The following is a 115343-nucleotide window of genomic DNA, read 5'->3' as shown; positions in this document are numbered from 1 at the left end:
ATTATTTGATATGAATATTCATTATCCATATGCATTTTCAGGAGTTGTTTTAATAGTTGGTCTCGGCATTACATTTATGTGGAGAGAGAAACAGCTGGCTGAGAGTTTTGCGAAGTAATAAAACCCCTTACGACGGTAAGGGGTTTTTGTTTTATAAACTTAATCCAAACCGTTTTAATTCAATAAAAATCCCCTCTAATTGCTTTCCTTTATCCGTTAATGTGTACTCTACACGAGGCGGAACTTCTGGATATACTTTTCTCGTTATAATGCCTTGAGATTCTAATTCCTTTAGTCGAAGCGATAATGTTTTTGGACTAATCCCATCCATTGATTTTTGTAAATCACTAAAGCGTAATGTTCCTTCGATAAGAAGATCACGAATGATTAAAAATGTCCATTTTGTACTAATTACATCAAGCGTTTTAGCGATAGGACAAGGTATGCCAGGTAAACCTTTCGTTAATTCAACTGGATCTATATTGTTCATGGAACAAGCCTCCATAAAATTTTTTTGGATGAATTTGCTTTATAGTATCACAAAACTATACTTTTGGTAACTATATGAAAAAAATATCACTACTTCCATAAAGGAAGTTAGTGCATATACAATAGTAATACGAAACATAAAGGATTTATATGAGGAGGTGGTGATTTCCATGGGGATAAAAAAGTTATTTGGATTCCTTAGTTTGTTTGTTATTTGTATTGTGCTTGTAGCATGCGGCGCGGAACAAAAAGGTGAAGTTCAGTTATTAAAAGAAATGCCAAGGCCAAAAGCAATGACAATTGATCCCTCACTAAGTAAAAAAGAAGCGACAGAAATGGTTCATGCGGCGCAGCGTTTTTATGCATTTTGGGATACAGGTAAGGAGGAACTTATTCCGCAGACTGTTACTAAAGATTTCTTCGATAATACATTGCCGAAAGGGCGACCACAAGGCATTGAAGGATTAAAGTTTGCAGCGCAAAATTTTCGTAAAGTTGTGCCTGATATACATTGCGAGATTGAAGACTTATTGGTTGTTGGTGATAAAGTAACAGCCCGTCTTTCTTTTACAGGAACGCATAATGGTAAGAAAATTAATTTTTTTGCAATTGATATTTTACATGTGAAAGACAGAAAGATAACGGAGGATTGGCATTTAGAAGATAATCTTACACTACAGCAGCAACTCGGCTTAATAGCCGAAGAGTAGATCATATAGGGGAGAGAAAAGTAATGAAAAATATATTTATTATAAATGGACATGAAAAATACGGTACAAAGGAAGGACGATTAAATAGAACGTTAGTAGATTATATGGTTACTGTATTAGGCGAGAATCATCATGTGAAAACAACAACGATTCAAGATGGTTACAATATTAAAGAAGAACAAGATAAGTTTTTATGGGCCGATGTTGTTATTTATCAAACACCGATTTATTGGTTTAGTGTACCGGGCTTATTTAAAACGTATATGGATGAAGTATATGAATACGGTTTGTTCTTTAAAGGTGCAGATGAATATGGAACAGGTGGTTTATTAAAAGAGAAAGAGTATATGTTCTCTACAACTTGGAATGCACCTGAAAAAGCATTTGGAGATAAGACGAAGTTCTTTGAAGGAGAAAGTTTAGAATCAGCGCTTAGTCATTTACACCGCGTGCAAAAGTTTCTCGGTATGAGTCCGTTAAAGAGTTTTGCTTGTTATGATGTGGTGAAGAATCCGGATATTGAACAATATTTATTGAACTTGAAAGATCACTTAGATAGAGTAATTAAATAATAGTTTATATTTGTATGTGAAGAAGGTACTACTAAGGATGTAGTACCTTCTCCTTTTATAAAAACTCACACTTTAATGCGTGGATGGCTGTATCCATAACTTCGCAAAATTTGCCCAACCAAATGAATCAATTGTTACGTTTTTTAAAGAAGAAGGGTATGTTTTTCTTTTTAAAACGTGATAGTTAAATAAAATGATGTGTTCTGCTTGTAAAAACTCTTCAATCTCATACATGAGTTCATAACGCTTTTCTTTATTTTCTTCTAGTAAAAATGTATCTAGTAAACAGTTAATTTGTTTTTCGTAGTGCGGGTCCATGAACCGATTTACGAAGCAACTTTTATTTTTAAATACATTTAAGAATGCAATTTCATGATTGGCAGCAAAGACTTCTCCCATGAAAATAATATCAGCATGTTTATCAATAGAGCGATCCATATAATTTGAAACGGGAAATGGGTGAAGCGCTACTTGTATACCTAAACTTTCACATCGTTCTTTTAAGAAATATGCATCATTTGCACTATCTTTAAATGCGAAGAAGTAAATATGTATCGTTTCTCCATTATATGTACTCTTTTTCAAATACTCTTTTGCCTTTTCTAAAGAGTAGGATCTTCTTGTTGCAAGGCGGCTTCTATCAGGGAAGAAGCTTGATGCAGCAATTGTCCGTCTACCCTCTATGTTACGAAGTATCATTTCAACATCATATAGTTCTCTCCAAGCTTTTCGAAAGTAAATGTCGTGATGAGAACCAGGTTTTTTAAAGTTGAAGCTAGCATAAATACAACCTATTTCTTCTATTTGTATATCATGCCTTTCATTTTCCTCTTCGTTTGGTAGTTCATAATCAGCATCTATTTGCACATGGTCAGGAATACCCCAAAATTCAATACGGTCTAATAACGCGCGCTCTTTAAAATAATGGGTGAACGCTTCGAGTACGATATTATCTTCAGAGTAATGAGCAAGTTTGAAAGGTCCAGTACCTATATAATGATGATTTTGAATACTCGTATCACGCGGTAAAATTGCGAGCTGCATGGAACTTACATAGTGTAAGAAAAATAAATTTGGTTTTGCTAAATGGAATCGAATTTGCAGTGGTGATGGCGTTTCAATTTGAATAATTTCTTCTGTTAACCATTCGAAAGGGGATTGAACTTGTTTTAGTCTTTCAAATGAAAATTGTACATCTTTAGAAGTTAAAATTGTTTCGTTATGAAAATATATATCTTTTCGTAAATAAAAGGTCCACGTAAGTCCATCTTCACTTAATTCCCACGTATGCGCAATGTGAGGCTCCATTTTTTCAGTAACATCGTTATAGACGACTAACGTATCAAAAATTTGACTCGTAAGATGGCTCTCTGTAGTTACAGCCACAAAAGCCGGATCTAAAGGGAATATCTTTCTCGATATAGGAATCTTTAATACGTCGTACATATCATTTAAAGGTTCGTATCCAAAATGATGATGTAGTTTATTTTCTATCTTTTTTTGAAGTGCAAGGGGAAGGGGTTCTTTTAAAAGAAGAAAAACATCCTTTAATTTTTCTTGCGCTAACAGTTCATCTGTATAGGATTCAATCGCTTCTACGAAATTATGTATAAATAGAATTTCCGTTTTATTTCCGCGGCCTCGTCCTGGAGTCCAGCTAATTAATTGTTCCTCGCTCATTTTCTTTAATAAAATCTTTACGTTTTTCGTACTGCAATATAAGACATCAGCTAATTCTTGTAAGCTATTTTGTATATGTTTTTGATCTTGTGCATGTAGTCTTAGTCTAATGTAATAGTCCATAATTTTCATATATACACTTCCTTCTATCTATAAAAGGGGAAACTCTTTAGAATATTCTAACCTTTTTCTTCCTTTTTTTCAAAGTAAAATAAGTAAGCATAAGGAGGGGGAAACAATGGGATTTTGGAGTATGCATCGAAATATAAAAATTAGAATTATAACTTCGTTTTTAACACGTACTGTGTCCACGATGATTTTTCCATTTATGGCGATTTATTTTTCAATAAAGTTAGGTAGTGCGATTGCTGGTGCTTTACTACTCATTAATGTCATAGCTTCATTAGTAATTGGTTTATACGGTGGATATGTTGGGGATCGGCTTGGGCGTAAAAAGGTTATGATTATCGGTCAAAGTATACAAGTCATTTCTATTGCTTGTATGGGAGTTGCGAATTCGGATTATGTAGATTCACCGTGGTTAACATTTATCTTTATGCTAGTGAATAGTTTAGGATCTGGACTTATGAATCCTGCGACAGAGGCGATGTTAATTGATGTGAGTACACCTGAAAATCGAAAAGTAATGTACAGCATTAATTATTGGGCTATTAATTTATCCATTGCGATTGGAGCAATATTTGGTGGATTACTATTTGAAAACTATAGATTGCAATTGTTTATCGTATTAACTCTTGTTGCGATTATTACTCTATATGTGATGGCTGTGTATATGGAAGAAGTGTATGTAGTGAGAAAAACAGTAGAGAAGAAAAATGTATTAAAAGATATGGCAGATAGTTATAAAGTCGTGATGAAAGATAAAGCATTTTTAATTTTTTGTGCAGCGAGTATATGTACATTGTCTTTAGAGTTTCAAATTAATAATTATTTAGGTGTTCGCTTGCAGAAGGAATTTGAAACGGTGCACTTTTTATTCGGGAATGGTATTACGTTTGATTTAACAGGGATTCGCATGCTGAGCTGGATTTCTGCAGAGAATACAATTTTAGTTGTGTTATGTTCAGCACTTCTTATTAAAATGCTGAAAAGCTTCAGCGATTTGAAAATCTTATATGTAGGTTTATTCATTTATACAATTGGATTTACAATACTCGGAACGAGCAATAGCTTATGGATTTTATTAATTGCAGGGCTTTTCCAAACGGTAGGTGAGATGATGTATGTGCCAGTGCGTCAATCTATTATGGCAGATATGGTGCCAAATGAGGCAAGAGGTTCTTATATGGCGATTAACGGAATGGTCTTTCAAGTGGCAAAAATGAACGGGGCATTAGGTGTTATGCTAGGTTCATTTATTGCATCTTGGGGCATGAGTGCTCTGTACTTTATCGTTGGTATGAGCAGTATTTTACTATTTATGAAAGCGATAGGGAAAGAGAAGTATGAGGATGAGAGAAATGTTTCTCAAATTGGATGAAACTATATAAAAAGCGAACCAGTTATACTGGGATTCGCTTTTTATATAATTTTTAGAACGGATCAACTTCAGCTAAATTTGGAGTAGTACTAGGCTGTAGCAAAAGATTTTTTAATGTGCCTACTTCAGAAAGCGTTACTAATATGTAGCCACTAATCAGTACAATTAGCCCAATAACGCGTAACGTTTGTAAGCTCACTTCATTATTATTCGTTTCCGTTGGATTTGGGGGCGTTGAAGGTGGATTGTTATTCATAAATAAGGCTCCCATCTTTTGTATTTATATATGTGCGAAATCATTATTTAACTTATGGATAGGAATTATATAGTCATTTTCACTATATGAGAACTGCCTATGAAAAGTGATAAGGAATTTTTGGGCGAGAAAAGAGGGGAATCCAAAAGATTATTAAAACTGAACTTTGGGATTCCCCTCTTTTTATTTATCTTGCTATTTGTGGTGGTCGGATTGCCTGTAAACGACCAGTTGGTGGGGGCTAATTAATCAGTGGGGATGAATAAAACCTCACTGATTAACTATTTTCATGTAAATAAAAGGAGGTTAGTTATCCTAATATACGCAACGATTCTTCAATAAACGCTGGGATGTCCTCTGGCTGTCTACTTGTTACTAGCTGATTTTGACATACGATAACCTCTTTGTCATGAAAGTTCCCGCCGGCATTTTTTAAATCGACTTCAATAGATTTATATCCAGTTACATCACGTCCTTCAAGTGTTTGTGCAGTGATGAGTAGCTGAGGTCCGTGACAAATAGCGAAAACAGGCTTTTCCGCATCCATAAATGCTTTACTAAGGCGAACAAAACGTTCATCTGCACGAAGTATATCTGGGGAGAACCCGCCTGGTATGAAGAGGGCATCAAAGTTTTCTGGAGAAACATCGTCAATACTTTTATCAATTACGACTTCACTTTTTCCTTGTTTACCGTGTACCGTTTTCCCTTTTTCCATTTCAATAGTTGTTAATTCATAGCCCTTTTGTTTAAAAGCTCCTACTGGCTCTGTGTATTCTGTGTCCTCGAAATAATCCGTTATTAAAATAGCAATTTTTTTACTCATTCTAATCCGCTCCTTACATTATATTGTCGGTTCCAGAATCATCCTTGAGCAATGCCTTTTATAAAGTGAAACTTTAATTCATATTTTTTCATTCCCTCCACTTTCTTTGCCCTGTTAATTTAATAAATACCCTTTTTATTAGAACATAAACATGTATTATCGTCTTTGTATGTAAAAATCATAAAATACCGGTTGTTTAAATGGTTCTTGTTTGAGGAAGAAAAATAAAAAGGCCAAGGAGAAAGTTTATTTTCTCCTTGGCTTTTAAGATAATTCTTTTCGTTAAAATGCGGAAATTCTTTGCTTCGTTTTTGGTACAATAATAAATTTGATCCAGAGTAACCCGACAATCATAATGATAAGGCTATGTAAAAATTGACCTGTAGCAATGAGTATAACACTTGAAAATACAATGAGTTGAATACTTAGCAATATAAAGATTAAGCTAAGAAATTGCTTCATCCTTTCTTCAGTATGGATTGGATATAATGCTACAATAATATTTCCTGAAAAATATTTCCACAGTGAACGGAGCTGCATAGAGATCATATATAGAACGATATAAGAGATAGCACCTTTTACGTATATATTTGGTATAAAATATAAGGCAAAAGCACCGATCAATCCTAAGCGAATATATATACCGAAATAATCATTCCCACGTAAAAATGCTAATGTATGTAAATAGAAGAAAGTTGCTCGTTTTTTATGTAATAAAGGTTCAATCCAATTTGTAAGCCATTTTCTTTTATTTACTTGTTTATTCAGTTGCGGAACATCTGTGAAAATGCTAGCAAATTGATAAAAACGAACGTTCATTTTTTCTTCTTGCTCGATTATGTAATCCCACGGTATTCGTTTTGTAGGCTGTTTTTTCGTATATAGAAGTAGGAAAGCAAGTAGTAAGAGTAGTCCGCCCAATATGAGAACATTTGCGGAATAAAACAGCATGTAAATGATTAGGGCGTTACAAGTAATACGAATGATTAGCCATATATTTTTTTCGTGACTATCACGCCACATCCAATGTATGTACATGTTCCAGGCTTTCGTAATCATTAACACGATAAAGATTGTACATAAAAAAGGTACAGTTAATTGCAATGATTGCATAGCAAGTGGAACGAGAATAAGGAACGTAAATAACAATGGGAAAAGCTGAATGATGTAATTGTATAGAAGAGATTTTTTGAAATAAGATGTTAATTTCTCTTCTAGTGCTAGTAAATAGACAGCATCAGGTTTTTGAATAAATGTACGGATAGGGCATCTCGTTATAATGAATGTAAGTACAATCGTTATAATTATTAAAGATATTCCTTTAGAAGGAGATGCTTTTAGAAACTGAGCATAATAATATGCACCAACGCATGAAATAAAGATAAAGCTATATAGTAAACCGTTAATCATACGTGCAAAGTATGTAATGATATTTTGAATATGTTGTTGGAAGCGACTGCTCCATAGCGATTCGATTGACATGTTTTTCACCTCTTTGTTCTATTATATATGTTTTACAAAAGAAAAAACGAGCAAATTGCGTTATGCAACTTGCCCGTTTTTCTTTTCGTTATTTTTTTTCTGATCACGATTCATTAATGGATAGAAAGCAAATCCGATTACGAATAAACCAATTCCGAGAAGGAACGTTTTTATATCGGATGCGCCCGTTTTAATAACCCATAGTGCGTAGCAAAGTGCGATAACTGCGACTATGCCATCTGTAATTCTTGCCCGCATTTCATTTTTATATGTTTCACCAGTTGCGACTAGTTTTAACTGGAAGATTGGTGAAACGAGATATGGAATGAGGTAGGCCAGTGTTGATACGGTAATAACGAATGTATAAGCTTCCGCAATGGTTCCTGATAATGTTGAGAATAGGAATACTTGCGACATAATGTTTGTTAATCGTAATGAGTAAATTGGACTTCCTTTTTTATTTGTTTTCGTGAAGAAGGAAGGGAAGAAACCTTCTTTTGCTGCTTGATAAGGTACTTCTGAGCTTAATAAAATCCAGCCTAAGATAGAACCGAACAGGGAAGTAAGAGCCAGTAATGCCATCAGTTTCCCGCCGCCGTGACCCATTGCAGCGTTTAGTGCATCTGCTAATGGACGTTCAGAAGCTTGTAATTTATCAACGTGAAGTACACCCATTGTTAAAATTGTAATTCCTAAGTAGATGGCAACTGTAATAAGTAATCCCGCAACTGTTGCACGTTTTACCGTTTTTGGAGAAACAGCACGGTTTGATAAAAGAACGGCTGATTCAATTCCGATAAACGCCCAAAGCGTTGTAAGAGCAGCTAAATTTACTTGTGAAAGAAGACCGTGTGATGCACCTGATTTATCAATCATCGGTGTGTACCATTGTCCAAATTTAGAAGCTTCGAATGCAAATAACGTAACGACGATGAATAAAAGGAATCCAGTTACTTTCGTTGTTGTTGCTAAGAAGTTTAGTTTTCCAGCTCCGCTTACACCGTTTGTTAATATAATATGAGTTCCCCAAAGTAAGATGGAACAAATCGTAAATGTAATTAGTTTTCCGACTTCTACGTTAAACGAACCGATTGAAAATAGTAGTCGCGTATCTTTCATAATTGGGAAGAAGAGTGATAAATATCCCGCAAATGATGTAATGATGGCAACGTTACTTGCCCAGTTTGCAACCCAATATCCCCATACCATACTGAAACCAGCCATTTTTTTCTTTTTTGGTGTTGAGAATAAAGCATATGCATGACTTTGTGGCCCTGTCGTTAAATCAGGACGACGAATTGCTAAATTACCGAAAACAAGAGCTAGCATTAAAACACCAAACCCTGTAGTTAACCAAGCTAAAGTGACACCGAGTGGGCTTGCTGTTTGTGCCAACGTACTTGGCACCATGAAAATACCAGCGCCAACCATGTTACCGACAACGAAAGCTGTTAATACCCAAAAGCCCCATTTTTTTTGTTGCATAGAAAATACCTCCAAAGTTAGTATAACCAAGTCAAGCGAGGAGATATGTATGTCTTCCTGAGTTAGGAAGAGAAGTCCCAAACAAAACAAAAAAAGCATGTAATTTGCCGCTACATGCTTTCTATCTTATAAGAAACCCACGACATACCTCTCGATAGCTCTCCACAAACGAAACGTTTGTGACAGTTCTGCACTTATTAAATGCAGACCCAGCAAGCGTGCATGGTGGACACGACTTACTTCGGCAACCATTCCTTTCTCATTCCTTCATCAATGCCACTACATCTCCTGAAATGATACTCTTAATGATTGCAACCTCTACCTCACCGAGATACGAATGAGGATTTAAATATTAAATTAACGTCTTTAAGAGTAACAAATGAATTTTTATACGTCAATGGATATAGTAATAATCAGATTATAGAGAAGAGTTTGTGATTAAAAGTAAGAGGGGTTGTTATGTGATATTTGAATTTTCGTAATATAATACATATTATTAGCGCTAGATGATTGAAAAGGGGATGAAGTAAATGTCTGTATGTCATAAACATTCAGTAATAGGTGTGCTAGATTCGGGAGTTGGGGGATTAACAGTTGCGAGCGAAATTATAAGACAATTGCCTAAAGAAAGCATTTATTATATTGGTGATAATAAGCGTTGCCCGTATGGACCAAGAAGTGTAGAGGAGGTGCAATCTTTCGTATTTGAAATGGTTGAGTTCCTCAAACAGTTTCCATTAAAAGCGCTAGTCGTAGCATGTAATACTGCTGCAGCTGCTGCATTGACTGAGCTGCAAGAAGCACTTTCCATTCCAGTTATTGGCGTTATACATCCAGGAGCAAGAGCGGCAATTAAAGTAACAAAGAAAGGGGAAATCGGGGTAATTGGAACTGTAGGTACGATAAAATCTAATATGTATGAAAAAGCATTACACGAGCTGGATACATATTTGGAAGTGCATAGCTATGCTTGCCCGACTTTAGCCACAGTTGTAGAAAATCAATTAGAAGATACAGCATATGTCACGCAGCAAGTGAAACAAGCTTTACTTCCATTAACGAAAGAAGATATAGATACGTTAATTCTTGGATGTACGCATTATCCACTTTTAGAGTCCTATATAAAAAAGGAACTAGGAGAAGATATAACGATTATTAGTTCTGCAGAAGAAACGGCGATAGAGTTAAGCACCATTTTACAGCACAAAGGAATTTTGTCTGACAATCTGAATCCGAAGCATCGTTTTTTTACAACGGGATCTGTTTTATCATTTGAACATATTGCTGAGCGATGGCTAGGGTATCAAATTTCTGTAGAATGTGTACATTTGCCTATGAAAAATGCGTGTATGCATAATTAAGATTTAGTAAATTACGTTTTTAAATAAATCAGGTTCGTTTCATAAGAAGGAAAGAATAAGCTTTTAATTGAAATGATTAAGGTCATTTTAATTAAAGGAGAGGTTTGATTATGGAATTATCAAGATCTCAATTATTTGCTTTAGAGTATATTTCAAAATATGCAGAGAACGAAAAACGTGAGGCTAAAGCAACGATTAATCATATACTTAAAATGTCAAATATTACAGATGAAATATTTGAAGAGGCTGTCGCTAATTTAAAAACTCACGCAAGGATTGCTTTACACTTTCATCCAGACAGACTAGATTCGAGTAAGAAAAGTGTTGCTGAAGCACTATTTGAGCAAGGAGTATATAAAAGTCAGTTTGAAACATTGCTATCTAATGGAAGCGTATCTGCTTATCCTGGTGGTGAACGTGACCTTTGGGAAAAGAGAATATTTGGAGGGGCATATCAATTAGAAGGCGTAACGAATGATCAACGTCCAAAATACGGAGCGCTAAATTTAATGTTACATCCAGATGGGCCAGCTCCGCGTTTTGGTTCCTGTTATTTTCTCTTATCTCCAAAAGTTTCTTCGCGTTCTACATATACATATTTAGATTCGCATCAAGATCCGAAAGAAAAGGGGACTTATGAGGAGTTTGATATGATTTTAGCTGCTCTTTTGGAAGAGACATTCGTAAGAGATTTTGCAATTGGTGAAGGAAATTTGACTCCAACAATATTAATTAATCATTTACTGGCTAATCTGAAAAGGCCGTTTATAGATGTAGTAAGCAAAGAGCCAGCCCGTAATCTTAATCATTATATTGAAGCGCAGATTCATGGAGAGATTTCTCTAAAAGAAGACGTGGAAGCGCTTGTTGCAGATCCTTCATTTAAGGGTACGGATGTAGGAAAAGTTTTAGAAGAAATTTGCCTGAAGTATGCTATTGATTTGTATTGGCACATCGGTTTTGTACTTGCGGTAGACGAAGTTCCGATGGATTTTAGAGGTTCAAAAATGCCATCTTTAGCAAGACGCATTGCACGGAATCATTGTATCGATGCAAATATAATTGGCTCTGCTGTAGTGGATTTGAAGTGCAATCCATTATCTTGGAGTGATCGTGGAACTTATGAAGAAGTGCTTCAGGAATTAAAATTATTATGGCATGTTTTAGTTCGATTTGGAAAACCAAATCGGAAGTAGAATGAAATACTTCGTTTTTGGAAGTATTTATATAGAAAAGAAGCTGATCTATTTATAGATCAGCTTCTTTTTATAAGATTAAACTAAGTTTAATACAGTTACTTTTTCACGTGTCATAGACTCAAGGCTCTTACGAATACCTTGTGCGCCCATACCTGAACCTTTTACACCGATGAATGGGAAGTGGTCAGGGCCGCGCTCTGTGCGTCCGTTAATTTGAACAGAACCAGTTTCGATTTTGTTAGCAATTGCAAATGCTTTGTTAATGTCTTTAGTGAAGACACTTGCTTGCAGACCGAACTCTGATTTGTTAGCAATTTCAATTGCTTGTTCATCTGAAGAAACACGGATGATTGGAAGGATTGGGCCGAATGGCTCTTCCCAAGCAACTTTCATCTCTTCTGTTACGTGATCGATTAATGTTGGGTAAATTAAGTTACGCTCACGTTTGTTACCGATAACGATTGTAGCACCTTTTTCTACAGCGTCGTCAACTAAACCTTGAACGAAGTCAGCAGACTTGTCGTCGATTAATGGAACGATTGTGCTATCTTGTTCTGGAGATCCAACTGATAGTTCAGCTACTTGCGCTTTTAATAAGCTAACAAGCTCGTCCGCTACGTTTTCGTGTACAAGTACACGTTTAATAGCTGTACAACGTTGACCAGAGTAAGAGAATGCACCGCTTACGATATGGTTTGCAGCATCTTGTAAGTCAGCATCTTCACGAACGATACCAGGATCTTTACCACCAAGTTCTAATACAAGTGGAATCATTGAAGCTTTTTTCGCTAAATGTTTACCTGTGTTTGTACCACCTGTGAACGATACCATATTGATGCCTTCGTGTTCTACTAAGTAGTCACCAATTACAGAACCGCGTCCTGTAGCTACGTTTACAAGACCTTTTGGAAGGCCAGCTTTATGAAGTGCTTCAACCATTTTAATACCACTAATTGCACCTTGAGTTGCTGGTTTGAAAATAACAGCGTTACCCATAATTAATGCTGGTGCAAGTTTTGCAGCAGATAAGTTTACTGGGTAGTTAAATGGTGCGATTGCTAATACAACACCAAGTGGTGCGCGTTGGATAATCGCAAGCTTAGATTTTGTACCGCCCGGGAAGCTATCGCCCATCATGCTTTCTCCGTGCATATGTAAAGCTTCTTCGATCGTGTAACGAATGAAGTCAGCTGTACGAACAACTTCTTTCTTCGCATCTTTATATCCTTTACCGACTTCTTTCATAATGATATCGGCAATTTCATCCTGCATATTTACGAGCTCATCAGCCCATTTATATAAGTATTTTGCGCGATCTTGTAGGGAAGCTTCAGCCCATGATTTTTGAGCTTCTTTTGCAGATGCAATTGCTTCATCTACTTCTCCGCGAGTAATTGCTTGTACTTGTCCAATTACTTCGTGTAAGTATGGAGATGGAATTTCGATTGTTTCTCCTGAAGAGCTTTCTCTCCATTCTCCGTTTAAATAAAATTTGTACGTATTGCTAGTTGTCATGATTAGTCCTCCTAAAATAGCAACTTGTAAGAGTGAGTATAAGGTGATTGTAGGGGGTTTGATAACATTTTTCAAATGAAATGTTTGTGAAAACGATTTCTTATTCTTTTTTTATTTTGTATGCCCTTTCTTACAGAACATTCCCTTATTTCAAAATGGTGTATCATATATTTTTATTTAAAGTGTGAAAAAATAATTGACAGAATACTCAATAAAGTTGTAAGATTATAAATGGAAAATAAATGAAAGGGGTGTGCGTAATGATTGTAATCGTAAATGTAATGGGCTTAGCTCTGTTAAATGGCAGAAAACATTCATATCATTACGCAACCCGTACGGATATATAGGGCATCTTTGTCTTATAAGAAGCGTACGTTGCGTATATCGTAACGTACGCTTTTTATGCATTCCTGTGCATATCGTCAAGCGGCGGTATGCTTTTTTTTGTTTATTTTCCCTTGTTTAGTTCCGATAAAAAACTTTGGAAGGTGGAAAAATGTGATGAGATTGTATGGGTTACGAAATGTAAATGTGATAGGTCTGGATAGTGGATAAAGAAATGAGAGGTAAACGAGAACGAGAAGGGAGAGGTTACATTGTTATCAGTATTACTAAAGCTAAAATGGTTTTTTAGGGAGCACTGGAAGAGATATAGTATTGCCATTGGAGCTCTTTTAATTGTGAATATAGTTGAAGTGATTCCCCCGAAAGTGTTAGGGGTTACGATAGATAACATAAAAACAGGAACGTTATCGAACGAAGCTATTATACAGTCTATTCTTATTTTAATAGGGGTTACGATCGTTGGATATGGCCTCACTTTCGTATGGCAACATCAATTGTTTGGCGGTGCATTCGTACTTGAGAAAACGATGCGCTCTAAATTTATGGGGCATTTACTTAAGATGACGCCGACTTTTTATCAAAAAAATCGTACTGGTGATTTAATGGCGAGAGCGACAAATGATTTGAAAGCAATCGCTATGACAGCTGGTTTTGGTATATTAACGCTTGTGGATTCTAGTTTATATATGCTTACGATTGTCTTTATGATGGGGTTTACAATTAGTTGGGAGCTTACATTTGCAGCGCTTATTCCGCTTCCAATTATGGCGTATGCGATGAATATATATGGAAAGAAATTGCATGAAAGATTTACAGTTGCGCAAGATGCGTTTGGTGATATGAACGATAAAGTGCTTGAATCAATCGCTGGTGTGCGCGTTATTCGTGCATACGTACAAGAGAATGCAGACGAGGAAAGATTTCATCATTTAGGAGATGACGTCTACGAAAAAAATATGAAGGTAGCAAAGATTGATGCATTATTCCAACCAACTGTGAAAATGCTTGTCGGTCTTAGTTATTTAATCGGCTTAGTGTACGGTGCATACCTTGTGTTCCAGTCAAAGGTGACCCTTGGTGAACTCGTTTCTTTTAACGTGTATTTAGGGATGATGATTTGGCCGATGTTTGCAATTGGTGAATTAATTAATGTTATGCAAAGAGGAAATGCTTCGCTTGACCGTGTGAATGAAACGTTAGCGTATGAGCCAGATGTAAAGAATCCGAAACATCCAAAGCTTGTGCAAGAGCCGGATTATATTCAGTTTGATGATGTGTCTTTCTCATATCCTTCATCAACTGAAGAAAATTTAAAAAAGGTTTCTTTCACATTAAAGCAAGGGGAAACGCTAGGGGTTGTCGGAAAAACAGGAAGCGGGAAAACGACGCTTGTACGTCAGCTTCTTCGCCAATATCCGCTTGGAGATGGAGATATTGCAGTTTCTGATGTGACATTAGATAAAATGACGAATGAAAATGTACTCGGCTGGATTGGTTATGTACCGCAGGAGCATATTTTGTTCTCAAAAACAGCGCGAGAAAATATTTTATTCGGAAATAGGGAAGCGACTGAAGAAGAATTAGAGAAAGCAATTGAAATTGCTGCGTTTAAAAAGGATTTAGAGTTTTTACCAGAAGGGTTAGAAACGCTCGTTGGAGAGAAAGGTGTTTCTTTATCAGGAGGGCAAAAACAAAGGATCTCGATTGCACGAGCTGTTATTCAAAATCCAGAAATTTTAATTTTGGATGATTCTTTATCAGCTGTAGATGCTCGTACGGAAGCAGCGATCATTGAAAATATAAGAACGGAAAGAAGCGGAAAGACGACGATTATTACGACGCATCGTTTATCTGCAGTGCAACATGCGGATTGGATTCTCGTTATGGATGAAGGTGCAGTTATAGAAGAAGGTACGCATGATCAGCTTATCCAAAAGGGAGGCTGGTATGCTGAGCAGTTTGAAAGACAACAAGGTGAAAGTGAAAGTGCGGATAGTGGGGTGAAAATATGAGCGTTTCAAAACGGTTGTTTCAATACGCGATGAAAGTGAAGGGGACGATTTTTGCTGCGATGTTAATGTTATTTATTTTCGTCATCGCAGAGCTTGCTGGTCCTTTCGTCGCTAAAACGATGATTGACGATCATATCGTCGGGATAGAGAAACCTTGGTATGAAACAGAACAGAGTGAAGATGCTGTTTCGTATAATGGGGCTTTTTATAAGCGAAGTGATCGCTTTGAACAAGGCGAGAAAAAAGGAAAAGAAGTACGCGTAATGCAAGTCGGTTTTCAATATTATTTTGTACCGAATAAAGTAAATGCGGAAGGGTCACGGACTGTAAAAGGGGATATGATTACCGTTCAAAATGGTAAGGCGGTGCAAGTGTATAAAGCGAAAGCATTAACGAAAGAAGAAGTGTTTGCGTTTTATAAACCAGAAATAAACCGTCTATTATTACTTGGTGGTGGCTATTTCGCTTTATTAGTAGTCGTGTCATTATTTGCATACGGAAAGCAGTTCTTCTTGCAGAAGGCAGCGAACAAAATTATTCAAATTATGAGGGAAGATGTTTTTTCTCATATTCAAACGTTGCCAATTCGGTACTTTGATCATTTACCGGCGGGGAAAATTGTTTCGCGTGTGACGAATGATACAGAGGCCATTCGTGATTTATATGTAACGGTGCTGGCAACATTCGTTTCTAGTATCATCTATATTATTGGGATATTCGCTGCGTTATTTTTATTAGATGTGAAGCTCGCTTCATTATGTTTATTAATTATCCCAATTTTAATTGTTTGGGCGATTCTTTATAGAAAATACGCGTCTGTATACAATCATAAAATGCGCTCTCGCTTATCTGATATTAACGGAACAGTGAATGAATCCATTCAAGGGATGCCAATTATTCAAGCGTTCCGTCAAGAGCGTGAAACGAAAAAAGAATTTGAAGAATTAAATGGCGATTATTTTAAGTATCAAAATAAAATTTTAAATTTAAATGCAGCAACTTCGCATAACTTAGTAGCCGTATTAAGAAATATCGCTTTCACAGGAGTAATTTGGTATTTCGGCGGTGCGTCATTAAGTGCTACAGGTATTATTTCACTTGGGGTACTGTATGCGTTCGTCGATTATTTAACACGATTATTCTCGCCAATTACGAATATGGTGAACCAGCTTGCAAACTTAGAGCAAGCGCGCGTTGCATCAGAACGTGTCTTTGAATTGTTAGAGGAAAAAGGAGAACCGGTAGAAGAAGAACGTATGCCTCGTTTAAAAGGAAATGTAAAATTTGAAAATGTATCATTTTCTTATAATGGAAAAGATGAAGTGTTAAAAAATATTTCTTTTGAAGCGAAACAAGGCGAGACAGTGGCACTTGTCGGTCATACTGGATCAGGAAAAAGTTCTATCATGAATGTACTCTTTCAATTTTATGAGTTTGAAAAAGGAAAGCTTACGATTGATGGTCACGATGTAAAAGAGATGCCGAAACAAGCAACCCGTGAACATATGGGAATCGTACTGCAAGACCCGTTTCTTTTTAGCGGGACGGTCGCTTCCAATGTAAGCTTAGAAAATGAAAAAATTTCAAAAGAGCGCATTGTAAAGGCGTTACGTGATGTTGGTGCTGAAAGATTTGCGAACAATATAAATGAAGAAATTACAGAAAAGGGAAGTACGCTTTCCACTGGAGAACGTCAACTTATTTCATTTGCTAGGGCGCTTGCTTTTGATCCAGCTATCTTAATTTTAGATGAAGCAACGTCTAGTATTGATACAGAAACAGAGGCGATGATTCAACAAGCACTAGAAGTTGTAAAAAAAGGAAGAACGACATTTATTATCGCTCACCGCCTTTCAACGATTAAAAGCGCAGATCAAATTATTGTGCTCGATAGAGGAACCATTTTAGAAAAAGGCTCTCATGATGAACTCATGAAAAAGCGGGGGCGTTATTACGATATGTATAAAACGCAAATGGAAGGCAATCAGAGTGCTTAATATGCATGGAGGAGAACTTGTGATTTTCACAAGTTCTTTTTTATTGATGAACATGTCGACTCTTTAGCGAATTACGACAGTTAAATAAGAAGTATTGTTTTACCTTTTTCTCCATAAATGCTATATTAAAAAATGTTACTTATTTTTTGTATGTAGCGTTATTTTTCCCTTTTGTTTGATTATGAAGAAAAAGGATAAACTAAATAAGAACATTTTCATTGAAAAATTGTTCAAGATTGCATACAATCAATATAGTTTTTAAATTCCTATCAGAATACTTGGAGGATTACTATCATGAAGAAATTATTTTCAGTGCTTGCAGTAACTACATTAGCGATCGGGATTGTAGCCGGCTGCGGTAAAGAAGAGAAAAAAGATACAGCTAGTCAAGACGCGTTACAAAAGATTAAACAAAGCGGTGAACTTGTAATTGGTACAGAAGGTACATATCCACCATTTACGTTCCACGATTCAAGCAATAAATTAACTGGATTCGATGTTGAATTAGCAGAAGAAGTTGCAAAACGTTTAGGTGTAAAACCTGTATTTAAAGAAACACAATGGGATAGCTTACTTGCTGGCCTAGATGCAAAACGTTTCGATATGGTTGCAAACGAAGTTGGTATTCGTGAAGATCGTCAAAAGAAATACGATTTCTCTAAACCATACATTTCATCTTCAGCGGCATTAGTTATCGCAAAAGATAAAGATAAGCCTGCTACATTTGCTGATGTAAAAGGGTTAAAAGGAGCACAATCTTTAACGAGTAACTATGCAGATATTGCTAAGAAAAACGGTGCAGAAATCGAAGGTGTAGAAGGATTTAGCCAAGCGGCAGAATTATTAGCTTCAGGACGCGTTGATTTTACAATTAATGATAAGTTATCAGTATTAAATTATTTAGAAACGAAAAAAGATGCAAAAATTAAAATTGTAGACACAGAAAAAGAAGCTTCACAAAGTGGATTCTTATTCCGTAAAGGTAGCGATAAGCTTGTACAAGAAGTAGATAAAGCGTTAGAAGATATGAAAAAAGACGGTACGTATGACAAAATAACGAAAAAATGGTTCGGTGAAAATGTATCTAAGTAGTGCATTAGTTTCAGATCGATTGTCTACTTGGATAGATATTATGCAGACTTCCTTCATGCCTATGCTGAAGGAAGCTGTTTTTACAACAATTCCATTAACGCTTATTACATTTATTATCGGTCTTATACTTGCGACGTTAACAGCGCTCGCACGTATTTCAGGTAGTCGTATTTTACAATGGATTGCTCGTATCTATGTATCTATCATTCGCGGAACGCCACTTCTTGTACAGTTATTTATTATTTTCTATGGTCTTCCAACTCTTAATATTGAAGTTGAGCCATATACAGCAGCAGTTGTTGGATTTTCATTAAATGTCGGTGCATATGCATCTGAAATTATTCGTGCTTCTATCCTTTCCATTCCGAAAGGGCAGTGGGAAGCAGCTTATACAATTGGGATGACATATCCACAAGCATTAAAACGTGTTATTTTACCACAAGCAACGCGCGTATCAATCCCGCCGCTTTCAAATACATTTATTAGCTTAGTGAAGGATACTTCATTAGCATCGTTAATTTTAGTAACAGAAATGTTCCGAAAAGCGCAGGAAATTGCGGCGATGAACTACGAGTTTTTAATTGTTTATTTTGAAGCAGGTCTTATTTACTGGGTTATTTGTTTCTTATTATCAATCGTACAACAGATGTTAGAAAAGCGTTCAGAACGCTATACATTAAAATAATCCTTTTACAAAAGGAGTTTTTGTTTTTATGATTTCAATTCAGCACTTACAAAAAAGTTTCGGAGATAATACCGTACTAAAGCATATAGATTTAACAGTTGAGAAGGGCGAGGTTGTTGTTATTATTGGGCCGTCTGGATCTGGTAAAACGACATTCTTACGTTGTCTCAATGTATTAGAAACGCCAAACGCTGGTAATATTCGTATCGGTAATAAAGAGCTTAACTTCTCTCAAAAAGTAACGAAGAAAGATATTGTTAATCTTCGTACGCAAACAGGTATGGTATTCCAGCACCATAATTTATTCCCGCATTTAACAGCACTTCAAAATGTAATGGAAGGGCTCGTTACAGTGAAAAAGATGGGGAAAGAAGAAGCGAAGAAAAAAGCAAACTATTTCCTTGAAAAAGTTGGTTTAGCAGATAAAGTGGATTTATATCCGTTCCAATTATCAGGCGGACAACAACAGCGCGTTGGAATTGCGCGCGCGCTTGCGATGGAGCCGGAAGTGTTACTATTTGATGAGCCGACGTCAGCGCTTGATCCTGAACTCGTTCAAGAAGTTCTGAAAGTAATGAAAGAACTTGCTAAAGAAGGCATGACGATGGTTATTGTAACGCACGAAATGCGTTTTGCACATCAAATTGCGAACCGTGTTATTTTCATGGATGGTGGTGTCGTTGTCGAACAAGGTACACCAGAAGAAGTATTTACAAATCCAAAAGAAGAACGCACGAAGAAGTTTTTACAAATGTTGCAATAAATTAAGGAAGGTCTCAAGGCATATGCCTTGAGACCTTTTTGCCATATATATTTATTTGTGGAATCCGCCAAGGCTTTGCTCAGCCATTGCAACTAGACGTTTTGTGATTTCTCCACCAACTGAACCGTTAGCGCGAGCCGTAGAATCTGCTCCTAATTGTACACCAAATTCTTGAGCGATTTCGTACTTCATTTGATCGATTGCAGCTGTTGCACCTGGTACTACTAATTGATTTGAAGAATTTTGGTTTGCCATAGGAATATATCCTCCTTAGAGTTATAAAAGTTTTTTTGGTTGGACTAGCTGGAGTTGAACCAGATTATCGCCCCGGTTGGCGCTAATCCATCGGTAATTAAGTTTGTACTCATAGTATGGATGTTACCTAGAAAGATATACAAAATAATAATTTGTAAATTTTGTCAAAAAAACGTATTGATTTCGTAAATTATGAAATAAGAGTAATCGTTGTATTTTTAAGAAAACAGGCCAAACTAAGGGTGATATTAAATATAATTTTTTCATTGTAGCCTGCTACTTGTAGGCTAATTATTAGCTTCTTATTTATGATTTATTGAAATAAAAATGAAATCGGTAGCAACTTCATAGTTCTATTTTTAAGTAGGGATGGAGTGGGCGCTCCTATGTCTGGATAGGTTGCTCTCTTCACTCTAAAAAAGAGAGGCTTATAAACGATAACGTATGGAGGAATCATGATGGGAATTTGCCCGCTTTGCAACGCATTAGAATCACAAACATATTCTTGTCAAAATTGCCAAAGTATACTCCAAGATTATGGGAAGTCTGTAGATTACATAGACGATTATAGTGCCTATATGGATCAAGAATTATTAAGTGCAGTAGATGGTTTAACGCATAATAATTCAAATGAATATTGCAATCATATTTTTTATTGCAGAGTATGTAACGTGGAAACTGAGGTTGTAGTAAAACTTGTGTAAATAGAAAACTTCCACCTTATTATCTAGGTGGAAGTTTTTGTTTTTGTATTTGTGAGTGAATCATAGGAGAAGGGATATGTTCGGTGTTTGATGAAACCCCTGATTTTATTTGAGACATTTTTTCTTTTGTATCACGTAAAGAATGTTCAGTTAAGTAGACGGCATATTCGTAAAATAACTGGCGCGTCAGTTCACTTTGCTCTTTTAATTTTTTATCTTGGAATACAGTTCGCCCAGGTTTAGAGTTGGCTTCAAAGAGCCACGGATTTTCCTTTGTGTCTAAACCGATATCAAAACCGATTTCTCCAATATTTCCAGTTACTTGTTCATCGAGCGCGTAACTTATTTGTAAGGCAGTATGTTTTAATTTATTTTCAATTTGAACTTGTTTCGTTGAATCTGGAAAAAGCTCTTGTAATAATTTTGTATCACCGCCACTATTTACGTGCGTTGTTAAACTGCCTTTGCCGGCGATTTTGGCGACGATTGCACTAACTATCCAATTACCGAAATGGTTTTTATTTGTATGAATGCGGAAATCAACAGGTTGCCCATCGAAGCGAAGTAACGAAATACCTTGCTGTACGATAAACTTTTTTAAATCATGTCCTTTTAATACGTGGTTTAGAAGCGTTTCTAATGATTGATACTTTCTCAGTTTATTTTCTTCATTTTCGCGATAACGACAGTAGTAGCAATTCTCTGTTTGAGAATAAAATATTTGATGAATATTTCTACCAAAGCTCCCGTGTATTGGTTTCATGTACACTGATTTATACGTGCCAAGAAACCATTCTACTTGTTCAAAATGCTGAAATGCTTCTGTATTTGGTAATAAGGGTTTAATTGATTCGTCTTTCGTAAGAAGTTGATGAACTTCCCATTTATTGAAAAAACCTGGGTTAAACCATGGAATGGAGTAGTCATGTTCTAACTTTCTTTTTGCTCTGACGATTGGTTTATAATTTTCCGCTTGTCGATTCGGTAATCGATCGTAAATGACATTTGGTAAAGGGACTTTTTTCTTTACCCATTGTTTCTCTTGAAAGAAATATCCTTCAATCGTTTCTTCTTCCCAGTTTATATGTTGAACGCCAAAGACGAATACGAACGGTCGTAATGAGAATGGTGGTGTTAACAACTCACTGAGAGCAATTGAACGATTTCCTAAAGGGGTAGAAGAATCATCGTTAAAGCCAGTTGTAAAAATGCCAATCAATGGTCCGAAAATAATTGTTTGGTTTTGTGTGAATGCATGAATAGTAGTTGATTGAGGCAGTAAAAGTTTTTCGGCAATATGCTTTCCGATAATAATTTCGCGAGTAAAGGAATAATGAATTTTCACCTCTTCACTTGCAATATGACGTATGCCGAAGGAGAGAGATGTAATAGGCGGTGTAATAGAAAAAACGTAAGGTAAAGTAATGCTATTTGGATGGTCATCTGAAATATTTAATGTATATATATGCTCTTTCAAAATAGGTTTACCTCCTTTCATTATGGTGTAAAGCGACTGAATTTAAGTGGTCCGTGAAATATCTTTTCAGCTAATGAATCACTATGACGAATGTATTGTTCGTAAGGAGGGATCGTGTTGACATACATAAGCCAAATTGCGCCTTTTTGATCCATAATTGTGGAAAGTTCTAGTTCGAATAATGAAGAATAAGACTGATCTAGTGTTTGGAATACTTCATTTATAATGTCGTGTAAAGCGTCTTGCAATAGTTGCACACCTGTACTAGATAGTACGTATTTAATTTTTGAAAATGAATGCAATGAATCATCGTCTGTTGCTGAAGGTAAAAGCTGATTAGGAAATGAACTTTTTTGTATAAATTGACCTATAACATTCCAAGTTTGTTCTTTGTTTTTTTGCAAAATAGTTCGAATGTGGAGTGGGTATGTTAATTGATTTGGTGGTTGTAGCATGGTATGCACTATGTAGCGTGATGAACGTATGTTAGATTTACACCAAGATATAAATTCATCTGTCCGCTTGATTGGAAGAGAAGTATGGTATTTTTCATTTACTGTATCGATATGAAACGTTTTATTTTTGTAAGCGACTCGATATAAGTTATCTTTAGAATGTATATTAGTGGGGCGTATAATAATATCTTTAGATTTTAACAACAGTTTGAAAATGTTTTGTATCGTTGCCATTTCAAATTTAGGTATATAAGGAGACAGTTTTTTATTAGTAAGAAATAAATCATGTAGTTCACTTAAGTTAATAAGTGTGTTATTTAAAAAGGTAGTGGAAGGACGGTTGTGCAAAGAGTGAATAATTGATTTTGCTTTTTCAAAGTCTGTTTCCTCGTGAAAAGAATAACGATCATATATATAAGAAGGAATAGGGAATGTTTGCTCTTTCCATTTTCCTGTATCTGTATCGTAAATAAGACCAGAAACAAGGTCTGTTTTAGAATCAATACAAAATGGCGTAAACTGGGCAACGACATTATGATAAAGCCGAGCGCGTTTAGCGATTTCGGTGTAATACGTTTGCTCATAATGAAGTTTAGAAGTTAAAAGGCCGAGAACCAACGAAATCACTCCTTTACTACTATTTGCATAATAGGCGAAGCTATATATTGCAAATACGTTTTTATACCATTATACTTTTGTCCGTATGATGATATGCTATAGTTTTGGAGAAGTGAAAGGTTGATTGTAATGAATATATGGTTAAATATGTTAACGACGACAGGACTCGGAGCAATTATTGGGGGATACACGAATCATTTAGCGATAAAAATGTTATTTCGTCCTCATCGTCCTATTTATATCGGAAAGTTTCAAGTTCCATTTACACCAGGGTTAATTCCTAAGCGTCGTGATGAACTTGCTGTTCAATTAGGAAAAATGGTTGTAGAACATTTGTTAACACCAGAAGGAATCGGAAAAAAGCTAACAAATGAAGAGTTTCAAAAAGGTTTAATCCACTGGGCGCAAGTGGAAGTGGATAAAGTAATTACGAATGAACAATCACTGCGATATATGTTAGAAAAATGGAATGTAGCGCATGTAGAAGAAGAAGCGACTCGAAAAATCGAATATGTGATTACAGAAAAAATTCATGCATTTTTAGCAGAGTATTATACATATACATGGGAACAGGCTTTACCTCATTCTGTACATGAAAAGATAGAGAATGCGATTCCGAATGTCTCGGCGTTTATTTTAGAGCGAGGAATTAGCTTTTTTGAAAGTGAAGAAGGGAAAGCGCGTCTTTCAAAAATGATTGATGATTTCTTTGCTTCTCGCGGAACGCTACTTAACTTAGTCGGAATGTTTTTAGGAAATGTAAGTGTTGTGGATCGTGTGCAGCCAGAAGTTATTAAGTTTTTAGGGCAAGATGCTACAAAGCAGCTTTTAACTGACGTACTGCAAAAAGAGTGGGAAAAGTTAAAAGGAAGAGATGTAAAAGAATTAGAAGCATTTGTAGAGAAAGAAATGATTGTAAGCTCCGTGCTATCAGCAGTTAAAGTAGAGGAAACAGTGAGTAAGTTTTTAAATCAATCTGTTCAGCAAGTATGTGAACCAGTTCGAGAAACAATTATTGAAAAAGTGGTTCCAAGTGCAGTAGCGAAAGGCTTAAAGTGGGGAACAGAAAATGTAGAGAGTATACTAAATAATCTACACCTTGCGGAAATTGTCCAGCAAGAAGTGTCTACATTCTCAACAGAAAGATTAGAAGACTTAGTTCTGTCTATTACGAAAAAAGAATTGAAAATGATTACGTATTTAGGAGCGTTATTAGGCGGAATGATCGGGCTCGTACAAGGATTGTTACTATTGTTTCTTAGATAATAAGGTGAGTACATAGAAATAAAAGTGAAATTTCTTCACATCTCTTGCATAGTTTGATATGGTAAGAAGAGGTGCGTATGTAAATGCACGTAAAAGGCAGTGCGAGTGAAAAGCGCTAGCCTTCTAAAGGAGGAAAAATAAAATGACAAAGAACATTCATGATGTTGCATATGAATTACAAAAAGCAATCGCTGAAAACGATGACTTCAAAACTTTAAAAGAGAGCTACGCAGCAGTTCAAGCTGACACAGCTTCAAAGAACTTATTCGATGAGTTCCGTACAATGCAACTTAGCCTACAACAGAAAATGATGCAAGGCCAAGAAATCACTGAAGAAGATAACCAACAAGCACAAGAAGTTGTAGCTCGCATTCAACAAGATGCTAAAATTACAAAATTAATGGAAACTGAGCAACGTCTAAACGTTGTAATCGGTGACGTTAACAAAATTATCATGAAGCCACTTGAAGAATTATATAGCGCGCAACAACAAGCGTAATAGTGGAAGACGCTCCTAGTTTAGGAGTGTCTTTTTTGTTTAGGGAATTTAATAGTTATACCACAAAAACTCCCTTTCAAAATAGCCATTTCTTATTGGTTATTTTGAAAGGGATATGTAACACATCTGTTAATTTTTTTTATTGCTGTTAATTGAAGTTTTAATATTTTTTTCGTTCAAAAACGTTTCAATCTCTTTTTGTTTCCTCCCATTTATTTTCTCAAGGCGTTTTGTAAAAGAAAAATTGGCTTTGAATAAGTTACCATCTTGGGTGAGTTTGTCTAATTCTTGATCTAGCTCTACGAAAATATCCGTAGATGATGACATAAATGCATAGATTTCTTTTGAAGGTTTTTTATAATCAGTAGGTAAATTATTATTACTAATAAACTCATGGAAATTCATATCGTTTTGTTTCGCTAAATCAATTAGTTTTTGTAATTTTTCTCGGTCAGATTCCGTGAAATTCTTATCAGAATTTGTTGAAGCGAGAGGGATAATATTTTCAGATAACTCCCAACTATAATCTATATAATTTTTTATATTTTGTTTCATTTCGTCTTCATTAATAGTTTCGTTTTTCTTTGAGGAACTAAATATATTTTCTGGAACTTTAATAGCAACATCTTTAATAGATTGTACATCGTTTTCTTCCTTAGGTTGTGCACTGTTTGAACAAGCTGATAGAAATAAAATTGTAAGTAACGTGAGTAGGTATAAAATATACTTTTTCATATTAATCTCCTTTTACATTGATTAGTATCTTTGTAAAATAGCTAAATTCCATTTTAAATACTTAACTAAAAGTGAGTATATATGTTTTATCATTTGATAAGATATGACGGATATTAGTAAGCCGATGCAAAAAGCTATAAATACATTATAAACATCGGAATAACTGATTTGATGAAACCCTTTAAAGAATCCTAATCCTATTAATAAGATAGGTGAAATAATTAATAATGGTGTAGCAATTATAAGTGCTAGAAGAAGTGGTAATAGAAAGAGTAATACGAAAAAGGCGATAATGATACATATAAAGTTTAAAACACTTAAGCTCATAACAGAAAACAGTGCTGTCATAATATTTTTTAGGCTGCGCCTATTGTCAGCGTTACTTATTACATATGAAATATTAAGTTCTTTAGCGATAGTTTTAGGGTTTCCTAGCTTTTTAGAAATTTCCTCTTCAGATATTCCATCTTGTTTACCACTAATAAAATGAGTTTCGTACTCCGAGATAATATCCTCCTTTTCTAAATTAGGCATATTCCGTAGGGAAGAACTAAGTTGCTCTAAAAATTCACTTTTGTTCATAACAATCACTTTCCTTTATAAAATGATGAATTATGGCTGAAAATCCTATCTTTTTTCTAAACAGCACACACAATCTATATCTACTTTTTGAAAGGAGATATACTAATCGTGAATAACATTCCAAATAATGGTTATTCCATTATTTACAAATATATCACTTGCTATTATTCTTTGCAAGGTACTATAAATTTGTTAATAATGTGAATAGGTGGAAGTATTTTTGTACATTTTTAGAAGAGATATAAAAATGTTATTTTAAGATAAACAAAAGGTTGTAAGCGCATTCTTTAAATCTTGTCAAAATAATGTCGAATTCATATTGTTGGAAAAATAATGCATTTGTAATATAATGATAAATGATACTTCACCACATTAATTAACTAGGTAAAATTAAAATCTTTATTACACACATTATGAAATAAAGGGATGATTAGTTTTGAGTACAGGTGTAAAAGCAAACGACGTGAAGACAAAAACAAAAGGAGCAGATCTTGTTGTTGATTGTTTAATTAAACAAGGTGTTACACATGTTTTCGGTATTCCAGGAGCAAAGATTGACTCTGTATTTGATGTATTGCAAGAAAGAGGACCAGAGTTAATTGTTTGTCGTCATGAACAAAATGCAGCATTTATGGCAGCTGCTATTGGTAGATTAACAGGGAAACCGGGCGTATGTCTTGTAACTTCAGGACCAGGGACATCAAATTTAGCGACAGGTCTTGTTACTGCGAATGCGGAGAGTGATCCCGTTGTTGCTTTAGCTGGTGCAGTACCGCGTACGGATCGATTAAAACGTACGCATCAATCTATGGATAATGCTGCACTATTCGAACCAATCACAAAATATAGCGTAGAGGTAGAGCATCCTGATAATGTGCCAGAAGCACTTAGTAATGCATTTCGAAGTGCGACTTCCACAAATCCGGGAGCTACTTTAGTAAGTCTTCCGCAAGACGTTATGACTGCGGAAACAACTGTAGAGTCTATCGGTGCGCTTTCTAAGCCACAGCTTGGAATCGCTCCCACAAATGATATTACATACGTAGTAGAAAAAATAAAAGCAGCGAAATTACCAGTTATTTTACTCGGTATGAGAGCGAGCACAAATGAAGTGACGAAAGCTGTTCGTAAATTAATTGCGGATACAGAACTTCCTGTCGTTGAAACATATCAAGCAGCTGGTGCGATTTCACGTGAGTTAGAAGATCATTTCTTCGGCCGCGTTGGATTATTCCGTAACCAACCAGGTGATATTTTACTAGAAGAAGCAGACCTTGTTATTTCTATCGGTTATGATCCAATCGAGTATGATCCAAAGTTCTGGAATAAACTTGGCGACAGAACGATTATTCATCTTGACGACCATCAAGCAGATATCGACCATGATTACCAGCCAGAGCGTGAATTAATTGGTGATATTGCTTTAACGGTAAATAGCATCGCGGAGAAATTACCGAAACTTGTATTAAGTACGAAATCAGAAGTGGTATTAGAACGATTACGCGCAAAATTATCAGAACAAGCAGAAGTTCCGAACCGTGCTTCGGAGGGTGTTACGCATCCACTTCAAGTAATTCGTACACTTCGTTCTTTAATTAGTGACGATACAACCGTTACATGTGACATCGGTTCCCATTCTATTTGGATGGCGAGATGTTTCCGTTCTTATGAACCACGTAGATTATTATTTAGTAACGGTATGCAAACGTTAGGTGTTGCACTTCCTTGGGCAATCGCAGCTACTTTAGTAGAACCAGGTAAAAAAGTAGTTTCCGTATCAGGTGACGGTGGTTTCTTATTCTCAGCGATGGAGTTAGAAACGGCGGTACGTTTAAATTCTCCAATCGTCCATCTTGTTTGGAGAGACGGCACATATGATATGGTTGCATTCCAACAAATGATGAAATACGGCAGAACATCCGCTACAGAGTTTGGCGATGTTGATCTTGTGAAATATGCGGAAAGTTTCGGGGCGTTAGGTCTTCGTGTTAACACGCCTGATGAATTAGAAGGTGTGTTAAAATCCGCGCTAGCAGCAGATGGTCCTGTCATTATTGATATTCCAATTGACTATCGTGACAACATTAAATTAAGCGAAAAATTATTACCAAACCAATTAAACTAATGGAGGCAGATTTGAGATGACTGTTGCGCAATTAATTGATATTGATGCGAAAAAAACGAAAACGAGTAATGAAGTATATCAAACATCTACAATGCTTGCGCTATTAGATGGTATATATGATGGTGTAATTAGCTTTGAAGATTTGAAAAAACATGGTGATTTCGGCATCGGCACATTTGATCAATTAGATGGTGAAATGATTGCATTTGATAATGAATTTTATCATTTACGTTCAGACGGTTCAGCAGAAAAAGTAGAGCCAGAAGAAACAACGCCATTTGCGACTGTAACGTTTTTTGAAAAAGAAATGAGTTATACGGTAGAGCGTCCGATGAATCGTGAAGAAGTTGAAGCATTATTACATGAATTAATGCCAAGTAAAAACTTGTTTTACGGTATTCGAATGGACGGTACGTTCCGTGAAGTAAGGACGAGAACTGTTCCAAGACAAGAAAAACCGTATACACCGCTCGTTGAAGTGACGAAATCACAACCAATCTTTTCATTTGAAGATACAGAAGGTACGCTTGCTGGATTTTGGACACCAGATTACGCACAAGGTATTGGGGTAGCTGGATTCCACTTACATTACATTGATGATGAAAGAAGCGGGGGCGGACATGTTTTCGACTATGTTATAGAAAACTGTACGATCCAAATTTGTCAAAAAGCTCATATGCATTTAGCACTTCCAGAAACAGCTGATTTTATGGCGGCTGAATTATCAAGAGAAAATTTAGAGGATAATATTGCAACTGCGGAAGGTGCAGAGTAAGAGGGAAAGACTGTTCCATTTTGGAACAGTCTTCTTTTATTCGTAATGTTATTATTTGTCGATAAATCGATATTTCTTGTCGAACCGTTGATATATTGTAAGTTACGATAGATATATTTGAAAAATTGTTGATATCGCTTATTTTTTTGAAACAAACGGATGTCCCTCATAATAAAAACGCCACGGATAGTGTACAGCTTCTTCTGCATAGTCGATATTAATACGAGGTCCTGCTGTTATTTTATATTGTGATGATATGTGTTCTTCTTTTGGAACTAATTCAATATGTAACGTATCACTTTGTAACGATACACCGCGTTCTTTTAAAGTGATGCCAAGTGCACGGCATAGTTTGCCAGGACCGTTCGTTAAATTTTTGTACTGCGCTTTTGTAATTTCGGTCTTATTGTAGCGCGCTAGTTTTATTTCTTCTATTCCATCTACCGGCTCAAGAGCTCGAATGAGAACACCTTGTGGGGTGCCCACTGGCGCTGTAATAACGTTAAAGCAATGATACATACCGTAAATTAAATATACGTAAGCATGCCCTGGTGTACCAAACATAACTTCTGTGCGATCTGTCCGTCTGCCTCCGTAACTATGTGCGGCCTTATCATCCGGGCCTTTATATGCTTCTACTTCTACAATGATTCCACTTCGCTTTATTCCGTCTACAATATGAACAAGTTTTTGCCCGAGTAATTTTTTTGCGACTTCTAACGTATCGCCTTCATAAAAAGAAGGAGGTGCCTGCATTGTACTATCTCCTTTGCTAAGTGTATATGTATATAGTAAACCAAATTTTCAGTAGTAATTCTAACTCGTTCTATTTGCTACATTTATTTCATAAATTATGGATAGAGTACAACAGCGAAGAGGGGGAGTGCGACATGATTTATCGCTTACTAGCTCTTAATATAGATGGGACACTACTATACAACAATGGAAAAATTGCAAAAGGATTAAGAGAAACAATTGAATTTGTGAAAAGAAAAGATGTATACGTTACGTTATTTACGAGTCGTAATTTTCAATCCGCTCATAAAGTAGCAAAGGCGTTAAAATTAGATTCTATATTAGTGACACATGGTGGTGCTTTCGTTTCAGCAACGTTAGATAAGCCGTACGTTCAAAGAAGATTGTCTGAAGAGAAGACTTTTAACATTGTGCAAGTGTTAGAGCACTTTGATTGTAACGTACGTATTTCTCATGAACGGTTTTCGATAGGAAATCGTGAGAGAAATACACCAAACTTAATTGCGCGCACTGTATTATCAAGCGCAGATCCGTTATTTTATCCAGTTCAATTTGTAGATTCGTTAGGTGACGCGCTTCGTGACCATCCGGTAGCGGCGCCAAAAATTGATGTTCTTTTCCAAACTAAAGGTGAAAAAGAACGCGGGCTAAATACATTAAGAAAAGCGTTCCAAGATGTAGAGTATGTTGAATGTGATTCAAAACGAATAGAAATTTTACCGCAAAATGTATCAAAGTTACGCGGGTTACAATTGCTTGGAGAGCATTTAAATATTTCGCTAAATGAAATGGTTGCGATTGGAGATAGTATGGAAGATTTAGAGGTTATTGAAAACGTGGGACTTGGGGTAGCGATGGGGAACTCGCCTGTAGAATTAAAGCAAGCAGCCGATTGGATTACACGTTCAAATAGTGAAAACGGTGTAGAGTACATGATTAAAGAGCATTTCCGTAAGCAGTTCCCGCTTCCGTTTTTGAAGAATCATAAAAATACACCGAAACGATGAAAGAAAAACGTAGCTTTTTGGCTACGTTTTTTGTTGAGCTTATTAAAATGAATGAAAACGTTTTAAAATGTGAATTGTGTATGAAATCTATACAATTCACTTGAATCCTTTAGAAAACTAATGTAAAGTGAAGGATGTTGTCAAAATAGTTACACCACATGAAATATTCTTCAGATTAATTTTATTGGGCTCCCATACGTAAAAGTATTTCCGCATGACAGTTTAGTTCACGTATTATTTCAAAAATGAATTGTAGTAATTTTATTAAGTAGTTGTAGCGTTCCTTTGTTGTATTTAAATGGATTATTTTAAGTTAATGTGAGTAAGACCTGGTACATATGAAATGTACTTCTTTTTGTGATTTTAGGAAGTTTAAAAGGGGGAATGAATTTCTTGAGGAAATCATTTAATCAAAAAATTAAAAAGTTAAGTAGTAGTTTAATAGTTGTATTACTAATATGTATGAATTTTTTAATCCATTTACCATTTAAAGCAGAGGCAGCTACAACAGAGTTAAAAGGTTTAGGTGATGTATCTTATTACAACGCCATCATTTTTGGAGATCATAGTGCAACGAGTGCTGATATTGAAGGTGCGATGGCTGTTCAGAAAAATATGAAAGCATCAAGTTATACAGTCGTAGCGGCTGCAACTGGAGCAAATAACTTAGCTGGAGCAACTTGGGTAGATGAAGGATATCCATCATTATTACTAGGCGGTCAATTTACGAAAGCGGGAGCAGGACAAGTAATTATTCAAGATGGAACAGTGGCGATGACAAAAGACGGTGATCCAGATGGCGCAATGAAAACGTCATATGACCGTATCTCTTATAAAGAGCAAGCGGAGATTGATACTAAGTTTAAAGAATTTAGAAAAGACGTTGATGGTGTAATTGGGGATGCAAGTAAACTACACACTGATAAGCCAAAACCTAATATGAGCTTTGGAATCGGTGAAGATGTAAACAACCCTAATATTTATGTCTCTTCAGGCCAGACGGGAAAGAAAGCATTCGATGTAAAAGACGTTTTTCTTCCGAATGTAGAGAATAAAGACTTTATTGTTATTTATTCAGATGCAGAAGAAGTGAGTTTTGGTGGCGGTGCAATTTTATATGATACAAGAAATACTGGGATGGCGACGGATTTAATTAATACATCTCAAGCATACGACCCTAATTCATCTTTTACTGAGTTAGCTAGTAAGGTAATTTGGGTATTTCCTAATGCTACAAAGATAACAACTAAAGGTTATGGTGTAGTAGGTAGTGTGTTTGCACCTAATGCAGTTGTAGAAACAAAAGGTGGTTCTATTAATGGACAAGCCTATGTTGGAGGATTACACCAAAGAGATGGTTTTGAGGTTCATAACTTTAAATTTAACTGGCCAAAATGGAATAAACCAGCAGCTGAAAAAGGACATTTACAAATTAAAAAAGTTGATGAAAACGATGGAAATATTGTTTTAAAAGACGCAAAATTTGATGTTATAGACAAAGATAATAACGTTGTGGCTACTGTTACAACAAACGAAAAGGGTATTGCGGAAGTTAAAGATTTACCACTTGGTGACTATTTTGTAAAAGAAATAAATGCACCAGAAGGATATATAAAAGTTGATACACCAGTCAAAGTAACAATTGATAATACAAACGTAATTGAACTTGTTATGAAGAATACGAAAAAAGTAGAGAATGGCCAATTTAAATTATTGAAAAAAGATAGTGAATCCGGTCAACTTCTGCCAGGTGCAAAATTTGATGTTATCGATAAAGATGGGAAAGTTGTGGAAACAATTGTTACAGATGATAAAGGTGAAGCCTTATCGAAACGACTTCCAGTTGGAAGCTATACATTAAAAGAAGTAGAAGCACCGAAAGGGTATGAATTATCATCTAGTTCAGTTTCTGTTGATGTAGAGGCTAATAAAGTATTGACTGTAGATGTGGTGAATAAAAAGATTCCCGAAAAAGTAACAGGTCAATTTGAAATTGTGAAAGTAGATGCGGAAGATAAAACGAAGGTATTATCAGATGCAGAATTCGAAGTGTATAAAGAGGGTAAAAAAGTAGATACGTTACGAACAGATAAAACTGGTAAAGTAGTTTCTCAGAAATTAGAACCAGGAAAGTACACATTAAAAGAAACGAAAGCACCACAAGGATATAAATTGCTAAAAGAAGAAATTGAAGTCGTTGTGGAAGCGGACAAAGTAGTAGAAGTACAAGTAGAAAATGCAAAAGAACTAGGAAGCTTACAAGTAACCAAAAAGGATGCAGAGAGTGGAAAAGTTCTAGCAGGTGCAGAATTTAAATTGAAAAATGAAGCTGGTCAAGTAGTTGGAGAAGCGAAAACAACGAATAAAGACGGTGTTGTGAAATTCGAAAACTTAGTGCCAGGAAAGTACACGTTAGAGGAAACGAAAGCGCCGGAAGGTTATAAGGCGTTAGAAGTAACAGTAGAAGTAAACGTTGTAGCGAACGAAGTAGTAAAACAAGAAGTTACGAATGAAAAAGTAACAGGTCAATTCGAAATCGTGAAAGTAGATGCGGAAGATAAAACGAGATTGTTATCAGGTGCAGAATTCGAAGTGTATAAAGATGGTAAAAAGGTAGCGGAACTGAAAACAGATGAGAGTGGAAAAGTGATGTCACCAAAATTACCGCTAGGTGAATACACAGTGAAAGAAACGAAAGCACCAGCGGGCTACAAGCTTTCAAATAAAGAATGGAAAGTAACAATTCAAAACGAGAAAGAAGTAGTAAAAGTAGAGGCAGAAAACGAAAAAATCTTAGGTTCTCTACAAATTATTAAAATGGATGATAAAGATCAAACGAAACGCTTAGCAGGCGCAGAATTTACATTGAAAGATGCGAAAGGAAATGTTGTAAAAGAAGGAATTACAACAGATAAGTCTGGAACGGTTAAGGTAGACGGACTTGTGCCAGGTGAATATACGTTAGAAGAAACAAAAGCACCAGAAGGTTATGAGTTAACAAAACAAATAATTCATGTAACAGTTGACGGTGAAAAAGTTATTGATGTAAAAGTAACGAACGGTAAGAGCCTTGGGCAATTCGAAATCGTAAAAGTAGATGCTCAAGATAAAACGAAAGTATTATCAGATGCAGAATTCGAAGTGTATAAGGATGGTAAAAAAGTAGATACGTTACGAACAGATAAAACTGGTAAAGTAATTTCTCAGAAATTAGAGCCAGGAACATACAAATTAAAAGAAACGAAAGCACCACAAGGATATAAGTTGTTAAAAGAAGAAATTGAAGTCGTTGTGGAAGCAGACAAAGTAGTAGAAGTACAAATAGAAAACGCAAAAGAACTAGGAAGCTTACAAGTAATCAAAAAGGATGCAGAGAGTGGAAAAGTTCTAGCAGGTGCGGAATTTAAATTAAAGAACGAAGCTGGTCAAGTAGTTGGAGAAGCGAAAACAACGAATAAAGACGGCGTTGTGAAATTCGAAAGCTTAGTGCCAGGAAGGTATACGTTAGAAGAAACGAAAGCGCCGGAAGGTTATAAGGCGTTAGAAGTAACAGTAGAAGTAAATGTTGTAGCGAACGAAGTAGTAAAACAAGAAGTTATGAATGAAAAAGTAAAAGAAGAAATTACAGGTCAATTAGAAATTACAAAGGTAGATGCTAATAATACAAATAAAACATTAGCAGGCGCAGTGTTTGAAATTTGGAAAGACGGAATAAAAATCGACACATTAACAACAAATAAGAGCGGTAAAGCGACTTCTAAGAAGTTAGAACCAGGAGATTACACTTTAAAAGAAATCCAAGCGCCAGAAGGATATACTTTATCCGATAAGGAAATGAAATTTACGATTTCTAATGAAAAAATTGAAGTTGTAAAGCTTCAAATTACAAATAAAAAAGATACAGATAAAGATCCGGAAAAACCAGGTGAAGGAACAGGAAAACCAGGTGAAGGAACAGGAAAACCAGGTGAAGGAACAGGAAAACCAGGTGAAGGAACAGGAAAGCCGGGTGAAGGAACAGAGAAGCCAGGTGAAGGAACAGAAAAGCCAGGTGAGGGAGTAGAAAAACCTAATTTACCAGAACAAGGACAAGGTTCTTCTAATAATCAACAACTCCCAGCTACAGGACACAATACGAATTACGTTCCATTCATCGGTTTTATGCTTCTGTTACTAGGAATACGTTTAAGATTCATGGCTAAAAATAGCTAACAGATGTATAAAAGGCATCAGAGATTATACAATCTCTGATGCCTTTTTAAGTGAATACAGATGAAATGAAATATCTATAGGAATGATAAGTATTTTAAGCTTCAATTACGCTAAGCATTCTGTTTATAAATGCAGCTGCGTGAGCACGTTGTGATGGTCCTTTTGGTACGAATTGATTCAATTCATTACCTTTTACAATTCCGTATCCATACACTCTTTGTACTTCTTCTTTAGCGTAAATTAAGTTTTGGTCTACGAATGGTAGTTCAACTTGTTTTGCAAAAATACCAGCGTGTTTTAGAGAACGATCGATCATAATAACAGCTTCTTCGCGTGTAATTGTAGTATTTGGGTCAAATGTATTATCACCACGTCCGCGGATTATGCCTGCGCTTGCTGCACGATTAATACCGTCTCGTAACGATGGGTGTACTTGTTCTAAGTCTGTGAAATTAGCATTTCCACTTGGTAATTGTAAAGCACGAGTAATTAATGTAGCAAATTCAGCACGCGTTACAAGACGTTCTGGGAAGTACTTGCCGTTTCCTTCTCCTTGCATAATGCCTCTAGCTGCTAATTGACGAATGTCTTGTTCATACCAGCCACCTGTAATGTCATCAGTTACTGGATTTTTTTGATTTTCTTTATAGTATGTTTCAGTTCCTTTTAAGAAAGCATCCCATTGTCCGCGTTGAATCATAAACGCAGGGCAGTTTTTTCCTGACCAAAATTGGTGTTTTTGGACCTTATCTAGAGAAATATTTAAGTCGTTCATTAAATAAGCTGCCAATTTACGGGCATTTTCTACCGCTTTTTCATAGTTTCCATCTTGATTAACGGCAATTTCAATTCCGATAGATTCATAGTTTCCAGTTTTATTTCCAGCATGCCATCCAACTTCATTTACCGGAAGATGTTGATAAATTTCTTTATCATCTACTGTGAAATGCCAAGATGCGGCGCGATCAGCTGTTCCGCGTGCTTGATTATCTAAGAATTTTGCATGATTTAGAGCATTGGCACCTTTCGCTGTATTAGCCGTTTCGTGAATCGTAATATATTTAGGCACCATCGGGTAGCCAGGTCGAATATCGTCATTTCCTTTTGGGACAATCATTTCTTTAAATGTAACGCCATAAATATTGTTTGTTTGTAGAGCTTCTGGCGATCTCAATAAACTGTTTTTAGCAGTACGACTGTTTTTTAATAATGAAGCTTTTGTACCTTCAAATGTAGCAGAAGGTGCATAAATCCATTTTGCTGTTTCGTTTATTTGGACTTTAAACCAATTTCCAGCTTGTTCAGTAGGAGTAATGACTTGTGGCTCTAGTTTCCCTTCTTCTTTAAACGATTGGAACGGAAGTGCATGTATGGAAGCTTCTTCTTTTACGATTAATTTTTGGTTAGATAGTTTATGAATCTCTTGAACTTCTAAGCTATTATCATTGTTATCTATCCATCCAGCGCCAGTTGACGTCGTTATGTAATAAGCATTTCCTTTTTTCTTTGTCGCCGTTACGACTTGTTCTGTAATCTCGATATTCGATTTGTTTTTTAAATCATTCGCGGTATATAATGAATGTTTTTTTGAAGTGTATAGTAGGAATTGGCCAGTAACCTCGATATCTTCTTCATGAGTACTATGCTCATTAACATGTTCTTTAATACTTTTAAAAACTTGATCCTCCGTATATACTTCGGCGGATTTTTCAGCACTCTCTGCAAATGAATAAGTAGGTGCAAGAACAGTTTGTAATGCAAGAGAGAGAGTTAAAACACTATAAAATTTCTTTTTCATATTTGTTTTTAACACATTAGATTGTGGAATCTAGTGTTAACAGTCCTCCTTTTTATATTGTATTTTCACTATGTATCGATTTTAACACTAATAAATTTTAACAAGAGAAAATCATGATGTCTATATACATGAGCAATATTCATAAAAAGAATTATTTGAAAAAATGTAAGAGAAACAGGTAAAACCTTCTGTATTGACCTGTAAACGCCCTTCAAGTAAACTAAAGAGAGTTTGCAAATGAAAAGGTGATAATGTTGTTAATTTCAATTAAAACGTTACAAGATGATCGTTTTTTACGTCCGCTACAAAATATTGGCGGCTTATTTTTTGAAGATAGTACGATTGGATTTGAACAAGAGGAAGCAAATCTGATCGTTGATATACACATTGAGGATAATGTGAAAGCATCCGCTCAATTAACGGATGTTAGCACAGGAAATGTGTATGAAGAAACATTCTCGAAAGATTTATCTGCTTTCACAGATGAAAAAGAGCGTATGAAGCAAGTGAAACACGTTGTTTCTTATGTATATCTTTCTGTTCTTCAGCAGTTAACTGGTATTGAACAAAGCTGGGGGATTTTAACGGGAGTACGTCCGACGAAACTTCTTCACAAAATGCTTCAAAATGGTATGTCAAAAGAAGAAGCGCATCAAGAACTTCGTGAAAGTTATTTAATTCATGAAGAGAAAATTGAACTTCTTCAGCGCATTGTTGATTGCCAATTAGCAGTTGTTCCGGATTTATACCGTTTGAAAGAAGAAGTAAGTATTTATATCGGTATTCCGTTCTGCCCAACGAAATGTGCATACTGTACATTCCCGGCTTATGCAATTAATGGACGCCAAGGATCTGTTGATTCGTTCTTAGGTGGTTTACATTATGAAGTTCGTGAAATTGGTAAGTTTTTAAAAGAAAAAGGTGTAAAAGTTACGACGATTTATTACGGCGGCGGTACACCTACAAGTATTACAGCAGAAGAGATGGATATGCTGTATGAAGAAATGTATGAAGCGTTCCCAAATGTGAAAAATGTGCGTGAAGTAACAGTTGAGGCAGGTCGCCCAGATACAATTACGCCAGCAAAGCTAGAAGTGTTAAATAAATGGAATATTGACCGTATTAGTATTAATCCGCAGTCATACCATCAAGAGACACTAAAAGCAATTGGACGTCATCATACTGTAGAAGAAACAATTGAGAAATACCATTTAGCTCGTGAAATGGGAATGAACAATATTAATATGGACTTAATTATTGGTCTTCCTGGTGAAGGGTTAGATATCTTCAAGCATACGTTAGATGAAACAGAAAAGTTAATGCCAGAATCATTAACAGTTCATACGTTATCATTTAAACGTGCTTCTGAAATGACGCAAAACAAACGTAAATATAAAGTAGCAGGTCGCGAAGAAATTACAGCGATGATGCATGAAGCAGAAGAGTGGACGCAAAAGCATAATTACGTACCATATTACCTATATCGTCAAAAGAATATTTTAGGTAACTTAGAGAACGTTGGTTATGCAATGCCGACGCAAGAAAGTATTTACAACATTGTCATTATGGAAGAAGTACAATCAATTATCGGACTTGGTTGTGGTGCATCAAGTAAATTTGTTCACCCGAAGACGGGAGCAATTACGCACTTTGCGAATCCGAAAGATCCAAAATCATATAATGATGGCTTTGTGAAATATACAGAAGATAAACTGAAAATTTTAGAAGAGCTATTTGCATAAGAAGAAAGAGGTTGTTCCGAGTCGGAACAACCTCTTTTTTATCCTGCAGTAACGTTCGGTCCGATTATATCTTGTCAGTTTTTGTCGGTAAGTCGATATATTCGAAAAATCGCTGATATAAATTGAGTTGTGGTTGATATATTTCAAGTTACGGTCGATATATCTGGAAAATCGCCGATATAATTTCATTTACCGTCTAGCGGTACCGTATGTAAAACTATGTCGATAATAATCAGAAAAATTAGTCAAATCATTAGAGGACAATGTCTACTTATGGACGAAATGATAGATTTATGAAAGAGAAAAGGGGGAAATCGTTGGCATGTATATGACGATAGGGAGAATTTTTGATTTATCAGTTGGTAAGTATCCAAATAAAGAGGCGCTAGTGGAACCTGAAAAAAATATTCGCTGGACGTATAAACAGTGGGATGAACAAATAAATAAAACGGCACACGCTCTATTAGAAGAAGGGGTAAGAAAGGGAGATACGGTATCTGTTTACTTATATAATTGCCGTGAATTTGTAAACGTTTACTTAGCCTGTGCGAAAATTGGTGCGATTTTTAACCCGATTAACTTCCGCTTAAAGGCGAAAGAAGTATCTTATATTCTTCAGGACGCATCCTCGAAAGTCGTTGTCTTTGAAAAAGCAGTTGAGTCAACTGTTGCTATAATTGAAAGAGATTTTCCAAATACATCTTTTTGGTCTATAGAAAACGATAAACCTTCCTATGCAAGTTCCTACCATGAAAAAGTGAATGAAGCATCTTCTGAGAAAGTAAATATCGAAATTGATGAAATGGATTATTGTTCAATGCTTTATACGAGCGGTACGACTGGGCATCCGAAAGGCGTGTTACATCGCCATCGTGAAATGGCTGAGCATAGTATGATTTGTACGTATTTCCTTAAATATAATAGAGATAGTGTAGGGCTTGTTGTGGCGCCTTTATATCACTGTGGTGAATTAAATGCCGGAATCATACCACGCATTCAAGTTGGCGGAAAGAATGTTATTTTGCATCATTTTGATACAGAAACAGTATTACATACGATTCAAGAAGAAAAGATTACGACGTTCTTTGCAGCGCCGACGATGTGGAATATGTTGTTGCAAAAAGATTTAGCTCAGTATGATTTAACGTCAATGAAAATCGGTATATATGGCGGAGCAGCAATGGCACCGGCGTTAGTGAAGGAATGTAAAGAACGTCTTTACATTGATCTTGTTCAAATATACGGAATGACAGAAATGGGGCCAGTTGTTGCATTTCTCGTAGAGGAGGATCAAATTACGAAAGCTGGTTCAGCAGGCACGCCATGTTTTAGCCATGAAGTTCGTATTGTGAAACCGAACGAGGATGCACCGGCAGAACCAGATGATGTATTACCTCCTTATGAAGTGGGAGAAATTATTTTACGCGGCCCAACTATGATGGCTGGCTATCATAATCGTGAAGAAGCGAATAAAAAATCGATGTATAAAGGATGGTATCATTCTGGTGATCTAGGCTATTTTGATAAAGACGGTTATTTATTCGTTGCTGATCGCGTTGATGATATGGTAATTAGCGGTGGCGTAAATATTTATCCTCGTGAAATTGAAGATTTCCTTCATAGTCATCCAGGTATATTAGATGTGGCGGTACTTGGTGAGCCAGATGAATTATGGGGAGAGCGTGTTGTGGCAGTTATTGTGAAGAAAGATGAAACAATAACAGAAGCTGATTTAGAAACGTATTGCAAAGAAAGTGATGAACTAGCAGATTATAAACGTCCGCGTCATTATTTATTTGTAGATGAACTCCCTCGTAATGCGAGCGGGAAGTTGCAGAAGTTTGTACTGAGGGAGTCGTTGAAAGGTGCGAAAAAATAGAAAATGCAGGATGCCCCATATCTATGGGGTATCCTGCATTTTTCTGTATTAAACAGAAGAAACAATATCTTTTTTAATTCTCATTTTTTCTTGGTGAAGGTTAATTAGCGCATTTGAAATAAGGTGGAAACACAAAATGGATGTAATGTCCAAAAAGAAAAGACACCTTAAGGTGCCTCTCTCCGACTTGAACCATTTCATTTCATACGAATCGGAATCTATCCGTATTACCATTACCCCTTTGTTATAAGTGTAAACACACACTATAAAGCAGAATCGTCTATATACACTAGATTGTTAGTTCACAAAAGACAAGAGATTTGAGATCAATATCGAAGTGACGCCACATCCCCTATAATAATTGATATGTTACGCCTTTTAAAAGAATCTGCTTTATAGAACGTGCCCACAAGTTATATTTTACTACATGTAATATTCATTTAGTGTATTTTTTAATGAATATGTATAATTACATAAACTGTATGAAAAAAAGAGAGTATACTCTAATATTGTGTAATAAAGATGAAGCCCGCCTACGGAATAGGGGGCTTTTCTTACTTTTTATAAATATTTATTCCAATTATATTATCAGATGAGTCTAAACGAATATAAACGTCAGCTGATAAAAGGTGTGCATTATATATTCGTTGTTTATATGTTGATATCTCGAAGCGTTTTCCATTTAATTCACATTCTAGAATAATCATATCGCCATGTTCTTTCCAATTTATTAATTTAGCAGTTGTATTCATATAAACCTCCTCTGAATCATTTTATGAAAATTAGTAGAGATAGTGTGAGAAAGGAGTTTATATAACAAAAAAAGACACCTTAAGTGTCTTCTTTGATTACTATAAAAGTCGTTGAATGAAATAGGTTTCTATTTTTATTTGCGTGAAAAGCCTTCTTCATCAAGGTATTCCGCAGCTTCTGGATAAGAGTTGAATGTACCGTCTAAGTTTACACCAGCGTACACGTTCCACATGTCATCCTCTGAAATAAGAGTAAGAATATGACCATCTTCGTTCTGCCATTCTTCTTCTTTCGCAGGTTCTACAGGTGCTACTACTTCTTCTTGTGATAGAAGGTCAATTGATTTCGCAATTACTGAACGTAACTCCTCTGCTGAAAACTCACGGATGTTAACCATGCCTTTATCATCTGTTTTATAACCTTTAATACCGCTTGCATATACAAATCCATTTCCATTTGGGTGTAAATGAAATACAACGTTCTTTTTATCTAAACGACTTTCTTCAAAGTGGAAGTTTACACGTTTTAATGATACGTTCTTTCTTTCTAGTTCTGGGAAAGATTCAATAATCGATAATTTTTCTTCAAAAGTTAGCATAGTGCCTCCAAGTATATAGTAAAAGATTTAATTTGTTCATTATAGCATAGTTGCAATTGTTTCCAAAGATAAGGGGAAAACTTTTCGTTGAATACGTTTACGTCACGAGAATGTAAAAAGTGAGCTAACGAATGTATCTTTTTAGGTGTACAATGGAACATGGACTTTATACAAAGGTGGTTTTTTTATGTTTCAAAAAATAGCAAAGGAATGTTTAGCAGGATTTACTGTTGCGATTGTTGCGTTACCACTTGCGATTGCATTTGGTATTGCCGCGACAGGAACGTCTGAGGGAGCGCTTGTTGGATTGTATGGTGCGATTTTTGCAGGTTTATTCGCAGCGTTATTTGGCGGGACACCTGGGCAAGTAACAGGGCCAACAGGACCAATTACCGTTATTGCAACAGGAGTTATTGCGACGCACGGGTTAGAGGCAAGTTTTATTGCCTTTATGATGGCAGGGTTATTTCAAATTTTATTCGGTGTATGTAAGCTCGGTTCTTACGTTCGATATATTCCGTATCCTGTCGTTTCGGGATTTATGAATGGTATTGCATTAATCATTATTTTAGGCGAAATAAAGCACGTACAAAATAGTTTTTTACTTGTTGTGTTAACGATTATTGTAATGATTGTTTCTGGTAAATGGATTAAGGCGATTCCGTCTAGTTTAGTAGCACTAGTCGGTGTGACAGCTTTGCTTCCTTTATTTTCTTCCTTACTCGAAGGACTTACAGTAAAGTTACCGATTATCGGAAATCTTTCACTAAATAAAGTAATTGAAAAGATTGGAACCATTCCAGAAGCGATGCCTACGCTTCATATTCCATCTTTAAGTGGAACAGGAATAGCAGCACTTATTTTGCCAGCGCTTAGTATTGCTTTATTAGGATCGATTGACTCGTTGTTAACATCGGTCGTAATGGATAATGTGACAGGTACACGTCATAAAAGTAATAAAGAACTGGTCGGACAAGGTATCGGTAATATGATGAGCGGATTGTTTGGCGGATTAGCAGGTGCAGGTGCGACTGTAAGGTCTATCGTGAATATAAGAAGTGGCGGTAAAACGGCACTTTCGGCATGTATGCATAGTGTTATCTTATTTATTTTTATTATGGGTCTTGGTTCGGTCGTACAATATATTCCACTTGCTGTATTATCAGGTATTTTAATTTTAACTGGTATTGGAATGTTCGATTGGGGAAGCATGAAAAAGATGCATGTCGCTCCTAAAGGTGATGTCGTTGTTATGCTCGTAACGATGATTGTAACGGTGAAGTTCGATTTAATGATTGCTGTTGCATTCGGTATTATTCTTTCGTTCATCATATATATGGTGAAATGTAAAGAACGCAAAACTTCTATCGTAAAAGAAAAAGAAGAAACGTACACAATTCAAGGACCGCTCTCTTTCCTATCAGTAGATCGTATTTTCTCTACTTTACAAGATGTGAAGTCACCGGTTGTTTTACGTATGAAAGATGTGCGTTATATGGATGTATCAGGAGCTATGGCATTATTAAATTTTGTTGAGCAATCAAATAAAGTAGGAGCAAGTGTAAAGCTTGAGCAAGTACATCCGAGTATTGAAAAAACAATCGCAGTAATGGCAAGCAATGAACAGAAAGAGCAATTGAAAATTTTAAGTGTTTAGATGGTAATTAGAATATCTCACAATCTTACATAAATTATAATGTAGAGTTGTGGGATATTTTTATAATGTTTTTAGTAATATGTATCGCAGTGATAGAGAGGAAGGGCTCTTTTGAGTAACAGAAACGGTTATAGTGTGTACATATATAATGGAAGGAATTAGAAAAAATATTGTGAAGAGACAGGCTTAAATGGGTTCTCTTTTCTATTTTGAAAAAAAAACCAAGTATTCAACCTATAATAAATTTGTTATGATAACCAATGGGATAAAGTGAATTCCTATCGTTTAAAACAATATGTTTGAGAGTATATGTATAAAAGAAAAGAGAAAAAATATGAATAAAACATTTGTAAAAGGAGCAGCAATTTTAACCATTACAACTTTTTTGTCGAAATTGCTGGGTAGTTTTTTTCAAATTCCATTACAAAATATTGCAGGAGATGAAGTGCTCGGTATTTTCCGCCTTGTTTTTCCTGTATATATGATTGCTCTTACATTATCGGTAGCCGGAGTTCCACTTGCAATTTCGAAACTAATTGCAGAGTTGAACGAAAAAAATAAGCAAAAGGAAATTGCGAAATTATTTAAATCAGCGTCAATTATTGGGATAGCATTTGGCGTTTTCGGCTGTTTAGTCATTGTATTATTTTCTATTGAAATTGCAAATATGCTTGGTGGACAAGAAACTAGAATGCCGTTGCTTATTACTTCATTAGCATTACTCATTGCGCCATACATGGCGGTGTATAGAGGGTATTTTCAAGGTTTCGGTGATATGAAACCAACAGGGGTATCACAGGTCATTGAGCAATTTGTACGTGTGTTTTTTATGTTAATAATTGCTTACATACTAGTATCATGGGATAAGAGTAATACTGTTATTACTAGTGGTGCGATGGTTGGCTCTTTTCTTGGAGTCATTAGTTCGCTTATATATTTGCGTATAAAATATAATAGAAGTCCATACTACAATAAAAGCAATTCCTATTCGCTCCGAGATTTAAGAGAAAACGGCAAAAAGATATTGCGGGTATCGATCCCAATCGCTATTGGAGCTTTATCAATGCCACTTTTAAATTTAGTAGACTCGCTTACAATACCGCATGTATTACAAGGATCATCAACAGAAATTCAAGAACAATTTGGAATATACAGTCGCGGTTTTGCATTCACGCAAATAATTGTTATTTTTGCAAGTGCAATTGTATTTCCGTTAATACCACTCTTAACTTCCGCATTGGCCAAAAGAGATATAAATTTGGCGAAAATAACAATTCAAAATACAAATCGACTAGCGCATGTTTTGACAGCACCGTTAACAATATGGTTGATGGCATTAACAGTACCGTTAAATGTCGGATTGTTCACAGATGTAAAAGGCAGTAGTATGTTAACAGTTATGATTGGCAGTTCGTATTTTACTGCGGTTATGGTATTATCAATAGGTGTTTTACAGGGCATTAACCGTTCTGCACAAGCTGCATGGATTGTTATTGGTGCGAGTTGTGTGAAAGTCGTGTTAAACATAATGTTCGTGCAGAAGTTTGGCATAGATGGAGCGGCGTATAGTACATTCATTACTTACGTATTGGTTTGTATTGTAAATCATTTGTATATTCGAAGCTATATTGCCTATTCTATTCATTTAAAAAGCTTTTTTGGTGTGCTAGCAATAGCATGTATTTTGGGACTAGGATTGTATGAACTATGTAATGTGATAAATATTACATCTTCAAGAATTATGACGTTATTATTCAGTGGTATAGCATTAAGTATTACAACCATTTTGTATGGTGTATGTGCTTTGAAATTAAAATGGATATCAATAAACAAAATACCATTTTTGAAAAGATAAATATAGAAATTTAATTTTTTATTATAATTCATATGAACTGATAAAGAGGAAACTATGTAGGGTATCAAGTGTTTAGGTAAGGAATGGGTACTAGTTTATGTTAGATGAAATAAACGGTTACCTAGTTTTGGAGGAGATTTAGGGTGCGTTTAGTCTTATCAGGATATTATGGTTTTTATAATGTTGGAGACGAGGCGATTCTACAATCAATTATTGAATCGTTAAGTAAAGAGAACCCGGATATAGAACTAGTAGTACTATCAAATGATTCTAAATATACAAAGGAAATGTATGGTGTAGAATCGGTAGATCGCTGGGATATAAAAGCTGTTTATCATGCAATCAAAAACAGTGATGGAGTTATTAGCGGTGGCGGGAGCCTTCTTCAAGATCAGACAAGTACGAAGAGTATTCTATATTATACGGGTATTATGGGACTCGCTCGATTATTAAAAAAGCCGTATTATATTTATTCACAAGGAATAGGTCCAATTACAAAAGGATATAATCGTCTATTAGTAAAATGGAACTTGTCAAAAGCTTCCTATGTATCAGTTCGAGATGAGGATTCGTTTTTATATTTAAAAGAACTTGGCATAAAAAACGATATTGAAATTGTTCCAGACCCTGTTTTAACATGGAAACGGACAAAACAATCGGATTGGTTGCAAAAGCATTCGATACATGGAAAAGTAATTGCGGTTAGTGTGCGTTATTGGAATGCAAAAGAAGATTATATAAAAAAATTAGCTGCGGCATTAAAAAAATTAAAGCAAGAAGGATACCAAATTCTATTTGTTCCAATGCATGAGCCATTTGATCAAAAAGCTTCGCGTGAAGTAGTAGACTTAATGGGAGAAGAGACGTATATGCTTCCATATAAAATGGATATCGACGAGAAAATATTCATTTTATCACAATGTTCATTACTAATTGGTATGCGTCTTCATGCACTAGTTTTTTCTGCTGTAGCCAAAACTCCAATGGTCGGGATTTCATACGATCCGAAAATTGATTCGTTTTTAAGTCAAGTGAATCAGCCAGTTATAGGAAGTGTGGATGGCGAATGGAGTGCTGAATATTTATATGAGATTGCGAAAAAGCAATTAATGCAACAAGGAACTGTGCAGCAAGAGTTACAATTGACAATAGATGAGCTTCGGTTGCAAGGCAAACAGGCAACAAAGAAACTCATTGATCATATGGAAAAAGGCACTTTATTAAAAAAGTAAAGTGCCTTTTATTTTGTTTTGAATGTAATGAAAATTCTAATTAAAAAACGTTTTATTTTAATTCCTATTTATTATGCTAAAATGATTGTGATTATTATATAATCAAATTTGTGATAATAAATTCGTAGATTACGAGGAGGATAACCTTGAAGACTTTTTCAAAAGGTATAACAGCAGTGGCATTAACGGGATCATTACTTTTAACTCCTATTTCAAGTTATGCGGCAAATGATGATATTACAGGACATATGTTTGAGACGAATATGCGCTCACTTATTACTAAAGGAGTTTTAATGGGGTATGGAGACAATGTATATGCGCCTGATAAATTAGTAACAAGAGCAGAGTTTGCTACATTCATAGCAAGGGCTTTAAATTTACCGAAAGCTGATTCGAATTTCGAGGATGTGCCGAAGACTTACGGTTTATATGATGGTGTAAGTAGAGCATATGGAGCGAAAATTATTAATGGTCGTACGAACGAGACGTTCTCACCAAATGATGTGATTACACGTGAAGAAATGTCGATCATGGTAAAGCGAGCGTTAGACTATAAAAATATTAAAGTAGCTGTAAGTCCGCTTACCTTTACTGATAAAGATAGTATTAACTATAAAGAGCATGTGCAAGTTATGGTGGCTACTCAAATTATTAAAGGGTATCCAGAAGATAATACATTTAGACCACATTTATCAGCTACAAGAGGGATGGCTTCAGCTATGTTGGATCGCATGCTTCAGACAATTGAAAAAAACGGAAATAGCAATCCTGTAGAAACTAAGAAATATGTTGTGACAAATGTAAGAGAAAACGGAACAGAGCAAGAAGTAGAGCGCTATAATACGTATAAAGAAGCGGTTACGGCTGCTCAAAATAAAGGTATGAATGCGGTAAAATACGAGAACGAATTTTTATGGATTAAAGATGGTTTTGCAAGTGCGAAAAGAATAACTGGGCAAAACATCATTAATATTTATGATGAGAATTTAGCAACAGTATATACGTATATTCAGTATGGAACAGAATTGAAAGTGTTAGAAGTTGGCGAAGATCGTGTGAAAGTTCAACTTTCTGGTTTGACAGGTTATGTGAAGAAGAATGAAATCACTTTAATTCCTACCAATGAAATGAAACAGTCGTCTTATTATGTGAAATCAGATGGATATTTATACCATAAATATTATACATATAATACAAGTTCACCTGGATATACAGAATTTAGATATGGTGTGGCACCTTCTTTCATGAAGCAAGGACAGCAAATGTATAGTGTAGATGGAAAGACATTCGGAGACGAAACTTTCTATCAATATTTCAATTATTTATCATTACGTTCGAAAACAGATTATACAGCTGAACAACTAGATAGTTATGTGAAATCGATTAAGCCAGACTCTCCATTAATTGGTTTAGGAAAGAAATTTAAAGAAGTAGAAAGCAAGTATAATGTAAATGCATTATTCTTATATTCATTAGCAATTCATGAAAGTTATTATGGAACAAGCGCTCTTGCAAAAGACAAAAATAATTTATTTGGTTTAAAAGCAACAGACGATAGTCCATATGGTAACGGAGAAGCATTCAATTCAAAAGAAGATTGTATTGAACATGCAGCAAAATTATACATGAATGAAGGATATTTAAATCCAGGACATTGGCGTTATACAGCAACATATACAGGTGATAAAGCTGCTGGTTTAAATGCTAAATATGCATCTGATGCGAACTGGGGTAAAAAAGTAGCGGGGCATATGAACCGTTTTGATTCTTATTTAGGTAAAAAAGAATACAACAAGTACAAACTTGCACGTGTGATGAATAACGTGGAAGTGAAAAAGAATCCTAGTATATCAAATGAGCGACTGTATCGTTTAAATACAAATGTAGTTGTCACAGTTACTGGTGAAGAAATAATAAATGGAAAAGCGTGGGTTAAAGTTATTTCAGATAATCCTACTGTAACAGAAGCGTATATTGCAAAAGAAAGCTTAGAATACGTAAAACATTAATTAAATAAAAAAGAAGGTGCTACTAATATTTCGTAGCACCTTCTTTTTATTCAATTTCAAAATCAACAATGATATAAGCGAGAATAACAACGAAGAAAATGCTAACGGCTGGCGCTGTTAATACGTGGCCAGACATAAAGCCAATGCCAAGTGATAGAATGAGTGTGCTCGCTAATAGCATATACTTTACGGTCATGATTTTCTTAAAGTTTGTGATCATGCGGATGAATAATTTAATACCAAAGTATAGAAGTGGTATTAAGTAAATAAGGAAACCGACAATTCCAAATGCGAAAAATAGGTCATGGAAGTCCATTTCAATTAATTTAATTTTATCTGTGTAGTTACCAGCGTAACCCATTCCGAATAGTTTTTGTGAAAGCGGTGCGTCTTTATAGTACTGTTTGTATGTTTTTAAGAATTTGTCGCGATCGCTGTAAATTAAACTTTTTACTTCAGAATCTGTAAGTTCACCTTTTGCATGTTTTTTTGCATCTTCTGGATCTTCTTTAATTACTTTTCCTTCTTTTCGATCTTTCTCTTCTTGTACTGATTTTTTGTATTCGTATATTTGCATGTGAATGCCCATATTTTTTGCGATAGGAGTATGCGGTGTAAGAACAATTAAACCTCCTAGTATAACAGTGGCAACAACGGTATTTACAATATGTGTGAATCCTTTTCCTTCTTTTTTACGATTTATCATGTACTCAATGAATGAGAAGAAAAGTGCTACGCCTAATGTAATAACAATTGCGCCATATCCGACTTTCGTTCCGACCATAATACTTGCATACATCGCAAGTATTGTTGGAATCCAGTAATATATTTTCGAGAAAGAAGTTGTTTTATGAATTGAATATAAGACAATGATTGGGAACATAATGGCGAAAAGAGAACTTAAATCATTTCCAGCGAAGAACCAACCTCTTGAACCGATTTTTGAGTGAGGATAGCTTGGGAAATCCGTTCCAGTTTGCATTGCGACAATCATTGTGATGCTTAAAATTAAAGTTGCATATAAGAAATATGTAATGATTTTATGAAATACATATTCTTTATTTTTTAGCTCTTTAAAGGCGATAATATATCCAAACAGTAGCACAATTGGATATACGCTCTTTAAGATAAATTTAACTTCTTCTCCAAATGAAACTGGAGATTTAACCATCATATTATTTACAAGACCGATTGCGAGTGCGATTCCAAGTAAACATAAATAGAGGATGTACTTTTTCGCATCTTGTTGTTTGTGATGAAGAAGTAGGTATCCTAATGCAAGAAGCATAAAGGCGAAACGGACTACAACTCCAACTGTTGCGCTCATGTGTAGTATATAGATTGAAAAAGATGTTAATAAATCTAAAATTGGTTGAAACACAATGAATAGCAATAGGAAATGTGGGAAGTAGTTATCCGTTTGTTTCAACTTATTAACCATATGTTCCTCCAGTTCTTCATTCCTTTATTACAACACCCAAAAGATGGGTATAAAGCCTTTTTTACATAGTAAGGCGAATGAATTTCAATATTTGTTTTTTATCAAACTTAAGAATACACCATTTCATTGTAATGGTAAATAGATGAAAAGCATGGATAAACCGACTTTAATTTCTATATTTTTCAACGGAATTGTATGTTTTATACGGTATATGTACAAATTGCGAGATTATTAGACAGAAAATTGAGAAAAAAGAAGGATTTTTCAGTGGTTTTCTATAATTATATAAGTATAATCTTTATGGAGAAAAGAGGGGTATATATAATGGAAATAACAAGTAAAACAGAATCTGTCGTTGTGAAATATGAAGGCCACGTTGCAACGGTTATGGTCAATCGCCCAGAGGTGTTAAATGCGTTGGATGAGCCGACCTTAAAAGAGTTATTACAAAAGTTGAAAGAAGTAGCGGAAAGTTCTGCGCATATCGTTGTGTTATGCGGGAACGGCCGTGGTTTTTCTGCGGGTGGGGATATTAAATCGATGCTTTCAAGTAATGATGAAAGTAAGTTTGATGGCATTATGAATACCATTTCTGAAGTTGTCGTGACATTATATACGATGCCAAAGCTTGTTATTAGTGCAATTCATGGACCGACTGCAGGTCTTGGGTTAAGTATTGCGTTAACAGCTGATTATGTAATGGCGGATATATCATCTGTTATTGCAATGAACTTTATTGGAATCGCTTTAATTCCAGATGGAGGCGGTCATTTCTTCCTTCAAAAGCGTGTCGGTGAAAATATGACGAAGCAAATTATTTGGGAAGGTAAGAAATTATCAGCGACAGAAGCGCTTGATATCGGCTTAATTGATGAAGTAATCGGCGAAGATTTCCAAACGGCTGTGAAGCAGAAGATTAATGAATGGTCACAAAAACCGATTAAAGCAATGATTCAAACGAAGCAAATTTTATGTGAAGTAAATCGCTCTAATTTAGAGCAAACATTGCAATTAGAAAAGCGTGGTCAATATGCAATGAGACAAACAGCGGATCATAAAGAAGGAATTGCTGCGTTTTTAGAGAAACGTTTACCAGCATTTAAAGGGGAATAATGTTTGTCCATTCCTCACTGATTATTAGCTCGTTAATTCGGGATAAAGGGGAGAAAGTGCTAACACATTTTAGTATAATTGTGTTAGCACTTTTTTTAGGAGCAATACATGAAGAAAATGATCGGTGTTATCACTATTATTTTGCTTACATATTCTGCTTTGCATAGTACACCATCTTTGGCAGTTCGGACTGCGTTATTTTTTGAGGGACATCCAAGTGTTGCATTTTCTGACGGGGTGACGAAAGAAAAAGATGTGAAAAAAGAAGCGATTCCAGATGAGTATCAAACTCTATATGGTAAGGACGAAGACTTAGAGCACTATTTCTTTCCACATGTAAGAGCACATGGATCAGGAATTGATATGTTAAGTGCATGCGTGAAGAAAAAATGGTTTTTCTATAAAGCAGAGCTCGGATGTTATTAAATATAGGAGGATGAATGATGTCAGCATATAACAAGTTAGTAAGAGATCGTGTTCCAGAGAAGATTTTAATGTCTGGAAAAACGTATACAGCACAAAAATTAACAGGTCAAGCATACATACAAGCTTTAGCGAAAATTGGAACGGAAGAAATTCGTGAATTTGCTTCTATGAAAGAACGCGAACATGCACTAGATTCTCTTGCAGATGCGCTAGAGGTTATCATTTCATTAGCACGTGCAGAAGGTGCATCGATTGAAGATGTGGAACGCCTTCGTAAGCAAAAAGAGATAGAACGCGGTGGATTTGAAAGAGGGATTTATTTATTAGATGTTTCAGAAGAATAGTTTTATAGGAAAAGCATAGCGTTACTGAGTAACGCTATGCTTTCTTGTTGCAATGAAGCTAATAATGAAGAAGATAGCTGTTAATATCCAGCCGATTGTAATAGAAGTAGTAGTATGAATGGCATAAGAGATTTGTAAACAAAATAATGATGCTAAAAACCAAATGAGTGCAATGTGTATATATTTTTTTGATATATTCATATTTCAGGGCTCCTTTTGTATACTAAAAAGAATTTTACTACAATTTAGAAAATTAGGCCATATAAGTAGAGGTTTTCTGGCGAATTTTGTATACTGAATAGTAGAGAAAATGAGGAGGAAACGACAATGGCACACCATACGAAAGAAACGATGGAACTGATTAAGGAGCTTGTCTCTATTCCAAGTCCATCTGGAAATACAGCAAAAATTATTAATTTCATTGAAAACTATGTCAGTGAGTGGAACGTAGAAACGAAACGTAATAATAAGGGAGCTCTTATTTTAACGGTAAAAGGGAAGAATGATGCGCAGCACCGCTTATTAACGGCACACGTTGATACGTTAGGTGCGATGGTGAAAGAAATTAAGCCTGATGGTCGCCTGAGTCTTTCTATGATTGGTGGATTTCGCTGGAACTCTGTAGAAGGGGAATATTGCGAAATTGAAACATCAAGTGGCAAGACATATACAGGAACGATTTTAATGCATCAAACATCTGTACATGTATATAAAGATGCAGGTGAAGCAAAACGCGATGAGAAAAATATTGAAGTTCGTATTGATGAGCGCGTATTTTCAGCTGATGAAGTACGCGAATTAGGAATTGAAGTAGGAGACTTCGTTTCATTTGATCCGCGTGTTCAAATTACAGAGAGTGGATACATAAAATCCCGTCATTTAGATGACAAAGTAAGTGTTGCGATTTTATTAAAATTAATTAAAAGATTACAAGATGAAAACGTAACATTACCATATACGACGCATTTCTTAATTTCTAATAATGAAGAGATTGGATACGGTGGTAATTCTAACATTCCTGAAGAAACTGTTGAATACTTAGCAGTTGATATGGGAGCGTTAGGTGATGGACAAGCATCTGATGAATATACAGTATCTATTTGTGCAAAAGACTCTAGCGGCCCGTATCATTACGCACTGCGTAAACATTTAGTAGAGCTTGCGAAAACGAATCATATTGAATATAAAGTAGATATTTATCCATACTACGGATCTGATGCATCAGCTGCGATTCGCGCGGGATTTGATGTGAAACATGCTTTAATTGGAGCGGGTATTGATTCTTCTCACGCATTTGAACGTACACATGAAAGTTCTATTGCGCATACAGAAGCATTAGTGTATGCATATGTAATGTCTAATTTAATTGAAGAATAATTTCATAGATAATAGAGAGCTGATTAAAGATATTATTTTTAATCAGCTTTTTATTTGGCAAAGCGATTAGGAGACATGTTCTAATCGCTTTTTAATCCCGCTATTTGCCGGCTGATTAAAGTTTTATTTTATATACATTCATTATAAGTTATATATATGCGATTTTTGTTATAAGGCCGGAAACGTATTTACTATAGATATATAATGTTATACACTATGAAAGGAATTAATTAATAGTTAATATTTTTTAGTTAGCTTGATTTAAAAAAATGTATGAATATGAAGTTTTGAGAGGAGATTTATTTTTCATGAAGTACAAAGCAATAGCCGCAGGTTTATTAGCAGCAAATTTACTAGCACATCCAATTAGTAGTTTAGCAGAAACGAAGAAATTTCCTGATGTTTCAGATAGTGCGTGGTCGAAAGACGCAATTTATTATTTAGTAGAGAGAAATGTAATTAACGGTATGCCAGATGGTAACTTTATGCCATACGGAAATTTAACACGTGCCCAGGCAGCAAAGATTATCGCAACAGCAATTGGTGCTAAAGTAGATCCGAATGCAAAGCCGTCTTATAATGATGCAAAAAATAATTGGGCAGCTTCATTTATTGCAGCCATGGAAAAAGAGAATATTATTAAAGGGCGAGAACCAGGAGTATTTGATCCTGAAGGAAAAGTAACTCGTGCTGAAATGGCAGCTATGCTTGTAAGAGCATATAATCTGAAAAGCAAAGTAACAGGACCAGTTCCTACAAAATTCGCTGATTTAGAGAATCATTGGGGTAAAGAAGAAGTTAATATTTTAGTAGAATTAAAACTTTCTTTAGGTACAGAGAATGGCTGGAAACCGAATGATTCTATTACGCGTGAACAAGCAGCTCAGCTTACTGCGCAAACAGATAAATTTAGCAAGAATAGTGATCGTCCAGTAGAAACAAAGAAAATGTACATAGATAGAAAATTCATTACATATCACGCACCATCATTAAGTTCTGGGATTAGTGCGAATCAGCATAATCCACAAACGGTAGAAATTAAAGAAGAACGAGATGGATGGATCAAAATTGCAACAAGTAACGGTGATAAATGGACACCTTTAGTAGAGAAAACAGAAGTTATTAATGAAGGATTCACTACTTATGCAGAAGCTTCTTCTTCGTCAAAAGTAATGGGAACACATAACGCACAGCAAGTAACTGTTATTGAAGAGAGCGGCAGTTGGATTCGTATCCGCATGGGCGCTGGTTTCCAATGGGTTAATAAAAATCAATTAAATCCAGTGAAGCAAGGTAACTTCTTAGAAGGAAAAGCGATTATCATTGATCCAGGTCATGGTGGAGTTGATTCAGGTAATCCAGGTTATTATGAGAAAGAAAGTGAAACTGTATTAGATGTATCATTGCGATTACAGAAAATATTTGAGAAAAAGACACCATTTACTGTGTTATTCACTCGTACAGATGATACACGTCCAGGAACAAGTGGTCCTGATTCTTTAAAGAAACGTGTAGAATTTGCTCAAAAAAATAATGGGGATATTTTTGTAAGTATTCATGGTAATGGTACGGAAAAGAAAAATGGACAAGGTACAGAAACATTCTACTATGAATCAGCGACAGCAAGAGGAACAAATCCTAACGTATCAGAAAGTCGTTTATTAGCAGAAAAAATTCAAGAGCGTCTTGTAGATGCACTGGGGACAAAAGATCGTGGTGTGAAAAAAGGCGATTTATACGTAATTAGAGAAAATACAATGCCAGCTGTATTAGCAGAATTAGCATTTGTAGATAATAAAAGTGATGCAGATAAAATAGCTACACCAGCGCAGAGACAAAGTGCAGCGGAAGCTATTTATCAAGGTATTTTAGATTACTATGAAGAAATGGGTAACAACGTGTCTTCTTTCCGTTAATAAATAATAAGAGATTGCCATTGGCAGTCTCTTTTATTTATTAACGTTTCTCTTTATTTCCGGCATATGATATCATTTAATTTTATATACAAAAGAAAAGTATTTGAGTAATTGTAATCATAACAATTTTAAACGATAGAGGATGATAATAGATTGAATAATCATAGTAAAACACCTGCCTGTATATATACGTATGCATTTCGTGAGGAGGAGCGTGCTTTATGTTACTTGGAAATGCGCTCGTTCTTTGGAATGGAGTCCCACGTTAATATTTTAAAAAGTGATGTCAAAATTGACCCGAGTAGAAGTGCGTTTATGAAAGAGCGAATTGAAGTTATGTATGAAGGAGACGACTTAGAAAGTATCTTAAAACAAGTGGAACAAATTGACTTGGCAGGAGCGACGTTCAAAGTCATCTTCGTTAAAATTAATGACCTTGTTGGAGAGAATAAAATTGAATATGGAGAAAGACGTCTTATTGAACGAGACCTCGGCATGCATATTGAAGGAGAAGCGGATGTTCGTAATCCAGAGCGTGTATTCGGGATTGTTCCTCTTGGAGGACGCTGGTACTTCGGGCACTATGTAGAAAGCGAACCAGTTTGGTATCATCACATAAAAAAACCGCATAGTTATTCGACATCTCTTAGCACACGTGTTGCGAGATCAGTTGCAAATATCGCTGTACCAAATCCAGAGGGAGTACGAGCAATTGACCCGTGCTGCGGTATTGGAACAGTAGTAGTAGAAGCACTTTCTATGGGGATTAACATCGTTGGTAGAGATATAAATCCACTTGTAGTTCTTGGAACGAGAAAAAACATCGCACATTTCGGATTTGAAGGAACAGTAACAAAAGGTCCGATCGAGGAAATTACTGAGAACTATGACGTTGCCATTATTGATATGCCATACGACTTATTTACGCATGCCACACCAGAAGATCAGCTCTCCATTCTTTCAAGTGCGCGCCGCATCGCTAAAAAGGTAGTCGTTGTCACGATGGAAACAATGGATGACATGATCCATGAAGCAGGATTTGAAATTACAGATCGCTGTATTACAAGAAAAGGGTCATTTACTAGACAAATTCTTGTTTGTGAATAAGAAAGGAAGGTCACCCGTTTGGGTGACCTTTTTAGTGTAGTTTGATGTGTGATTGATTGGCAGTTTGTAGGCGGCGATAAGTTGATATTGTGATAGGAGAATCTATTACTGTTCTTTTAATTTCTCTTGTTGTGCGATTAATAAATTGCGTAATATGTGCCCGCGGTAACTTTCTAGTTTTCGTCCTTCATGATAGCGCACACCTAATTTTTTTAGTTCAGCTACGTACCAGCCCTTTGTTCCGTAGTACATTGGATCACTTCCTTTTTGCTTTTGAACAGTATATGTTGGGGAGCGAATTAACTTTACATTGAAAATAATAAGACTGGTTGTATCAAGGGGGCCCCCATAACATAGCCTCTGGACAGTGTATAAAAAAATAGACAGTAGTGTATGTTTTTCTAAACAATGCATACAAATTTATACCCTATGCGTTGGCATGATATTTGCAATGAAAAGAGTATCAACGTATAGGGGAGAGATCGAAATGAAGGTTAGTAAAATATATACAACGATTGATGCACACGTATCTGGGGAACCACTTCGAATTATTACGGGCGGAGTGCCAGAAATAAAAGGGGAAACGCAGCTGGAAAGACGCGCGTACTGTATGGAACATTTGGACCATCTTCGTGAAGTTCTGATGTATGAACCGAGAGGGCATCACGGAATGTACGGTTGTATCATTACACCGCCAGCAAGTGCTCACGCTGATTTTGGCGTATTATTTATGCACAATGAAGGCTGGAGTACGATGTGTGGTCACGGTATTATCGCTGTTATTACAGTTGGAATTGAAACAGGCATGTTTGAAGTAAAGGGGGAAAAACAAAAGTTCATTATTGATAGCCCAGCTGGGGAAGTTATTGCGTATGCAACATATAACGGGAGTGAAGTAGAATCTGTATCATTTGAAAATGTTCCTTCATTTGTATACAAAAAAGACGTTCCTATTAAAATAGATGACTATGAATTTCAAGTAGATATCGCGTTTGGAGGAGCTTTTTATGCGGTAGTAGACTGTAAAGAATTTGGTTTGAAAGTTGATTTCAAAGATTTATCTGCTATTCAAATGTGGGGCGGTAAAATTAAACATTATATAGAGAGCAAAATGGAAGTGAAGCATCCACTTGAAGAAGGTTTAAAAGGAATATACGGCGTTATTTTTTCAGATGAACCGAAAGACAAAGGTGCTACGCTACGAAATGTAACGATTTTTGCTGATGGGCAAGTAGATCGTTCTCCTTGCGGTACAGGAACTTCAGCGAGAATCGCAACTCTTTTTGAAAAAGATGCTTTACAAAAGGGAGAAATTTTCGTCCATGAATGCATTACTGACGGGAAATTCGAGGGGGAAGTATTGTCGGTAACCGCAGTAGATACATATGAAGCTGTCGTTCCAAAAGTAACGGGGAATGCCTTTATTACAGGATTTCATCAGTTTGTTGTAGACCCGAGAGATGATTTGAATCGAGGATTTTTGTTAGGATAAGAGGAGGGGGTGGAAAGATATGCTAGTCATAAGCGCGAACGAACAAAGAAACTTAGTAAATATGAATGAAGTTATTGAATACGCGGCGCTTGCTTTAAAAGAATTTTCCGCAGAAAGAACGATTACACCAATAAGAGGCTCATTACCATTTGCGAACGAGCAAAATACGGCATTAATTATGCCTTCAGTAGCGGAAGGACTTGAGGCACTTGGAGTAAAAATAGTAACGGTAGTCCCGCAAAATAAACAGATAGGAAAGAAAACGATCAACGGGATTGTGATGCTATTAGACTTTCAAACGGGAGAACCGCTCGCACTTTTAGAAGGATCGTACTTAACGATGATCCGAACAGGCGCCTTATCAGGAGTAGCGACAAAATATTTAGCTCGTCATAACGCAAAAACTTTATGCATTATCGGCACGGGTGAACAAGCGAAAGGAATTGCTGAAGCAATATTTGCGATTAGAGATATCGAAAAAGTCATCTTATACAATCGCACAGAAGAAAAAGCATATGCATTTGCGCAATATATACAAGAGAAATTAGGCAAACCAGCTTACGTTTACAAGGATTCAAATGAAGCGATACGTGAAGCAGACATCATCGTCACAACTACGAATGCATCCACACCAGTCTTCTCAGAAACACTACAAAAAGGCGTCCACGTAAACGCCGTCGGCTCATTCAGACCGAGCATGCAAGAACTACCATCTCACGCCATCACAAGCGCAAACAAAGTAGTAGTTGAATCAAAAGAAGCAGCACTAGACGAAACAGGAGACCTTCAAGTTCCGATAAAAGAAGGTTTATTCAAAGCAAACGCCATTCACGCTGAACTTGGTCAAATTATAAGCGGAGAAAAAGCTGGACGCGAAAATGATGAAGAGATTACTATTTTCAAATCAGTTGGTTTAGCGGTAGTAGATATTATCGTTGCGAAGTATTTGTATGAGAAAGCGTTGGAGCAAGGAGTAGGGAATAAGATTGAGTTTTGAGACTGCCTTTTGGTGGTCTTTTTTGTCAGGATGGGTGTGCTAGTATTTATAATTGAAGCCTTTTAATATTATATTGAAATATATGAATTCTGCGCGGACATCAAATCATTCATTCAATTGGTATATGAAAAAGTTGCACCTCTAATTATTAGAGATGCAACTTTTTACCATTCACGCCATTCTTCTGTTATATCTTCCTCGGATTCTAAGCCAGCTATTCGTGCTGCTGTATCGATAAATTCATAGAGATCTTCTCTTTCCATTGTTTCGATAAAATGGTCATGTTCGATATTTAATTCATTTAATTTAATAACTACCTCTTTAACAACTTGCATTACTTCGACTTCGGTTGGATTCTCTCCTAATTGCTGTAAATTGTTAATGTAAGTGTCAAGAACTGTATTTGTTGCACTTATATTTTCTTCAGTAAAAAATTCCCCATCTTCATCATACTCAAACCATGAGGTTGTTGGTTTATTTTTTTCAATTCATCAAATGTCATGATAACCTCCTAAACGTGTTTTTTGTCTTTAATTTTATTCTACATTTTCGATCATATAAAACAATCATTTTAGAGGGGGTTTCTGTAAGTTGATAGTTTTTTAACTCATTTTATGAGGCTACTTATTCGTGGTCTTTTTATTTTCTCCTCCGCATAAATATAGTTTATCGCAAGAATGCATTAATAGATTACAAACTTTCTACCTTTGCGAAAAAGTTTGACAATACATACCGGTAGTGGTAATTTAAAACCTATAAGAAAACTCGGTATTAATTCCGAGTTTTCTTATAGGTGTAAATAGTCGAGAGGGGTCGAAATATGAAGAAGAAGTTGTTTGTATTACCATTTGTCCTACTATTATTTATTGCATTAGCTGCTTGTTCAGGGGAAAAAGATTCGAAGCAAGCGGGCACTAGTAAATCAGGGACTCCGAAAGATGGAGGAACGTTAACGATTGGTGTTAGCGATAATCCAGATACGATGAATCCGCTTTATGCGAATGATCGTGTGTCATTAACTGTGCAGCAAGCTTTATATGCGCCGCTATATCATATGGAAGACGGTAAGAAAAAGTTTGTTCTTGCTGAGAGCTTTACGCCTTCAGAAGATCAATTAACTTGGACACTGAAGTTAAAAGATAATTTGAAATGGCATGATGGTAAGAAAATTACATCAGACGATATAGCATTTACATTCCAATCTATTTTAGATGAGAAGCAAAATAGCTCAAGTCGTGAAAACTTTATTTTTAAAGGAAAGCCGCTTGAGGTGAAAAAGGTAGATGAGTTAACCACTCAATTCGTTTTACCACAAGTAAGCGCATCTTTCGAAGGTGTGATGAATGATTTCTTCCCAATTCCGAAACATGTATTTGAAGGGGAAGCAGATTTAGCGAAGAGTAAGAAAAACTTACAGCCTGTAGGATCAGGGCCATTTAAGTTTAAAGAGTATAAATCAGATGAGTACGTTGCATTAGATCGATTTGATGATTATGTAGGTGGGAAAGCTAAATTAGACTCTATCGTATACCGCGTTGTAAAAGACCGTAATACAGCAAATGTTTCACTGCAAAATGGTCAAATCAACATGAAAATGATTGAGCCGCAAGACTTTAAGAAACTAGATAGCACTGGGAACTTCTCAATGGTGACATTCCCTGAAGGTAGATTATTCTACTTATCTTATAACATGAATACTGATCTTATGAAGAAAAAAGAAGTGCGCCAAGCAATTGCGCATGCGTTAGATAAAAAAGAAATGATTAACTCAGCATTCGTTTCGGGTGAATTTGCAGAACCAGCAAATTCAATCTTAACGCCAGACGCTATGTATTATGCGAAAGATATTAAAGACTATAAGTATGATAAAAAAGAAGCGAAAGATTTATTAGCAAAAGCTGGCGTGAAAGATAACGAAAAAGTACGTGTGATGTATGTAACGAATAATAAAATCATGGAAAGCTTAGCGCTTTATACACAACAAAAATTAAAAGAAGTTGGCTTAGAAGTTGAACTAAATGCATTAGATGCTAGTGCAGCAAGTGAAAAAGGCTTAGATAAAGAGAATAAAGAATATGAAATTACATTTGGTGGTTACATAATGGGACCTGAGCCAGATTCATATAAGAGCTTATTCTTAAGTAATGCTGAATACAATTATGCACGATATAAAAACGCTGATTTCGATAAGTTATGGGAAGAAGCTGCAGTTGAGACAGATAAAACAAAACGCGCAGAGTTATACCATAAGATTCAAGAGACAGCTAGAGAAGACGTACCTTATCTCCCAATCGCGTATCCGAAAGCAGTTATTGCAGTAGATAAAAAGTTTGATGGATTAAAAGAAGCGAAAGCAATTCCTGTCACAATGTTTGAAGATCTATCTAAGATTTATGAAGTGAAATAAGAAACAATAAAGAAGCTGGTGGAAATCAGCTTCTTTAGCTTGAGGGGGGAAGTTTGTGTATAAAGTAATTGCGAAGAGGCTTTTAAATGCAATTCCGCTTTTATTTGTTATTTCTATTATTTCTTTTCTATTAATAAAACTAGCACCGGGGGATCCAGTTCGAAACTTTGTAACGCCAAATATGAGTCCAATTGATGTGGAGCGTATTCGCAAAAGTTTAGGACTAGATCAACCAATTTACGTGCAGTATTTTTTATGGTTAAAAAACATTTTAACAGGAAACTTTGGTTACTCACTTCAAAATCATCGTCCTGTTTTGGAACTTATCACAGAAAGATTACCTGCAACAATTGGATTAATGGGATCATCTTTACTCGTCTCATTCGTAATCGCAATACCGCTTGGACTATTTACAGGTGTGAAAAAGAATTCATTCTTTGACCGCATTGGAAACTTTATTTCATACGTTGGTATTTCTATGCCGGTTTTCTGGTTTGCACTACTATTAGTCTACTTATTCTCTTTAAAATTGAACCTACTTCCGAGTATGGGTATGCGCACCGTAGGTAAAGATTCTGTCTGGGATATTGTGCAACACGGTATTTTACCTTGCATGGTGTTAGCGTTCCAAAACGTATCTGTTTATATGAGATATATTCGTTCAAGTACGATTCAGCAATTAGAAGAAGAATATGTACAAATTCAATATGCGTATGGTGCTTCAAAGAAAACAGTGTTATTTAATCACGTACTTCGAAATGTATTAATACCAATCATTACAATTTTCGGATTATCGATTCCAAGTTTAGTAGGCGGAGCGTTCATTACGGAAACAGTATTTTCATGGCCGGGTCTTGGTTCACTTGGGGTAAATGCTATTTTTAGATTTGATTATCCGATTATCATGGCAATTACATTACTATCATCATTCATGTTAATTCTCGGTAACTTAATTGCTGATATTTTATATGGCGTAGTAGATCCGCGCATTCGAATGAGGGGGTGATTTGGAATGAATAGTAGGAGATTTCAAACGATAAAACATAGTTTTACGAAAAATAAGTTTGTTGCAATGGGAGTTATTATACTTGCGATTTTAACGGTCGCATCAATTTTCGCATTCGTATCGCCGTACGATTCTAGCAAAATGTCGATTCCAGATCGCTTACAAGAAACGAGTATGAGTCATCCTTTCGGAACGGATGATTACGGAAGGGATTACTTAACGAGAGCGTTATATGGCGGACGAGTTTCACTTGCGGTCGGTTTCCTTGCGATGGTTGTTTCTATTACAATCGGTACTGCAGTTGGAACAATTAGCGGGTATTTTGGCGGAAAGTTAGACAACTTTTTAATGCGAGTTGTTGAAGTGCTTATGTCAATTCCATCATTCTTTTTAATGCTACTATTAAATGCGTATTTAAAACCAGGAATTACGACGTTAGTTCTTATTATCGGATTACTAACATGGATGGACACCGCCCGTATCGTAAGGGCAGAAACGTTATCTGTAAAAGAGCGTGAGTACGTTTTATACGCAAAAGTATCAGGACAAAAATCACTTATGATTATTGTAAGACATATCATTCCTAACATTTTATCAACCATTATTATCGCCGCGACATTAACGATTGCGACATCGATTTTAATGGAATCATCACTTAGTTTCTTAGGTTTAGGTATTAGAGAACCAGATTCTTCTTGGGGCAGCATGCTAAACAATGCGCAAGGATATATTGGTGAAGCTTGGTATTTAACGCTCTTCCCAGGATTCCTTATCCTTTTAACGGTACTGAGTTTTAACGTAATTGGTGAAGCATTGAAGAAAGCTTTCGCACCAAAAGGAGCCGGACATGAAAACTAAAGTGTTAAGTGAAAGGAGTGAGAAGCGTGTCTGAAAAACTACTAGAAGTGAAAAATTTAAAAACTTCTTTTTTCATAGAAAGTGGCGAAGTTGAAGCGGTTCGCGGTGTTACATTTCGCTTAAATAAAGGAGAAGTAGTCGGTATCGTTGGGGAATCTGGAAGCGGGAAGAGTGTAATGGCGAAGTCTGTTATGTCTCTCGTTACGTCACCAGGAAAAGTGAAAGAAGGGGAAATCCTTTTTCATAATGAAAACATACTTTCTAAATCTGAAAAAGAATTGCGTTCTATTAGAGGAAATCAAATTTCACTTATCTCTCAAGACCCAATGTCAGCGCTAAATCCGGTCGTGAAAATTGGGAAACAAATGACGGAAGTAATTATACGTCATCAAAAAGTGAAAAAGAAAGAAGCAGAGCAGATCGCGATCAACTTGTTAAAACAAGTTGGCCTTTCGTCACCAGAAGAAAGCGTAAAACAATATCCGCATGAACTAAGCGGTGGTATGAAGCAGAGGGTTATGATCGCAATGGCGATGTCTTGTAATCCGGACCTTCTTATTGCTGACGAACCGACGACGGCACTTGATGTAACGATACAGGCGCAAATACTAGATTTAATGAAAAACTTAAAGAACGAAACGAATATGGCGTTACTTCTTATTACGCACGACTTAGGAATTGTCGCGCAAAACTGTACGCGCGTCATCGTTATGTACGGCGGGCTTATTATGGAAGAAGGACCTGTACTTGATATTTTCCAATCGCCGAATCATCCATATACGAAAGGGCTATTAAACTCTCTGCCAAAAATAGCGAACGGCGTAAAAGAAAGACTCGCTCCTATTCAAGGTGTAACACCAAACTTATTAAACCCGCCACAAGGTTGCCCATTCGCAGAGCGTTGCCCGCATGCGATGGACATTTGTGAAAAAGAACGTCCGCCATATTTTGAAGTCGGAAACGAAAGACGTTCCATGTGCTGGTTAAACGATAAGACAGTAGGTGATTCACATGCATGAAGAAAACTTAATTGAAGTTCGGAACTTAAAAAAGTATTTTCCTATTAAAAAAGGACTATTTGGCAGAAAAACAGAGCAATTAAAAGCAGTCGATGACTTAAGCTTTACAATTAAAAAAGGTGAAACATTCGGGTTAGTAGGAGAATCTGGCTGCGGGAAATCAACGACAGGAAGAAGCATCATTCGTTTACACGACGTCACTTCAGGTAACGTTTTATTCGACGGAAAAGATATCGCAAGTTTAAAGGAAAGTGAACTAAAAGAATATCGAAAAAGAATGCAAATCATTTTCCAAGATCCATACGCATCATTAAACCCGGCAATGAATGTATTCCAAATTATTAGCGAACCGATGAACATTCACGGTTCTTACGAAAAAGAAGAACAAAAAGAAATCATTTTAGACCTTCTGAAAAAGGTAGGATTAAAAGAAGAACACTTATATCGCTACCCGCACGAATTTAGCGGGGGCCAGCGCCAGCGCATTAGTATCGCGCGCGCACTATCTGTAAAACCAGACTTTATCCTATGTGACGAACCAATCTCAGCACTCGATGTCTCAGTCCAAGCACAAGTCGTAAACATGCTGCAAGACATCCAAGAAGAAACAGGAGTCACATACTTATTCATCGCACATGACCTATCTATGGTAAGGCACATATCAGACCGAATCGGAGTCATGTACTTAGGAAACATAGTAGAAATTGCCGACAGCGAAGACCTATACACAAAACCGGCACATCCATACACACAAGCACTACTCTCATCCATGCCAGAACCAGATCCAACAAACATAGGAAAAGAACGGATCATCCTAGAGGGAGAAGTACCAAGCCCACTAAACTCACCATCCGGCTGCAAATTTAGAACGCGCTGCAAATTCGCCACTGAAAAATGCGCACAGGAAGTACCGAAGATGGTTGAGATTGCGAAAGGGCATGAAGTGGCTTGTCATTTGTTTTAGAGGGAGAGCACTAGGGGGACCTGGTGCTTTTTTGTTTTGTGTTGGGGTGTGGGAATGGTTGTAGACTAATGGTCAGTGATTGTTTATAGTTGCATTTCCTGTTATATAATTTTCCTTATTTTTCAACTATAATTGTAATGATATGTTAGATTGTATATTTTATCCTTAATATATTTAATGGAAGGGGGACTCTCTATGAAATTGCTTCGTTCATTTCTCATTTTCACTCTTGTTGTATTGTTAAGCGCATGTAATACAGCAACAAAAGTCACAAAGGTTCAAAAAAATGGCGAAACGACTTTAACAATTGGTTCTTTGCAGGGGTATTACGATGTACAAACGCTTAAAGCTGAAAAAGGAAATCTGGAAATTCCTTATGAGGCAGCAGTTGAAGAAGGTACGATTTTATTGCAAGTCACAAAAGACGATAAGGTCATTTATGAAGAAGAAGTCACTTCTCAAAAAGAAGGTTTGCTTTCTTTTGAAGCGCCAAAATCCGGATCATATGATTTAATTGTACGTGTGAAGGGTGAAGAAGAGAAAGCGAAAGGAATTCAAATACATACGAAGCTATGAAAAAACGGCAAGCGGAGTATACTCGCTTGCCGTTTCCATTTCCAGTTGGTTCTGGCATAACAAATGCTCATCAATTTCAAGAAGTGAACGTAAAGTAATTCCGAAGTATACAATATTTTACTTTCAGCGATGTAATCCCTAATAAAAGATTCAATAAATTTCATAATATAAATATTTAATTCTAATCATTAAAAATCCTACTTTTTCTTACTTTAATTGTTTCTAAAATATAAAGAAGAATACCTAAACCAAATATTTTTTCAGCATTAGAAATATTATTACCTAATTTAATAATCGGTACATTTAAGCCAAATCTTTCACTCCATTCTAAAGGCATATATCCCCTCTTGCAGTTTATTAATATACGATCATCCATTGTACGAAAAGACGTTTCGAAAAAATCAAATTCCACTTCTATCTCAGAAATTTTTATCTCTTTTTCATTCATCAAAGAACCACGTACCATTCCAAATCCTTGTATCATATTTTCTTTAAACATACCTACACAATTATAATTCGAATCATAAATAGCCCAATCATAATTTTCAACTTCACTTTGAAAATATGCAAGGATTTCTCCATCACTTGCTTCCAATCCAAAAACTTCTTTATTTTTTAAAATAGGTAATGTTGAAGAAATCATCTTTGTTCCTGCTACATATCTTCCATCAGGAGTATATAAACCTAAATGTTTATTATTGCCGGGTAATTCTAACAAAACATAAGTATCAATATCCCAAAATGTTAAATCATTTTTAATTATATTTTTTTCTAGTAAATTTCCTTTTCTTAATTGCCAAAATCCAATACTAAAAAATACAAGAGAAGCTATAATAATTAAGATTACTGGTCCCCAATTAATATTACCCCAAGTATTATACATACCAATTAATCCATAAAGAAAAAGCCCAGTTCCAATTAAACACTTCAACTTCCCCTTTTTTTTATAATACTCAAATAATTCCACATAAACACCTCTATCAGTTGGTCTTAATATTTCAATTACCTTTCAAATAGGGGGCACATTACCGAAAGTGAAAAATTGTATGCTAAGGGTGTAAAAACCTATTATAGCAGGTTTTATAGACGTTATATTTACCTTTATAATAAAAGAGGACGTGGAGTAACTTGATTATTCTTAATCATTCGACAAGATACAACAATTTAAGATCATATTTTTTGCTATGATAAGTAAGAAATTTACATATCGTGTTATTGGGGGATAAAAAGAGATGTTGAAAAAATTTACTACATGTATTTTAGGTGGCGCTTTAGTATTCAATTTATCTGGTTGCGGCAATACATCCGACAAAACTTCTTCAGAATCTAAAGAAACCAATTCTAAACAAGAAGAAAAGAAAGTGCAAACAACTGATGAGGCGAAAACGAAAGAGAATACAAAGCAGAAAAATACAGAACAAACAAAAGAGAAATCAAAAATAAAAGAAAAAGAGTATGCTGTAAACAAGGATTTTCATACACCTAAATTTGATGTAACTGTAAAAAGAGTTGTAGAAAGAGATAAGGTTGGTAAAGAGAGTATAGGATTCCAAAAACCTGAAGATGGACATGTCTTTATTGTTGTAGAAGCAGAAGGGAAAAATATCACAAACGAACCGATGAAATTAGCCGTTTTACCATCAGTGGATTTAGTGGATGAAAATGATAATGCTTATCAAAGTGATGTGTTAGCAGCTAGTAGTTATGCGGTTGAAAAAGGTGAGACCTCTACTATTACTAAGGAATTAAAACCAGGGGAGGTAAAGAGACAAAATAAAGTTTACGTGATTAATAAAGAAAAATTTGATACAGGAAAGTGGTATGTAGTTGTTAACCATGAGTATAAGGAACAAATTAAATAGTGTTTATTTATGAAGAGGAGATGGCTCCTCTTTTTTTTTTACAAGTTAACACAGAATTTCGTTATAATGTAGAAATTTAATGTTTTCGGAAAAAAGAATTGACTTCTATATTAGTTGTAACTAAAATAATTACATAAAGATGTAATCAATTTAGTTACAACTAATATCTGCTAAAAATATGATTTATATATTTAATTAAGGATGGTGGTCCATACGTTGCCACCCGGTGTAGAAAGTTACTAACACATTCAAATCGATGCATATTCTAAGCTTTAGTATTTTCTGTTACGGGGCAATAAGGTGCAACGTTATCTTTTGTTAAAAACCTTGGTGGATCTTTCTTTGGAAATATTAGTTTTGGGGAAATATAGTAAGGTATCTAAAAAAGAACAAGGTATAAAAAGATGTACTTATATAAACCAAAAATTTAGTTGAGCTGGATAATAAAAAAAGGTAGGGGATTTAAATGGAGACGAAACAAGATAACCTTATTTACGTATGGGATGCATATTGTGGATGGTGCTATGGTTTTTCAGAAAGTATTAAAGGATTTTACAAAAACCACACTGAAGTGCCATTAACAGTTTTATGTGGAGGGTTATTTTTAGATAATTTACCAATGAAAAACTTCTCATATATAGAAGAAGGAAATAAAAGAATTAATCAACTTACAGGTGCTGAATTTGGTCCTTCCTATCAAAAATTGGTGGAGGAAGGGACTTTTAAAATGAATTCGAAAGATGCTGCAATTGGTTTTTCAGCTTTACGCTCATTAGCGCCAGACCGTTTATTAGAATTCACTTCGGCTATGCAAAAAGCGTTTTATTATGAGGGCCAAAGTCTGAGTGATCCTGAAACATATCGCAAAATTGCAATCGAGCATGGTTTGGACCCTGAACAAGTATTAGAACGTTTAAACGCTCAAGAAACAATAATAGATGTCCAAAATGATTTCAATAAAGTTCGACAGCTTGGTGTTAATAGCTATCCTTCATTACTTTTACAAAAGGATAATCAAATTATTCCTATTGGTGGTGGCGTAATGACGCCGGATAAAATTGAAGCGCGTTTTAAAAATTTATATTAAGAAAATTTAGGATATAGTAGCAAACATGTTATCTTAAGCCACCTGACATTTATCTCCGGAATATTCGCCAGTACTATTACACTTTCAGATAAATGGGAGTGGGAGATTTTATCCCGCTTTAACGGGCAGTAAGACCCCCACCTCAAAATTCAGTGGAAGCAAAGAAGTTAGGTGGGGGATCAACTGTCCGTAAAAGTCCGATTGGTGTGGGCTAATAATCAGTGGGGGATGAACAAAACCCCCACTGATTAAAGTTTCACTTTATCGGAACAAGATAAAAATATGATAATTAGTTCATAACTTTAACAAAAGGAGAATAACATACTATGTTTACAACAATCGATACAAATCAAAAAGATGTGAAATTAACGGTGTTTAGTTCGGACGAAAAAAGCTTTATGGTCACAGCAACATTAGTTGAGAAAGCAGGACATGCATTTTTAATAAACTCAAAATTTACTCAATCTGATTCGAAAGAAATTGTTGAGTATCTGAAAAAAAATGACTTATCTTTAGATAAAATCTTTATTATTCATGGGGATCCAGACTACTACTTTGGATTAGAGAGCATTAAAGCCGTTTACCCAGAAGCTATAGCGTATGCAACAGAGTCTACTGTTGAACATATCGTTCATTCTGTCTTAGGGAAATTAAAAGTTTGGAAAGACGCCCTTGGAGAAAATGCACCAAGTAACGTGGTATTACCTCAAGTGTTTAAAGAAAAAGCGATTGATTTTCAGGGGTTAACATTTGAACTAGTAGGCTTAGATCATTACAGAACTAGCCTATTTAATAAAGAACTAAAAGTATTAATTGGTGGTATTGATGTCTTTAACGAAATACATGTATTTTTAGCGGATACTAGCTCAAAAGCGACTATGGAGGCGTGGATTGAGAACTTGAAAGTATTACAAGCATTACATGCTGACATAATTGTACCTAGCCATGGATCAATTGAAAAATCCCTAAATAATCAAGCACTTACTGCGACAATGGATTATCTAAGAACTGCGGTTCAAGCTTCTGAGGAAAGTGGAACTTCAAAAGATTTTGTGGCAAAACTTGAAGCAGCATATCCAGGCTATGCAAATAAAGGTGTATTAGAATTAAGTGCAAAAGTTGTAACAAAAGAAATGCCTTGGGGTTAATGATATGAATAAATATCAAAAGCTATTACATGAAACGTATGTGTTAACTGGCGAAGGGAAATTGGATGCGTTCAAAACGTATTTAAGTGAAAATGTATCTTGGACAGAAGCTGCTGGGTTTCCATATGCAGGTACTTATATAGGTCCAGATGAAGTAGTGAAAAACGTACATGAACGTCTTGGCACAGAATGGGATGACTATAGCGCTAAAGATGAAATTTATACTTTTAATAACAATACTGTTATCGTGTATGGAAAATATAGTGGAACATATAAAGCTACAGGGAAGTCATTTGTAGCAGATTTTTGTCACCTTTATAAGTTTGATGAGAACGATAAGGTTAAGAAGTTTATTCAAATTGTGGACAGTGCAACTGTTAATGAGGTATTAAGTTAGAATGAATCGTTTCTAATATGCCTTGTATAGGGGGAGGTTAGGATAAATGAAATTCCTAACATTACCTCTGACATTACATTTTGGGGAAGGTTTCTCCTTCTTCAAACTTTTTATAGAAGAAAACTTATTTAAGTAGAAGAGGTAGGTATATATGAAATTAGAGAAAAGTTTAATCATAACAATTATTTCTGTATTTATTTTAGGAGTAGTTTCGACTTTGGTATATCAAGCTTCCACTGGTAATAACAAAGGGAACTCAATTAAGAGCGAAAATGTCGTTTCTGTATCAAAAGAAGTAAAAGAAAATGAAAAGAATAAAAAGATGGTAGTTGATTTCTATAATGAAGTTTTTAACAAACATAATATCGATATTATCCCTAAATATGTTAGCGAAGATTATAAGCAACATAATCCTTTTGTTGCTGATGGACGAAAAGCCTTCATGGATTTCTTTAAGGAGGATTTTGTTAAAAATCCTAATTCCTCTGCAGAGATTAAACGTGTAGTAGCTGAAGGGGATACAGTTGCTCTTCATGTACACTCTCGTACTAATTCTCAAGATAAGGGAGTTGCTATAGTGGATATATTTCGTATCAAGGATGGAAAGATTGTCGAACACTGGGATGTAATTCAAGAGATTCCAAGTGAAGCAGCTAATGATAATACGATGTTTTAGATAGAAGATATATCTAATAATTGTTTAATTGATAGTGCTGTATAGAGTTTAGAAATTTAGATAATTAGTTATCAAATTTGGAAATCATTTAAAAATAGCATATTAAATGATGGCACAAATTAATACGAAATAGCTCTTTAATAAAAAATCCTACTCATTAAAAAATGAGTAGGATTTTTTATTAAAGAATAGTGCTAATTTTGTGGTTCGGCACCATCTAAATTTGGAAACCATGAAAGTATAGGTACTCTATATCCACGTAAAGTAAAATCGTAATTTTTTCCTTCTTTTATGTTTGCTTGCAGAGCCACTGAATGAAACCTCATCATAAGAAGGCTATCCTCATTAGAAATAACTTTTTCAGTTCCATTTTTTTGCTCAACCTAGTACAATCTCACCAATATAAAAAAGGACCACCATTACTGGCAGTCCTTTTTTGGTAGTTTTAGAAATCAAATTACAACATATTAATATACAAATTTTAAATATACTTTTCCAAAAGATACTATAAGTTTTTTATAATTCTTGATTTCTCAATTTTCATTGCATGATGAATTTTTCTATGGGTATTAACAACTAACATTAAAATTATCAATTCACTAGATTATTAGAAAAAACTGGTTATCTATATAATTATTTGGTAAAATATAGATATAATTTAAGAGGGGAAAGTTAATATAGATCAACTAAGTAATGCTAAGAAAATGTTTTATTGCATAAAAAAAGGCTCCATTGCTGGAGCACTCAAAATAAAAAAACGAATTAAAACAAGAAACAGACAATTTAACTATATAGATAAAACATAAATAAATCTATATATATGTAAAGATGCATATAAAAACTCTATTTATTGATGCTATAATAGGTTTACTCGATGATTGTTATATTTTTTTATGGTTTTTAAGCAATAAATACCTTCTTAACACCAAGTGTACAAGTAAAAGAAGACATCTTAAGCGATGTCTTCTTTTCTTATATAATAACAACACAATAAAATTAAGATGGTTCAAGTCGGAAAAAGGCACCTTTGGGTGTTTTTTCTTTGTCGAATTTGCCTAATAGGGGCAGCACCACACTGCTATCAAGTTAAAAAATTTTTTCACCCAAAACAAAAAAATGAGCTGAATTCACATAAATAACGATGGAAGAAAACAAAAACTTAGGGTTAAAGAACTTGTGATGTATGACTATATTGGCTGTTTTTATCCAGAAGGATACATGAATCCTGATTATACATTTGTATTTAATCATGAGGATATTGAAGGAATTATATTTGTAGGTTTTATAGATGAGGAAGAAGAGGCATTTGTAGGATTGCTTAATTGAATAGGATCTAGAAACAGGTAATCTTCAAATTTTGATAAAACTAGCAATCTCCACGCCGAAATTGGTTAAATTATAAGGGGGAAAAGCTGGTCACGAAAATGATGAAGAGATTACTATTTTCAAATCAGTTGGTTTGGCTGTAGTAGATACTATCGTTGCGAATTATTTGTATGAGAAAGTAGTGGAGCGCGGGATGGGATTGAGTTTTGAGGGACTGCCTTTTGGTGGTCTTTTTTGCATAAAATCTTGTAAAGTAAGAAAAAATTGAATATTAATATTCTAATATTCAATAGAAAGATAAAATGTTTTAAAGTTCAAAATAATACATTATAATATATTTAGTAAAATTAACCAATTTATATTTTGCTCATTATGTATTAAAGGGGAAATGAAAATGGCTGGACAAATTCGTATGTCACCAGAGGAGCTTAAATCGAAAGCAGCTCAATATGGACAAGGTGCAAATCAAATTGAGGACATTTTAAGTCAACTACAAAATTTACAAAATGAATTAAGAGGAGAATGGGAAGGTCGTGCTTTCGAAGGTTTTGATCAACAGTTCAATCAATTAAAGCCAAAAGTACAAAACTTCGCACAGCTATTACAAGAAATCAATATGCAGCTTAATAAAACTGCAGAAGCTGTTGCTTCTCATGATGAAGAATTATCACGTAATTTCGGTTTGAAATAAAAATTGTCATACTCTATATAACAGGCATTTCAAATGAGCCATACAGCTTATAGTGTATGGCTCATTTGATTGCATGCCCAACTTAGCTGGACACACGTTTAAAAAGAGTGATATTAATAGGGAATTTTCATATATTTATTGGGATTTCTTTGGCATCTTCTGAAAATTAGAGAAAGGATTTGAGTGATGGGACAATTTCAAAGTAATTTTCAAACGGCACAACAAATTGCTACGCAGATGAGAACAGCTTCGAATATAATCCAAAGTGCAACAAATCGTTCTATAACAAAGGCGACGCGTACAACACTATCTGTTAATTCCAAAGCACAAGAAGCGAATCAACAAATGTTAGATTTTACGAAACAATTTTCCACTGCCTTTCAACAAGCGGTCGATAATATTCATTCAGTAGCCCAAGAGTTTGAGAGAATGGATAACGAACTTCACAACACTTTTCGCTAATGTGAAAACCTACGTAAAGGTAAAATAGTAGGAGGAATATAATGAGTCAAGATATTGAAAAACAAATCAATCAAGTAAATCAAAAGTTAAGAAGTGTATTTGAAGAACAAGACCGAAATCAATCCGTGATTCACATTCAGGAGCAAGCGGAAGCAGATTTTTATGAATGGAGAGGTCGAAACCATCGTTTGTTTGATCGAATTTTAGGAACTTGGCATGGTGATAGAGAAATGTCTCAATTTTTTATGAATACATATCAAGAGGCACAACATATTGAACGAAAAGTCACATTTGAATTAGAAAACCAAAAAGAAACGTTGCTTAAAGAAAGACGAAACCTTAGTGATTTAGAAAACGACCTTTCCTATCAACAACAACAATTAGCGAGGGAGGTCAATGCATGAGCTTAAATATGTATTTAGGAGAAGTACAAGGCCAAACTCAAAGTATGAATGCTGTATGTAACGCTACTATTCAAGGTATGGAACAAGTCATTCAGTCAATTGATGCCTTTGCAATTGATACTGTTCTACAAGGACAAACTTATAGCAGTGCAAAATCATTTTTTGTACAAACCTTTCGTCCTTTAGCGCAAGGAATCATTTATCTGTGTGAAGAGTTAATTCGCCAGAACGATGCTTTTCCAAGTCAATTTCAATCACAAGTCGCTTCCACAGATGTAATTGAACAAGAAATATTAGAACAAATTCGAGAAATTGACCGAATGAAAGCAAGTATGGAAGCCATCAGTCAAGCTATGCCAATCCCAGGTATGGACGCTATGGTGAATCTTTTTACTGTGATGAGGAAAAAACTGCAAGAAAAGCTGGATCATTTGTATCAATTCAATCAGACCTCTAGTAATAATTATAGTACAGCACTTCAATTAGCAGCTAGTATTGCTGCAGGTCTTGCGGAAGTTCAAAGTGGAAAAGGCTTTAGTCCTGCAAGTGGTACATTTAGTACGCAAGGGTTGAATATGGAATGGACAACTTCTATTCAGGCGATTAATGAAGATAGGAAGCGTCAGGCCGATAATCATTTAAATGGTAGTTCAATTGAAGAAGGAACAATGTGTGGTCCGTTAAATAGTGAGAAAAAAGATGAATCTTTACTAGATACGTTTAAACATGGTGTCGAAGATATTTATGAAGGTGCTTTGGAGTTTATACAAGGCGCTGGCAGTGCAGTAGCTGAAGACTATATTGGACTAACACCACTTGATAATGATAAATTAGAAAGCAAAGCAACTTATCAAGCTGGAAGATTTACTGGACATGTTATATCAACGGCAGGATCTATTGTAGAAATTTTTGAAGGTATTTCAGTCATAGGTGGGGCTAATTTCTTAACATTCGTCGCAGAAGTAGGAAGTGGTGGGTTAGCATCACCAATTGTTCTTCCATTAGATGCAGTTGCTACAGTGGCTGGTGTTGGTGTTGTTGTACATGGTGGATTGGTTTGGGATAAATCGATTCAAAATGCTAAGGATACTCTTCAAAAATTCGAGTCTTCTCCATCTTCTGGTGAGCGTATTAATAAAGTTAAAGAGAATGGTAAACTTAATAAAGAGGAAAATGCTACTAAAGGGATGGATAATACCAGTAATAAAACCAGCGGAGATAATCCAAAAGTAATTGAGGAATTAGAGGGACCTGTTATTGATGGAAAGCGAGTTGGAAGTGGAGAAAAGATTGATAAAGTAAAACCTATTTGGGGAAGAGATGAAAAAGGAAAGCCTATCATAGTAAAAGAGTTTCCTCATGTCCCTAAGGAACATGGCTTTTCTGATATTGTTGATAATTACTCAAGATTTGCTGATGAATTTCCATTAGTGGGAGGAGATCGCATTAGTAGAAGATTCTTCCAAATCCAAGGAAGCAATGGTGGTAAAAAAGGCGTCTTTGAGTGGATTGTTGAACCAAATGGAAATGTAAGTCATAGAAGATTTATTGAAAATGGTACTGTTACAGGGAAACCAAATCAAGTTCCAAAAAAGTAAAAGGAGAATTATATGGATTTAATAGATTTTAAGAACAAAGGTCTTAAGTATGATTGGAAAACTATTTATACCGGTGTAAATAAAAAATATTTCGAACCGAATGTCATTTCTGATTATGCGGTGGAACTAATGGAAGCCGGTGATGATGAAGCTTTTGTTAATGAACTAGCTTGGGGAATAGATTCTAGTGATTTAGATAAAATTTTGTTTGAAATTAAAGATTTCCACTTTCCTAATCTAGAAGAAAATAGTGAAGAATTACAGAATGAGATAAGTAAACTCAGATTCGTTTACTTATCTAAGTTAAAAGAAAAGATTACTGATGAGGATGAACTATTAAATAGAATTGCAGAGTTTTATGATAGACATGATTATCCTGAAGATATGACAAGTTTTATTACTTATATGCCCCAAGATACCCCAACTACGAAGGAAGATTTGTTAAATAGGTTTTATAAATTTTTGGATTCAGAGAAAAAATTTATTGAATAGCTACTTTGCTAGATTCTGAGGGCAAGAAATGAATTTTTTGAAGAACAAGCCTTCTTTAAGGTTGAATATTTCAATGAACCATGTTATCTAGCTTGGAGTAAGTGAAGAGAAAGTTACATATGGAGAATGATCAACAAAAGAGACCTAACATTTGCGGTCTCTTTTGTTGATTTAAATTAAAAAGTATCATTTAAGTGGATGCCCTTTTGTACCTCTTACTTTACATACAAATAGGCTTCAATTGCTGATACATAGTATCTTTTATCCTTGCTGTTATGTACTTTGTATTGTGGCGCTCCATTCACAGTTACCTTTACATCAATGGTAAATCCTAATCTTACCTCTAAAGCACCAACAACATCTTTACCCTGCCAAGAAAGAGATTCATCGAGTTCAGATTAACGAAAAACATAGAATACATAATTTTAACTAGACTTATTATTAACTAGTGTATCCCCACCACCAAGCTCTGCCTCAATCTGCGAAGTCTTCGATGACTCATCCATACGCCAATACGTAATAAAGCTGATCGCGATACATCCAGCTACGTAGAAGTAGAATAGTGATTCCATTCCGATACTTTTTAGCCATAATGCGATGAACTCAGCTGTTCCGCCGAATATCGCAACTGTTAGTGCATATGGTAAACCTACGCCAAGTGCGCGAATTTCAGTTGGGAAGAGTTCTGCTTTTACAATTGCGTTAATGGAAGTGTAACCAGTAACGATAATGAGACCGACCATCATGAGTAAAAATGCTACGATTGGTTCTGTCGTTTTTTCCATGAAGAAGAAGATCGGTGCTGTTAGTAATGTTCCGAGAATACCGAATGCCATTAATAATGGGCGGCGTCCAATTTTATCGGATAGTAGCCCCGCAATTGGTTGAAGTACGACGAATATAAGTAGTGCGACAAAGTTAATCCAGCTTACAACTTCTTTCGGAAGGCCGACTGTGTTTACCATGAACTTTTGTAAATATGTTGTGTACGTATAAAATGCAACAGTGCCTCCTAGTGTTAGGCCGACTACTGTTAATACTGCTTTCGGGTGTTTCATAAGCGCGCGAACGGTTCCTGCGCTTTCGCGTTTTTGTGATTTTATGTTTGAAAACTGCTCCGATTCATCCATCGTACGGCGAAGCCATAATACAGCTACTGCGCCCATCGCTCCAATAATGAATGGAATACGCCATCCCCAAGCTTTCATATCTGGTTCGCTTAGTAATTGCTGAAGAACAATTTGAACGCCTAACGCAACCATCTGTCCCGCAACGAGCGTTACATATTGGAAGCTTGAATAAAAACCACGGCGTCCACTACTAGCCATTTCAGATAAATACGTTGCGGAAGTTCCGTACTCTCCGCCAAGTGATAATCCTTGAAGTAAACGAGCAAGAACTAAAATAATAGGGGCCATAATACCGATACTTTCGTAACTCGGTGTACAGGCAATAATTAAAGAACCACCGGCCATAACTGTAATGGAAAGCGTTAATGCTGCCCGGCGTCCGTGCCGATCCGCATAGCGTCCCATTAATAAACTTCCGATAGGGCGCATTAAAAATCCAACTGCGAAAATAGCTGCTGTGTTCAGTAACTGACTCGTTGGATCGCCTTTAGGAAAGAACTCTGCTGAAAAATAAACAGCGAAAGCAGAGTAAACGTACCAGTCGTACCATTCAATTAAATTACCGACAGAACCTTTGAAAATATTGCCGGCGACTCGATTAGATTTTACTTGAGCCATACTAATTCCTCCTCTTGCTTATAAATAAAATGATAATTATGAAAGCGTGTTCATTGTAGTTGAATTGTACTGTCCTTTAAATAAAATCTCAATATTATGACAATTTTATTCTTTTTGTACTTTATGTACATGGAGAGTTTTTATAGTTGCTTCATTTTCAGTTTTGTCATAATAATAGAAAAAGGAGATTGATAGTTTTGAATATTTTATCAAAGGATATGAAGCATGAAAAAATCACGCAAAGTGTCATTGCAAACGAAAATAGTAAGCTTAATTATTACGTTAATTTTATTTGTCGTTCTCCTGTTAGCGGGAATATTTGTTTACATTCAGTCCGTTGATACGAAGCACCAAGTGGAACAGTTAGCACTGCAAACGGCTAAATCTCTTTCTTTTATGCCAGCGATAAAAGAGGCTTTTCAATATAACGAGCATAAAAGTACCATTCAATCCATTGCGGAACAAGTTCGTGAGCAAGCTGGTGCAGATTACGTCATTGTAGAAGATCGCTATGGGGTTATGTATTTACATTCTAATTCGGAGTTGATTGGTACAAAGAGTAACAACCCGTATAACTATGAGGCACTTACTTTTGGTGGTTATTATACACTCGAAGGAAATGGTACAAGTGGTCCAGCTTTAATGGCGAAGGCACCTATTATTGTTCATAACGGAGACTACGATCAAGTAGTAGGCGTTGTGACAGTAGAGTTTTTAATAAAAGGTATCGAATCTAACATATTAAGCAGAACGAAAGAAATTATGCTCTTTTCATTAGCAGTATTATTAGTCGGCATTGTTGGTGGCATTCTTTTAGCGCGTAGCATCAGGAAAGATACACTCGGTTTAGAGCCGAATGAAATCGCAGCGTTATACCGGGAACGAAGTGCGATACTACTATCTATAAAAGAAGGAATTATAGCTATTGATCAAAACGGTTTTATTACGATGATGAACACGTCGGCAGAAGAAATGCTTCATGTAAATGATGATTATATACAGCAGCACATTTCAAAGGTTTTACCGGAATTTAATATGGAAAGAGCGCTAGAAAACGATCAAGAAATCGCGTTTCAAGATAAAGTGTTTATTTTAAACATGACACCGATACTCGAAAATAATAGTACGGTAGGCGTTGTATGTAGTTTTAGAGATAAAACAGAACTGCAAAACTTAGTGAATACGATATCTGAGGTAAGAAAGTATTCAGAGGACTTACGTGCTCAAACGCATGAATTTACAAATAAACTTTTCGTCTTATCAGGATTACTTCAGTTAGGACATTACAAGGAAGCGATTGAATTTATCCAACAAGAATCTAACATTCATCAAAGCCAAACCATATTTTATTCCATCAAATTCATGATGCGAAAGTACAAGCTATTTTATTAGGTAAAATCGGAACAGCATCTGAAAAGAAAATTGATTTTCATATTGAAGGAGATAGCGCGCTTCATCCGTTACCAGACCATATAAAGGTGTCGCATCTTATTACGATTCTTGGAAACATAATTGATAATGCATTTGATGCGGTGAGTGGGCAAGAGGAGAAGAGAGTTTCCTTCTTCGTTACGGATATAGGACACGATATTGTATTTGAAGTGATAGATAGTGGGATAGGAATACCGGTAAAAAAAATTACGACCATTTTTCAAAAAGGATTTTCAACGAAAGGAACTGATCGTGGTTACGGACTAGCAAACGTAAAAGAAATGGTAGATCTACTAGAGGGAACAATTGAAATTCAAAACGAGAAAAATGGGGGAGCGATTTTTACAATTTACCTTCCGAAAACATTGAGAGAAAGTACATGACAAACAGGGGGATGGGCATATGTTGAAGGTTGCAATTGCAGAAGATGATTTCCGCGTCGCGCAAATTCAGGAAGAGTTTTTATTAAAAATAAAGGACGTAAAAGTGATTGGAAAAGCATTGAACGCGAAAGAAACGATGGAACTACTACAAAAGGAAGAAATCGATTTGCTTCTATTAGATAATTACTTACCAGATGGAATTGGAACTGACTTATTACCACAAATTCATGCTGACTTTCCAAGCGTTGACGTCATTATGGTAACGGCGGCGAATGAAAACTATATGCTAGAAAAAGCAATTCGAAACGGAGTAAGCAATTACCTTATAAAACCAGTCACGTTAGAAAAATTTGTTCGCACAATTGAAGACTATAAAAGAAAGAAGCAACTATTACATAGTAACAATGAAGTAAATCAAGCACTCATCGATAATTTCTTCGGGACTTCGCAAACACAAGACATAAAAAACTTACCGACAGGTGTGGATCCGTTAACACTGCAAAAAGTGAAAGGGATTATAAAAGGATTTGAAGAGGGCATTACAATAGAAGAAATGGGAGAACAAATGGGGGCCTCCAGAACAACCGCAAGAAGATATTTAGAATACTTAGTAGCGACCGGCGAATGCACAGTAGAGTACACATACGGCATTATCGGACGACCAGAACGAAAATATCGAATAGGACGAGGACTATGAAAAAACGATTATTACTATGTATATGGATCATGACAGGAGTAATAGCTGGTTGTTCCTCGGAAAAATCTCAAACGAATACAGTAAACATAGAAGAAGTAGAAATCGTTGCGCCGAACGTTCCAAGAGCAGGATGGGACTTAACAGCACGGGCGATGCAAAAAACGCTGACAGAAGAAAAAATCTTCACAAAACCAATCACAGTCACAAACAAAGTAGGAGGCAGTGGTGACGTCGGATGGAAATATACGAAACAAAAAGGCGGTCACGTACTGGCGATTAACTCAAGCTTACTCATAACGAACAACCTACTAGGCCACAGTAAACTAACATATAAAGACTTCACACCACTCGCAACGCTAGCATCGGACTGGGAAGTAGTTGTCGTATCAAAAGACTCTAGCATAGATAACGCAAACGAACTAATGAAACAACTAAAACAAGACAAGAAAAACTTCAAAATCGGTGTTGCCCCAGGCCTAGGAAATGACGATCATCTATCCTTCGTACAAGTAAGCAAAGCCTTCGGTATAAACCCAGCCGAACTACAATTTTTCGTCTACGAAAACAAAGAAAAAATCATAAACGCCCTAACGAACAAACAAATAGGCGCCGCAACCATGACCCTATCCGAAGCCGAAAAACAATACAAAGCCGGCAAAATAAAAATACTAGCCGTATCCGCACCAAAACGGATAGACCGACTACCACAAATCCCAACATGGAAAGAACAAGGAATCGACGTCATATTCCAGCGCTGGAAAGGAATCATGGGCCCGAAAGATATGACGGAGGAAGAGGTTGCTTATTGGGATGGTGTTATTAAGAGGATGGTGGAGAGTGATAGTTGGAAGGGGATTTTGAGGGAAAGAGGGTGGAATTCTTATTATAAGGATAGTGGGGAGAGTAGGGGGTTTTTGGAGGAGAGTGATTTTAGGTACGAGGAAATGGTGAAAAAAGAGGCTTAAAAGGGAAGTGTTCAATCAGGCTTTATTTTTGTAGTTACTTCTATATAATATAAAAGAGATGAGAGTGTTAGGCTAATTACATTAAAAGGGCTAGATAGGGACAGATAAAATCTAGCTTACTGATTAAAAATATATTAGTCGTTAAAAGATATAAAAGGCATTTTTCAGTCTATAAAGTGTGGAAACATAAAGTATAGAGTTTCTGTGAGATTTAAGGAGGAAATAATGAAGAAAAATATTTATGTTGTTGGAGCGGTAATTGTCCAAGATGAGAAAATTTTATGTGCACAAAGAGGGCCATCTAAATCGCTACCTCTTATGTGGGAATTTCCAGGTGGGAAAATAGAAGAGGGGGAAACACCTCAAGAGGCGTTAAAGCGTGAAATTGATGAAGAAATGCATTGTAGCGTGCAGATTGGTGAGCAAATTGATTATACAGCCTATGAGTATGATTTTGGTATTGTTCATTTGAAAACTTTTTATTGTAAGCTTGTTGAAGGAAGTCCGGTTCTAACTGAGCACGTAGCAATTAAATGGTTATATCCGAATGAACTAGCAGCTTTAGAGTGGGCACCTGCGGATATCCCGACTATTGAGAAATTATCAAAAGAATCGATTGTAAAGTAATTTGAAAAAAACTATTCGTTTTATACGGATAGTTTTTTATATTTGTAATAAATTTGCACTTTAAATCAGTGAGTAATACAATTAATATAAAAAATTGTCATAAATGGTGATCATATGGAGAATTTCATTCAAAAATTAGAGGGGTCTTTATATAAAGGGTTTATTGATCAAAAACATAATCATCCTGGAATATATAAGCCGAAATTATTAGTAAACAATACGAAAAAAAATGAAAATGTTTTAAGCTCATTATTGGAGGAGCTAGAAAATAGTACATCTTTTATTTTCTCAGTAGCTTTTATTACAGAAAGTGGGCTAGCGACTTTAAAATCACATTTCCTTGATCTTAAACAAAAAGGGGTTAAAGGACGTATATTAACATCTACATTCTTAAACTTTAATACACCAAAAGTGTTTAGAGAGTTAATGAAACTTGAAAATGTAGAAGTAAGATTAACAAATTTATCTGGTTTTCATTCAAAGGGATACATATTTGATAACAAAACACATTGTTCATTAATTGTCGGTAGTTCAAATCTGACTGCACATGCTTTGAAGGTAAACTATGAATGGAACGTTAAGTTAACATCGCATGAAGATGGAGAGATTGTACAGCATTTTAAAAACCAATTTGAAGAAGTTTGGGAGCATTCTCAAGTATTAACCGAAGAGTTGATTGCAAATTACGAAACAATATATGAGCAAGCTGCAGAAAATAAGTTACTAGATCGAGTTATAGAATTACCTGGTCAATATCATAATTCAATTGAAGAAGCTTTGAAAATTAACCCAAATAAAATGCAACAAGCTGCGTTACAAGAAATACAAGCTATTCGAGACGCTGGAAAAGAAAAAGGCTTAGTTATCTCTGCAACAGGAACGGGGAAGACATATCTTTCAGCATTTGATGTCAGAAATTTTGCACCTAAACGGATGCTATTTATTGTTCACCGAGAGCAAATATTAAATAAAGCGAAATCAGATTTTCAAAAAGTTCTTGGTGGAATAGATGAGGACTTTGGAATTTTATCAGGGTCAAATAAACAAATAAATGCTAAATATTTATTTGCGACGATCCAAACTATTTCAAAAGAGGACACTTTACACCAATTTGATCCTGAGCTATTCGATTATATTTTAATAGATGAAGTTCATAAAGCTGGTGCTAGTTCTTATCATAGGGTTATTGATTATTTTAAACCGAAATTTTTAATGGGAATGACTGCTACACCTGAACGTACAGACAACTTTAATATTTATGAGCTATTTGATTACAATATTGCTTATGAAATTCGTTTGCAAGAAGCACTTGAAGAAGATATGCTTTGTCCTTTTCATTATTTTGGAGTTACTGATTTTGAATATAATGGTGAAAAGATAGATGACACTACAGTTTTATCTAAACTTGTTACAGAAGAACGAGTGGATCATATAGTTGAAAAAGTAAAATATTATGGTTTTTCTGGTGAGAAAGTAACAGGACTAATGTTTTGCAGCCGAAAAGATGAAGCAGAACAATTATCACACGCCTTAAATAATAGAGGTTTTCGCACATTTGCATTAACAGGAGATCATTCCCAAGAGGAAAGAGAATTGCGCGTGAATCAATTAGAAAATGGCATACTTGATTATATTTTAACGGTAGATATATTTAATGAAGGAATTGATATTCCGAGTGTGAATCAAGTTGTTATGTTAAGACAAACTCAATCAAGTATTATCTTTATACAGCAACTGGGGCGTGGACTTCGGAAACATGATTCGAAAGATTTTGTTACGATTATTGATTTCATTGGAAACTATAAAAACAACTATTTAATTCCAATTGCCCTTTCAGGAGATAGATCACAAAATAAAGATAATATACGCAGATATACAAATGACACGAGTTATATTAAAGGTATTTCAACAGTTAACTTTGAGGAGATAGCGAAAAAACAAATCTTTAAAGCTATTAATAATAGTAATTTAACAGCAATGAAATTATTAAAGGAAGCGTTTGGTGAGTTGAAAAATAGAATAGGAAGAATTCTATTTTTATATGACTTTATAGTAAACCATTCTATTGATCCAGTTGTACTTGTAGATGGATATTCGAACTATTATCAGTTCCTATTGAAAATGAAAGAAGATGTGCCTACATTAACAGAGTACGAAAACAAAGTTTTAACAATGCTTTCATTGGAAGTATTAAATGGAAAACGTAAAAACGAAATCGTTTTGTTAGACTTATTATTAAAGAAAGAAAAAGTTGATAAGGATGAGTATGTAAAACAACTTGAACAATCTAATTGCTTAACAGATGATGAAACGATTACTTCAGTACAACGAATTTTTGAATTAGAGTTTTTCTCACAAAACAGTCAAAAGAAATATGGAGAAAAGCCAATTCTCTCTTTACAAAACAATAAGATATATATGTTTAATGATTCTATTCGAAAAAGCTTAGAACAAAATGAATACTTTAAGTATATGGTTATGGACATCGTTAGAAGTTCGAAGGAAAAGGGCAAAAACTATGAGTGTGATAGTAACCTTACTGTATATAAAAAATACTCAAGAAAAGATGTGTGTAAACTTTTAAATTGGCATAATGATGAGAGCTCAACTATGTATGATTATAAGACAAAATATTATACTTGTCCAATATTTATCACATACCATAAAAATGATGAGGTAGAATCCAGTGTGGACTACGGTGATGAATTCCTTAATCAAGATGTTCTTAAATGGTATACAAGAAGTAATAGAACATTAAAATCGAAGGAAGTTCAAACAATTATTGACGCTAAAGAAAATAATATTGATGTTCATATTTTTGTGAAAAAAGATGATGACGAGGGGAGCGACTTTTACTATTTAGGAAAAGCGAGACCTGATAAAGCAAGTGTAGAACAAACTGAAATGCAAGATAAAAATGGAAAAGAACTACCGGTTGTTACGATGAATATGATTATGGAGAAATCGGTTGATAATAAGCTTTATGATTATTTAAAGGATAGTAATGTTTTGTAGGTATATTAAATTTTTAATATCTTTATGTTTCTAAAATTATTAAGCGAATATAGATGGGGCTGTATCAAAATGACATCGGAGTATGCTTTTGATATGGTCTTTTTTATTGGAATTTAATATGTTTTTTATTAGATTTGTGGATTCATTTAATTGGTTTAAGCAGAATGTGGAGATGGGTCTTTCTAATCGAAGTAACCGATAACTAACCCCTCCGAAGCCCCTTACAAGCCCCTACCAAGTAATAAATCACTAAGAAAAAACATAACAAAAACAAAAACACCAACAAACACCGTAGTAGTCAAAAAAAATTTAAAATAACACGCCAAAAACCCTGACTCCCTCCCATATATATTATGAAGGGGCTTTTACTTTTGAACGGAGACGGGAGGAATTAGGATGGCGGTGTATCGTAATGTGCAGGTGAATTTTTGGCAGGATGATTTTGTTTTGGATTTGACGCCGGAGGAGCGGTATTTTTATGTGTACTTGTTGACTTGTTCGAAGACGACGCAGTGCGGGATTTTTCCTTTTCCCAAGTGGTTAGCTGAGATGGAGACGGGTTATAATCGGGAGACTGTTGATAAGCTTGTGCAGCGTTTTATTGATTATGGAAAGATTCTTTATGATGCGGATACTCGGGAGCTATTCGTTTTGAATTGGCTTCGTTATAATCCTGTGACGAATACGAATGTGGAGAAGTGTGTGCTTCGTGAGCTGAAGGGTGTGAAGAATAAGGAGTTTGTACATATGTTTCTTCAGAAGTGCGCTGAGGAAGAGCTGAGTGTTCCGATGCTTTTAGCATATTTCGGTATGCCTGATGATTTGGCTGTGGATGATGTTGAGCCAGTTTGTGAGGAGGTAGTGGAAGAAGCGGTTGTAGAGGAAGAAACGGGAAGTCGTGTGTTTTCTTTTTATGAGCAACATTTCGGTAGTTTGTCTCCTCATACTGTGGAGGAACTGAGTGCGTGGATGGAAGATTTGTCAGAGGAGCTTGTGCTGAAGGCTCTTCAAATTGCGTTTGAGAATAATAAGCGGACGGTTGCTTATGTGAAGGGGATTTTGAGAGGCTGGCACGGGAAAGGATTTACGAAAGTGTGTGAGGTTGAGGCGGATACAGCTAAGTTTAGGAATAAGGAGTCGTCTGTTAGTACGGGGGAGACGGAGGAGTTTTTGGCGAGGTGTGAGGAGTGGGAGCAGAATGCGCCGTCTGAGGAAGAGTTGCAGCGCTTTTTAGAGGAGCGCGGGTGGCGGCCATGAGTATTCAAAATGTGGAGGCGGAGAAGACGGTGTTAGGTTCTCTATTACTTGATGGAGAGCTTATTAAGGAGTGCCGTTTGACGGAGCAGTATTTTTCTATGCCAGTACATAAGTCTATATTTCAGTTAATGCGAAAGATGGAAGGCGAGGGGCAACCGATTGATCTTGTGACGTTCATTTCTAGGGTAGATCCGAAGTTTTTAGAGGGGATCGGGGGAATGGAGTATTTTATAGGGTTAATGGATGGTGTGCCTACTACTAGCAATTTCTCTTATTATGAGGGGCTTGTTCGAGGTGCGTGGAAAATGTATCAGGCCGGTGTTCTCGGGCACAAGATGGGAGAGCGTCTTATTGCGGAGAAGAGTGAGAAAGTTATCGGTGAGACGATTACGGCACTTTGTGAGTTAGAGGAAAAAGACTCTGTATGTGAGTTTGATTTGAAGGATGCGTTAGTTGATTTGTATGAGGAGCTTCATCAAGATGTGAAAGAGATTACTGGTATTGAGACTGGTTATACATCGTTAAATAAGATGACGTGTGGACTTCAGGAAGGAGATTTTGTCGTTCTTGGTGCGCGTCCTTCTATGGGGAAGACTGCGTTTGCGCTTAATGTTGGACTGCATGCGGCGAAGTCTGGAGCGGCGGTTGGATTGTTTTCGTTAGAGATGAGTAGTAAGCAATTGTTAAAAAGGATGGCTTCTTGCATAGGTGAAGTGTCAGGAGGTAGGCTGAAAAATCCGAAGCATCGTTTTGCGATGGAAGATTGGGAGAAGGTAAGTAAGGCGTTTGCGGAGATTGGTGAGTTGCCATTTGAGATTTACGACAATGCAGGTGTTACGGTGCAAGATATTTGGATGCAAACCCGTAAGTTAAAGCGGAAACACGGTGATAAAAAGCTTTTAGTCATTGTAGATTATTTGCAGCTCATTACGGGCGATCCGAAGCATAAGGGCAATCGATTTCAAGAGATTAGTGAGATTTCTCGTAAGCTTAAGTTATTAGCACGTGAATTAAATGTTTGTGTAGTAGCACTGTCACAGTTATCTCGTTCTGTAGAGTCGCGGCAAGATAAGCGTCCGCTTTTATCAGATTTAAGAGAGACCGGACAAATTGAGCAAGATGCGGATGTCATTATGCTTATGTATCGCGAGGATTATTACGATAAGGAAACAGTGCAGAAAGAGATGACGGAGATTCATGTGGCGAAGCACCGGAATGGGCCTGTGGGGAGTTTTAAGCTGAGGTTTTTGAAGGAGTTTGGGCGGTTTGTGGAGATTGGATGATAAAATAGAAGAAGGCATATAAAAAGGTAAAGGAGTGGTTACGGATGACAAAAGTAGGTCGTTTATATGAACAAGAGAAGCAAGAAGAAATTGATAAAGCACTTTCGGCAGCTGGAATGCTTTTTAAAGGAATGAGTGTAGAAGAAATAGCTAAAAAATTAGATGTAACAATTGAAAAGGTGAAAGAGTGGGAGAAGCGTTTATCTCATTAATCGCTGGGGTAATGGCAGCGTCTGTATAAATTTATACAAAAATAGCCGAATATTTACTATATAATAGTCGGCTATTTTTGTACGGAGAAGTTGTTAGGTTTAATACGCAAAATTTTTTATTTGCTCTTGAATATGTTTCTTATTTCCCCATAAAGAAAGTCTTTCTCTCTGCCGTAATCCACTGCTGCAAATCATCTTGGCTACGTCGGACAAGTCGATTTACTAAAACATCATGCCATACGTAATCCTCTAATAGGTATATATGAACGGGATCATCTGTATAAAAAGCAATATTACGCTCTTCAAGTGATGGTCCATAAATCATCTCTTTAGAATCTATCGATACAATAAACCAATGTTCTGTAGACAAGGTTTCTGTATAAGGTGTTATGCGATGGGCTTCTAGATTTTTAATGGGATTTTCAACATGTAGGGTAATACCTTGTATTGTAACTTTATCAGCTACTTCAGATAGATCTTCTTTTAACGCTTCATACATCTCATCCCACATTGAAATGACAATACGTCGTTCTGCTTTTTTTATTAATGCCTGACAATAGCTAATGATTGTTTGATTGTCTTTTAAAGTAATTACTCGATTATCCGTTTTTTCCTCGGAAGTTTCTAGTTTCTTTAATGAATCACTAATTCCTTCATAAGTAGACTGCCATTCTGATTGCGCCTTCTGTAAAAAGATTTCAACAGGTAGAGGTGAATAGCGAGTGGTGTCATTTATTTCTTCTTTCATGACAATTCCTTTTTCTACAAGGTTACCTAAAATCTCATAAATTCGCGCTCTTGGGACACTCGAATCTTTACTCACTTGGTAGGCTGTGACAGGCCCTTGTTTAACAAGAGATACATAAGATTTAGCTTCATATTCATTAAAACCAATTTTTTTAAGCTGTTGCACTATGTAGTCCACTTTTTTCGTCCTCCGATGTTTGCTTTTATCCCGCTTTAACGGGCAGTAAGACTCCCACCTCAAAATTCAGCGGAAGCAAAGAAGTTAGGTGGGGATCGGGCTGCCCGTTAAAGCCCGATTGGTTCAACTAATAATCAGTGGCCCCACTGATTAAAGTTTCACTTTATATTTCAACGTTACAATAACTGTTTACATTTAGCAAATTATTAGTTACTATTCGAATAGTGACTAAAAGGGAGGTTAATAGTATGGATTTTTATTTAGACCCATCTGTATTAATGATTTTGATTGTTTTTGGATTTGTAGCTGCATTTATTGATTCAGTTGTAGGTGGTGGTGGACTCATTGCTTTACCAGCTTTATTATTTACAGGACTGAATCCAGCAAGTGCAGTAGCCACAAATAAACTAGCATCGACAATGGGAAGTGCAACTAGTAATATTGTGTTTTATCGTTCTGGTAATCTTGATTTGAAATCGGCGTTTAAATTAGTTCCGCTCACTTTCATAGGTTCCATAATAGGGGCATGGACCGTTCATTTAATAAATCCAGAAGTACTGAAGCCATTGATGTTGATTATGCTTGGTGTGGTCGCTATTTATACGATATTCAAGAAGGATTGGGGAAGTATTTCCACTCATAAAAAATTGTCTGGTCGACACGTCATTATTTTTACTTTCTTTGTTTTTGCTATTGGTTTTTATGATGGATTTCTAGGTCCTGGAACAGGTTCATTTTTAATGTTTTCTCTTTTATTTATTGGGTATGATTTTTTAAAAGCAGCAGGTAATGCGAAGCTTCTTAATTTAGGAAGTAATGTTGGTGCATTGTTGATGTTTATGTATGTAGGGCAAGTCAACTATGCATATGGTTTTATCATGGGGATTGCTCAAATTGCTGGAGGGATTGTTGGCTCCAAATTTGCTATAAAAAAAGGAAGCGGGTATGTTCGTGCTCTTTTCATTACAGTAACTTGTTTATTGTTAGCGAAAAATCTGTATGACTATATTCAGTAAGTAATTAAAGAACGTAGAAAAGGTCAAAGATGCCTACATAGAATATAAGAAGATACCAGGAGAAAATTCCTTTTAACATTTTTTAGATGCTACCTTGTTTGAAGATAGCATCTAAAAAGAAAATCTAAGTGAAGAGAATAAAAATAATATAAACTCATATTTTTCTGGGGTATGTTTATTGATCATAGTGAAATGTTTATTCTATATTCTTCTTATAATTAGGCCTCAACAAACTCTTAAAATCTAACTCAGCAATTAGCACACTCAGCAATATAAGCGTAGCCCCTAAGTATCCTTTTCCTGTCAGCGTTTCACCTGTGAAAACGAAAGCGAATCCTGCGGAAAAGACAGGTTCTAATGAAAAAATAAGACCTGTATGGGTAGGCGTCGTGTATTGCTGGGCAATTACTTGCACGATGAATGCGACTGCGGTGCAAAATATGCTTAAGGCTAAGATGATTAGCCATGAGTTGATTGTGCTAGGAAGCTTTGGCGTTTCTATAATGAATGAAAAAATAAGACTAAATAGACCGACGAAACCGAGTTGTATGACGCCAAGTGCAATGGAGTTTACATGTTTCGTTACGCTTCCAGTAATGATGACGTGAATCGCATAAAATAGGGCAGACAGTATGCAAAATATATCGCCGTTACCGATTTTGAATTCGCTCGTTAATGTTAATAAGCCGATTCCTATTATCGTTAAAATGATTCCTACTATAACTTTCTTTTCCGGAATGTGTTTTAAAAATATAGCTGATAATATTGGAATGAAAATGACTGTGAGACATAGTAGGAAACCAGCATTAGAAACACTCGTATACTTTGTACCGAAAGTCGCGAAAATGTAAACGATAAATAAGACAGAAGCAAGTATAAATGCATATTTTACAGTTTTAAAATCAACTTTGAATAAATGTTTGTAAAATATTAAACCTGATAAAAGAAAAGCGATAATAAATCGTAATGCGATTAAATTATATTCTTCTATGCCATCAAGTCCAAGTTTTGTAAGTAGGATGGATGCACCCCAAAAAAATGTAACTAGTAGTAACATTAAATCCGCTTTTAATTGTAGTTTCATTTCTATTCCCTCGTTATGTATAAATTTTATAAGCCCATACCCCTATCCCCATTTTTAATTTTAATATTAATTCTGAATATTCGTAACTTAAATTTATCGACGTTTTATTTCATTGATTTAATGTTATCCGCCGCGAAAACATTAGCGGAGTTAAATCCAAACATGACGTTCATTTACGTATCTGGTAGCGGAACAGACAGTACAGAATCAAGACGTACGATGTACGTGAAGTTTCAGCGTATTTTTTGCGGAAGCAACTTCTGGGTAAGGACAACAAAAAACCCACTCCGCGCCGTAGGAAGCAAAAGGGTGGGTTTCGTAAAAAATAATAACGTATAATAACCACCACCCTATACGGTAGCAGTTAAGGAAGAGATGTTAGCGCATCTCTTCTTTTTATTATATGCCAATTTATTCGCTGTTACACTTATATAGTATTCTACGGAAAATATATCATATTCCTATTTTGTGGTCAATTTGATCCCGCTTTAACGGGCAGTAAGACCCCCACCTCAAAATTCAGTGGAAGCAAAGAAGTTAGGTGGGGGTCGGGCTGTCCGTAAAAGTCCGATTGGTGAGGGCTGATTAAAGTTTCACTTTATTGCATGATTGAAAAGGTGTAGTCTTATTCCTTTTCAAACTGAAAAATATCCCGATTAATAAGTTGATGGAGATACCTATCCATTTCAGCAGCAGAAACTTTTCTTTCACTTTTAAACCACCATGCGCTTAATGAGGTGATTGCCCCTGAATAAAATTCAATGATTAAATCATTGGGCATCGTATGATTTTTGTGCAGTTGATTTAACGCTTCTATTTCTTGTTTTCTCGTTTCGTGACTTAAATATTGTGTTCGGTTAATAAATTGTTCATCAGACATTTGCGTTTCTAATATTTTACCGATTTCTTCATGGTGTAGAAATTGTTCCATTACTTGAAATGGTTTACTTAATCGATCTGAAACCGGTATTTCAGCAATCATCTTGCTATATCGTTTAAATCCAAATGCTAATAAAGCATCTTTATCTTCGAAGTGTTTATAAAAGGTTGTTCGGTGTACCATTGCGCGGTCACATATTTGGTTAATCGTAATCGTACTATATTTCTGTTTTGATTGCGTCATTAATTCAAATAAGGAATCCCACAGTAATTTATGTGTACGTCTAATACGTAAATCAAGTTGTTTTTCATTATCGTTCATCTACAATTCTCCTTTTTTGTAGATTAAATATACAGTGGCTGAAAATTGATTCTCCCTTTTTAATCTACATATGTATATTATATTACATGTGTTCCGGTGTATTTAAAGTTTTTTAAGTAAGAAACAGGAGGAGAATCTGTAAATGAATATGACAACTAAGAGCCCAGCAAGTGGCAAAGTTGATACTTCTAATTTGAAACATATCCCCATTTTAATTGCATTACTTTTAGGTGCAATGGTTGCATTATTAAATGAAACATTACTTGGAAATGCGTTAACGGTATTAATGAAAGAATTTGACGTAACGGCTTCAACGATTCAATGGCTTTCTACAGCATACATGTTAGTAGTTGGGGTTTTAGTTCCAATTACAGCGTTACTTCAGCAATGGCTCACAACGAGACAAATGTTTTTGATCGCTATGGTAACGTTTTTAGTCGGTACATTAATTGCGGGATTCGCACCGACATTTTCCGTTTTATTAATTGGCCGTATCGTCCAAGCTGTAGCGACGGGGTTAATTACACCGTTATTAATGAATACGATTTTAATCATTTGTCCACCTGAAAAACGTGGTGCGACAATGGGATTAATCGCACTCGTGATGATGGCAGCTCCGGCAATTGGCCCTACATTATCTGGAGTAATTGTGGATTCATTAAATTGGCGCTGGTTATTCTATATTGTTATTCCTATCGTGATTATTTCCATTATGATTGGGATGAAGTACATTCAAAATGTTTCAGAGTTAACAAGGCCAAAAGTAGATTACCCATCTATCCTTTTATCGACATTAGGATTTGGCGGGCTTGTGTATAGCTTTAGTGCATCGGGTGATTTAGGATGGTCCGATGCAAAAGTGTATGGCACTTTAATTGTTGGGCTTATCTCATTATGTATTTTTGCCGTTCGACAATTGAAAATTGAGAATCCAATTTTAGAATTACGAGCATTTAAAGTTCCGATGTTTACATTATCAGTTGGATTAATTGTCATTGTGATGATGTCGTTATTTTCAACGATGACTTTATTACCGATGTTCCTGCAAACCGTTTTACTCGTTACAGCTTTTAAATCAGGAATTATCATGCTTCCGGGAAGTGTTATTAGCGCCATAATGGGACCAATCGCAGGTAAACTATTTGATAAATTTAGTCCGAAAGTTATTATCGTTCCCGGCATTGTCTTAGTAGGAATTGCAATGTTCTTATTTAAAGGCATTACTCCTGATACATCAATGGTACAAATTATTATCATGCATAGCGTATTAATGGTTGGACTCATGTTTGTCATGACAGCACAAACATACGGTTTAAATCAATTAACACCAGATTTATATCCGCACGGAACAGCACTATTTAGTACGTTGCAACAAGTAGCTGGTGCAATTGGTACAGCTATCTTTATTTCGAAAATGTCTTCAGGAACAACTAAGTATATGGAAAGCTCCGCAAATCCACTGGATCCAGTAGAGAAGTTAAACGGTTTAACTTCAGGGTTCCAAGGTGCATTTGCACTTGGGTTAGTCTTTATCATTGTTGCATTTATCGTATCGTTATTCTTAAAAGAAGACAAAGAAGGAGTAAAGGAAGCGAGAGTTTTACAGAACGAACATTAAGGTTTATATAAAAAAGACATCTTTTCCTAGAAAAGATGTCTTTTTTATATTTTTTTCGTAACATTTGTTTTGGGTGTCTTCATACATAAGAATTGGTATGTACAATAATTATCCTTTTTGAGAATAAGGATGCAAAGCCGTACTAATAACTAATAGTTCACCAAATGATTTAGTGACATCGTATATAGATCCTGTTATGAGAATAGGCATAGTCATGATTGTGAAGTTGTTATATTGGTATTAAATGATTTATACGTTTTTTATAGTAAAAATTAGAGACACTTCAATAAAAAGGAATTAAATATGGTACTCTTTAGTTAAGATATTTAAACGAAGACAGGGGAAATGAAGATGGACAAAAAGCTAACGTATTGGCTAGCATCTATTATAGGGGGAGTAGTACTTGCAACTGGTATGACTTATGGAATGTTACAGTTTGCTGAAGTCCCGCTTGAGAGTGAGGACCATGTTTTTGCAGAGGTTAATAAAGAAGACACACTATCGAATGAAGCAGAAGTGAAAGGCTCAAATGCACAACTTCACATTACAGTAACTTCTACTGAAGAAGAAGTTATTTCAGCTATGCATAGCATGACTCATCAAAAAGTAAAAGCGTGTGAAGGAAAGGGAGCAACCCCTATGTCCAAAAAGAATGCAGAGAAAGTAAGAAACATTCTAAACGGAAACAATTTCAAGAACAAAGAAGAGCTATTAGCAATTACTGAAAGATGGTCAAATAGAGATTTTAGTGAAATTTTAGAAGAACATAACTATTTTATTAAACTTCAAGGTGGCAAGATAGGTGAAGCTACAGTAATGGATAAGGTAGACGAGCAAGTATTCTGTTTCAATACTTTCGGTGATGATGTAACGGCCGCATTATTTAAATCAGGAGATCTTCAAGCGCTGTAAGGTGTTTTTTCTTTGATATAAAGAAAGCCTCAAGTATTCATATACTTGAGGCTTTTCCAATGGAAAGATAGGAATGATCCGAATTCCTTACATTAAGAACAAAGTGGAATTACTCCTAAACCAATTAATAAAGCTGCAGCAACTGCTGGAATTGGTACAGGAATTTGAATACCTTCTACAAACAAGAAATACTGACCACTCACTATTTTAAAACAAACTACTTGCATGGCTATTCCTCCCTTCTTTTAGAATTAATACATTATATTAATTAATCTATTTATTGATATAGTTAAATTATTCATTTTTAAAAATATAGTTAATATGTGAATAGTTTTCGAAAGGACCTGCTCAATCAATGCGGAAAAACATAAGATGAAACGAATCCATTAAAATACATGAGTGAACCTTAGTTTTCCCCTCTTATCTAAAGGAGGAACTATTATGGGTTATGGTGGTAGTTGTGGCGGTTGTGGCTTCTCGGGAGGCTTTGCTTTATTAGTTGTGTTATTCATTTTATTAATCATCGTTGGAGCTTCTTGCTTCTGCTAAAAACTATTGGAAAAGACACTCATATAGAGTGTCTTTTCTTTCGTGCAAAATGCTTCCTGATATTATCCAACTGTATATAGTATACGGTATACTTTTTCCTCATTAGACATATAAAAAGGTTGGAGGGATGTTATGAAACTAGTAGGGAAGCACATTTATATTCGGCTTTATAAAACTGATGATGCTAACGAGTTAGCTAACTTACATATTAGAAATCGCGAATTTTTTCAGCGAGTTTGTCCATTGCTCCCAGAAGTTTTTTATACAGAAGAACATCAAAAAATACGTCTTGAACAAGCGTTAAAAAAGACAGCTGAAGGGCAAGTATATCCTTTTGGAATCTTTTTAAGAGAAAATGATAAACTTATCGGAGACATTTCATTAACTCAAATTGTTAGGGGAGACCTCCAAAGTTGTTATACGGGTTTTACTTTGGATAAGGAGCATAATACAAAGGGCTATACAACAGAGGCTCTTCAACTTGTTGTAGATTTTGCTTTTAGGGAATTAAAGCTACATAGAATTGAAGCAGGAGCGATGCTTGATAATATAGCATCTATTTGCGTATTAGAAAAAGTCCTACATAAGAGGACTTTTTTGTATATATATAGATTAAAATAATAATAGAAATTTTTTATTTTTTTCCACAACTATTAATTAAATCATATTGTTTAGAAATCATTTCATTCCGAATTTGATCGAGATGTTTATGTAATGTTTCTTTTATTGCACTACCTGTTTTGCTTTCAAAACTTTTGTTTAATTCAATTCCTTGTTCAGATAAACTTTTGCATACATCATGAAATGCTTCTTTGTTTTTTTGAATGGCATGTTTTTGGCTTGCTACTATGCTATTTGTTTTGAATGCTACATCAGTTTTTAAAAGTGATTGTTGCATTTCTTTTTCTAATTGCTTTTTAACAGCTTGCAACTCATCTATAATAGTTCCAACTGCACCAACTGTAGCTTTTTCTATTTCTTTCTCTATTTTTTGAATTTCCCCTATAAAATCCATCATATTATCTCGCCGCCAGTCCTTCAAAATTTGTTCCTAATTGATTATCTTTATCGCGTAATGAATTAGCTGCATAAGCAATATCATCTCCAAAATGAATCAATTCTTTTTGTTTTTTCCGTAAAAGATGAATTAGTTCTTCTGCTAGTTGTACATCATGAAAATAGTCTCTTCCGTTTTGGGATATTTTTGCAACCTCTCTAATTGCTTCATCTACTTCATGTTCTTCTAACAGATGATATTTTCCTCCAGGGCCTGTCTCATGCTTCAATTGACTCTTTAATTTCGCAACTTCCTCTTCTTCTTGTTGTTGAAATCGTTCTATATTTCTAATAATATCAGATAATATATCGCTTATTTTTTGTATCTCTTTTGCATGACGAATGATATCATCTGGTTCTAATTCTAGTCGAACACTACCATTATTGTGGAACATTTCTAGAAATGTTGACATTGGATGTTGTCCCATAAATACAGCCGCGAGAATACTATCTGTTCCATTACTTTTCGTTGTAAATTGTTTACCAATCATAGGTGCTCCAAATTGATTGAAATTTCCTACAGCATCTTCTTTATGAGTATAATCTACTACTTTATTTTCCATTACGCCTTCATCTACTCGTTTTTTTGCTTTATCACTTAGTAATCTATAAATATTTGGTGCAGCATATGTTGTTGCATAACAATTCATTTCTGCTGCTACATATTGAGCCTCCGCAGCACCTTTACTATGTCCGGTAGTGTGAATAGATGTAGGATTATATTTTTTCTTAATTTTTTCTGTAAATTCTAATGCACTATCAAATGATGTCGGAGCTTTTCCGCCTGCTACACCAAGGTTCTTTTTCTGTCCAAGTGTAATTTGAACTATATCTGTGGTTTTATCTCCATCGAATCTATCAAATTCAGTACCACGGAATGCAATGATTACATCGTCATACTGTTTTTTACCAGGCTTATACTTATTTGCAGGTACTACAGCGATTGCTTGTAATCCGTTTTTCACTTTTGTGTCATCTGCATCAAATGTTTCTATAACTTTCCATTCTTGACCATTAGATCCTGTAATTTTTGCTTCTTTATGTAAATATTTCTGTTTATAAACTTTATCCGATAGCTCGAAATAATCTTCATCTGTCGCAATTGGATTCTTTTTAAGTTCATTCATATATTTCAACTCATTTCATGGTATATTTTAACTATATTTAAATACAAGGGGATTTTAAATGAAAAAGAAATTGGTAATTATTTTATCCATTATTTGTATTATAGCAGGAGGATATTTTACTATGGAATACTTAAAACAAAAAGAAAAAGAAGAAAAGTTTTGGAAAGTACAAGAGGCACGAGTAGAAAAGTATATTCATTATAATATCGAAGGTGTAAAATCTATTACGTTTACAAAAAAAGATGTAAGTCCAATGGGAGTTCCTTCTGTAGAAGGATATATAAATAATGATAAGGAATTATGGTTTGATGCAAGTATAAGTACTACAGATAAATTTGAGGATAAGTTTGGTTGTTCTGGGGAATTAGATAAAATGATTAAAAAACCAGCAAAATCGGTATCGGAAATTGAAAAAGAAGAGAAAGAAAAAGAAAAGAGTAGTCTTTGAACTACTCTTTTTTTGTATCCTATTCTAAGAAAAATGTATTGGTAAATGTTTTTTATAAGGAGAATTTCCAATGAAGAAAGTAATGATTTTGATTGTATCTGCTGTGATACTCATAGTAGGAGGATATTTTACTATGGAATACTTAAAACAAAAAGAAAAAGAAGAACAATTTTGGAACCGACAAGAAGCACGAGTGGAAAAGTATATTCGTTATAATATTAAAGATGTACAATCTATTACATTTACAGAAAATAAGGTAAGTCCAATGGGAGTTCCTCATATAAAAGGTTATATAAATAATAATAAAGAATTAGATTTTATAGCTAGTATAAGTACAACTGAAAACTTTGAAGACAAATTTACGCGTTCTGGGAAATTAGGAAAACTTATAAAAGATTCTGAAAAATCAGTATCTGAAATTGAAAAAGAGGAGAAAGAAAAGAAACAAGAGTAGTTTTTGCACTATTCTTGTCTTCTCTATCCCATTTTAAGAAGAATACATTGGTAGGCTTTTTATAAGGAGATTTCCAATGAAGAAAGCAATGATTTTGGTTATATCTGCTGTGATACTCATAGCAGGAGGATATATTGGAATGAAATATGTAGAAAAAAAAGAACAAGAGGAACATTTTTGGAAGAAACAAGAAGCACGGGTAGAAAAGTATATTCGTTATAACGTGAAAGATGTGAAATCTATTACGTTTACAAAAAAAGCTGTAAGTCCAATGGGAGTTCCTTATTTAGAAGGCTATATAAATCATAATAAAGAATTAGATTTTATAGCTAGTATAAGTACAACTGAAAACTTTGAAGACAAATTTACGCGTTCTGGAGAATTAGATGAAATGGTAAAAAAACCAGCAAAATCAGTATCTGAAATTGAAAAAGAGGAGAAAGAAAAGAAACAAGAGTAGTCTCTTTAACTACTCTTGTTTCTTTATTCTAGGGATACCGCCCATCACCGTTAAGCTCACAGAACAGGTTGCTTCTAAAATGAACTTCATTATTATAAAAGACTCTAATTTTTCGTTTTGGGGCAAATATTATATAAAATAATAGCTATCTCTAAATCACTAGCTTCAAAAAAGCCTTCACGCAATAATGATTGCATGAAGGCTTTTGATGTTTTCTTATTTTTTTGTCTCGTTAACCCATGTAATAATGTCCTGGATGACGTACTCGGGAATATTAGCAGGGATTTCATATTCACTAGGGAGGCTTAATTCCCCGTCACCCTCCGTGAAGAAATGATTCAATTTCGGGTATTTTTTGAACTGAACATTCCTGCGGTTTGCAAGCCCTTCTTGCCATTTTGTATATTCATTTTTTACTGTTACTTGATAATCACGTGCTCCTTGCAGAATGAGTAAAGGCTCTTTTCGTGATTTTGCCTCTTCAACTGGACGCCACCTAGAAACATCATACATAAAATGAGGTGACCCAAAATTGTAGCCAGCTGGAGGATGGTCAGGATTGAAAGTAGGCTCCTGAATAAAAGCAGCCTGTCTTTTTAGTTCATCGATTTCTTCCTTTGATGCCCCAAGGTATTCATACTGATCAATGGCAATGTCAGTCAAAGGGCGTGCAGGTGGTGCGAGTAAGATACTTCCTCGAACAAGTGAGGAAGGCGCTTTGCTCAGTATACGCGGCATTGTGCCAGCTCCTTGGCTATGTCCGAGAATGAAAATATTATTTGGATCAATGCCTTCCTGCTGCGCTGCTGACTTTGCTGCATATATGGCATCATCTGTAGTATCACGGTCTAATGTAACAGGTTCTGCACTCATCTTTAATGCATGTTCTAAGGTACGTTTTTCATAGCGCAACACTGCAATTCCGTTGGATGAAAGGCCCACCGCAAGGTCTCGTAAGATTTTTGTTCCCAAATAGGTAGCATCGCGATCATGGATGCCAGCACCATGCACAAGAACAACGACGGGTACCTTTTCACCACGCTGATGCTTCGGAACTGTTAATGTCGCTGGTAACGGATAGGTAGAATTTCCAATGACGATTTCACGTTCTTGATAGGAGTCAGGTTGATCATAGCTAGGATGTGGGATGGTATAAGATTCTTCGGGTGGCCTTTCTCCAATTTCATCTACTTTCCCGCCAGGTGTGAATTTAAGGAGTAGCGGTATGGTAGTTCCTTCGGTAGCTGCTGGAATTTCTACCGTCTGATGGACCAAGTTTCGTTCTTTTATCACGGGGGTTCCCATGCTTTTTATCCCGCTCCAGCCACTTTGTGTCCACCAGTTTTGTAATGTGGTTGCTGTAAACTTGGATTGAAAAGCAGTAGACGTCAACTGTAGTGCCTCTGCATACTTACCTTGCTGGAGATATTCAAAAAATAATGATGTACGCTCCGTTAAAGAGACTAGTTTCTTTTCAGCAGATTGTTCTTCGCGTGTATCTGCGTGAATAGTTGTTGTAAGCGGGAAAGATGAAACGCCTAAAGAAAAGAGTAGGGGAAAGGTAAGTACTGATCTTTGTATTTTCTTTTTTTTATTCATGTTTTAACCTCCAATACGTGATGGTACAAAACAGGTATGGTAATTAGAATTCTGGTGCGAAAACTTCAAAATATTTGCAAGCAATCTCCAAAACTTGGACATACTCATATTATTATTCTAAAAAAACGTAGCTTTCTTCTCTTGTCCCATGCATATTAATCCCAGAAATAATCTTTCTTCCTTCACTTTATATTTTGATTATACGAAACAAAGCTCTCGTTTTTCTTACTTGATACTTACAAATTCCTTAAGTAAAGGATATTTTAAAATCTTAGCTTGATGAATATGTAGCGGTACTCCTATGTTAAGAGATAGCTTAAGGACCGAGGATTATATTGTTTTTATAAAGGGTTGATGTTATGTTTGTTTTGTAACATATCGTGTTTTATGCATGTAGGAGGATTTATTGAAGAAATTATTAATATTGTTTTTATTAGCTACATTTTGTCTACAGATTACAGGATGTTCTAATAATATGGGTACACTAAGGGAGAAGTCTAAAACTTCAACAACTGTGAAGTCTAAACGCATCAATAAAGGGTGGTACAAACATATGTAATAGTTTGTATCACCCTTTGTTGATGATAGAAGTCATAAAGAAAAGACACCCTAAGGTGCCTTCCTTCGACTTGAACCATCTTAATTTTAATAATATATTGGACTCCCATCCAACTATTATTTTACCATGTTAAATTGTTTTATTCATTGAGAAATATGCTTTAAATCTATATTTTTAAAAAATATATAGATTTGAACAATATGTATACGAGCCACATATCAAAAAAAGACACTCTCAAGAGTGCCTCTCCTTAGCAGCCGAATCCGCCGCCCCAACAGCTAGCGCCAACAATGATTAATAAGATGAAGAGCACAACAAGTAAGGCAAATCCGCCGCCGAAACCACAGCCACCACCACAACTACCGCCATAGCCCATATTAACTCCTCCTTCCATAAAGACCATTTATTAATGGATTTAATTTAATTTATGTTTTTAAGGGTAAATGGAGCAGGTCCTTAAAAAAATAAAAGGATTTTGGAAGTTAAAAAGAGTTGACGATCTTATTTTTGTCACCGGAATTTTGTCTTCTACATATTGTATTTTATTCTGTGTATTGGGGGAAGGAGGATCTTATGGCTAATTCTGAGATGATTTTACGTTTACTTACGGATTTAAAGATTGAACAACAATTGTTGAAAGAACAGTTAGAGAAAATGCAAACAGCTGTGACTATTCTTGAAGAAAAATCAGTGACGCTTAAAGAAAAACCAGCGACTCTTAAAGAAAAAACAATGACTCCTGAAGAAAAACCATCTGTTACAAAGCAAAGAGCTTTTTCTGGACGCCCAACATCTTTTCGTGATTGGAGAGCATCTAGTCAAAAAAATTAGGGAATGTTATGTGAAATGATAAATAAAAAAGTACAGTCTGCTGTAGAAAAGACTGTACTTTTTTATGTTAGTAGAGAATGTTAAGGGAGACGTATTTATTTTGCCTATTCCAATTCCACTTTTAATTGGAGCTCTTTATCTAACTTATCATTATTAAATTTTAAAGTTAATCCTCGCGTGTTTTTCGGTACATCGAATACAATGTTTCCGTCCGAATGTTCACCAGGGTTAACAATACCAAATTTAAATGTAGAGGTATTTGCAGCTTTAAGTACGGATTGATGTTCATTGGAAATGTGATATTCTCTTCCAAATCCATCAATTAATTTAAAGTTGTTGATATCTAGTGTAATGGGTTCTTCTTTACGATTATAAACTGCGATGTCTAATACTTTAAAGACACCTTGTGCTTTAACTTCTCCAGTCCCTAGAACATCTAATGACTCGGCAGATCCCATTGACATGTATACATCAGAGGAATCTACATTGGTAGGAAGTTCTTTTTGCGAATCCTTGTTGCTAAGTTTGTCATTCTCTGTTTTTTTAGAAGTCGCCTGCTCATTTTTCGCAGGCGCATCATGTGAACTGCAAGCTGATACTCCAAACAAGAATGTGCTACATAATAATGATGCTAATAACTTTTTGTTCATCGTTTGTTTCTTCCTTCCAAAATAGAAGCACTTTTAATGAGTGCTATATATATTTGTCTTTATATGTATTACATTTTATATCTTATTATATTAATTTTGGAAGGAAAAGGGAAAAATGCACATTTCTCTGATTCGAATTATTTATCTGTCTAAAAGTTGAAATTAAAATGAGCCCCATAAATGATAAACCATTCCACTGACAAAAAACACTAATCCTAAAAATAAAACAATTAAAGCAAGAATTCCATTTTTATTATGTTCCATAAAATAAGCTCCTTTTTCATTTACTTACATACAAAAAGCCTTTAGTCGTAATTATGGCTAAAGGCCTTAATCTTCATACTTTGTAGTTTATAAAAAAGTTGTACTTCTGTATTAATTTGGAATATGATTATTTAAAGAGAAGGTGATGAGTACATGCAGGAAACAAAACAATTCCCGCTTATATCGGGAAATCTCTCATTAGATTTAGTAAATACAGAGTTAGTTAGGCGTGGACAACGTTATGATTTATTAATAACAGATGAAGATGTATTAGAATGGCTACATGTAATAAAGGTTAATCTTCCTTTTTGGAATGAAAAAACACTTATAGGAATTCAGAAGCGAATGGATCAAGTTACATCTAGCATATTAGAGGTAAGAGAAGTATTGAGAAAACAGTTTGAGGCAATTGCTGATCAGCAAGAAATTTCTAATGATTTTATTACGTATTTAGAAAAACAAATTGAGAAGGCACCATTTACATATAAAATCATTGAACAGCAGCTAGTATCTATCCCGGTTGGAGAAATCGAGGATGTACTCGCATCGTTAATTGCATTTGACGCTTTAACGTTAATAGCAGAAAATAAGCTTATTTCCCTTAAAAGGTGTTCAAATCCTGACTGTGTTTTATTATTTATAGATAAGAGTGGAAAACGAAAATGGTGTTCTATGAAAATATGTGGGAACCGGAAAAAGGTAGCAAAATTTCAGGATCGAAAATTTGAGGAAGTTTAGAGAATCAACTTATAACAGTTGATTCTTTTTTTGCATTTTAAAACTAACCCCTTAAATTAATATTTACAGGTTAGTTATGCTGGGTTATAATTGTTGGTAAATAAAGGAGGAGAACGATGGATAATATAACAGCAACTAAGCAGAAAGATCCTCAACCAATAAGTGTACGATATTTTACAAAAATGAAAGGGAAAGGAAGAAGCCCATTACAAGTAAATGTAAAGGACTCTTTAACGGGACTACTAGGGGGATTTTTAACAATTCTTACCTTAACATATTTAACGAGCATAACCTCTACAGAATTATTAATGGCTCCATTTGGTGCGAGTTGTGTATTAGCGTTTGGAGTTTGGAATGCGCCATTATCTCAGCCGCGTAATATTATTGGAGGACATTTGATTTCAACTTTCATTGGTCTATCAATATATCATTTGTTTGGGAATGAATATTGGACAATTGCTTTAGCGGTGGGGATGGCAATAGCCGTTATGATGTTAACGAGAACGACGCACCCTCCGGCAGGCGCCGATCCGATTATCGTAATTTTAGGGGCAAATAGTTGGAGTTATTTAGTAACACCAGTTTTAATTGGCTCCGTTGTTATTGTAGTTATTGCTTTATTCATTAATAATATGAGTAGTAAAAGAAGTTATCCAACTTTTTGGATGTAGTTTGTGAAGTGAAAAATAATTTAATTGAGTATTCTATTCTTACTATGTTTTATTTTTTATATAGTAAAAGCCTTAGTCGTAATTGTAGCTAATGGCTTGGGTCCTCATACTTTGTAGTTCATAAAGAAAAGACACTTTAAAGTGTCTTCTACAGATTTGAATTATTTAATTCATGTAATTAATATTCGTTAGCATAAAACTCTTTTATTAATTTTATTTCATTTGTATCTGGATTAAACTTAAATATTTTAATTTGATTCGATTCGTCTTTGTATGCAAATGTATTCTCACCAACTTGGGTCATATTGCTGGTGTTTAAGATAGGATCGCTACCGTGATCAGTAATTTCCACAGTTTTCTCACGATCCCAGAATGCAATGACAATAATCAAAATGATAAGACATACCCGTATAAAACGTAATTCTCTTGCAACAGGATGTTCCATCTGTTTGTCTCCTTTACTGTTTGATAGAGTCTGTTTATAAAAGAGATGATTCCTAGGAATATAAATAAAAAAGACACCGTAAAGTGTCTTTTTTATTTTAGTTATGCGCATTACTTAATAAGACGCTAGTTCCTCAGTCTGGCTATGAGTAACTATGTAGGGTAATTCCATTATAACATTTTAACCAGTAATGGGTCTATATGGAATTTAATTGATTTTCTTTTTGATTATTCAGAACGATTAATCGGGTATTTGGATGAAGGAAGCGGTGAGGAAGAAGGGACTTAACTTGTTTTAGAAGAGTGTCTTCTTTTTTGTATCATTGTGAGTAAAGTGTAGAGTTATATTTCCCTTTACACGAACATAACGGTATAATATAGTTAAGTTAAGTAAACTTAACTATTAAACAAAACGAAATAAAAGCATGGAGGAATAACGCTATGACTAGAACGTATAAAGAAGTAATTAATGAAATGAACCGAGCTTATAATGAATTCTACATTTTACTATTCCAGGAGTTAAAAGATGAATTCGGTCTTACAGGACAGCAAGAGAGCATGCTATTTCATATTAATTTAAATGAAAACACGACAGCAAATCACATTGCGACTACTTTTAATATATCAAAAAGTGCCGTTAGTCAAGTTTTATCTAAATTGGAGAAACAGAAGATGATTTCAAAACAAGTAAACCCTAATAATAAACGGGAGTATTTTCTTACACTTGGTCCAAACGGTAGTAAGTATATAGAGCGATTGTCGGAGTTAGATGATGTATTAATTGAGAAATATTTTTCTAAAATCGATATAAACGCCCTAGAGCAAATGACAGATACGTTAACGAAAATAAATAAAGTCATATTGGAAGAAAAACAGAAAGATCTTGATTGTAATGAGTAAGAACGTAGATGAAGCAATTAGTAGAAAGGAGGAGAAGTGTATTATGAGTTTCATACCAAATATGATTACGATAGCAAATTTTGTATGTGGGCTTTTAGCTATTTACGCTGTTTTCGTTCACGATATTTATTTGGGAGCAGTTTTTATTATTACAGGTATGTTGTTTGACTTTTTAGATGGTATGGTCGCTCGGAAACTTGATTCTGTTTCGGAAATTGGTGGAGAGTTGGACTCATTTGCGGATTTAGTTACTTTTGGTGTGGCACCGTCTATTCTGGCATATAGTGCCTCGTTAAAAGATTTGCAGTCTATCGGGATGATATGCGCGCTCACTTACAGTATTTGCGGCATGCTTCGGCTTGCAAGATTTAACACACAGCAAAGCAAACTCCCGACCTTTATCGGCATGCCAATCCCATTCGCGGCAATGTGTCTCCTCATTTTATGTTTTTTAAAGAATCCAGTTTCCGTGGCGTTTGGTACATGCGTACTCGCTTATTTAATGGTAAGCAAAATCAAATTCCCTCATTTTAAAAAAGATATAGCTGAAAGCTTGAAGCCTGGAAGATTGGATTGATGATACGGGATTACAATGAGAAAGATAAAGGAGTATAACATGATTCGTATGGCATTAAGATCATTCAACATACAAATGTATTGTTTGCTAGGCGTAATGTTATTGGGATGGCTTGTGACACCTTTTTCAGCACAGTTCGTAGGGATAAGCATTGGCCTTTTAGTAAGTATGTACTGCGCCTGGATTTTAGGAAGGCGTATTGAAAAGTTCGGAGATAGCATTGTAAAAAAAGAAAAAGCACCGATGCTTGGAATGATAAATCGGTTCGCAGCCGCAATACTCGGCGCGATTATTATGTATGAAATTGAACACCATGAATTCATGTGGACATTCGCTGCTGGAATTATGAGTGGGTATTTCTTGGTTATTATTAATTTGGGGTATTACAGTATGAGGGATGAGAAGAGATAAAGTGAAACCTAAGTTTAAGCATACTGTTGCCTAACAACGAATAGCGGATTAGTAATTAGAGTAATAATAAAATCTAACATAAAATTTAAGGAAAATTTTATATTTCCCCCACTTTTTATTTTAAAAGTTTTTTCTATCCTATAAACAAGTTACATCAAGGAGGAGACTGAAAATGAATAAGTGGGGATTTTTTTATTTTTAATATATTCCCTATATTCGAAGACAAAGTAGAAGATTAAACATATGAACAAAGTACTGGTTCTTAAACTATATTCTAAAATAATAGATGAAAATGTAAAGTTAGGGGATTCCACATGCATACAGAAGTTTTAATGAGTTATTTGTATACTTATTTTTTTACAATTATGTTTTGTATTTTATTTCAAATTGGATTTTATTTTAAAGCGAAAAGAAACATATCTATTCGGCATTTTCTATGGGTATATGTTTTTCTGTTCTACCTTTCGTTAGTGTATAAGGTGACGCAGATTGCAACTGTATGGGATATAAGTAGATATGAAACGTGGATTCGTGTAAGTCAAATCAACTTGACTCTATTTGATACGGCAGGTAGTACTACGTATCTTTTGAACATCGTACTGTTTATGCCGTTCGGTTTTTTATTACCGATGATTTGGCCGTATTTTAGAAAAATAAAAAACACGGTATGTGCAGGATTCTTTTTTTCATTGGCAATTGAGTTAAATCAATTGTTAAATAATAGAATTACAGATATTGATGATTTATTTACGAACACCCTCGGGGCGATTATTGGGTATTTATTATATAGAGCTTTAAAAATGATATTTAAAAGAGAGGGGGAAAAGCTTGATACCAGCTCTTCTCTAGTTATAAAATACGAGGCTATTTTTTGTTTAGTATGTTCATTTGTAGGAGCGATGTTAATTTATCATCCAGCTTTATTTGGAAGACCTGTCATCATTCAGTGAGGCAATTACGAATTTCTTTTGAATGCTCGAGTGATATTTCAATTTGCAAAAAGCCTTTAACTTGTTATAGTTAAAGGCTTTTATCATCATAATTTTTACTTACCAATTACCCACTCTAACATCCGCCTTCAACCACTTCACCCAATCCAAATCCTCTACCTTAAGCAAACTAAGCGAAACACCCTTCATATCTAAAGAAGTTAACAGTGTACCAACCTTTACGAATGTCACTTGCAATCCTTCAAGTTCACACAAACGGCGAATGTCGTTTGCGAAAATGTATTGTTCCATTAATGGAGTTGCGCCGAGTCCATTAATGAGGATAGCGAAGTTGTCTCCTTTTCTCCAGCGATAAATGCTTTTTAGTTTGTTCATTAGTTCGATCGCTAATATTTCAGAAGAGGATAGTGCTTCTTTACGGTAACCTTTTTCTCCGTGAATGCCTACGCCATAAAACACTTCATCGTCATTTAATGTGAATGAAGCTTTTCCTTTTACTGGATCGTTGACAGGGGAAAGAGCAACTCCTAATGTGTGTAAGTTTTTAGTGATAGAGCGGCCAAGTGTTGTTAGTTCTTCTAGAGAATGGCCTTCAAGAGCGGCCGCACCAAGTATTTTTTGAACGAAAACAGTACCAGCGACGCCGCGTCTTCTTTTATTAAAAGAAGCATCATCTTCAATTGAAACGTCGTCATTTACGATGATGTGGTCAATTTTTCTTCCTTCTTCTTTAGCGATCTGCTTTGCCGCAAGAAAGTTCTCAACGTCATCTTTAAAGTTTTTAATAATGAATAGTATACTTTTATCTTTTGGCATAAGGCGAGTTGCCGCCGCAATTTGTTCCACTGTAGGCGGAGTGAAGATGCTTCCGTTTACTGCCGCTGTAAGCATACCTTTTCCTACATAGCCAATATCAGCAGGTTCATGTCCGCTACCACCGCCACTTATAATAGCGACGTCTTGCTTCATTTTTTCGATATCTTTTACATAAATGATGTTATTCGTTTCATCGTAATTTACTTTGTCGTTATGTTCAAAATAAAAGCCGTGCAGCATATCTTGAACGATATTTTGTACATCATTCATAATCTTTTTCATTGCTTTTGCCACCCTTTAATTACTTTGCTGATTGCTCCAGTAATAGTAGTAATTGATTGTTTATCATATTTTTCATAAGAGAAGACATAATGGAAGGATCTACTTCGCACTTACTTTCAATCCAATCTTTTATCGTTCCAACGAAGCCGTGACTATAAAAGGAGGCAATCGTATTTTTTGTCTCATCAGAAAGGCTGAATCCACAGCTCACAGATAGTTCATCGATAATCTTCATATATAAGTTTTTCGTATGCTCAAATAAATAGTGATTAAACGAGTTTTGCTCAATGACTTTAAAAGCATTTCGGTAAAATTTTTGATTTTCATAAAAGTAATCAAATAATAAATCGAAAATGTTTTCCCACGTTTCATAATCGAGAAAGTCGATAATGTTTTCCTTCGTTTCTTCTCTATAAATCCAGCTTAATAGTTCAAATTTATCTTTAAAATGATAATAAAAAGTTTGCCTACGCATTTGACAGTGTAACATAATATCGCTCACTGATATTTTATGAAACGACTCTGTTTCCATTAAATACTTCAATGAGTTCGCGATTATCTTTTTAGAAATTATAGAAGAGGTCATCTGAATCATCCCTAGAATGTTATTAATATGAAAATCCTATCTATAAATGAGAGCGGTGTCTTTAGACAGATTGTCCATTTTGTCCGTTTACTATAAAACGCTTTCATTTTAACATGGTTAGTAAGAAGAAGATTTCAAATATATCACAATATATTAAAGGAATTGAGGGAGAACTACAATGAAAAAGATTATAAACAAACCAGAAACATTAGTAATGGAAATGTGCAACGGAATGGTTATGGCTCATCCAGAGCTTGAGCTTTTGAAAAAATATAAAGTGATTAAGAAGAAAGAAATGAACGAAAATAAAGTAACGTTAATTAGTGGAGGCGGTAGTGGTCACGAGCCGGCACATGCAGGATTAGTCGGAAAAGGAATGTTAGATGCGGCAGTGTGCGGAGATGTGTTTGCGTCACCTTCACAAATTCAGGTATACCAAGCGATTAAAGAGACAGCTAGTAAAAAAGGTACGTTATTAATTATTAAAAATTATAGCGGCGATATTATGAATTTCAAAAACGGTGCGCATTTAGCGACGGAAGATGGAATTGAAGTCGACTACGTAAAGGTGGACGATGATATTGCGGTAGAAGATAGCCTGTACACAGTAGGACGCCGCGGCGTTGCGGGCGTTATTTTAGTTCATAAAATTGCTGGCGCAGCAGCGGAAGCAGGTATGGATTTAGGAGCGGTGAAAGCTGTAGCAGAAAAAGCAGCGGCTAACGTGCGCACAATCGGTTTAGCATTAACGTCTTGTACAGTTCCAGCGAGTGGATCACCTACTTTCACACTTGCGGAAGATGAAATGGAATACGGTGTAGGTATTCACGGCGAACCAGGAATTAAGCGTGAAAAAATGCTGTCAGCAGATGAACTAGCGAACCGTATGACAAATGACCTTGTAAAAGATTTAGGAGTAAAAGATGGCGAGGAAATCGCAATTCTAGTTAACGGTTTTGGCGGAACACCACTGCAAGAACTTTACTTATTTAACAACGCAGTTACGAGAGAACTAGCTGCAAGAAACATTAAAATTAATAGAGTATTCGTCGGTAACTATATGACAAGTATTGATATGGCTGGTATGTCTTTAACGGTAATGAAGTTAGATGAAGAGCTAAAAACATTACTATCAAAAGAATGTAATACACCAGCGTTTAAAGTAGACGGTCCAGTTGAAAGTGTAGAGTACGTAAATGTACTTGAAGAGACAGAAGAGAAGGAAGTTTCATTTGAACTAGAAACTGCGGAAGAGCACGCTGTTATTAAAGATAATGTTATTACATTAAACAACATGATTTATCTCGTTGATAAAATGAGCGATATTATTATTAAAAATGAAGTACCGTTCTGTGAGCTAGATACGCATGCTGGTGATGGCGACTTCGGAATGAGTGTGGCAAAAGGATTTAAGCAATTAAAACGTGAGTGGCACTCTATTGTAGAACAAGAAAACGTAACGATCGGATCATTCCTTGACGGCTGTTCGATGATTATTATGGAACATTGCGGCGGCGCATCTGGTCCAATTTGGGGCGGTGCATTCCGCGCAGCTAGTAAAGCAGCAGCCGAGAAGCGTGAGTTAACAGTGAAAGAATTCGCTGAAATGCTGCAAGCAGCATTGCAAGGCATCCAATCGATCGGTGAAAGATCATTCGGCAGAGGAGCAGTAGTTGGTGACAAAACACTTGTTGACGCACTTGCTCCATGTGTAGACTCTTGGTTAGATAGCGCCTCAAACGAAGTAGACGTAAAAACTGCCTTTGAAAAAGGAGCAGAAGCAGCGGTCAAAGGAGCAGAGTACACGAAAGAAATCGTAGCTCGCATGGGCCGCGCTGGTACAGTTGGCGAAAGAAGCTTAGGATATCCAGATGCAGGTGCACATGCACTTGGGGTTATCTTTACGGACATTGCAGGTAGTTTGAAATAGTAATTGGAAAGTCCCTCTGCCTTAAGGTGGAGGGATTTTTATATAGTTGATATGTAGAAGACTTCTTTCGGTTCTTTCTCAGTAAAATATGAGTTTGTTACTATTTTTGATAAAATCTTATTTCAAAAATACAACTAATATTTCTCAACATTAATATATTAAAAATAGTTAGAATATTTAAGATAATCATTTGTGAAGAAGTAAATTATAAAAAAAGGGGGAATTTATTTTGTTACGTCGTTTATCTATTTGTACAGTACTAACAGCTTTTATATTTACTTTATTTACATTTAACGGCTCTGCTTTCGCGGCTACGAATGCTACTGAAAATCAAAATGTAGTAGCAGCTTGTGCAAAGGGAGGTACGGTAGGTGTATATGGTGCAAAAATGCGCAGTGGTTATACTGTCGATTCACCTGTCTTACATACATTTAATGATGGTACGAAAATTACTGGAACATGGGTAACTGGTGAATATGTTCAAGGTCATTACAGTAATTCTAAACAGTGGTTAAAAGTTACATATAAAGGGATGACAGGTTATGTATCCCATACAACATTATATAACGTTTGCTCATAAAACTATGTACCATAATAGCTTTGGATATATTGAGCTAATCTCTTCTAGAGATTAGTTCTTTTTTATCTCTTAGTTTTTAATGGGGCATTTTTTGAAAAAGACCAACGATTCATTAAATCGATGGTCTTACGTTTATATAGTATTCATTTGTATCTATATTAAATTTTTCATTGTTTTTTGCTTATTTTAGACTTAGTTTGTTTGTGATTGCAGCTTATCAATTTTCCAGTATGTTTGTAGAGGGTCTAAAGAGCTTTCAATATAAAACATATATTCATCTACGGTACCTGGTACTTCAAAAGCTATTTTCAATTCTACCGTTTCATTTGGTTTAACTTGTATATCAGAAGGGTTTTGATCAAGCACCTTTCCTTTATAGATCTTTCCGTCTTTTTCATCTTTTAAGTTATATTTTAATTCTGATAATCCAATCGTTTGACCTCGTACATTTTTTACAGAGACATTAACAATGACGGAATCGTTGCTAGCATTTAAATATGCACTTTGAACAGCGGTCAAGTAATAGCCTCCCTTAACACTCTCACCAACTAATAAAATACCTTGTTCCAAGCGGCTTATCTCTTCTTTTTCTTCAAAATTTATTAATTCTTCATTTTCATTTTTTGCGGTTGGTTCTTCTATTGGACCATTTTCAACGGCACTATCTGTTTTATCTTGTGTGCAAGCAGCCGTAATACTGACTAATACTAGAATGAAAGTAAGTAATATAGATAATTTTCTCATAAAATTTATCTGTCTCCTTAAGTTTCTCAATTTTGTGCAGCTATACATATAAGATTAACATAATGTCTCATTATTGGCTCAAAATAGGGGATCTTTTAGACAACTTATTCTTTTTACTTTTAATATACATTCGATTGGTTCTCGCGATATTTGTTAATCTTTTAAAACATTGGCTTAGTAATACCGAGGGTTATTATAGATATATTAATCATGTAATTTGTCCATATCAAAATGAACGTTTTTTGCATTTAATATATTGTAAATATATTTTATTTTGGAAGGATGTGATTATATGGCTCATAAATCTACTGGAGTGTTTCGAGTTCCAGTCTCTGAAAATGGGATTATTCCAACTGCTCTCAACATTATGTTAAACAATGATTCACGTTGCCATACTAGTAATGTAACGGTAACTGTTAAGAGAAGTCGAAACACTTTTTTTCCAACTCAAAATGAATTAGTTGAAATCTCTCGTACTTTTGTTTCTTTAGAACCAAACAGAACAACTAAGATTGTGTTGTTTACTCCAGAATTTCAAGTAGAAGATTTCCTTGATGTCATCATTAGTGGAAATAAAGAGGATGTTAAGGATGTTCTTGTATATTCTTTCTTAGCAGATTCAGTAGGTCACAATCTGCCATCTACTGTTTTCAGAAATGCAGAATACACTTTTGCTTGCTGACACTGTGATGATGTATTCTTTCCTGTCGTATATCTGAATTGAAATGTTACAAGTAGCACTTCACGGCATACAATCTATCGGTGAAAGATCATTCGGCAGAGGAGCGGTAGTTGGTGAAAAAAGTTTAGGATATCCAGATGCAGGTGCACATACGCTTTGGGTTATCTTTACGGAAATTTTAGGTAGTTTGAAATAGAAATTAGAAGATCCCTTCTACCTTAAGGTGGAGGGGTTTTCTTAATATTATTTTTTGATATATATTGCTAAGTATGTTCCCATAATTCATTCTATTGTATTGAGAATAATGTCATCTACATCAAAAAAACGGCTTATAAAAGGAACTAGTATTTGAAGGAGTTCCACCTCAAACATACTCCAATGCATATAAATATGTTTGAGGTGGATTTATTAACGAATTTTATATAGCATGAATGAAAATGGGATAAATAAAACAATGTTTCTTAGTATGTTTTTAAGAATTAATTGAGCAGGTCCTTTTGAAAATAAAAAAAGACATCCTAAGGTGCCTTCCTCTGAATTAAAACAATAATATGGTTCTAAGTTTAAAAACTATTGGGATTTTTCCTGTGAGTTTTATAAGTAGTTTTTAAGAAATTATGAGTGGTTATTTTTGTTTTCGAAATATTCTTCTTTAATTATTTGTAATTTTTTTTCGTTTTTTGTTAATTCAAATATAAATAATGATTTTTTCATGTTATTAGCAACATCTTCTTCATTATATTGTTTAAGCTTTAATAAATTTGAACCTTTTCCATAGTATAGTTCACCCAATAAGTAAAAAGTATTTAGATTAATAGCTAATTGGATACCCTTATCAATGTATTTTATTGCTTCTTCGTATTGATATATGTAACTTAAATTTTTTGCTAAATTATAAATGATTTTCAATTTAATTTCTTTATCTCTAGGAAAATCTAATTTGTTAAAATTATTTAAACATCTTTTAAGGATAGTAATACTTTTTTTGTATTCTTTATTTTCTGCATGAAGTATAGCCATTGTATGTAGAATATCTATTTCTCTCTCTGATAAAAAATCAATATTGGTTACAGTTAGTTTTAGTGCATTATTTAAAAGAGTTAAAGCCACTTTTGTTGAGTTATTCACACAATATATAGCAATTGCTTCATGCCATATTAGAAATTGTTTATCTTCTTTTGTTTGAAAATTATTTGTGTATTTTTCTCTTGTTACTATTTCATAAAGCTCTTTATATTGATGTTGCCTTATGCAATCCCTCATTACGTATTTTACGTTTTCTGTATATTTTAATTTCTTGTTTTGAGTTAGTGCAAATATACTATTTGGATCAACACCGAGTCTTTCTGATAATTGATATAACAATATGCTAGATGGATAAATCACACCTTTTTCGATCTTACTAATTTGACTTTGTGAACATATTCCGTGACATAAGTCGGATTGTGATATATTTTTTTTAATTCTAAGTTCTTTAATGGTAATACCCAAATCGTTAAATTTCATTTTTTCACCTACTATTTAGCACTTTATTAATATAAGAACATTCTCTAACCTTAATGTAATGTAAAGTTAATATAGTTGCAATTATTGTTTTAAAGGGCTTATCGTTTCTATAAGATGGTAAGATTTTTTTATGTACAAAAAAGACACTCTAAGGTGCCTTCTTGCGATTTGCTCCATTGTAATATGGTATTGGATGCCAGTCCAATTATTATTTTACCACGTTAAATAGCTTCGGTTATTGAGAAAAAAGACAACTCATTATTTGAATGCAAAAAGTCCTAGGGGGACTAGGACTTTTTGCTAGAATGAATATGATTTAAAAAAGGACTTATATAACGTAACATATGAATGTTTCGTAAATGTATCAAAAAAGTGAACAAAAGCGTTAATTTAAATAAAAAAAGCTCCGCGATAAAAGCTGCGGAGCTTCATAAGGTCGAGTTATGTCGTACTCACAAGGGATTTTAACATGAATGTTGTGGTGAAAATACTGGTAAATTTATCCCGTAAAATCCCGATTGGTTTAACTAATAATCAGTGGGGGATGAATAAAACTCCCACTGATTAAAGTTTCACTTCATTCGAAGGAATTCATGTTTTATAAATTAGATTATGAGAGTTGATATTCTCCATATTGACCAGAAAAGAACTAAAAATTCTAGTGAAATTCCAAGTGTTCGTTTCCTAGTTTTTTGAAATTCTTTTATTAAATAGCCAACAGCACTAATTGCTATAAGAATGAAAAGAATAAGTTCGAGTGTAACTGGCATTTTATCTACTCCTAATACTGTAATTTATTATATAAAGATTATAAGATATTTTTGTGGCTAGTGGTGAAAAATTCAATAGAACTATTTCTAAATGGAGTAAATCTTTCAACGGACCAAGCAAAGGTCAATACCAAAAATGTTATACAATATACGCATGGAGAGCCGTGGGGCTAAAGAAATATTGGAGTATAAAGAGTTGTTAGATCAAAGGATTATTACAGAAGAAGAGTTCGAAGTGTA

At 35.2% G+C, this 115343-nt stretch carries 111 protein-coding genes, 5 pseudogenes and 1 riboswitch (1 of these 117 cut by a window edge); of the genes and pseudogenes, 78 read left to right on the top strand and 38 right to left on the bottom strand.

Annotated elements, in window-relative coordinates:
- On the top strand, nt 1-118 hold the 3' portion of the coding sequence (locus ACUN13_RS11015; protein WP_000742953.1) for an MFS transporter. 1085 nt of this gene lie to the left of the window's left edge; the window shows 118 of its 1203 coding nt (coding positions 1086-1203); its start codon lies off the left edge, out of view; the stop codon is at nt 116-118.
- A 33-nt stretch (nt 119-151) separates the two neighbouring features.
- Here the strand turns inward: ACUN13_RS11015 and ACUN13_RS11010 are convergent, their stop codons facing one another.
- Nucleotides 152-490 (bottom strand): winged helix-turn-helix transcriptional regulator, encoded by a 339-nt coding sequence (locus ACUN13_RS11010; protein WP_001059470.1) that lies wholly within the window; start codon nt 488-490, stop codon nt 152-154.
- A 169-nt stretch (nt 491-659) separates the two neighbouring features.
- On the opposite strand from ACUN13_RS11010, the gene ACUN13_RS11005 reads away from it, so the two are divergent.
- Nucleotides 660-1199 (top strand): ester cyclase, encoded by a 540-nt coding sequence (locus ACUN13_RS11005; protein ID WP_000511552.1) that lies wholly within the window; start codon nt 660-662, stop codon nt 1197-1199.
- A gap of 23 nt (nt 1200-1222) precedes the next feature.
- A complete protein-coding gene (locus ACUN13_RS11000) occupies nt 1223-1771 on the top strand; it encodes an NAD(P)H-dependent oxidoreductase (protein ID WP_006917044.1) in 549 nt (182 codons plus the stop codon).
- Nucleotides 1772-1843: 72 nt separating this feature from the next.
- Here ACUN13_RS11000 and ACUN13_RS10995 read toward each other — a convergent pair whose 3' ends face one another.
- Nucleotides 1844-3583, bottom strand: coding sequence for an SgrR family transcriptional regulator (locus ACUN13_RS10995; protein WP_342761669.1), 1740 nt, complete (start codon nt 3581-3583; stop codon nt 1844-1846).
- A gap of 106 nt (nt 3584-3689) precedes the next feature.
- On the opposite strand from ACUN13_RS10995, the gene ACUN13_RS10990 reads away from it, so the two are divergent.
- Nucleotides 3690-4952: an MDR family MFS transporter gene (locus tag ACUN13_RS10990; protein ID WP_242278501.1), complete on the top strand. Its 1263-nt coding sequence runs from the start codon at nt 3690-3692 to the stop codon at nt 4950-4952.
- Nucleotides 4953-5004: 52 nt separating this feature from the next.
- Here ACUN13_RS10990 and ACUN13_RS10985 read toward each other — a convergent pair whose 3' ends face one another.
- A complete protein-coding gene (locus ACUN13_RS10985) occupies nt 5005-5208 on the bottom strand; it encodes a hypothetical protein (protein WP_001063866.1) in 204 nt (67 codons plus the stop codon).
- Nucleotides 5209-5307: 99 nt separating this feature from the next.
- On the opposite strand from ACUN13_RS10985, the gene ACUN13_RS10980 reads away from it, so the two are divergent.
- Nucleotides 5308-5457: a hypothetical protein gene (locus ACUN13_RS10980; RefSeq protein WP_242278500.1), complete on the top strand. Its 150-nt coding sequence runs from the start codon at nt 5308-5310 to the stop codon at nt 5455-5457.
- Between the two features lie 61 nt (nt 5458-5518).
- Here the strand turns inward: ACUN13_RS10980 and ACUN13_RS10975 are convergent, their stop codons facing one another.
- The 3 genes from ACUN13_RS10975 to ACUN13_RS10965 all read right to left on the bottom strand — a co-directional run bounded on the left by ACUN13_RS10975 (nt 5519) and on the right by ACUN13_RS10965 (nt 9001).
- On the bottom strand, nt 5519-6034 hold the full coding sequence (locus ACUN13_RS10975) for a type 1 glutamine amidotransferase domain-containing protein (protein WP_242278499.1): 516 nt from the start codon (nt 6032-6034) through the stop codon (nt 5519-5521).
- 282 nt (nt 6035-6316) lie between these two features.
- Entirely contained in the window at nt 6317-7516 is a 1200-nt protein-coding gene (locus ACUN13_RS10970) for an ABC transporter permease (protein ID WP_242278498.1), read from the bottom strand.
- Between the two features lie 60 nt (nt 7517-7576).
- On the bottom strand, nt 7577-9001 hold the full coding sequence (locus tag ACUN13_RS10965; protein ID WP_001186301.1) for an amino acid permease: 1425 nt from the start codon (nt 8999-9001) through the stop codon (nt 7577-7579).
- A gap of 147 nt (nt 9002-9148) precedes the next feature.
- Nucleotides 9149-9330: riboswitch (Lysine riboswitch) on the bottom strand.
- Nucleotides 9331-9531: 201 nt separating this feature from the next.
- Between ACUN13_RS10965 and racE the strand changes: the two genes are divergently transcribed.
- Complete coding sequence (gene racE / locus ACUN13_RS10960) at nt 9532-10362, top strand: glutamate racemase (RefSeq protein WP_025687296.1); 831 nt, start codon at nt 9532-9534, stop codon at nt 10360-10362.
- A gap of 110 nt (nt 10363-10472) precedes the next feature.
- On the top strand, nt 10473-11558 hold the full coding sequence (locus tag ACUN13_RS10955; RefSeq protein WP_000423689.1) for a DUF3626 domain-containing protein: 1086 nt from the start codon (nt 10473-10475) through the stop codon (nt 11556-11558).
- Nucleotides 11559-11636: 78 nt separating this feature from the next.
- Here the strand turns inward: ACUN13_RS10955 and gapN are convergent, their stop codons facing one another.
- Nucleotides 11637-13076 carry an NADP-dependent glyceraldehyde-3-phosphate dehydrogenase gene (gapN, locus tag ACUN13_RS10950; RefSeq protein WP_000213634.1) on the bottom strand — a complete coding sequence of 480 codons (1440 nt, stop codon included), beginning with the start codon at nt 13074-13076 and terminating at the stop codon, nt 11637-11639.
- 596 nt (nt 13077-13672) lie between these two features.
- On the opposite strand from gapN, the gene ACUN13_RS10945 reads away from it, so the two are divergent.
- The 5 genes from ACUN13_RS10945 (at nt 13673) to ACUN13_RS10925 (ending at nt 19970) form a co-directional block, all read left to right on the top strand.
- Nucleotides 13673-15433: an ABC transporter ATP-binding protein gene (locus ACUN13_RS10945; RefSeq protein WP_000953783.1), complete on the top strand. Its 1761-nt coding sequence runs from the start codon at nt 13673-13675 to the stop codon at nt 15431-15433.
- Nucleotides 15430-17430, top strand: a complete 2001-nt coding sequence (locus tag ACUN13_RS10940) for an ABC transporter ATP-binding protein (RefSeq protein ID WP_000116642.1) — start codon at nt 15430-15432, stop codon at nt 17428-17430. Before ACUN13_RS10945 ends, ACUN13_RS10940 begins: the two co-directional genes overlap by 4 nt.
- A 294-nt stretch (nt 17431-17724) precedes the next feature.
- Complete coding sequence (locus ACUN13_RS10935) at nt 17725-18522, top strand: amino acid ABC transporter substrate-binding protein (protein WP_000732840.1); 798 nt, start codon at nt 17725-17727, stop codon at nt 18520-18522.
- Nucleotides 18509-19207: an amino acid ABC transporter permease gene (locus ACUN13_RS10930; RefSeq protein WP_000281501.1), complete on the top strand. Its 699-nt coding sequence runs from the start codon at nt 18509-18511 to the stop codon at nt 19205-19207. Before ACUN13_RS10935 ends, ACUN13_RS10930 begins: the two co-directional genes overlap by 14 nt.
- Before the next feature lie 28 nt (nt 19208-19235).
- The gene (locus ACUN13_RS10925) at nt 19236-19970 is read left to right on the top strand and encodes an amino acid ABC transporter ATP-binding protein (RefSeq protein ID WP_000623610.1); all 735 of its coding nucleotides are present in this window, start codon (nt 19236-19238) and stop codon (nt 19968-19970) included.
- 51 nt (nt 19971-20021) lie between these two features.
- Here ACUN13_RS10925 and sasP read toward each other — a convergent pair whose 3' ends face one another.
- Nucleotides 20022-20225: a small acid-soluble spore protein, SasP family gene (gene sasP, locus ACUN13_RS10920; protein ID WP_000013338.1), complete on the bottom strand. Its 204-nt coding sequence runs from the start codon at nt 20223-20225 to the stop codon at nt 20022-20024.
- A gap of 458 nt (nt 20226-20683) precedes the next feature.
- Between sasP and ACUN13_RS10915 the strand changes: the two genes are divergently transcribed.
- Nucleotides 20684-20929 (top strand): hypothetical protein, encoded by a 246-nt coding sequence (locus ACUN13_RS10915; RefSeq protein WP_000510476.1) that lies wholly within the window; start codon nt 20684-20686, stop codon nt 20927-20929.
- A 19-nt stretch (nt 20930-20948) separates the two neighbouring features.
- On the opposite strand, the gene ACUN13_RS10910 is transcribed toward ACUN13_RS10915, so the two are convergent.
- Nucleotides 20949-22406, bottom strand: coding sequence for a YheC/YheD family endospore coat-associated protein (locus ACUN13_RS10910; RefSeq protein WP_088345681.1), 1458 nt, complete (start codon nt 22404-22406; stop codon nt 20949-20951).
- A 20-nt stretch (nt 22407-22426) separates the two neighbouring features.
- Nucleotides 22427-23479 carry a YheC/YheD family endospore coat-associated protein gene (locus ACUN13_RS10905; protein WP_025687293.1) on the bottom strand — a complete coding sequence of 351 codons (1053 nt, stop codon included), beginning with the start codon at nt 23477-23479 and terminating at the stop codon, nt 22427-22429.
- A 129-nt stretch (nt 23480-23608) separates the two neighbouring features.
- Here ACUN13_RS10905 and ACUN13_RS10900 point away from each other — a divergent pair, with 129 nt between their 5' ends.
- Together ACUN13_RS10900 and ACUN13_RS10895 are read left to right on the top strand one after the other, a co-directional pair.
- Nucleotides 23609-24745 carry a DUF445 family protein gene (locus ACUN13_RS10900; RefSeq protein WP_142292959.1) on the top strand — a complete coding sequence of 379 codons (1137 nt, stop codon included), beginning with the start codon at nt 23609-23611 and terminating at the stop codon, nt 24743-24745.
- 142 nt (nt 24746-24887) lie between these two features.
- Entirely contained in the window at nt 24888-25244 is a 357-nt protein-coding gene (locus ACUN13_RS10895; protein WP_000164610.1) for a YlbF/YmcA family competence regulator, read from the top strand.
- Between the two features lie 129 nt (nt 25245-25373).
- Here ACUN13_RS10895 and ACUN13_RS10890 read toward each other — a convergent pair whose 3' ends face one another.
- The gene (locus ACUN13_RS10890) at nt 25374-25979 is read right to left on the bottom strand and encodes an NDxxF motif lipoprotein (protein ID WP_048538051.1); all 606 of its coding nucleotides are present in this window, start codon (nt 25977-25979) and stop codon (nt 25374-25376) included.
- Nucleotides 25980-26000: 21 nt separating this feature from the next.
- Nucleotides 26001-26561 carry an HAAS signaling domain-containing protein gene (locus tag ACUN13_RS10885; RefSeq protein WP_025709958.1) on the bottom strand — a complete coding sequence of 187 codons (561 nt, stop codon included), beginning with the start codon at nt 26559-26561 and terminating at the stop codon, nt 26001-26003.
- Nucleotides 26562-26997: 436 nt separating this feature from the next.
- Here ACUN13_RS10885 and alsS point away from each other — a divergent pair, with 436 nt between their 5' ends.
- Nucleotides 26998-28686, top strand: a complete 1689-nt coding sequence (gene alsS / locus ACUN13_RS10880) for an acetolactate synthase AlsS (protein ID WP_088345687.1) — start codon at nt 26998-27000, stop codon at nt 28684-28686.
- Between the two features lie 16 nt (nt 28687-28702).
- Nucleotides 28703-29461 (top strand): alpha-acetolactate decarboxylase, encoded by a 759-nt coding sequence (gene alsD / locus ACUN13_RS10875; protein ID WP_088345689.1) that lies wholly within the window; start codon nt 28703-28705, stop codon nt 29459-29461.
- Nucleotides 29462-29599: 138 nt separating this feature from the next.
- Here alsD and ACUN13_RS10870 read toward each other — a convergent pair whose 3' ends face one another.
- Complete coding sequence (locus tag ACUN13_RS10870) at nt 29600-30217, bottom strand: DNA-3-methyladenine glycosylase (protein WP_088345691.1); 618 nt, start codon at nt 30215-30217, stop codon at nt 29600-29602.
- A 134-nt stretch (nt 30218-30351) separates the two neighbouring features.
- Between ACUN13_RS10870 and ACUN13_RS10865 the strand changes: the two genes are divergently transcribed.
- Nucleotides 30352-31224: a Cof-type HAD-IIB family hydrolase gene (locus ACUN13_RS10865; protein ID WP_000640431.1), complete on the top strand. Its 873-nt coding sequence runs from the start codon at nt 30352-30354 to the stop codon at nt 31222-31224.
- A 393-nt stretch (nt 31225-31617) separates the two neighbouring features.
- Nucleotides 31618-35436 (top strand): MSCRAMM family protein, encoded by a 3819-nt coding sequence (locus ACUN13_RS10860; protein WP_445423775.1) that lies wholly within the window; start codon nt 31618-31620, stop codon nt 35434-35436.
- Nucleotides 35437-35530: 94 nt separating this feature from the next.
- Here the strand turns inward: ACUN13_RS10860 and ACUN13_RS10855 are convergent, their stop codons facing one another.
- Entirely contained in the window at nt 35531-37234 is a 1704-nt protein-coding gene (locus ACUN13_RS10855; RefSeq protein WP_002164626.1) for an S-layer homology domain-containing protein, read from the bottom strand.
- 251 nt (nt 37235-37485) lie between these two features.
- On the opposite strand from ACUN13_RS10855, the gene ACUN13_RS10850 reads away from it, so the two are divergent.
- Nucleotides 37486-38976: a coproporphyrinogen III oxidase gene (locus tag ACUN13_RS10850; protein ID WP_142293008.1), complete on the top strand. Its 1491-nt coding sequence runs from the start codon at nt 37486-37488 to the stop codon at nt 38974-38976.
- 322 nt (nt 38977-39298) lie between these two features.
- Nucleotides 39299-40855: a fatty acid--CoA ligase gene (locus tag ACUN13_RS10845; RefSeq protein ID WP_088346736.1), complete on the top strand. Its 1557-nt coding sequence runs from the start codon at nt 39299-39301 to the stop codon at nt 40853-40855.
- Between the two features lie 554 nt (nt 40856-41409).
- On the opposite strand, the gene ACUN13_RS10840 is transcribed toward ACUN13_RS10845, so the two are convergent.
- Nucleotides 41410-41607, bottom strand: a complete 198-nt coding sequence (locus tag ACUN13_RS10840) for a hypothetical protein (RefSeq protein WP_001098258.1) — start codon at nt 41605-41607, stop codon at nt 41410-41412.
- A gap of 134 nt (nt 41608-41741) precedes the next feature.
- A complete protein-coding gene (locus tag ACUN13_RS10835) occupies nt 41742-42206 on the bottom strand; it encodes a hypothetical protein (protein ID WP_146718339.1) in 465 nt (154 codons plus the stop codon).
- Nucleotides 42207-42393: 187 nt separating this feature from the next.
- Here ACUN13_RS10835 and ACUN13_RS10830 point away from each other — a divergent pair, with 187 nt between their 5' ends.
- The 4 genes from ACUN13_RS10830 (at nt 42394) to ACUN13_RS10815 (ending at nt 48959) form a co-directional block, all read left to right on the top strand.
- Nucleotides 42394-43863: a SulP family inorganic anion transporter gene (locus ACUN13_RS10830; RefSeq protein ID WP_048655873.1), complete on the top strand. Its 1470-nt coding sequence runs from the start codon at nt 42394-42396 to the stop codon at nt 43861-43863.
- A gap of 334 nt (nt 43864-44197) precedes the next feature.
- Nucleotides 44198-45718, top strand: a complete 1521-nt coding sequence (locus ACUN13_RS10825) for a putative polysaccharide biosynthesis protein (RefSeq protein WP_001044001.1) — start codon at nt 44198-44200, stop codon at nt 45716-45718.
- 143 nt (nt 45719-45861) lie between these two features.
- Nucleotides 45862-46950 (top strand): polysaccharide pyruvyl transferase CsaB, encoded by a 1089-nt coding sequence (gene csaB / locus ACUN13_RS10820; RefSeq protein ID WP_001241591.1) that lies wholly within the window; start codon nt 45862-45864, stop codon nt 46948-46950.
- A gap of 146 nt (nt 46951-47096) precedes the next feature.
- Complete coding sequence (locus ACUN13_RS10815) at nt 47097-48959, top strand: S-layer homology domain-containing protein (protein ID WP_000847503.1); 1863 nt, start codon at nt 47097-47099, stop codon at nt 48957-48959.
- Nucleotides 48960-49005: 46 nt separating this feature from the next.
- On the opposite strand, the gene ACUN13_RS10810 is transcribed toward ACUN13_RS10815, so the two are convergent.
- Nucleotides 49006-50400 (bottom strand): O-antigen ligase family protein, encoded by a 1395-nt coding sequence (locus ACUN13_RS10810; RefSeq protein WP_342761676.1) that lies wholly within the window; start codon nt 50398-50400, stop codon nt 49006-49008.
- A 300-nt stretch (nt 50401-50700) separates the two neighbouring features.
- Between ACUN13_RS10810 and ACUN13_RS10805 the strand changes: the two genes are divergently transcribed.
- The 3 genes from ACUN13_RS10805 (at nt 50701) to ACUN13_RS10795 (ending at nt 52283) form a co-directional block, all read left to right on the top strand.
- Nucleotides 50701-51513: an enoyl-CoA hydratase gene (locus ACUN13_RS10805; protein WP_001999174.1), complete on the top strand. Its 813-nt coding sequence runs from the start codon at nt 50701-50703 to the stop codon at nt 51511-51513.
- Between the two features lie 108 nt (nt 51514-51621).
- Nucleotides 51622-51939 carry a hypothetical protein gene (locus ACUN13_RS10800; RefSeq protein WP_000738198.1) on the top strand — a complete coding sequence of 106 codons (318 nt, stop codon included), beginning with the start codon at nt 51622-51624 and terminating at the stop codon, nt 51937-51939.
- A gap of 17 nt (nt 51940-51956) precedes the next feature.
- Nucleotides 51957-52283, top strand: coding sequence for a nucleoside triphosphate pyrophosphohydrolase (locus ACUN13_RS10795; RefSeq protein ID WP_001277350.1), 327 nt, complete (start codon nt 51957-51959; stop codon nt 52281-52283).
- Between the two features lie 21 nt (nt 52284-52304).
- Here ACUN13_RS10795 and ACUN13_RS10790 read toward each other — a convergent pair whose 3' ends face one another.
- The gene (locus tag ACUN13_RS10790; protein WP_001027085.1) at nt 52305-52484 is read right to left on the bottom strand and encodes a hypothetical protein; all 180 of its coding nucleotides are present in this window, start codon (nt 52482-52484) and stop codon (nt 52305-52307) included.
- Between the two features lie 126 nt (nt 52485-52610).
- Here ACUN13_RS10790 and ACUN13_RS10785 point away from each other — a divergent pair, with 126 nt between their 5' ends.
- The 3 genes from ACUN13_RS10785 to ACUN13_RS10775 all read left to right on the top strand — a co-directional run bounded on the left by ACUN13_RS10785 (nt 52611) and on the right by ACUN13_RS10775 (nt 56683).
- On the top strand, nt 52611-53660 hold the full coding sequence (locus ACUN13_RS10785; RefSeq protein ID WP_000930085.1) for a M42 family metallopeptidase: 1050 nt from the start codon (nt 52611-52613) through the stop codon (nt 53658-53660).
- A 308-nt stretch (nt 53661-53968) separates the two neighbouring features.
- Complete coding sequence (locus ACUN13_RS10780; protein ID WP_025687938.1) at nt 53969-55576, top strand: N-acetylmuramoyl-L-alanine amidase; 1608 nt, start codon at nt 53969-53971, stop codon at nt 55574-55576.
- A gap of 153 nt (nt 55577-55729) precedes the next feature.
- Entirely contained in the window at nt 55730-56683 is a 954-nt protein-coding gene (locus ACUN13_RS10775; protein ID WP_001059319.1) for a TRM11 family SAM-dependent methyltransferase, read from the top strand.
- A gap of 105 nt (nt 56684-56788) precedes the next feature.
- On the opposite strand, the gene ACUN13_RS10770 is transcribed toward ACUN13_RS10775, so the two are convergent.
- Nucleotides 56789-57064: a YflJ family protein gene (locus ACUN13_RS10770; protein ID WP_445423783.1), complete on the bottom strand. Its 276-nt coding sequence runs from the start codon at nt 57062-57064 to the stop codon at nt 56789-56791.
- A 106-nt stretch (nt 57065-57170) separates the two neighbouring features.
- On the opposite strand from ACUN13_RS10770, the gene ACUN13_RS10765 reads away from it, so the two are divergent.
- Nucleotides 57171-58175 carry a proline racemase family protein gene (locus ACUN13_RS10765; RefSeq protein ID WP_257115882.1) on the top strand — a complete coding sequence of 335 codons (1005 nt, stop codon included), beginning with the start codon at nt 57171-57173 and terminating at the stop codon, nt 58173-58175.
- 19 nt (nt 58176-58194) lie between these two features.
- Nucleotides 58195-59172 (top strand): ornithine cyclodeaminase family protein, encoded by a 978-nt coding sequence (locus ACUN13_RS10760; protein WP_025687940.1) that lies wholly within the window; start codon nt 58195-58197, stop codon nt 59170-59172.
- Between the two features lie 164 nt (nt 59173-59336).
- Here the strand turns inward: ACUN13_RS10760 and ACUN13_RS10755 are convergent.
- Nucleotides 59337-59674: pseudogene (locus ACUN13_RS10755) on the bottom strand (hypothetical protein).
- Nucleotides 59675-59992: 318 nt separating this feature from the next.
- Here ACUN13_RS10755 and ACUN13_RS10750 point away from each other — a divergent pair.
- The 6 genes from ACUN13_RS10750 (at nt 59993) to ACUN13_RS10725 (ending at nt 66002) form a co-directional block, all read left to right on the top strand.
- The gene (locus ACUN13_RS10750) at nt 59993-61579 is read left to right on the top strand and encodes an ABC transporter substrate-binding protein (protein WP_257115883.1); all 1587 of its coding nucleotides are present in this window, start codon (nt 59993-59995) and stop codon (nt 61577-61579) included.
- A gap of 55 nt (nt 61580-61634) precedes the next feature.
- On the top strand, nt 61635-62585 hold the full coding sequence (locus tag ACUN13_RS10745; RefSeq protein ID WP_445423774.1) for an ABC transporter permease: 951 nt from the start codon (nt 61635-61637) through the stop codon (nt 62583-62585).
- 6 nt (nt 62586-62591) lie between these two features.
- Nucleotides 62592-63443, top strand: a complete 852-nt coding sequence (locus tag ACUN13_RS10740; RefSeq protein ID WP_342761677.1) for an ABC transporter permease — start codon at nt 62592-62594, stop codon at nt 63441-63443.
- 26 nt (nt 63444-63469) lie between these two features.
- Nucleotides 63470-64462: an ABC transporter ATP-binding protein gene (locus ACUN13_RS10735; protein ID WP_445423773.1), complete on the top strand. Its 993-nt coding sequence runs from the start codon at nt 63470-63472 to the stop codon at nt 64460-64462.
- Nucleotides 64455-65426 (top strand): ABC transporter ATP-binding protein, encoded by a 972-nt coding sequence (locus tag ACUN13_RS10730; protein WP_000544129.1) that lies wholly within the window; start codon nt 64455-64457, stop codon nt 65424-65426. The genes ACUN13_RS10735 and ACUN13_RS10730 overlap by 8 nt, the downstream gene beginning before the upstream one ends.
- Before the next feature lie 195 nt (nt 65427-65621).
- Complete coding sequence (locus ACUN13_RS10725) at nt 65622-66002, top strand: BA_1872 family lipoprotein (protein ID WP_088346748.1); 381 nt, start codon at nt 65622-65624, stop codon at nt 66000-66002.
- A gap of 181 nt (nt 66003-66183) precedes the next feature.
- Here the strand turns inward: ACUN13_RS10725 and ACUN13_RS10720 are convergent, their stop codons facing one another.
- Nucleotides 66184-66969 (bottom strand): hypothetical protein, encoded by a 786-nt coding sequence (locus tag ACUN13_RS10720; RefSeq protein ID WP_048519086.1) that lies wholly within the window; start codon nt 66967-66969, stop codon nt 66184-66186.
- A 265-nt stretch (nt 66970-67234) separates the two neighbouring features.
- Between ACUN13_RS10720 and ACUN13_RS10715 the strand changes: the two genes are divergently transcribed.
- The 5 genes from ACUN13_RS10715 (at nt 67235) to ACUN13_RS10695 (ending at nt 71172) form a co-directional block, all read left to right on the top strand.
- Nucleotides 67235-67864 (top strand): hypothetical protein, encoded by a 630-nt coding sequence (locus tag ACUN13_RS10715; protein WP_000913402.1) that lies wholly within the window; start codon nt 67235-67237, stop codon nt 67862-67864.
- 466 nt (nt 67865-68330) lie between these two features.
- On the top strand, nt 68331-68951 hold the full coding sequence (locus ACUN13_RS10710) for a DsbA family protein (RefSeq protein ID WP_000448622.1): 621 nt from the start codon (nt 68331-68333) through the stop codon (nt 68949-68951).
- 326 nt (nt 68952-69277) lie between these two features.
- On the top strand, nt 69278-70099 hold the full coding sequence (locus ACUN13_RS10705; protein WP_088346752.1) for a cytoplasmic protein: 822 nt from the start codon (nt 69278-69280) through the stop codon (nt 70097-70099).
- 4 nt (nt 70100-70103) lie between these two features.
- Nucleotides 70104-70496 (top strand): nuclear transport factor 2 family protein, encoded by a 393-nt coding sequence (locus ACUN13_RS10700; protein ID WP_001046367.1) that lies wholly within the window; start codon nt 70104-70106, stop codon nt 70494-70496.
- A 151-nt stretch (nt 70497-70647) separates the two neighbouring features.
- The gene (locus ACUN13_RS10695; RefSeq protein WP_088346754.1) at nt 70648-71172 is read left to right on the top strand and encodes a nuclear transport factor 2 family protein; all 525 of its coding nucleotides are present in this window, start codon (nt 70648-70650) and stop codon (nt 71170-71172) included.
- Between the two features lie 194 nt (nt 71173-71366).
- Here the strand turns inward: ACUN13_RS10695 and ACUN13_RS10690 are convergent, their stop codons facing one another.
- Nucleotides 71367-71501 carry a hypothetical protein gene (locus ACUN13_RS10690; RefSeq protein ID WP_256943490.1) on the bottom strand — a complete coding sequence of 45 codons (135 nt, stop codon included), beginning with the start codon at nt 71499-71501 and terminating at the stop codon, nt 71367-71369.
- 814 nt (nt 71502-72315) lie between these two features.
- Here ACUN13_RS10690 and ACUN13_RS10685 point away from each other — a divergent pair.
- The 7 genes and pseudogenes from ACUN13_RS10685 to ACUN13_RS10655 all read left to right on the top strand — a co-directional run.
- Nucleotides 72316-72498: pseudogene (locus ACUN13_RS10685) on the top strand (DUF4176 domain-containing protein); the annotation flags it as partial.
- 76 nt (nt 72499-72574) lie between these two features.
- Nucleotides 72575-72766 (top strand): annotated as a pseudogene (locus tag ACUN13_RS10680) (hypothetical protein); the annotation flags it as partial.
- 126 nt (nt 72767-72892) lie between these two features.
- Nucleotides 72893-73189: a WXG100 family type VII secretion target gene (locus tag ACUN13_RS10675; protein ID WP_000918587.1), complete on the top strand. Its 297-nt coding sequence runs from the start codon at nt 72893-72895 to the stop codon at nt 73187-73189.
- A 186-nt stretch (nt 73190-73375) separates the two neighbouring features.
- Nucleotides 73376-73651: a TIGR04197 family type VII secretion effector gene (locus tag ACUN13_RS10670; RefSeq protein WP_000529655.1), complete on the top strand. Its 276-nt coding sequence runs from the start codon at nt 73376-73378 to the stop codon at nt 73649-73651.
- Nucleotides 73652-73692: 41 nt separating this feature from the next.
- Entirely contained in the window at nt 73693-74055 is a 363-nt protein-coding gene (locus ACUN13_RS10665; protein ID WP_025687775.1) for a DUF3958 family protein, read from the top strand.
- Nucleotides 74052-75653, top strand: a complete 1602-nt coding sequence (locus tag ACUN13_RS10660; RefSeq protein WP_445423772.1) for a T7SS effector LXG polymorphic toxin — start codon at nt 74052-74054, stop codon at nt 75651-75653. Before ACUN13_RS10665 ends, ACUN13_RS10660 begins: the two co-directional genes overlap by 4 nt.
- 12 nt (nt 75654-75665) lie before the next feature.
- On the top strand, nt 75666-76145 hold the full coding sequence (locus ACUN13_RS10655) for a DUF2247 family protein (RefSeq protein WP_000364132.1): 480 nt from the start codon (nt 75666-75668) through the stop codon (nt 76143-76145).
- 215 nt (nt 76146-76360) lie between these two features.
- Here ACUN13_RS10655 and ACUN13_RS10650 read toward each other — a convergent pair.
- Nucleotides 76361-76531, bottom strand: a pseudogene (locus ACUN13_RS10650) (N-acetylmuramoyl-L-alanine amidase); the annotation flags it as partial.
- Between the two features lie 39 nt (nt 76532-76570).
- Nucleotides 76571-77893 (bottom strand): MFS transporter, encoded by a 1323-nt coding sequence (locus ACUN13_RS10645; RefSeq protein ID WP_000079868.1) that lies wholly within the window; start codon nt 77891-77893, stop codon nt 76571-76573.
- Between the two features lie 225 nt (nt 77894-78118).
- Here ACUN13_RS10645 and ACUN13_RS10640 point away from each other — a divergent pair.
- The 8 genes and pseudogenes from ACUN13_RS10640 (at nt 78119) to ACUN13_RS10605 (ending at nt 87763) form a co-directional block, all read left to right on the top strand.
- A pseudogene (locus tag ACUN13_RS10640) lies at nt 78119-79707 on the top strand (ATP-binding protein).
- 19 nt (nt 79708-79726) lie between these two features.
- Entirely contained in the window at nt 79727-80404 is a 678-nt protein-coding gene (locus ACUN13_RS10635) for a response regulator (RefSeq protein WP_000921517.1), read from the top strand.
- Nucleotides 80401-81369 carry a tripartite tricarboxylate transporter substrate binding protein gene (locus tag ACUN13_RS10630; RefSeq protein ID WP_445423771.1) on the top strand — a complete coding sequence of 323 codons (969 nt, stop codon included), beginning with the start codon at nt 80401-80403 and terminating at the stop codon, nt 81367-81369. Before ACUN13_RS10635 ends, ACUN13_RS10630 begins: the two co-directional genes overlap by 4 nt.
- A 225-nt stretch (nt 81370-81594) precedes the next feature.
- Nucleotides 81595-81996, top strand: a complete 402-nt coding sequence (locus ACUN13_RS10625; protein ID WP_000739608.1) for a (deoxy)nucleoside triphosphate pyrophosphohydrolase — start codon at nt 81595-81597, stop codon at nt 81994-81996.
- A 114-nt stretch (nt 81997-82110) separates the two neighbouring features.
- Nucleotides 82111-85011, top strand: a complete 2901-nt coding sequence (locus tag ACUN13_RS10620) for a DUF3427 domain-containing protein (protein ID WP_445423770.1) — start codon at nt 82111-82113, stop codon at nt 85009-85011.
- A 396-nt stretch (nt 85012-85407) separates the two neighbouring features.
- On the top strand, nt 85408-86268 hold the full coding sequence (locus ACUN13_RS10615) for a DnaD domain-containing protein (RefSeq protein WP_088345516.1): 861 nt from the start codon (nt 85408-85410) through the stop codon (nt 86266-86268).
- Nucleotides 86265-87551, top strand: coding sequence for a replicative DNA helicase (gene dnaB, locus ACUN13_RS10610; protein ID WP_142292947.1), 1287 nt, complete (start codon nt 86265-86267; stop codon nt 87549-87551). The genes ACUN13_RS10615 and dnaB overlap by 4 nt, the downstream gene beginning before the upstream one ends.
- Nucleotides 87552-87595: 44 nt before the next feature.
- Nucleotides 87596-87763, top strand: a complete 168-nt coding sequence (locus ACUN13_RS10605; protein WP_000169783.1) for a hypothetical protein — start codon at nt 87596-87598, stop codon at nt 87761-87763.
- Between the two features lie 139 nt (nt 87764-87902).
- On the opposite strand, the gene ACUN13_RS10600 is transcribed toward ACUN13_RS10605, so the two are convergent.
- The gene (locus tag ACUN13_RS10600) at nt 87903-88688 is read right to left on the bottom strand and encodes a TrmB family transcriptional regulator (RefSeq protein ID WP_025687783.1); all 786 of its coding nucleotides are present in this window, start codon (nt 88686-88688) and stop codon (nt 87903-87905) included.
- Between the two features lie 248 nt (nt 88689-88936).
- On the opposite strand from ACUN13_RS10600, the gene ACUN13_RS10595 reads away from it, so the two are divergent.
- Nucleotides 88937-89704 (top strand): TSUP family transporter, encoded by a 768-nt coding sequence (locus ACUN13_RS10595; protein ID WP_257115886.1) that lies wholly within the window; start codon nt 88937-88939, stop codon nt 89702-89704.
- A 196-nt stretch (nt 89705-89900) separates the two neighbouring features.
- Here the strand turns inward: ACUN13_RS10595 and ACUN13_RS10590 are convergent, their stop codons facing one another.
- Together ACUN13_RS10590 and ACUN13_RS10585 are read right to left on the bottom strand one after the other, a co-directional pair.
- Nucleotides 89901-90788, bottom strand: coding sequence for a DMT family transporter (locus ACUN13_RS10590; protein WP_025687785.1), 888 nt, complete (start codon nt 90786-90788; stop codon nt 89901-89903).
- Nucleotides 90789-91413: 625 nt separating this feature from the next.
- A complete protein-coding gene (locus tag ACUN13_RS10585) occupies nt 91414-91989 on the bottom strand; it encodes a TetR/AcrR family transcriptional regulator (protein WP_025687786.1) in 576 nt (191 codons plus the stop codon).
- Between the two features lie 142 nt (nt 91990-92131).
- On the opposite strand from ACUN13_RS10585, the gene ACUN13_RS10580 reads away from it, so the two are divergent.
- Together ACUN13_RS10580 and ACUN13_RS10575 are read left to right on the top strand one after the other, a co-directional pair.
- The gene (locus ACUN13_RS10580; protein WP_257115887.1) at nt 92132-93607 is read left to right on the top strand and encodes an MDR family MFS transporter; all 1476 of its coding nucleotides are present in this window, start codon (nt 92132-92134) and stop codon (nt 93605-93607) included.
- Nucleotides 93608-93958: 351 nt separating this feature from the next.
- Nucleotides 93959-94519, top strand: coding sequence for a PRK06770 family protein (locus ACUN13_RS10575; protein WP_025687788.1), 561 nt, complete (start codon nt 93959-93961; stop codon nt 94517-94519).
- Between the two features lie 92 nt (nt 94520-94611).
- Here ACUN13_RS10575 and ACUN13_RS10570 read toward each other — a convergent pair whose 3' ends face one another.
- On the bottom strand, nt 94612-94746 hold the full coding sequence (locus tag ACUN13_RS10570; RefSeq protein ID WP_001198456.1) for a hypothetical protein: 135 nt from the start codon (nt 94744-94746) through the stop codon (nt 94612-94614).
- Nucleotides 94747-94960: 214 nt separating this feature from the next.
- Between ACUN13_RS10570 and ACUN13_RS10565 the strand changes: the two genes are divergently transcribed.
- A complete protein-coding gene (locus ACUN13_RS10565; protein WP_000540375.1) occupies nt 94961-95068 on the top strand; it encodes a YjcZ family sporulation protein in 108 nt (35 codons plus the stop codon).
- A 132-nt stretch (nt 95069-95200) separates the two neighbouring features.
- Nucleotides 95201-95689, top strand: a complete 489-nt coding sequence (locus ACUN13_RS10560) for a GNAT family N-acetyltransferase (protein WP_071740859.1) — start codon at nt 95201-95203, stop codon at nt 95687-95689.
- Nucleotides 95690-95702: 13 nt separating this feature from the next.
- Here ACUN13_RS10560 and ACUN13_RS10555 read toward each other — a convergent pair whose 3' ends face one another.
- Nucleotides 95703-96086, bottom strand: a complete 384-nt coding sequence (locus ACUN13_RS10555) for a hypothetical protein (protein ID WP_000968628.1) — start codon at nt 96084-96086, stop codon at nt 95703-95705.
- Between the two features lies 1 nt (nt 96087).
- Nucleotides 96088-97251 carry a hypothetical protein gene (locus ACUN13_RS10550; RefSeq protein ID WP_025688084.1) on the bottom strand — a complete coding sequence of 388 codons (1164 nt, stop codon included), beginning with the start codon at nt 97249-97251 and terminating at the stop codon, nt 96088-96090.
- A gap of 58 nt (nt 97252-97309) precedes the next feature.
- On the opposite strand from ACUN13_RS10550, the gene ACUN13_RS10545 reads away from it, so the two are divergent.
- The 3 genes from ACUN13_RS10545 (at nt 97310) to ACUN13_RS10535 (ending at nt 98613) form a co-directional block, all read left to right on the top strand.
- Nucleotides 97310-97699 carry a DUF1433 domain-containing protein gene (locus ACUN13_RS10545; RefSeq protein WP_445423769.1) on the top strand — a complete coding sequence of 130 codons (390 nt, stop codon included), beginning with the start codon at nt 97310-97312 and terminating at the stop codon, nt 97697-97699.
- A 70-nt stretch (nt 97700-97769) separates the two neighbouring features.
- Nucleotides 97770-98153 carry a DUF1433 domain-containing protein gene (locus ACUN13_RS10540; RefSeq protein WP_445423768.1) on the top strand — a complete coding sequence of 128 codons (384 nt, stop codon included), beginning with the start codon at nt 97770-97772 and terminating at the stop codon, nt 98151-98153.
- A gap of 76 nt (nt 98154-98229) precedes the next feature.
- The gene (locus ACUN13_RS10535) at nt 98230-98613 is read left to right on the top strand and encodes a DUF1433 domain-containing protein (RefSeq protein ID WP_242278658.1); all 384 of its coding nucleotides are present in this window, start codon (nt 98230-98232) and stop codon (nt 98611-98613) included.
- 216 nt (nt 98614-98829) lie between these two features.
- Here ACUN13_RS10535 and ACUN13_RS10530 read toward each other — a convergent pair whose 3' ends face one another.
- On the bottom strand, nt 98830-100212 hold the full coding sequence (locus ACUN13_RS10530) for an alpha/beta hydrolase (protein WP_242278657.1): 1383 nt from the start codon (nt 100210-100212) through the stop codon (nt 98830-98832).
- 809 nt (nt 100213-101021) lie between these two features.
- Nucleotides 101022-101147 (bottom strand): YjcZ family sporulation protein, encoded by a 126-nt coding sequence (locus ACUN13_RS10525; RefSeq protein WP_000540377.1) that lies wholly within the window; start codon nt 101145-101147, stop codon nt 101022-101024.
- 197 nt (nt 101148-101344) lie between these two features.
- Here ACUN13_RS10525 and ACUN13_RS10520 point away from each other — a divergent pair, with 197 nt between their 5' ends.
- Nucleotides 101345-101602 carry a hypothetical protein gene (locus ACUN13_RS10520; protein WP_000013694.1) on the top strand — a complete coding sequence of 86 codons (258 nt, stop codon included), beginning with the start codon at nt 101345-101347 and terminating at the stop codon, nt 101600-101602.
- Between the two features lie 104 nt (nt 101603-101706).
- Here ACUN13_RS10520 and ACUN13_RS10515 read toward each other — a convergent pair whose 3' ends face one another.
- Complete coding sequence (locus tag ACUN13_RS10515) at nt 101707-102252, bottom strand: DUF4352 domain-containing protein (protein ID WP_257115890.1); 546 nt, start codon at nt 102250-102252, stop codon at nt 101707-101709.
- 417 nt (nt 102253-102669) lie between these two features.
- Between ACUN13_RS10515 and ACUN13_RS10510 the strand changes: the two genes are divergently transcribed.
- Both ACUN13_RS10510 and ACUN13_RS10505 read left to right on the top strand, forming a co-directional pair.
- The gene (locus tag ACUN13_RS10510) at nt 102670-103254 is read left to right on the top strand and encodes a CGNR zinc finger domain-containing protein (protein ID WP_001158435.1); all 585 of its coding nucleotides are present in this window, start codon (nt 102670-102672) and stop codon (nt 103252-103254) included.
- Nucleotides 103255-103370: 116 nt separating this feature from the next.
- Nucleotides 103371-103925, top strand: a complete 555-nt coding sequence (locus ACUN13_RS10505; protein WP_000368844.1) for an HPP family protein — start codon at nt 103371-103373, stop codon at nt 103923-103925.
- Nucleotides 103926-104103: 178 nt separating this feature from the next.
- Here ACUN13_RS10505 and ACUN13_RS10500 read toward each other — a convergent pair whose 3' ends face one another.
- The gene (locus ACUN13_RS10500; protein WP_000400965.1) at nt 104104-104370 is read right to left on the bottom strand and encodes a YmzC family protein; all 267 of its coding nucleotides are present in this window, start codon (nt 104368-104370) and stop codon (nt 104104-104106) included.
- A gap of 440 nt (nt 104371-104810) precedes the next feature.
- Here ACUN13_RS10500 and ACUN13_RS10495 point away from each other — a divergent pair, with 440 nt between their 5' ends.
- The 4 genes from ACUN13_RS10495 to ACUN13_RS10480 all read left to right on the top strand — a co-directional run bounded on the left by ACUN13_RS10495 (nt 104811) and on the right by ACUN13_RS10480 (nt 107207).
- On the top strand, nt 104811-105269 hold the full coding sequence (locus ACUN13_RS10495) for a MarR family winged helix-turn-helix transcriptional regulator (RefSeq protein ID WP_000198939.1): 459 nt from the start codon (nt 104811-104813) through the stop codon (nt 105267-105269).
- A 43-nt stretch (nt 105270-105312) separates the two neighbouring features.
- Entirely contained in the window at nt 105313-105846 is a 534-nt protein-coding gene (gene pssA / locus ACUN13_RS10490; protein ID WP_000008338.1) for a CDP-diacylglycerol--serine O-phosphatidyltransferase, read from the top strand.
- Between the two features lie 39 nt (nt 105847-105885).
- Nucleotides 105886-106257: an ATP synthase subunit I gene (locus ACUN13_RS10485; protein ID WP_242278655.1), complete on the top strand. Its 372-nt coding sequence runs from the start codon at nt 105886-105888 to the stop codon at nt 106255-106257.
- A gap of 314 nt (nt 106258-106571) precedes the next feature.
- Nucleotides 106572-107207 carry a VanZ family protein gene (locus ACUN13_RS10480; protein ID WP_000556719.1) on the top strand — a complete coding sequence of 212 codons (636 nt, stop codon included), beginning with the start codon at nt 106572-106574 and terminating at the stop codon, nt 107205-107207.
- A gap of 99 nt (nt 107208-107306) precedes the next feature.
- Here ACUN13_RS10480 and dhaQ read toward each other — a convergent pair whose 3' ends face one another.
- Nucleotides 107307-108305 (bottom strand): DhaKLM operon coactivator DhaQ, encoded by a 999-nt coding sequence (dhaQ, locus tag ACUN13_RS10475; protein WP_000723364.1) that lies wholly within the window; start codon nt 108303-108305, stop codon nt 107307-107309.
- A 19-nt stretch (nt 108306-108324) separates the two neighbouring features.
- On the bottom strand, nt 108325-108891 hold the full coding sequence (dhaS, locus tag ACUN13_RS10470; RefSeq protein ID WP_000204220.1) for a dihydroxyacetone kinase transcriptional activator DhaS: 567 nt from the start codon (nt 108889-108891) through the stop codon (nt 108325-108327).
- Between the two features lie 178 nt (nt 108892-109069).
- Here dhaS and dhaK point away from each other — a divergent pair, with 178 nt between their 5' ends.
- Together dhaK and ACUN13_RS10460 are read left to right on the top strand one after the other, a co-directional pair.
- Nucleotides 109070-110821, top strand: coding sequence for a dihydroxyacetone kinase subunit DhaK (gene dhaK, locus ACUN13_RS10465; protein WP_257115891.1), 1752 nt, complete (start codon nt 109070-109072; stop codon nt 110819-110821).
- Between the two features lie 229 nt (nt 110822-111050).
- Nucleotides 111051-111401, top strand: a complete 351-nt coding sequence (locus tag ACUN13_RS10460; protein ID WP_000946193.1) for an SH3 domain-containing protein — start codon at nt 111051-111053, stop codon at nt 111399-111401.
- 192 nt (nt 111402-111593) lie between these two features.
- On the opposite strand, the gene ACUN13_RS10455 is transcribed toward ACUN13_RS10460, so the two are convergent.
- The gene (locus tag ACUN13_RS10455) at nt 111594-112145 is read right to left on the bottom strand and encodes a DUF4352 domain-containing protein (protein ID WP_242554808.1); all 552 of its coding nucleotides are present in this window, start codon (nt 112143-112145) and stop codon (nt 111594-111596) included.
- 292 nt (nt 112146-112437) lie between these two features.
- On the opposite strand from ACUN13_RS10455, the gene ACUN13_RS10450 reads away from it, so the two are divergent.
- On the top strand, nt 112438-112827 hold the full coding sequence (locus ACUN13_RS10450; protein ID WP_000940662.1) for a hypothetical protein: 390 nt from the start codon (nt 112438-112440) through the stop codon (nt 112825-112827).
- A 43-nt stretch (nt 112828-112870) separates the two neighbouring features.
- Nucleotides 112871-113023, top strand: coding sequence for a DAK2 domain-containing protein (locus tag ACUN13_RS10445; protein ID WP_000942238.1), 153 nt, complete (start codon nt 112871-112873; stop codon nt 113021-113023).
- A 419-nt stretch (nt 113024-113442) separates the two neighbouring features.
- On the opposite strand, the gene ACUN13_RS10440 is transcribed toward ACUN13_RS10445, so the two are convergent.
- Nucleotides 113443-114333, bottom strand: a complete 891-nt coding sequence (locus tag ACUN13_RS10440) for a helix-turn-helix domain-containing protein (RefSeq protein ID WP_342761679.1) — start codon at nt 114331-114333, stop codon at nt 113443-113445.
- Nucleotides 114334-115343 lie beyond the last annotated feature (1010 nt).

This window comes from Bacillus cereus group sp. Bce041 (assembly GCF_052646455.1).
This window is presented reverse-complemented; position numbering and strand designations above follow the sequence as displayed.

Coding starts and splice junctions, on each gene's coding strand:
- ACUN13_RS11010 (WP_001059470.1), bottom strand. CDS start 490: ATGAACAATATAGATCCAGTTGAATTAACGAAAGGTTTACCTGGCATA.
- ACUN13_RS11005 (WP_000511552.1), top strand. CDS start 660: ATGGGGATAAAAAAGTTATTTGGATTCCTTAGTTTGTTTGTTATTTGT.
- ACUN13_RS11000 (WP_006917044.1), top strand. CDS start 1,223: ATGAAAAATATATTTATTATAAATGGACATGAAAAATACGGTACAAAG.
- ACUN13_RS10995 (WP_342761669.1), bottom strand. CDS start 3,583: ATGAAAATTATGGACTATTACATTAGACTAAGACTACATGCACAAGAT.
- ACUN13_RS10990 (WP_242278501.1), top strand. CDS start 3,690: ATGGGATTTTGGAGTATGCATCGAAATATAAAAATTAGAATTATAACT.
- ACUN13_RS10985 (WP_001063866.1), bottom strand. CDS start 5,208: ATGAATAACAATCCACCTTCAACGCCCCCAAATCCAACGGAAACGAAT.
- ACUN13_RS10980 (WP_242278500.1), top strand. CDS start 5,308: ATGAAAAGTGATAAGGAATTTTTGGGCGAGAAAAGAGGGGAATCCAAA.
- ACUN13_RS10975 (WP_242278499.1), bottom strand. CDS start 6,034: ATGAGTAAAAAAATTGCTATTTTAATAACGGATTATTTCGAGGACACA.
- ACUN13_RS10970 (WP_242278498.1), bottom strand. CDS start 7,516: ATGTCAATCGAATCGCTATGGAGCAGTCGCTTCCAACAACATATTCAA.
- ACUN13_RS10965 (WP_001186301.1), bottom strand. CDS start 9,001: ATGCAACAAAAAAAATGGGGCTTTTGGGTATTAACAGCTTTCGTTGTC.
- racE (WP_025687296.1), top strand. CDS start 9,532: ATGTCTGTATGTCATAAACATTCAGTAATAGGTGTGCTAGATTCGGGA.
- ACUN13_RS10955 (WP_000423689.1), top strand. CDS start 10,473: ATGGAATTATCAAGATCTCAATTATTTGCTTTAGAGTATATTTCAAAA.
- gapN (WP_000213634.1), bottom strand. CDS start 13,076: ATGACAACTAGCAATACGTACAAATTTTATTTAAACGGAGAATGGAGA.
- ACUN13_RS10940 (WP_000116642.1), top strand. CDS start 15,430: ATGAGCGTTTCAAAACGGTTGTTTCAATACGCGATGAAAGTGAAGGGG.
- ACUN13_RS10935 (WP_000732840.1), top strand. CDS start 17,725: ATGAAGAAATTATTTTCAGTGCTTGCAGTAACTACATTAGCGATCGGG.
- ACUN13_RS10930 (WP_000281501.1), top strand. CDS start 18,509: ATGTATCTAAGTAGTGCATTAGTTTCAGATCGATTGTCTACTTGGATA.
- ACUN13_RS10925 (WP_000623610.1), top strand. CDS start 19,236: ATGATTTCAATTCAGCACTTACAAAAAAGTTTCGGAGATAATACCGTA.
- sasP (WP_000013338.1), bottom strand. CDS start 20,225: ATGGCAAACCAAAATTCTTCAAATCAATTAGTAGTACCAGGTGCAACA.
- ACUN13_RS10915 (WP_000510476.1), top strand. CDS start 20,684: ATGGGAATTTGCCCGCTTTGCAACGCATTAGAATCACAAACATATTCT.
- ACUN13_RS10900 (WP_142292959.1), top strand. CDS start 23,609: ATGAATATATGGTTAAATATGTTAACGACGACAGGACTCGGAGCAATT.
- ACUN13_RS10895 (WP_000164610.1), top strand. CDS start 24,888: ATGACAAAGAACATTCATGATGTTGCATATGAATTACAAAAAGCAATC.
- ACUN13_RS10890 (WP_048538051.1), bottom strand. CDS start 25,979: ATGAAAAAGTATATTTTATACCTACTCACGTTACTTACAATTTTATTT.
- ACUN13_RS10885 (WP_025709958.1), bottom strand. CDS start 26,561: ATGAACAAAAGTGAATTTTTAGAGCAACTTAGTTCTTCCCTACGGAAT.
- alsD (WP_088345689.1), top strand. CDS start 28,703: ATGACTGTTGCGCAATTAATTGATATTGATGCGAAAAAAACGAAAACG.
- ACUN13_RS10870 (WP_088345691.1), bottom strand. CDS start 30,217: ATGCAGGCACCTCCTTCTTTTTATGAAGGCGATACGTTAGAAGTCGCA.
- ACUN13_RS10865 (WP_000640431.1), top strand. CDS start 30,352: ATGATTTATCGCTTACTAGCTCTTAATATAGATGGGACACTACTATAC.
- ACUN13_RS10855 (WP_002164626.1), bottom strand. CDS start 37,234: ATGAAAAAGAAATTTTATAGTGTTTTAACTCTCTCTCTTGCATTACAA.
- ACUN13_RS10850 (WP_142293008.1), top strand. CDS start 37,486: ATGTTGTTAATTTCAATTAAAACGTTACAAGATGATCGTTTTTTACGT.
- ACUN13_RS10845 (WP_088346736.1), top strand. CDS start 39,299: ATGTATATGACGATAGGGAGAATTTTTGATTTATCAGTTGGTAAGTAT.
- ACUN13_RS10840 (WP_001098258.1), bottom strand. CDS start 41,607: ATGAATACAACTGCTAAATTAATAAATTGGAAAGAACATGGCGATATG.
- ACUN13_RS10835 (WP_146718339.1), bottom strand. CDS start 42,206: ATGCTAACTTTTGAAGAAAAATTATCGATTATTGAATCTTTCCCAGAA.
- ACUN13_RS10830 (WP_048655873.1), top strand. CDS start 42,394: ATGTTTCAAAAAATAGCAAAGGAATGTTTAGCAGGATTTACTGTTGCG.
- ACUN13_RS10825 (WP_001044001.1), top strand. CDS start 44,198: ATGAATAAAACATTTGTAAAAGGAGCAGCAATTTTAACCATTACAACT.
- ACUN13_RS10810 (WP_342761676.1), bottom strand. CDS start 50,400: ATGGTTAATAAGTTGAAACAAACGGATAACTACTTCCCACATTTCCTA.
- ACUN13_RS10805 (WP_001999174.1), top strand. CDS start 50,701: ATGGAGAAAAGAGGGGTATATATAATGGAAATAACAAGTAAAACAGAA.
- ACUN13_RS10800 (WP_000738198.1), top strand. CDS start 51,622: ATGAAGAAAATGATCGGTGTTATCACTATTATTTTGCTTACATATTCT.
- ACUN13_RS10795 (WP_001277350.1), top strand. CDS start 51,957: ATGTCAGCATATAACAAGTTAGTAAGAGATCGTGTTCCAGAGAAGATT.
- ACUN13_RS10790 (WP_001027085.1), bottom strand. CDS start 52,484: ATGAATATATCAAAAAAATATATACACATTGCACTCATTTGGTTTTTA.
- ACUN13_RS10785 (WP_000930085.1), top strand. CDS start 52,611: ATGGCACACCATACGAAAGAAACGATGGAACTGATTAAGGAGCTTGTC.
- ACUN13_RS10780 (WP_025687938.1), top strand. CDS start 53,969: ATGAAGTACAAAGCAATAGCCGCAGGTTTATTAGCAGCAAATTTACTA.
- ACUN13_RS10765 (WP_257115882.1), top strand. CDS start 57,171: ATGAAGGTTAGTAAAATATATACAACGATTGATGCACACGTATCTGGG.
- ACUN13_RS10760 (WP_025687940.1), top strand. CDS start 58,195: ATGCTAGTCATAAGCGCGAACGAACAAAGAAACTTAGTAAATATGAAT.
- ACUN13_RS10750 (WP_257115883.1), top strand. CDS start 59,993: ATGAAGAAGAAGTTGTTTGTATTACCATTTGTCCTACTATTATTTATT.
- ACUN13_RS10740 (WP_342761677.1), top strand. CDS start 62,592: ATGAATAGTAGGAGATTTCAAACGATAAAACATAGTTTTACGAAAAAT.
- ACUN13_RS10730 (WP_000544129.1), top strand. CDS start 64,455: ATGCATGAAGAAAACTTAATTGAAGTTCGGAACTTAAAAAAGTATTTT.
- ACUN13_RS10725 (WP_088346748.1), top strand. CDS start 65,622: ATGAAATTGCTTCGTTCATTTCTCATTTTCACTCTTGTTGTATTGTTA.
- ACUN13_RS10715 (WP_000913402.1), top strand. CDS start 67,235: ATGTTGAAAAAATTTACTACATGTATTTTAGGTGGCGCTTTAGTATTC.
- ACUN13_RS10710 (WP_000448622.1), top strand. CDS start 68,331: ATGGAGACGAAACAAGATAACCTTATTTACGTATGGGATGCATATTGT.
- ACUN13_RS10705 (WP_088346752.1), top strand. CDS start 69,278: ATGTTTACAACAATCGATACAAATCAAAAAGATGTGAAATTAACGGTG.
- ACUN13_RS10700 (WP_001046367.1), top strand. CDS start 70,104: ATGAATAAATATCAAAAGCTATTACATGAAACGTATGTGTTAACTGGC.
- ACUN13_RS10695 (WP_088346754.1), top strand. CDS start 70,648: ATGAAATTAGAGAAAAGTTTAATCATAACAATTATTTCTGTATTTATT.
- ACUN13_RS10690 (WP_256943490.1), bottom strand. CDS start 71,501: ATGATGAGGTTTCATTCAGTGGCTCTGCAAGCAAACATAAAAGAAGGA.
- ACUN13_RS10675 (WP_000918587.1), top strand. CDS start 72,893: ATGGCTGGACAAATTCGTATGTCACCAGAGGAGCTTAAATCGAAAGCA.
- ACUN13_RS10670 (WP_000529655.1), top strand. CDS start 73,376: ATGGGACAATTTCAAAGTAATTTTCAAACGGCACAACAAATTGCTACG.
- ACUN13_RS10665 (WP_025687775.1), top strand. CDS start 73,693: ATGAGTCAAGATATTGAAAAACAAATCAATCAAGTAAATCAAAAGTTA.
- ACUN13_RS10660 (WP_445423772.1), top strand. CDS start 74,052: ATGAGCTTAAATATGTATTTAGGAGAAGTACAAGGCCAAACTCAAAGT.
- ACUN13_RS10655 (WP_000364132.1), top strand. CDS start 75,666: ATGGATTTAATAGATTTTAAGAACAAAGGTCTTAAGTATGATTGGAAA.
- ACUN13_RS10645 (WP_000079868.1), bottom strand. CDS start 77,893: ATGGCTCAAGTAAAATCTAATCGAGTCGCCGGCAATATTTTCAAAGGT.
- ACUN13_RS10635 (WP_000921517.1), top strand. CDS start 79,727: ATGTTGAAGGTTGCAATTGCAGAAGATGATTTCCGCGTCGCGCAAATT.
- ACUN13_RS10630 (WP_445423771.1), top strand. CDS start 80,401: ATGAAAAAACGATTATTACTATGTATATGGATCATGACAGGAGTAATA.
- ACUN13_RS10625 (WP_000739608.1), top strand. CDS start 81,595: ATGAAGAAAAATATTTATGTTGTTGGAGCGGTAATTGTCCAAGATGAG.
- ACUN13_RS10620 (WP_445423770.1), top strand. CDS start 82,111: ATGGAGAATTTCATTCAAAAATTAGAGGGGTCTTTATATAAAGGGTTT.
- ACUN13_RS10615 (WP_088345516.1), top strand. CDS start 85,408: ATGGCGGTGTATCGTAATGTGCAGGTGAATTTTTGGCAGGATGATTTT.
- dnaB (WP_142292947.1), top strand. CDS start 86,265: ATGAGTATTCAAAATGTGGAGGCGGAGAAGACGGTGTTAGGTTCTCTA.
- ACUN13_RS10605 (WP_000169783.1), top strand. CDS start 87,596: ATGACAAAAGTAGGTCGTTTATATGAACAAGAGAAGCAAGAAGAAATT.
- ACUN13_RS10595 (WP_257115886.1), top strand. CDS start 88,937: ATGGATTTTTATTTAGACCCATCTGTATTAATGATTTTGATTGTTTTT.
- ACUN13_RS10590 (WP_025687785.1), bottom strand. CDS start 90,788: ATGAAACTACAATTAAAAGCGGATTTAATGTTACTACTAGTTACATTT.
- ACUN13_RS10585 (WP_025687786.1), bottom strand. CDS start 91,989: ATGAACGATAATGAAAAACAACTTGATTTACGTATTAGACGTACACAT.
- ACUN13_RS10580 (WP_257115887.1), top strand. CDS start 92,132: ATGAATATGACAACTAAGAGCCCAGCAAGTGGCAAAGTTGATACTTCT.
- ACUN13_RS10575 (WP_025687788.1), top strand. CDS start 93,959: ATGGACAAAAAGCTAACGTATTGGCTAGCATCTATTATAGGGGGAGTA.
- ACUN13_RS10570 (WP_001198456.1), bottom strand. CDS start 94,746: ATGCAAGTAGTTTGTTTTAAAATAGTGAGTGGTCAGTATTTCTTGTTT.
- ACUN13_RS10565 (WP_000540375.1), top strand. CDS start 94,961: ATGGGTTATGGTGGTAGTTGTGGCGGTTGTGGCTTCTCGGGAGGCTTT.
- ACUN13_RS10560 (WP_071740859.1), top strand. CDS start 95,201: ATGAAACTAGTAGGGAAGCACATTTATATTCGGCTTTATAAAACTGAT.
- ACUN13_RS10555 (WP_000968628.1), bottom strand. CDS start 96,086: ATGATGGATTTTATAGGGGAAATTCAAAAAATAGAGAAAGAAATAGAA.
- ACUN13_RS10550 (WP_025688084.1), bottom strand. CDS start 97,251: ATGAATGAACTTAAAAAGAATCCAATTGCGACAGATGAAGATTATTTC.
- ACUN13_RS10545 (WP_445423769.1), top strand. CDS start 97,310: ATGAAAAAGAAATTGGTAATTATTTTATCCATTATTTGTATTATAGCA.
- ACUN13_RS10540 (WP_445423768.1), top strand. CDS start 97,770: ATGAAGAAAGTAATGATTTTGATTGTATCTGCTGTGATACTCATAGTA.
- ACUN13_RS10535 (WP_242278658.1), top strand. CDS start 98,230: ATGAAGAAAGCAATGATTTTGGTTATATCTGCTGTGATACTCATAGCA.
- ACUN13_RS10530 (WP_242278657.1), bottom strand. CDS start 100,212: ATGAATAAAAAAAAGAAAATACAAAGATCAGTACTTACCTTTCCCCTA.
- ACUN13_RS10525 (WP_000540377.1), bottom strand. CDS start 101,147: ATGGGCTATGGCGGTAGTTGTGGTGGTGGCTGTGGTTTCGGCGGCGGA.
- ACUN13_RS10520 (WP_000013694.1), top strand. CDS start 101,345: ATGGCTAATTCTGAGATGATTTTACGTTTACTTACGGATTTAAAGATT.
- ACUN13_RS10515 (WP_257115890.1), bottom strand. CDS start 102,252: ATGAACAAAAAGTTATTAGCATCATTATTATGTAGCACATTCTTGTTT.
- ACUN13_RS10510 (WP_001158435.1), top strand. CDS start 102,670: ATGCAGGAAACAAAACAATTCCCGCTTATATCGGGAAATCTCTCATTA.
- ACUN13_RS10505 (WP_000368844.1), top strand. CDS start 103,371: ATGGATAATATAACAGCAACTAAGCAGAAAGATCCTCAACCAATAAGT.
- ACUN13_RS10500 (WP_000400965.1), bottom strand. CDS start 104,370: ATGGAACATCCTGTTGCAAGAGAATTACGTTTTATACGGGTATGTCTT.
- ACUN13_RS10495 (WP_000198939.1), top strand. CDS start 104,811: ATGACTAGAACGTATAAAGAAGTAATTAATGAAATGAACCGAGCTTAT.
- pssA (WP_000008338.1), top strand. CDS start 105,313: ATGAGTTTCATACCAAATATGATTACGATAGCAAATTTTGTATGTGGG.
- ACUN13_RS10485 (WP_242278655.1), top strand. CDS start 105,886: ATGATTCGTATGGCATTAAGATCATTCAACATACAAATGTATTGTTTG.
- ACUN13_RS10480 (WP_000556719.1), top strand. CDS start 106,572: ATGCATACAGAAGTTTTAATGAGTTATTTGTATACTTATTTTTTTACA.
- dhaQ (WP_000723364.1), bottom strand. CDS start 108,305: ATGAAAAAGATTATGAATGATGTACAAAATATCGTTCAAGATATGCTG.
- dhaS (WP_000204220.1), bottom strand. CDS start 108,891: ATGACCTCTTCTATAATTTCTAAAAAGATAATCGCGAACTCATTGAAG.
- dhaK (WP_257115891.1), top strand. CDS start 109,070: ATGAAAAAGATTATAAACAAACCAGAAACATTAGTAATGGAAATGTGC.
- ACUN13_RS10455 (WP_242554808.1), bottom strand. CDS start 112,145: ATGAGAAAATTATCTATATTACTTACTTTCATTCTAGTATTAGTCAGT.
- ACUN13_RS10450 (WP_000940662.1), top strand. CDS start 112,438: ATGGCTCATAAATCTACTGGAGTGTTTCGAGTTCCAGTCTCTGAAAAT.
- ACUN13_RS10445 (WP_000942238.1), top strand. CDS start 112,871: ATGTTACAAGTAGCACTTCACGGCATACAATCTATCGGTGAAAGATCA.
- ACUN13_RS10440 (WP_342761679.1), bottom strand. CDS start 114,333: ATGAAATTTAACGATTTGGGTATTACCATTAAAGAACTTAGAATTAAA.